This is a genomic window from Pantoea sp. SORGH_AS_0659 (assembly GCF_031453915.1).
Lineage (GTDB): Bacteria > Pseudomonadota > Gammaproteobacteria > Enterobacterales > Enterobacteriaceae > Pantoea > Pantoea leporis.
The window spans coordinates 111,203-226,545 of the sequence record NZ_JAVJAK010000001.1 but is presented as its reverse complement, the minus strand read 5'-3'; the positions used below and the strand labels follow the sequence as shown (position 1 = coordinate 226,545).

Genomic DNA, 115,343 nt, shown 5'->3' with positions numbered 1-115,343 from the left:
CGGTGATCGGCGCCACCTTGCTGGTCGGCACCGTGTATGTGCTGCTCAATCAGCTGGCTGATCTTCTCTATCGACTTTGGGACCCGCGCGTAAAATGATCTTCTTCTCACGAGAATGGCTGCTCGATGACACGCCAGCCAATCGCCGCCAGGCGGTGTGGGGCCGGCGTTATCGCCTGTGGCTCAGCCTGCGCAGTAATCCGCTGGCGATGGCCGGATTGCTGGTGGTGGCGGTGATGCTGCTGCTGGCGCTGTTTGCCCCGTGGCTGACGCCGTTCGAACCCGGTATGCAGCATCTGGAAAACCGTCTGGCGGCCCCTTCCGCCGCGCACTGGCTCGGCACCGATGAGCTGGGGCGCGATGTCTGGACGCGCATTATCTACGGCGGCCGCACCACGCTCGGTATGGTGATCGCCGTGGTGCTGCTCACCGCGCCGCTCGGCCTGCTGATTGGCTGCATCGCCGGTTATGCCGGCGGTTTCATCGATAAAGCGCTGATGCGTTTGACCGACATCTTTCTCGCCTTCCCACGGCTGATTCTGGCGCTGGCGTTTGTCGCGGCGCTGAAACCCGGCGTGGAGAGCGCGATTCTGGCGATTGCCCTGACATCGTGGCCGCCGTATGCGCGTCTGGCGCGGGCCGAAACCCTGCAGTTCCGCCACAGCGACTTTATCGCCGCCAGCCGTCTGACCGGCGCTTCGCCGCTGCGCATTATTCTGCGCCACATCATGCCGCTGTGCGTGCCGAGCCTGATTGTGCGCGTCACGCTGGACATGAGCTCCATCATCATCACCGCTGCCAGCCTCGGTTTTCTCGGCATGGGCGCGCAGCCGCCGTCACCGGAATGGGGCACGATGATCGCCACCGCGCGTCGTTTCCTGTTCAGCGAATGGTGGGTGCCATTGATGCCGTGTATCGCGATTTTCCTGACGTCATTGGCGTTCAACTTTCTCGGCGACGGTCTGCGTGACGTGCTGGATCCTAAGGAGCGCTAAATGTTGGTGGAAATTGAGAACCTGCGCGTTGCCTTCCGCTCGCGCAGCGAAACCGTTGAAGCGGTGCGCGGCGTGAGTTTTAGCGTTGGCCACGAGAAGTTTGCCATTGTCGGCGAAAGCGGCTCCGGCAAATCATTGACCGCGCGCAGCCTGATGCAGCTACTGCCGGGCAACGCGGAAGTGAGCGCCGACGTGCTGCGCTTTGACGGCATCGATCTACGCGGTGCCAGCGAGAAAGTGCTGCGCAAAATTCGCGGCAAGCGCGTCGGTTTTATCCTGCAGGACCCGAAATACTCGCTCAATCCGGTGATGACCATTGGCCAGCAGATTGCCGAAGCCTGGCGCGAGCACAAAGGCGGCAGCCACAAAGCGGCGATGCAGGCGGCGATTGAGCTGCTGGAGCAGGTGAAGATTCGCGACCCTGAAGCCGTGGCGCAACGCTATCCGCATGAAGTCTCGGGCGGCATGGGCCAGCGCGTGATGATTGCCATGATGCTGGCGCCCGATCCGGAGCTGTTAATCGCCGATGAACCCACCAGCGCGCTGGATGCCACGGTGCAGGCGGAGATCCTTAAGCTGATTGATGAGCTTGTGTCGGCGCGCGGCATGGGGTTGATTCTGATTAGCCACGATTTGCCGCTGGTGTCGCACTTCTGCGATCGCGTGGCGGTGATGTACGCCGGCCGCATCGTTGAGCTGCTCGATGCCGGGCAGTTGCAGCAGGCGCAGCATCCCTATACGCGCGGTTTGCTGGCGTGTTTGCCGTCGTTGCGCCATCCGCGCGAACGTTTACCCGTATTGCAGCGCGATGCCGCGTGGCGAGAATAATTTATGATTCAAATCGATAACCTGCGCATCAACTTCGGTGCGCACACGGCGGTAAAAGATGTCAGTTTCTCGGTCGGTAACGGCGAAAGCTTTGGCCTGGTCGGTGAAAGCGGCTCAGGCAAATCCACCATCCTGCGCGCGCTCGCCGGACTGAATGCCGACTGGCAAGGCAGCATGCTGTTTGGTGGCATGCAGCTCAGCGCCAAACGCAGCCGCGCCTTCTATCGTCAGGTGCAGATGGTATTTCAGGATCCGTTTGGTTCGCTGCATCCGCGCCAAACCATCGATCGCATCCTGCACGAACCGCTGCTGGTGCATCAGCTTGATCGCGCCGAACAGCGCATTAGCCAGGCGTTAAGCGAAGTGGGGTTGCCCGCGTCGGTGCGTTTCCGCTATCCGCATCAGCTGTCGGGCGGCCAGCGTCAGCGCGTGGCGATTGCGCGCGCGCTGATCGCTGAACCGGAAGTGCTGCTGCTGGATGAGCCGACCTCGGCGCTGGATGTGTCGGTGCAGGCCGAAATCCTCAATTTACTCAGCGATCTCCGCAGCGAGCGCAAACTCACCTACATTATGGTGACGCATAACCTCGCGGTGGTGACGCACCTGTGCCAGCGCATTGGCGTGATGCAGAATGGCGAGATGGTGGAGCAGCTAAGCGCCGACGATCTGCGCGCGCGGCGCATCCAGCATCCGCATACCGCCCAACTTTTCGATCTCAGCATGACGCTGGAGGAACCGGCATGACCGCTTACTGGCAACGCGCCGCGGATGTCGCACAACAGATCACTGAAAGCTGGCAACAGCCAGGCGCGCCGGGCGGTGCGATGATCCTGTTTGATGCGCACCAGATTCACTCAACGCACTGCGCCGGATTGGCTGATTTGGCGCAGCAAACGCCGTTCAGCGCCGATAGCGTGGTGCGTTTCGCCTCCATCACCAAACATCTGTTTGTCGCGCTGGTGACCGGACCGGGACGCCGCTATCTCAAGCTCGACGATCCGCTGGTGCAGCATCTGCCGCAGCTGAGCGGCGCCAACGGCCAGATCACCGTCGGCCAGGCGCTGGATATGAGCAGCGGTTTGCCGGACGTGCGTGAAACCTTATCGCTGCTGGGATTGTCGGTGTACAACGCCACCCACGCCGACGACCTGCTGGATTTTGTCGCGCGCGAAGGCGATCTCAACTACACGCCCGGCAGCGAAATCTCCTATACCAACACCGGCTATCGGCTGGTTGAAGAGGCGCTGAAAGCCAAAGGCGTGTTATTCAATGACCTGCTGCAGCAGTACATCTGCGATCCGCTGGATATCAACCTGATTGCGCCGGAAAGCTGGTTCGATATTGTGCCCGGTTTAGTGCCCGGCTACTGGCAAAACGGCGCGCTGTGGCAGCTCTCCAGCGCCGGTTTGCATCTCTCGGCATCGGGTAGCGTCACCGGCAGCCTGCATCATCTGACGCGCTGGCTGCAAAGCCTGTTGGCCGATAGCGGACCAGGCGCGGGCGTGCTGCAGCGCCTGAGCGCGCCGCGTCATCTCAACGATGGTCGCACCAGCGGATACGGTTTGGGCATCACCAGCTCGACGCTTGGCAGCCAGACGCTGTTCGGTCACGGCGGTTCGCATGCCGGTTATAAGAGCTATTTCCTGCTGCATCCGGAGCTGAAAATCGGCGTGGCGTTGGTCGCCAACCGCGAAGATGTCACCACGTCGGAAAGCGTGCTGCGCGTGATGGCGGCGCTGCTCAATCGTGCGTTACCGGAGAAAGGACACGATTTAACGCCCGGACTTTACGTGGCGGAAGACGCCGCCGACTGGCTGGAAATCAAAGGCACGACCGCCACCTGGCTCGGCGCAGGCGAAACCTTGTGGCGTGACGATGTGCACGGCACGGCGGTGTCGCTCTCCAGCACTTTCCCGATGCAACTACGCCATGCTGGCGCGGCGATTGTGGGAGAGATTGGTCATGCCGCCCGACGCTTTGTGCCGGTGCAGGCCGATCAGGCCAGCCTCGATCATCTGCAGGGCCGCTGGTTCGCGCCGCAGTGGCGCAGCGAGTTGGTGATTGAGGGCGACAGCTTAATCATGGGCATCGGCCCGGCAGCGATTCGTGCGCGTTTGCAGTCGCTGGGCAACGATCGCCTATTAGCTACCGCGCAGGATGGACCGTGGGAGAAGCGCTTCGCGATTGCGCGCGAAGGTGACACGCTGCGGCTGCTGTTGAACCGCAGCCGCGTGGTGCGCTTTTTACAGACAGCACGCCCTAAATAATTCGAGTTGCAGCAAGGCGGCAAGTGGGTGAATCCCCAGGAGCTTACATCAGTAAGTGACTGGGGTGAGCACACGTAGCCAACGCAGCGGCGGCTCGAAGTATGACGGGCGCTAAGCCACGTAATGATGTAAACGACCGATTTTCTCGATTTCGACTTCAATCTCATCGCCGGGGAACATAAACAGCGGTGGCGTGCGTTTTTTACCGACGCCGCCCGGTGAACCGGTGATGATCACATCGCCTGGCGACAGCGGGCTGAACGCGGAGATGTACTCAATGATCTTCGCCACCGGATGCACCATGCTGGCGGTGGTGTCGTTCTGCACTTCGCGCTGATTGAGCCAGGTTTTGATCGCCAGCTGCTGCGGATCGGGGATCTCGTCAGCGGTGGTCATCCACGGTCCGAAACCGCCGGTCTGCTGCCAGTTTTTCCCGGCGGTGAACCAGGTAAACTGCATGTCGCGCACCGTGGCATCCATAAAGCAGCTGTAGCCCGCAACGTGCTGCAACGCATCGGCGGCTTTCACCTGATAGGCCGCTTGGCCGATGATCACCGCCAGTTCACCTTCGTAATCAAATTCCTGCGTGGTGATGGGTTTCAGCAGCGGCTGCTGGTGCGCCGCCAGCGAATCCGCGAAACGCACAAACAGCGTCGGCGCTTCAAGGGTCTCGGCAAACTCTTTGCGTTTGTCGGCGTAGTTCATGCCAACGCAGAACACTTTGCCAGGATTTTCCACCACCGGCAGGAAGCGAATGGCGCTAAACGGGTGATCAATCGGCTGGGACACATAGGCGTCGAGATCGCTTAACGCGCCGCGTTGCAGCAAGGTTTTCAGGTCCGGGCAGTCAGCGCCAAGACGCAAGCCGATATCAATCACGCCCTCTTGCTGCACAATACCGTAACTTTTTCTTTGCTGGTCAATAAGATAAAAACTGCAGAGCTGCATGACTGCCTCGTTGTTATATATAAATTGCGCGCAGGTTAGCAAAATTCAGCAGGAAATGCGGACCGACCTGATGAAAATCACGACTGCGTGCTCGCCAGATAAGAGAAGGCGCTCAGCAGGCTAATCAACGTGTTCATGTCGTCCGCGCGATAGCCAACGGTGACCGCGTCAATGCGCGTCACGCCGGGGATCAGGCTGAACAGATCCGCCAGTACCGGTTTGCTGGCTTGCAGCTGCATCTCATAGGGCGCGCTCAGGCGCGTGGTGCTGACCTGACGTTTGCGTTGCACGGCGGCCGTCGCGGCAGCGCGAATGGCATTTTGCGCTGCCTGCGGGCTAATGGATTCTGCGCAGGTGTGCGAGATGGCGCGTTTCACACAGACGTAATCCACCGAGGGATAATGCTCGGCAATCCAGCCTTTAAGCTGGTCGTCGCCGCTCACCAGCCACAGCGGCGTGCCCTGTTCAGCAGCGGCTGCGGCGTAGATGTCGCTTTCGCCCATCACCTTGCCGTTGATGTGAATGCGCCAGAACGCACGGCCGTTAATGGTGTGCGCCAGCACGCCCGGTTCACCCGCCGCGCTGTGATAGCCGATAAAGAACAGGCCATCAAATGGCTGCTGCTCAATGCCTTCTACCATCGATAAGCCGCGCGGTTTGCCCTGCACCATGCGCGCGCGGGGATCGATATTTTCCGCACGCAGGTTGGTCATCTGCGCGTGGCTGTCGGCCACCACCACTTCCGTTGCGCCGCCAGCAAAGGCGCCATCGATCGCGGCGTTAACTTCCTGTTCCATCAGTCCGCGTGCCAGTTGGTATTCGGCGTGGCCGGGTGAACACTGTTCTGGTCGCATCACGCCGGCGATGCCTTCGATATCGGCTGAGATAAAGATTTTCATCAACTTAATTTATCCAATACTTCCGTTAACGACGGCCGATGATGGCCGCGAAAACCGGTGACAGATTCGGCGCTGAGTAAGGCATCCAGCACCGCGTGTTCGGTGGCATCGGCGGCGGCGGCGAGCAGTGGCTCCAGCGCCGCATCTTCCGGCGGTTGCGGTTGTGGCTGGGTGGAAAATGCCACCGCGATATCGCCCGAACCGTGGCCCCAATAACTGCCTAGTCGTCCCAAACCGGCACCGGCGCGTTTGGCGACGCGCTTCAGCTGACGTGCATCGAGCGGCGTATCGGTCGCCATAATAATGATGATGGAACCGGCATCGCGCTGCGGCGTCAGTTCCGGCAGCAGCGGCGCGATCATTTCACCCAGGCGTACGCCATCCAGCGTCAGCGCGGTTAACGCGCCAAAGTTCGCCAGCACCAGCACGCCCAGCGTGGCGTTAAGCGACGGAATACTGCGCGATGCCGTGCCAATGCCGCCTTTCAAACTGAAACAGCTCATGCCGCGCCCGGCACCGACGCTGCCGCGATCAAAATCTGCCGTGGCGTCATAGAGTGCTTGCTGCGCCATCGCTTCGGTGATCGCCAGCGCCTGAATATCGTTAAGCCAGCCGTCATTGCACTCCAGCGCCAGCGGATTGACCGTGGGCAAGCTGCGGCCCAACTCGCGGTTGCGGCTGATGGCATCGCGCACCAGCGTGGTAAACAGCGTGCCAACCGCCAGCGTGTTGCTCAGCAGAATCGGCGTTTGCAGCACGCCTAACTCTTCAACCTGCACCAGGCCAACCGGCTTGGCGAAACCGTTAAACACCGCCGCCGCACAAGGTAGCGGCTGGGTAAACAGATTGTCGCCCGGCGGCACAATCGCGGTAACGCCGGTTTGTCGCTCGCCGTCAGCTAGCGTGTAGTGACCGACGCGCACGCCCGGCACATCGCTGATGCGATTGGTTGGCCCGCTGGCGCTGCGCGGTTGTCCCAGCTGACGCTCGTTGCGCCAGCGTTGCAGCAGCAGGTCGCGCTGCAGTTGTTGAAAGTCCATGCTTAGCTCTTCAGTTTAGGATCGAGCGTGTCGCGCAGCGCATCACCCAGCAGGTTAAACGCCAGCACGGTAATAAATATCGCCAGACCCGGAAACACGCTGACGTGCCACAAGCCCGCCATCATCATGCTGCGGCTCATCGCCAGAATATTGCCCCACTCCGGCACATCGGGTTCCGGGCCGAGGCCGATAAAACTCAGCCCGGCGGCGGTCAGAATACTGGTGCCGATACGCATCGTGAAATAGACAATCACGTTTGACAGCGTGCCCGGCAGAATATGGCGCAGCAGAATCACGCGATCCGGCGCACCGGCGCAGCGCACCGCTTCAACATAAGCTGCCTGTTTCAGCGACAGCGTAGAAGCACGCACGATACGGGCAAATACCGGCACGCTGAAGATGGCCACCGCAATGATGACGTTGTTGAGCCCCGGACCGAGAATCGCTACCACCGCAATCGCCAGCAACATGCCGGGAAAGGCGAACAGCACGTCGGAGCCACGCATAATCAGCATATCGATCCAGCGTCCGTAATAGCCCGCCAGCAAACCCAGCAGCACGCCCACCACCATGCCGAGCGTTACCGACAGCACGCCAACGTACAGTGAGATGCGTGCGCCAAAGATGATGCGGCTGAACAGATCGCGACCCAGTTCGTCGGTGCCCATCCAGTGCGTGCTGGACGGCGGCGATGACAGCGCCATCCAGTCCGGCGCCATCGGATCCCACGGCGCTAGCCAGGGTGCAAAGATGGCCACCAGCACCAGCAGCAGCACAAAGCCGCCGGAGACCAGCGCCAGCGGATTACGCACCAGCGCGTGCAGGAAATCACGCCACGGCGAACGGATCGCCTCCTGCGCGTGGGCAGGCAGAGATTGCAGACTCATCAGGGCTCCTGTCGCAGGCGAATTGCTGGGTTGACCGCTGCATACAGCAGATCGACCAGCAGGTTAATGACGATAAATTCAAACACGAACAGCATTACTAATGCCTGGATCACCGGCTGATCCTGCGCCTTGATCGACTCGATCAACAGCCAGCCCAATCCCGGCCAGTTGAACACGCTTTCGACCACGATCGATCCGCCGAGTAAGAAACCGAATTGCAAACCGAGCATGGTGATCACCGGGATCAACGCGTTACGCATCACGTGTTTCCACGTTACCAGCCGATTGCGCAGCCCTTTGGCTTTGGCGGTACGCACGTAATCTTCCTGCGCCACTTCGAGAAACGCCGAGCGGGTGAAGCGCGCCATCACCGCTGCCACCGAAGAGCCAAGCGTGATAGCGGGTAATACGATGTCGCTGGGCTGGTTAAAGCCGCTGACGGAGAACAGGCCAAACGGCATGGCGACGAACTGGATCAGCAGCAGACCGAGCCAGAAAGTGGGCATGGAGATGCCGCCGACGGCGACGCTCATTAAGGTCCAGTCCTGCCATTTACCGCGTTTCAGTGCGGCAAATACGCCGAGGAATAAGCCCAGAATCACCGACCAGGCAAACCCGGCCAGCGCCAGCCACAGCGTCGGCATAAAGCCCTGTTTGATCACGTCCAGCACCGGCTGTTGGGTGCGATAAGTGACGCCCAGATCGCCACGCAGCAGGCCGCCGATCCAGTTGATATATTGCTGCGGCAGCGGATCGTTAAGTCCGAGATGCTGACGCGCTGCTTCCACCGCGGCCAAAGGCGCATCCGGTCCGGCATAGATACGCGCCGGATCGCCAGGCAGCAGTTTGATGAAGCCGAAGACCAGCAGCGAGACCACCAGCAATACGGGGGTCATCTCCAGCAGTCGGCGAATGATGTATGCGAACATGCGGTTCCTTTATTTTTTGGGATGGTGCTGGTTGCTCCCAGATGGTGCTGGCTGCCCCCAGATCGTGCTGGCTGTCCCCATCCCGGCCTTCCCCCGCTTGCGGGGGAAGGAGATGCTGCCACATGCAGCTTTATCACTAACATGTGGCAGCATCTTCCTCCCCCATTTATGGGGGAGGACCGAGGAGGGGGACAGCGAGCACATTCGTGGGGTGCAGCAAGCACATTCGTAGGGGGACAGCGAGCCCCCAACCCCACCCAACCTTTACTTAAACGTCGCCTGATTAAACAGGAAGTTACCATCCGGCAGCATCGACACACCGCTCAGCGTGCTGCGTTTGCCGACCAGGTTGTCTGGCGTGCCGAGGAACGCTACCGGTGCCTCTTTCCACAACACTTTCTGCGCTTCGGCGTAGGCTTCACCACGCTTGGCCGGATCGGCGGTGGCTAAGCCACCGGCAATCGCTTTGTCGGCTTCGGCGTTGCTGAAGTACGAAACGTTATACGAGGTCGGCACCCAGGATTCGGTGGCGTAGAGTGGACGCAAGGCCCAATCGGCATCACCGGTTGAGGTCGACCAGCCGCCGTAGTAGAGATCAAATTCCGCCTGTTTCGGGTCCTTCACGCCCCACAGTTTGGCGTTGCGCGTGCCGGAATCCATCGGCGTGACCGTGGCACGAATGCCCACCGTTGCCAGCTGCGCTTTTAACACCTGCGCGGCACGCACGCTGGCGGTGGCGTTGGTGACCCACAGTTTGAGATCGAGGCCATTCGGATAACCGGCGGCCTTCAGCAGCGCTTTGGCTTCATCTGGCGCATAGCGATAGTTAGGCGCGCTCTGCTTCTGGTAGAACTGCACGCCTTCCGGAATCGCCGAACTGGCCGGTTTACCCATGCCGGCAAACGCCACTTTCAGCCACAGATCGCGGTCAATGGCGTAGTTGATCGCCTGCCGCACGCGCACATCATTCAGCGGTTTGTGCTGAGTGTTGATCGCCATGTAATAGAGATAAATGCTCGGATCGCGCTGCACCGCCAGTTTGCTGTCGCTCTGCACGGTGGCGATCAGATCGGATGGCAGCGGCCAGATCGCATCCACCTGGCCCGACTTCAGCGCCGCAACGCGCGTGGCATCTTCCGGGCTGGGCGAGAAGATCACGTTATCCACTTTCGGCCAGCCTTTTTGCCAGTAGCCGTCGTATTTCGCCAGCGTCACCGCTTTGCCCGGCTGCCACGTTACAAACTTGAACGGGCCGGTGCCGACCGGATGCAGACGCAGCTGCGCTTCTTCCGGATACTGCTTGAGAATCGCCGGGCTCCACATCACCGCCGACGGATGCGCCAGCGTGTTAATGAAGGCACCAAACGATTGGTTCAGATCGATTTTCACCTGATCCGGCGCCAGCACCGTTACCTTGGCAATCATCTTGTAAAGGCTGTTGCGCTTGAGGCCTTTGCTCTGGTCGGCAAGGCGATCGAGGTTGGCTTTCACCGCTTCAGCATCGAACGGCGTGCCGTCCTGGAAGGTCACGTCTTTACGCAGCGTCAGGGTAAATTCGGTGGCGCTATCGTTGCTGGTGTAGCTGGTGGCGAGCCACGGCTGCAGCTTCATCTTTGCATCGAACTGGAACAGACGCTCGAAGATGCCGCTCTGCACCGAGTAGCTGACGTTATCGGAGGTATCGTGCGGATCGAGGCCGGTGATATCGGCATACATCGAAATGCGCAGATCCTGCGCCTGAGCGGCGGCGGCCAGCGAGAGGGTCAATCCCAGCGCAAGCGCAGTACGGCGAAAAATCGGATTCATGAAATCTCCTGGTATTGAGGGTTAGCGCGAAACAAAGTCAGCGACCCAGTGTTGCGGAGCAACCTGGCGATAACGCGGTTTAATGACCGTTTCTCCCACCTTGCGCAGCGGCGAAGGAATTTCGCCCTCTTCGAAAGTGCGGGGTTGCCGGTTCTGGGGATCGGCCACCGGCACCGAGGCCAGCAGACGTTGGGTATAAGGATGTTGTGGCTGGTTGAACACCGATTGGCGCGGGCCCAGCTCAACAATCTGGCCGAGATACATCACCGCCACGCGGTTAGCGATACGTTCCACCACCGCCATGTCGTGCGAGATAAAAATCCACGCCACGCCGGTTTGCTGTTGCAGATCCATCATCAGGTTCACCACCTGCGCCTGAATTGAGACGTCCAGCGCCGAGACGGCTTCGTCGGCGATGATCACTTTGGGTTTCAACGCCATGGCGCGCGCAATCGCAATACGCTGGCGCTGGCCGCCGGAAAATTCGTGCGGATAGCGCCGCGCATGTTCCGGCAATAAGCCCACGCTTTTCAGCAACGCATCAACCTGCGGCGACGCTTCTTCCAGCGATTTCACCCTGCCGTGCAGCAGCAGCGGTTCGGCAATGGTGAAGCCGACAGTGAGACGTGGATTGAGCGAGGCGTAAGGATCCTGAAACACCATCTGGATTTCACGGCGCAGCGGCTGGAACTGCGCTTCTTTCAGGTTGGCGATTTCATTGCCCTGGAAATGGATGCTGTCGGCGTCGCTGTTAATCAGCCGCATCAGCGCGCGGCCGGTAGTGGATTTACCGCAGCCGCTTTCGCCGACAATCGCCAGGGTTTCGCCCGGCCACAGGCTGAAGTCGATCTGCTCCACCGCGTGCACCTGATGGGTGAGCGCCGAGAAAATCCCGCTGCGAATCGGGTAATACACTTTCAGGCCACGCACGTCCAGCAGCGGCGTTTCGTCATAGCGCGCGGTGCGCTGCTCGCTGTTATCGCTGGCATTGCTGCCCAACAGCGGAAAACGCTGCGGCCATGCGTGTTCACGCATATCGCCAAGTTTCGGCACCGCCGCCAGTAACGCTTTGGTGTAAGGATGCTGCGGCGCGTTAAAGATGTCGCTGACTGTGCCCTGCTCAACCACTTCGCCACGCAGCATCACCACCACGCGATCGGCGATTTCTGCCACCACGCCCATGTCGTGAGTAATGAACAGCACCGCCATCTGCTTCTCGCGTTGCAGGTCGCGCAGGATATGCAGAATGCGCGCCTGCACCGTGACATCCAGCGCGGTGGTCGGCTCATCGGCGATTAAAAGTTGCGGATCGCAGGCCAGCGCCTGCGCAATCATCACGCGCTGGCGCATGCCGCCCGACAGCGAATGCGGATAGCTTTTCATTACGCGGTCCACATCGGCGATGCGCACCTGGCGCAGTAATTCACGTGCGCGCGAGTCGGCCTGACTTTTATCGCAAATCTGATGGTCACGCAGCGCTTCAGTCAGCTGATCGCCGACGCGCAGCACCGGATTGAGTGAGGTCATCGGCTCCTGAAATATCATCGCCATTTCGCGACCACGCAAAGCACGGCGCTGGGTTTCATTCAGCGTGGCAAGCTGATGCACGTGGCCCTGACGATCGCGGAACTGCATGCTGCCGCGATCGATACGCCCGGATGCGGCTAGCAAGCCCATCACCGCCAGCGAGGTGACCGATTTACCCGAGCCACTTTCGCCCACCACGGCGACAATTTCGCCCTGATGAATGTTAAAACTGATGCCCTTCAACGCCTGATTTTCGCCGCTGCGGCCGCGAAAACTGACGCTGAGATCCTGAATCGCGAGCACCGGTTCTGAACCGGCAACGCTGGCGGCGTTGGATGTGAGTAAAGTGTCCGTCATCATTGCTCCGCATGCGGGTTACAGCCAGATTTGGCCTTGAGCGTAAGAAAGGAAGGGCGAGCTATCGGCGGCCAGCCAAATGGGGCCATCGAGATCGACATGTTCAGCGGCAATCGCCACCGGCAGCGCCGCTTCCATCGCCAGTGAAGAACCGAGCATGCAGCCGACCATCAACCGCATATCGTGCTTCTGCGCCTCTTCCACCATCGCCAGCGCTTCGGTCAAACCGCCGCACTTATCCAGCTTGATGTTGATCATCTCGTAGCGATTGCGCAGCGGCGCGATGTCCTCGCGGGTGTGGCAGCTCTCGTCGGCACACACCGGAATCGGGTGTGTGAAGCGCTGCAACGCCTGATCCTGACCCGCCGGCAGCGGCTGCTCGACCATCGCGATGTTAAAACTCGCCAGCGCGTTGAACAGGCTGGGCAAATCCACGCCCGACCAGGCTTCATTGGCATCAATGATTAAGGTGGCGCGCGGCGCGGCCTGACGAATCGCGGCGACTTTCTCCAGAATGTCGTCGCGATTAAGTTTGATTTTCAGCAGGATGGCGCCGCGTGATACCGCATCGGCAGCGGCGGCAGCCATGTTTTCGATGGAGTCGAGGCTGAGGGTTTCGGCGGTGATCACCGATGGCGGCTGACGACGCTCGCACTGTTGCCACAGCGTGTGCTTCGCCAGCGCGGCATCGAGACGCCACAGTGCGCAGTCCAGCGCATTTCGCGCTGAACCCGCTGATAAACGGCTTTGCAGATCGAGGCGGCTCAGGCCCGCTTCCATGTCGGCGCGCAGCGCTTCCAGTTCGGCGTTGACGCTTTCTGGCGTTTCATCGTAGCGCGGCGTTGGCGTACATTCGCCGCGGCCAATAAAGCCGTTCTGCTCCAGCGTCACGCGAATCACCGTGACTGCGGTGCGCGTACCGCGTGAGATGGCGAACGGACGCGCCAGCGGCAGCTCCAGCACTTCAATCTGCATGCGCCGCATGTTAGCCACGCTCCTGCAGCAGCGCGGCGATATCCGCAATGCCAAAACGCACCGGATCGGTGGCAGGCACGCCGAATTCGGCGCTGATCTCTGCACAATAGGCGCGCGCTTCGTCTTCGCTGTAGTTCGAGGTGTTAATGGCGAAACCGGCCAGCTGAACCGCGTCGCTGGTAACGTGCGCTGCGCGCAGGTTGGCTTCAACGCAATCTTTCAGGCTGACCATTGGCTGATGCGGCAGATGACGCATATGCGGACGCCCCATTTCATGGCACATCACCAGCCAGTGCGGCTGCGCACCGTGGATCAGGCCCATGCTGACGCCAGCATAGGAAGGATGGAACAGCGAACCCTGACCTTCAACGATATCCCAGTGATCGGCGTCATTGGCTGGCGACAGCGCTTCGACTGCGCCGGCGATGAAGTCGGCAATCACTGCATCAATCGCGATACCTTCGCCCGCGACCAAAATACCGGTCTGGCCGGTGGCGCGGAAATCAGCTTGCATGCCGCGTTCACGCATCGCGGCTTCCAGCGCCAGCGAGGTGTACATCTTGCCTACCGAGCAATCGGTGCCGACAGTAAGTACACGCTTACCTGTGCGCTTTTTACCGCTGCCGACGTCCAGTTTTGGACGCATGTGGCGCAGGTCGAACAGCTCAACGCCGAACTCTTTGGCCAACGCCACCAGCTCCGGCTCATCCACCAGACGATGGTGCAAACCGCTGGCCACGTTCATCCCGGCAGAGAGGGCGCTTTTTACCGTGTCGAGCCAATGCGTGGGCAAGTAACCGCCGGCATTGGCGGTGCCGAGCACCAGGGTTTTGGCACCGCGCGCTTTGGCAGCGGCGATGTCGAGGACGTCGAGGCCAAGCGTGACGGTGCAGCCCGGCAGTTTGATTTCGCCAACGCACTGCTCTGGACGCCAGACGTGAATGCCGCGTGCGGTTTTAGCGGCCAGTGGATCGGTTACATCGCCGAGGAAGAGTAAATAAGGTTGTGGGATCAGCATGATGTTTCTCGTTTCAGACGGTTTATAGGGCCTGAATCGACTATTTCACGCAGAAGATGGGGTGACGAATGCTTGTTTAGTGGCGGGGTATAACGTGCGGCTATAGCCAGATCGAAATCTAATGGGTGAGGAGATTTATCAGCGAGTTAGAGGAAAAATGGGGAGATTAGCGGCTGAAGAGATAAGAAAATCGTTGATAACCACAGGTCGATCCCTGACCGCGATTATCGAGGGTATCTGGCGGAATGCTTAGTTTAAAGCACCCGGCGGTACGTGTTTGAAAGTCTCGACATAAGAACGGAACACGTAGCGGAAAAAGCGTTTCATAAAGCACCTGGTTCAAAAATTGTTGAAGAAATACGCAAAAAGTATAGCCGCTGAGCGTTTTTACCGCAATTATTTTTGAAGTAGATCACAGAATTGGGGGTTGGTGCGGGTGTGAAGAAGAGGTCGCCATGAATGGCGCAACGACAACGTGGTTAGTTAAACCAGCCTAAATGCTCGCTTAAAATGGTGCAGCCAATGCTGATCAGCACTACTCCGCCCAACACTTCCGCCCATTTGCCCATCACCGGGCCGATAAAGCGTCCAACCAATACGCCGGTGGTTGCCATGATAGTGGTCGCCGCGCCGATGGTGACGGCGGTCATGATGATGTTCACCTGCAGGAACGCCAGGCCAACACCGACGGCCAGCGCATCAAGACTGGTGGCGACGGCGGTTAACGCCAGCACCATAAAACCATGACGCTGCGGCGCTTCGCACGGCTCGTCAGCGGTTTGACGAAAACCTTCCATCATCATACGGCCGCCCAGCATGGTTAACAGCACGAATGCCACCCAATGATCCCACGCCATGATGTAGCGGCTGGCCGCGAGGCCAATTGCCCAGCCAATCAGCGGCGTCAACATTTCGATAACGCCGAAAATCAGGCCGGTTCGCAGTGCCTCTTTGAAACCTGGGCGATGCAGCGACGCGCCTTTGCCCAGTGCTGCGGCGAAAGCGTCCATCGACATGCCAAAGGCCAAAATCAGGGTTGCGATAAATGTCATGGGTTTTCAATCAATGCCGCGGAACCGGCGCTAAAGCCGCTACTTGTCCGCATTTATTGTTCAGTAATGAAAAAGTGCGCGCAGTCTAACACGCAAAAACGTCAAAAAAAAGACAGTAAAATCAGGGATTTAAGTATAGCAAAGGCTATAACTCTTAACTTCCGCTATTTTTGACGCTAAGTGAATGGAATAGAAGAAATTTCTGAGCGCGAGCCGGCGCCGGGATTGCACCGTAGCGCGGTTTTATGCGCTAATGCCCGCGCTAACTGATTTGGACAATGACCATGAATAACCCATTCGAAACGCTGATCATCCCAGGCGGCATTCTGCTGCTAGGCTTTCTTTCCGCCCTGCTGCTGCCCGCGCCTTCATTTGGTATTGAGCTGGCAAAACAATTGCAGGAAAGCCTGCATCTGATGGATGTTAATCAGCTGTATACCATCGTCTTTAGTTTGTGGTTTTTGCTGCTGGGCGCGATCGAGTTTTTCGTCATTCGCTTCCTGTGGCGCCGCCGATCGCGCTGATCGTTTTTCCGGCAAGGTGATGCATTTTTCTTCTGGCAGCTTTACTCGGCCAGACCTCAATTCATCACCACAAAAATGTAACATTACTTTTACACGACATGGCGAAATATTGCGCAACATAAAATCCGCATAAATAATCAATTTAGTTAAAACATATATTTTTCAACACATTAAAATGTGATGCATATCACCCGCCGTTTTCACCCCCTTCAAAACCCCTCACAATAGCGTAACAACTGCATTACTCTAACCGTCTGATTAAGAGATAAAAATCCCTTATGACCGCGAGGTTGAGCTGATTAATTCTTATGCTGAATCATTTCCGCCTTTAAAAAATAAACAAACGTTTAATTCCGATACGAGAATGTTATATTCGAATGCATATGCATAACGTGCAGTTAACCGTTATCGTCCCCGTGACTTATACCTGAGTCTTAACCTTTGAGAGATAGCGCCACGCGCTCGAAAGAAGCGCGGCTATTTCGCCTGCGAACCTGTTGAGCTTCAGGTCAACAGAGAGAGGAGATGTCGCCTCATGAGTACTACTGCGGTAAATCTGGCGCTCGCCGCCGCTTCAATGGAAAGTGCAAACCTTCAGGAACGAAAAGACGTCGACGTACTGCTGATTGGCGCAGGCGTGATGAGTGCGACTTTGGGCGCATGGCTGCAAGATCTCGAGCCTGACTGGTCAGTTGAGATGGTTGAACGTCTTGATGATGTGGCCGTTGAATCCTCTAATGGCTGGAACAACGCCGGAACCGGTCACGCCGCGCTGGCGGAGCTCAACTATACGCCGCAGAAGGCGGATGGCAGCATCGACATCGCCAAAGCGGTCGCGATTAACGAATCGTTCCAGATTTCGCGTCAATTCTGGGCGTATCACGTGCAGAAAGGCAACCTGCGCAATCCCAAAAGCTTTATCCACAGTACGCCGCACATGAGTTTCGTCTGGGGCGACGATAACGTTGAATTCCTGCGCAAGCGTTTCAATGCGCTGCAGAAAAGCACCCTTTTCCGTGGCATGAATTACTCTGAAGACCGCGATCAAATCACCGAGTGGATTCCGCTGGTGATGAACGGCCGCGACAGCAAACAGAAAGTGGCGGCGACCTGGACCGAAATGGGTACCGACGTGAACTTCGGTGAAGTAACGCGCCAGCTGATTGCCTCTTTAGAGAAGAAAGCCAATTTCCGCCTGCGTCTGCGCCAGGAAGTGCGTGATATCAAACGCCTGAGCGACGGTCGCTGGCAGGTCACGCTGCATAATCTGGCCAGCGGTGAAAATCGTGTGCTGACCACGCGCCAGCTGTTTATCGGTGCCGGCGGTGCGGCGTTGCCGCTGCTGCAGAAATCCGGCATTCCGGAAGTGAAAGGCTACGCCGGTTTCCCGGTGGGCGGTTCATTCCTGGTGACGGAAAATCCTGACGTGGTGAAACAGCATATGGCGAAGGTGTATGGCAAAGCCAGCGTCGGCGCACCGCCGATGTCGGTGCCGCACGTCGATACCCGCGTGCTGGATGGCAAGCAGGTGCTGCTGTTTGGGCCGTTTGCTACCTTCTCAACCAAATTCCTCAAAGAGGGTTCGCTGCTGGATATGTTCGGCGCGATGAACACCAGCAACCTCAAGCCGATGGTGCAGGTTGGCCTGAAGAGCTTCGACCTGGTGAAATATCTGGTTGATCAGGTGTTGCAAAGCGACAGCGATCGTATGGAAGCGTTGCGCGCTTACGTGCCGCAGGCGAAGCAGGAAGATTGGCGTTTAGTCACTGCCGGCCAGCGCGTGCAAATCATCAAGAACGATGACGCTGAAGGTGGCGTGCTGCGTCTTGGCACTGAAGTGGTGACTTCGGAAGATGGCACCATTTCCGCCCTGCTGGGTGCCTCACCGGGCGCCTCCACCGCCGCACCGATTATGCTCGAGCTGATGGCGAAAGCCTTCCCGGAACAGATGCGTTCACCGGAGTGGCAGACCAAAATCCGCATGGTGATCCCATCGTGGGGCCGCAAGCTGAACGGCGACGTCGCACTGACCGAGAAAGTGCTGGCCGATACCAGCCGCGTGCTGCAACTCGACTATGAACCGGTGATTACACCTGATGCCGCCAACGATGAAGCGCGCGAAACCGCGCACGTGGTGGGCAAGTAACAAGGTAGTATCAGATGTTGGCAAGATGAGAGGCCGCGAAAGCGGCCTCTTTTTTATGCCTAAGGCAAGAAATGTCCCAAATTGGGATTCAGGTTTGTTATAGTCCCAAAACGGGATTAAGATGCGCTGCATGAGAATCATATCGGTAAGGTCATTAAGGGAGTTTATGACGGCGAACCCCGACTCTTCGCAGCCGTTGAGAGCCTGGATTGATGAAGCACAGAAGGCCGACTGGTCAAGCCCGGCAGATATTAAGGAACAATACCGCCACGCCAGCATCCTTAAAGGCAGCCGAGTGGTATTCAATATCAAAGGAAACGATTATCGACTGATAGCGGCCATTGCGTATCCACAGAAGCTGATATTTATAAAGTTTATCGGCACACATCGGGAATATGACGCGATTGACGCTAATACGGTGGAGCAACGCTAATGACATTAACCATTAAACCTATTCATTCCGAACAGGATTACGAAGCGGCTCTTGAAGCTATTTCGCCGCTCTTTGAACATGTGCCCGAGCTCGGCACACCAGAGAGCGATTATATGATTGTGATGAGCATGCTAATTGAGGCATGGGAAAAAAAGCATTATCCCATTGAGGCTGCCGATCCGATTGAAGCCATCAAGTTCCGGATGGAACAACAAGGGCTTACTGCCAAGGATTTGGAGCCCGCAATTGGCCGCCGCAATCGCGTTTATGAAGTGCTCAATGGCAAACGTTCATTGTCACTGGAAATGATCCGTAATCTGCATAAGCAGTTTGGAATTCCATTAGAGAGCCTGGTCGGATTGTAAGGCGAACGGGTTGCCATTAATGGCAACCCGGAAAGTGCAAAGTGCGCATTTTTGCGCACCGAAGTATCTAGCTCAGAAGCACCGCGTCGTACAACATCCACACTGTTGTCGCCACCAGCGAAAGCGCCATCAAACTGTTAAACGCCTGACGTTTCCACGCGACCTGCAGATGGCTGCGAAGGCGATCGCCCAGCGCTGCCCAAATCAAAATGCACGGCAGATTCAGTGCGGCGAATCCCAACAGCACCGTCAGCACGCCGTTACTGTTGGCGTACATCAGCGCCACGTTGGTGACCATCAACCAGGCCTTGGGATTAACCGCCTGGAAACAGATGCCGCCAATTAGCGTCATGGGACGCGGGCGTTCACGCAGTTGCGGCGCGCCAGCGCGGAAAATCTTCCACGAAAGCCACAGCAGATAGCTACAGCCGACTACCGTCAACGGCAGGCGAATCGCGCCCATCCAGTGCAGCAGCGCATCCAGCGCCACGCTCGCCAGTAGCATCTGTATTGCGCAGCCTAGCAGGATGCCAAACAGCATCGGCAGCGTGCGTTTAAAGCCAAAGTTAACACCCGACGTTGCCAGCAGCAGGTTATTTGGACCCGGCGTGATCGACATCACGGTGACGTAGCTGAAGAATGATGGATCGAGCATGATGCGCTTCCTGAAGAATCAATGATGCCTTCATGCTAATGCGTATGTTGCAATGGAAACAGAGACACAAAACCACTATTGTAATGGGTACAGTTGTTTCAAAAATGAATTGTACCCATCGCGCGCGGAGGCTTTTGTGTCCCTTCCACTCTCATCCGGTCAAACGCTGTATCAGCAGTTGGTCGATAGCTTTGCCGAGTCGATACATCAGGGCACGCTGAAGCCGGGTAAACGGCTGCCGGCGATACGCCGCGTGGCACAATCGCATCAGGTGAGTATCAATACCGTGCTCAATGCATGGCAAATCCTCGAAGATCGCGGCCTGATTGAATCGCGGCCGCAGTCGGGTTATTACGTGCGTGGCGTGCTGCCCGCCGTGACGCGTTCAGTAAAACCGCTACCGGCAAAAATCAACGATCCCAGCGCGCAGAAGCTGGAGCTGATTGAGCAAGTGTTCGCGGCGCAAAATAATCCCGATTACACCAATATCTCATTAGCCTGTCCGCAGGATGGCACCTTCTATCCGGCGGCGCGGATCGGGCGAATTACTGCGTCGATTTTGCGCCAGAATCCCGACATTATCGGACGCTATGCGCTTCCACCCGGTAGTGAGCGCTTACGGGAGGAGATTGCGCGTCGTGCCCTGCACAACGGCATCAACTTGCCGCCGCAGGCGATCACACTGACGCACGGCTGCATGGAAGCACTCCAGCTGGCGCTGCGCGCGGTGACTAAACCCGGCGATTGCATTGGTTTGGAGTCGCCGACCTATTTCTTCCTGTTCCCGCTGCTGGCGTCGCTGGGGCTGAAAGCGCTGGAAATTCCTACCGATCCGCAGCAGGGATTGTCGCTGGATGCGCTGGAGATGCTGCTGCAGGAGAAGCGGGTTCAGGCGGTGATCGCCATGCCCGGCGCGCAGAACCCGCTGGGATATGTGATGCCGCTGGAGAATAAAAAGCGGCTGGCGAAGTTAGTGAACACTTACTACGTTCCACTGCTGGAAGATGGTTTGTACGACGAATTGCAGTTTGAGTGGCCGCTGTCGCCGCCGGTAAAGGCGTTTGATAGCGAGGGTTGGGTGATTTACTGCACCAGCTTTACCAAAACCGTGGCGCCTGATTTCCGCGTCGGCTGGACTGCTGCCGGGCGTTTTCATGACGCTATCGCTCACCTCAAAGCGGTGTCTTCGATGGCGGAATCACGCTTGTTAAGTGAAACCCTGGCCGAATTTCTTGCCAGCGGCGGCTACGATCATCATCTGCGCACGCTGCGTCGGCGCTATGCCGCCAATCTGGATGCGGCGCGCGGGATTCTGGCACGCCACTTTCCGCAGGGCACGCGCGCGACCCTGCCGCACGGCGGGTTTGTTTTTTGGGTCGAACTGCCGGGGAATATTGATACCGTAGAGATGTTTCATCGTCTGCTGCAGGAGCAAATCTGTGTGACGCCGGGCGCGCTCTACTCCCTGAGCGATCGTTACAAACATGCGTTGCGCCTCTCCTGCTGCTACCCGTTTGATGAACGTTATACGTGGGCGCTGCAGCGCACCGGCGCGCTGGCCTGTGAAATGACAGGCCTCGCGCCGGGACAGGATCAGGGTTTGCCGTTGCGGCCCCAGGTGGTGTAAGGCTCGCGCTCGGTCAGGCGTTCGTAATAAGTCTGCACCGCCGGGAAGTCAGGGTGTTCCAGCGGGGTTTCAAACCAGCGGTTCACCGCCAGCCCAACCGGAATATCGGCCAGCGAGAAATTGCGGCCTGCGACATAGCGCCCGGTTTTCTCCAGATGCTGGTTGAGTATGTTCATGGTGTGCGTCCAGCCTTTCACCGCCGCCGCCAGCAAGCGGGGATCCTGATGCGCCGGCGAGTTGCGCACCAGCGACATAAATGCGTAACGCCAGGACGTGTTAAGTTCGGTGGCTTGCCAATCCATCCACTGATCAACTGGCGCGCGCGCGCGGGGATTGTCGGGATAGAGCCATTCGCCGCCATTGCTGTTGGCGAGATAGCGCAGAATAGCGTTGGATTCCCACAGCACGAAGTCGTCCTCGATTATTACCGGGACCATGGCGTTGGGATTGAGTGCCATAAACTCTTTCGAGTGCAGCGATTGTGGATCATCGCCCCAGGGTTCTAATTCGTACGCAATATCGAGTTCTGCGCACAGCCACAGAACTTTTCGCACGTTTATTGATGAAGTACGGCCAAGAACTTTTAACATTGCGGACTCCGATTCCAGAATTCTTAATCTATTCATAGCCCTGTTGCTGGCCTTTCGCAATCAGCAGGATGTAAATCCCGATTTCAGACAACCTCAACGAGGAAGGAGTGACAATGAAGGTCGCATTTAAACAGGTGGACGTGTTTACCTCATCGGCGTTTAAAGGTAATCCGCTGGCGGTGATCATGGATGCACAGGGATTGAGTGACGCGCAGCTGACGGCGATTGCGCGCTGGACCAATCTGTCGGAAACCACCTTTGTGCTGCCGCCACAGGATGCGGCGGCCGATTACCGCGTACGCATTTTTACCGTCGAAGGTGAACTGCCTTTTGCCGGGCATCCGACGTTAGGCACCGCGCATGCGCTGCTGGAAGCCGGTTGGCCGCTGAAAACGCCGGGCGAAATCGTGCAGGAGTGCGGCGTTGGTCTGGTTGAGGTGAAAATCAGCGATGACGGTGCGCTGGCGTTTGCCGCGCCTGCCGCCACATTAACGCCGTTCAGTGATGCGCTGATGAGCAGCGCGCTGAACAGTGAATGCTTCGATCTCAGCCAAATGCCGACCATCGTTGATATGGGTATTCGCTGGCTGCTGATTCCGATGAGTAGCGCGCAAGCGGTGCTGGATGTGGTGCCGTCAGCAGCCGATTTACACCGTTTACATCAGCATGCTGAGGTTAACGGTACGGCAATTTTTGGTGCGTTACCGTCGGGCGAAAACGAGCAGTATGAAGTGCGCGCATTGCTGGTTGAGAACGGCAGCTTGACTGAGGATCCGGTGACCGGCAGCGCCAACGCCTGTCTGGCACGCTATTTCGAGGCTAACAAGCAAACCCGGGATTATCGGGCACGTCAGGGCAGCGCGATTCAGCGGGAAGGTCGCATTCAGGTGAGTTTTAGCGATAAAGCGATCTGGATTGGTGGCCAAACCGTGACGGTGATTGACGGGACGATTGAGCTGTAATTGTAATCTGCACCATCCGTAGCGGCGCAATTTATTGCGCAATAAATTGCGCCGCTACGAATATGTGCATCAGTTTATATTTTTACAGACCTTGGCCGCCTGAGGCTTCAATGCGCTGTGCGGTGATCCAGCCGGTTTCATCGCTGAGGATCGCGCTGATGGCATCGCCGATATCATCCGGCAAACCAACGCGGCCCAGTGCGGTGACGGAAGCGATATGGTCGTTGAGATCTTTGGTATCACGCACGCGGCCGCCGCCGAAGTCAGTTTCAATCGCGCCTGGCGCCAGAATGTTGACGCGGATGTGGCGCTCGCCTAACTCTTTGGCCTGATAGCGTGTTAGCACTTCCATCGCGCCTTTAATTGAGGCGTACGTGCCTGAACCCGGCAGCGTCAAACGGGTTAACCCGCTGGAGATATTCAGGATGCGTCCACCATCAACGATCAGCGGCAGCAGTTTTTGCGTCAGGAAGAACGGCCCTTTGAAGTGCACATTCACCAGCGCGTCAAACTCATCTTCGCTGGTCTCTGCGAACAGCTTGTAGTGACCGTGACCGGCGTTGTTCACTAAATAATCAAAGTTGTCACACTGCCAGGTTTTCTGCAGCGCTTCTTTAACCTGCGCCACGAAGCCGTCGAACGTACTGGTGTCGCCCACATCCAGTTGCAACGCCACCGCACGCGCGCCCAGCGCTTCAATCTCCTGCACAACCGCCTGCGCTTCTTCCGCGTGACCGCGATAGGTAAACAGGATATCGGTGCCTTTGGCAGCCAGTTTCAGCGCCCCATTCTTGCCTAAACCGCGATTTCCGCCGGTAATCAATGCAATTTTATGACTCATGTTTCGCTCCAGTTGGAAAATTGAACACGTGTTAAGGATATTCGTGAATAATTGATCTATAAACGCAGAGGAATACGCAGCACTGTTTCACTAACAACAACAATCGGTGAACAACATGGATAAAATTCACGCTATGCAGGTTTTTGTGCGGGTGGCAGAAATGGGCAGTTTTACCCGTGCGGCAGAAAGCTTAGGTTTACCGAAAGGCAGCGTATCCCGCCAGCTGCAGGCGCTGGAGAATCAAATGGGGACGCGCCTGCTGCATCGCACCACGCGACGTGTGCATCTGACGCAGGACGGCCTGGTTTATTACGATCGCTGCCTCGATTTACTATCGATGCTCGACGACATGGACAGCCTGTTCCAGCACGATCCCGGCACCTTAAGCGGCAAATTGCGCGTGGACATGTCGGTGGCGATGGCGACCGGCTTTGTGCTGCCACGATTGCCGGAGTTTTTGCAGCACTATCCCGGTCTGGAAATTGAGTTGAGCAGCAGCGATCGTCAGGTTGATGTGATTCGCGAAGGATTTGACTGCGTAGTGCGCGTTGGCGAGCTGAAAGATTCCGGGCTGATTGCGCGGAAAATCGGCTCGCACGCCTTGATCAACTGCGCCAGCCCCGGCTACCTTTCCCGCTTCGGCATGCCGGTGCGGCTGGAAGATCTGTCGCAACACGCGATGGTGCATTACACCCAGCAGCTGGGACAACCTTCATTGGGCTTTGAATATTTTGATGGCAAACAGTGTCATTACGTTCAAACCGGCGGCGTAGTGACGGTAAACAGCACCGAAACCTATCGCGCCGCCTGCATGGCCGGGCTCGGCATTATTCAGGTGCCGGCGATTGGCGTGCAGCCGCTGCTGGAATCGGGGCAACTGGTTGAAGTGCTGCATCACTTCCCGGCGAAACCGATGCCGATCTCGCTGCTTTATCCGCATCGCCGCAACGTGGCGCGCCGCGTGCGAGTGTTTATGGAATGGCTCAGCCAAGTCCTGCAGGAATATGTAACTTAGCAGACTATAATTGTATTTTCGCAGTGAACAGGATGACTATCGTCTATGACGGACAAAACCCCTAAACAGACTGCGGCCGAGGCAGAAGCCAAGCCGCTGATTGATATTAAAACCGGCAATAAAACCGTGGATGGCTCGATTCAGAATGTGTCGCGCTTCGCTGCCTGGTTCCAGGCGATTCCGGCGGTGGCGCACTTTATGCGCGCGCTGGAACGCTTCAACGATCGTCTCGGTAGCCAGTTTGGCGCGGCGATCACTTACTTTTCCTTTCTCTCTCTGATACCGATTTTGATGGTCTCCTTTGCGGCAGTCGGCTTTGTGCTGGCGTCGAATCAGGATTTGCTCACCGAGTTGATCAACAAAATCGTTAACAGCATCAGCGATCCGACGCTGGCCACCACGCTGAAAAATACGGTGAATACCGCGATTCAGCAGCGTGCCACAGTGGGATTAACCGGTTTGCTGCTGGCGCTCTACTCCGGCATTAACTGGATGGGCAACCTGCGTGAAGCGGTGCGCGCGCAGTCACGCGACGTGTGGGAACGCACGCCAGACGATCAGGAGAAATTCTGGAAGAAGTACGCGCGCGATCTGATTTCGCTGTTGGGTTTGATGTTTGCGCTGGTGATTACGCTGTCGCTGACCTCGATTGCCGGCGCGGCGCAGGCAGCGATCGTTAACGCGCTGGGGCTGGAAGACATTGAGTGGCTGCGTCCAGCGATGACGGTGATTGCGTTATCCATCTCTATCCTGGCTAACTATCTGCTGTTCCTGTGGATCTTCTGGATTTTACCGCGCCACAAGCCGCGTAAAAAAGCGCTGTTCCGCGGCACCCTGCTGGCGGCGATTGGCTTTGAGGTGATCAAGTTTGTAATGACGCTGACGCTGCCGAAGCTGGCAAGCTCGCCGTCGGGCGCGGCCTTTGGTTCAGTACTCGGCTTAATGGCGTTCTTCTACTTCTTTGCGCGTTTGACGCTGTTCTGCGCCGCGTGGATCGCCACCGCCAAATACAAAGATGATAAAGAGATGCCGCAGCCGCATCAGGCTAAATAAGCTAACGAGGTTGTTACAATTGTCGTACTAGCTAAAAATGTCTCCTGCTGGCTACTTTTTCAGCAAAAACCAGCAGGAAACGCTAAAGGGTCACTTTAATTTGGCCCTTTTGCAGAGATTCCCGCCAAAAAAGTGACACTTCCCGTTCCCATCCGCCATTGATCGCAGCAACTCAGAAATTATCCACTTATTCGCCGAAAAAGCCCGGTCTGACGCGGTTTTTCGCCATTGAATGCCGCAAACCAGGTGCGTAAGATTCTCTGTCTACATTTACAATTAAGAAACACTTATGCAAGCCTCCATCACAGAAACACTCGACAAAAAACACGACGACACGCCGGTCAATTCACGTGGCAAAGTGGTTGTGGCATCGCTTGTCGGCACCGCCATTGAGTTCTTCGATTTCTATATCTATGCCACCGCTGCGGTGATTATTTTCCCGCACATCTTCTTCCCGCAGGGCGATCCGACCGTGGCCACGTTGCAGTCGCTGGCGACCTTCGCGATCGCCTTCGTGGCGCGTCCTATCGGTTCTGCCGTGTTTGGACACTTTGGCGACCGCGTTGGCCGTAAAGCCACCTTGGTGGCATCGCTGCTGACCATGGGCGTCTCGACGGTGCTGATTGGTTTACTGCCAGGTTATGAAACCATTGGCGTGGCAGCGCCGCTGCTGCTGGCGCTGGCGCGTTTTGGTCAGGGTCTTGGTCTTGGTGGCGAATGGGGCGGCGCGGCGCTGCTGGCGACCGAAAATGCCCCGGCGAAGAAACGTGCGCTTTATGGTTCGTTCCCACAGCTCGGCGCGCCGATTGGCTTCTTCTTCGCTAACGGCACGTTCCTGCTGCTTTCATGGTTGCTGACCGACGAGCAGTTCATGAACTGGGGCTGGCGCGTGCCATTTATTCTCTCTGCGGTGCTGGTGTTAATTGGCCTGTATGTGCGCGTTTCGCTGCATGAAAGCCCGGTATTCGCCAAAGTGCAGAAAGAGAACAAACAGGTGAAAATGCCGATCGGCACGCTGCTGAGTAAGCATCTGACCGCCACCATTCTCGGCACCTTCATCATGCTCGCCACTTACACGCTGTTCTACATCATGACCGTGTATTCGATGAGTTACGGCACTGCACCCGCACCGGCTGGCCTTGGCTATTCGCGTAACAGCTTCCTGTGGATGCTGATGGTGGCGGTGATTGGTTTTGGTGTGATGGTGCCGATTGCCGGTCTGCTGGCCGATCGCTTTGGTCGTCGTAAAACCATGATCACCATTACGTTGATGATTATCGCCTTTGCATTGATGTTCCCAATGCTGCTGGGTTCCGGTTCTCAGGTGCTGGTAATGGGCTTCCTGATCCTTGGTCTGAGCATTATGGGCCTGACGTTTGGTCCGATGGGCGCGCTGCTGCCAGAGCTGTTCCCAACGGAAGTGCGTTATACCGGCGCATCGTTCTCTTACAACCTATCGTCGATTCTTGGTGCCTCGGTAGCGCCTTATATCGCCACCTGGCTGAACGCCCATTACGGTTTGCAGGCGGTGGGTTTCTATCTGGCTTCGATGGCGGTGTTGACGTTGATCGCGCTGATTGCCTGTAAAGAGACGCGAAATCAGACGCTGTATGAAGCGGTGTGATTGAGCTGACTGTACTTTGTACGTGCTTGCTGTCCCCCATCCCGGCCTTCCCCCGCTAGCGGGGGAAGGAGACGCTGCCACATGCAGCTTCAGAACTAACATATGGCAGCATCTTCCTCCCCCATTCATGGGGGAGGACCGAGGAGGGGGACACCGAGCACATACCTAGAGCAACAGCGAGCACCAATAACAAAAAACCCCGGCAAGCCGGGGTTTTTTATTGTGCTGAAAACTGTGTCGCGCGTGGCTTAGCCAGCGACAGCGATACGTTTCATATCGGTCATGTAGCCACGCAGTTTGCGGCCTACAGATTCGATTGGGTGCTGACGAACGGCTTCGTTGACGTCACGCAGCTGCGCGTTATCCACCTGCGTACCTTCAACTGCTTTGCCCAAATCGCCCGGCTGCAGCGTGGTCATGAACTCTTTCAGCAGGGGAACTGCCGCGAAGGAGAACAGGTAGTTACCGTATTCTGCGGTATCCGAGATAACCACGTTCATTTCATACAGACGCTTACGTGCGATGGTGTTAGCAATCAGCGGCAGCTCGTGCAGTGATTCGTAGTAAGCCGACTCTTCGATGATGCCCGCGTCAACCATGGTTTCGAATGCCAGCTCAACGCCGGCTTTCACCATCGCAACCATCACGACGCCTTTGTCGTAATATTCCTGCTCTTCGATTTTGCCATCAAACTGCGGAGCGTTTTCGAATGCCGTTGCGCCGGTCTCTTCACGCCAGGTCAGCAGATTTTTGTCGTCGTTAGCCCAGTCAGCCATCATGCCTGAAGAGAATTCGCCAGAGATGATGTCATCCATGTGCTTCTGGAACAGCGGAGCCATGATGGTTTTCAGCTGCTCAGACAACGCATAAGCACGGATTTTTGCCGGATTAGACAGGCGATCCATCATCAGCGTGATGCCGCCAAACTTCAGTGATTCGGTGATGGTTTCCCAGCCGAACTGAATCAGTTTTTCGGTGTAAGCCGCGTCGTGACCTTCAGCCACCAGCTTGTCGAAGCACAGCAGAGAACCGGCCTGCAGCATACCGCACAGGATGGTCTGCTCGCCCATCAGGTCAGATTTCACTTCCGCAACGAAGGAAGATTCCAGCACGCCTGCACGGTCGCCGCCGGTCGCTGCTGCCCAGGCTTTAGCAATCGCCATGCCTTCGCCTTTCGGATCGTTTTCCGGGTGAACGGCAATCAGCGTAGGTACACCGAAACCACGCTTGTACTCTTCACGTACTTCCGTACCCGGGCACTTCGGTGCCACCATCACGACGGTGATATCTTTACGGATGGTTTCACCCACTTCAACGATGTTGAAACCGTGTGAGTAACCCAGCGCAGCGCCATCTTTCATCAGCGGCTGAACAGCCTGAACGACCGCAGAGTGCTGCTTGTCTGGCGTCAGGTTAACCACCAGATCGGCCTGTGGGATCAGCTCTTCGTAAGTACCCACTTTGAAGCCGTTATCGGTCGCTTTGCGGAAAGAGGCACGCTTCTCAGCAATCGCTTCAGCACGCAGGGCATACGCCACGTCCAGACCAGAATCACGCATGTTCAGACCCTGGTTCAGACCCTGAGCGCCACAGCCAACGATGACCACTTTCTTGCCTTTCAGGAAGCTAGCACCATCAGCGAATTCGTCACGTGACATGAAACGACATTTGCCCAGCTGCGCTAACTGGTTGCGCAGATTCAATGTGTTGAAGTAATTAGCCATGGGTACTCCGGTTAGATGTTGTGTTTGTTTTTGTTCAGTAACGACGTTGTCTCTTACGCCGCGAATGACCCCATCATATGACAGGAATTCCGTTGCTTAAATTGATATATTAGCAAGGTGACATTGCATAATTTGCAATATAACCTTGAGGCGATACGCGCATGGATTTACGAGACCTGAAACTCTTCCTTCATCTGGCTGAAAGCTGCCACTTTGGCCGCACCGCGCGTGCCATGCACGTCAGCCCTTCAACTCTTTCGCGCCAGATTCAGCGCCTGGAAGAGGATGTCGGTCACGCGTTGTTCCTGCGTGATAACCGCACCGTCACGCTCACCGAAGCCGGTGAGCGCCTGCGCCAGTTTGCGCAGCAGACGTTGCTGCAGTATCAGCAGTTACGCCATGTGATGGATCTTAACGGCCCGTCGCTGAGCGGCGAACTGCGCCTGTTCTGCTCGGTAACCGCCGCTTACAGCCATCTGCCGCCGATTCTTGATCGCTTTCGCGCTGAACATCCGCAGGTAGAGATCAAACTCACCACCGGTGATGCCGCCGATGCGATTGAGATGGTGCAGTCCGGCGACGCCGATCTCGCCATTGCCGGTCGCCCAGAATCGCTGCCGGCCAGCATAGATTTTACGCCACTGGGCCTGATTCCGCTGGTGCTGATCGCCCCGGCGCTGCCTTGCCCGGTGCGCAATCAGGCGACGCAGGAGCAACCCGATTGGGCGCAAATTCCGTTTATCCTCCCGGAACAAGGACCTGCACGCCGCGGCATCGATTTATGGTTCCGCCGCCAGCGCATTCCCAATCCGCAGATTTATGCCACGGTTTCCGGTCATGAGGCGATTGTGTCAATGGTGGCGCTGGGATGTGGTATTGCGCTGCTGCCGGATGTGGTGCTGGAGAACAGCCCGGAACCGGTGCGCAATCGCGTGTTAACGCTGGAGAATGTGGAGTCTGTCGCACCGCTGGAACTCGGCGTTTGCGTACAAAAAAAGCGGCTCGGAGAGCCGCTTATCAATGCGTTCTGGCACCAGCTGTAATCACTGCCCGGCGAGGAAGAAACGGAACGCCGGGTTGCTCGCTTCGTCATGCCATTCGTAACCCAACGCGGTGAGATGGGTTTCGAAATCCGGTTCCTGATCGTTGGCTTCAAATGCCGCCAGCACGCGGCCATAATCGGTGCCGTGGCTGCGATAATGGAACAGCGAGATATTCCAGTGCGCACCCAACGTCTGCAGGAACTTCAGCAGCGCACCCGGTGCTTCCGGGAATTCAAAGCTAAACAGGCGTTCGCGCAGCGGCTTGGATGGACGTCCGCCCACCATGTAGCGCACGTGCAGCTTGGCCATTTCGTCATCCGACAGATCCACCACGTGATAACCGGCTTCGCTCAGTTGGCTGATGATCTCACTGCGTTCCTCCAGCCCGCGCGTTAAGCGCACGCCGACGAAAATGCAGGCGTTATCCGCATCCGCGTAACGATAGTTGAACTCGGTGATGGAGCGCCCGCCGATGGTCTGACAGAACTTGAGAAAACTGCCCTGCTGTTCTGGAATGGTGACCGCCAGCAGCGCTTCACGCTGTTCGCCCAGTTCGCAACGCTCGGAGACATAGCGCAAGCCGTGGAAGTTGACGTTGGCACCCGACAACACGTGCGCCAGGCGCTCGCCTTTGATGTCGTGCAGCTGGATGTACTTCTTCATGCCCGCCAGCGCCAGCGCGCCAGAAGGTTCCGCCACGGCACGCACATCTTCGAACAGATCTTTCACCGCCGCGCAAATCGCATCGCTATCCACCGTAATGATGTCATCGAGATACTCCTGACATAGACGGAAGGTTTCGCTGCCGATGCGTTTGACCGCTACGCCTTCCGCAAACAAGCCGACACGCGCTAAATCCACCGGCTCACCTGCTTCCAGCGCGGCCTTCAGGCAGGCTGAATCTTCCGATTCCACGGCAATCACTTTGATTTGCGGCATCAGCTGCTTGATCAGCACCGCGACACCCGCCGCCAGACCACCGCCGCCGACCGGCACGAAGACGCGATCGAGATGCGCGTCCTGCTGCAGCAACTCCATCGCCAGCGTGCCCTGCCCGGCGATCACCGCCGGATGATCAAACGGAGGAACGAAGGTGTAACCCTGCTGCTCTGCCAGCTCAATCGCTTTGGCTTTCGCCTCGTCGAAGTTGGCACCAAACAGATAAGCCTCACCGCCAAATGCGCGTACTGCATCAACCTTGATGTCTGCCGTGGCCAGCGGCATCACAATCAGTGATTTGATACCCAGCGTGCTGGCCGAGAGCGCCACGCCCTGCGCATGGTTACCGGCCGAAGCCGTGACCACGCCGCGCGCTTTTTGCTCTTCGTTCAGCCCGGCAATCATCGCGTAAGCCCCGCGCAGCTTGAAGCTGTGCACAGGCTGACGATCTTCACGCTTCACCAGAATGGTGTTGCCAAGACGCGATGAAATTTTTTCCATTTTTTGCAGCGGCGTCACCTGGGCAATTTCATACACCGGTGAACGCAGCACTGCGCGCAAATACTCCGCGCCGTTTGGCGTCGCGGAGAGCGGTTGAGACTCAGCCATCGGTTAGCCTCCCAGCTTGGACTTATCGCGCACCGCGCCTTTGTCTGCGCTGGTCGCCAGTGATGCATAGGCACGCAGGGCAAACGAGACTTCACGTACGCGGCCGTGCGGGGTATAAGCCGCATCGCCGCGCGCTTGCTCTTCTTCACGACGGGCGTGCAGTTCGTTATCCGGTACCGCCAGCTTGATACCACGGTTGGGGATATCGATCTCAATCATGTCGCCATCTTTCACCAGCGCGATGGTGCCGCCGCTCGCCGCTTCCGGAGAGGCGTGACCAATCGATAAGCCTGACGTGCCGCCAGAGAAGCGACCGTCGGTGATCAGTGCGCAGCTTTTGCCAAGGCCCATGGATTTCAGATAAGTGGTCGGATAGAGCATTTCCTGCATGCCCGGTCCGCCTTTCGGTCCTTCGTAGCGGATCACCACGACGTCGCCGGCTACCACTTTACCGCCAAGGATCGCTTCAACTGCATCATCCTGGCTTTCGTACACTTTCGCCGGGCCTTTGAAGGTGAGGATCTCTTTGTCTACACCCGCGGTTTTAACGATACAGCCATCTTCGGCAATGTTGCCGTAAAGCACAGCTAAGCCGCCATCCTGCGAGTACGCGTGTTCGCGCGTACGGATACAACCATCGGTACGGTCATCATCCAGCGTGTCCCAACGGCAGTTCTGCGAGAACGCCTTGGTGGTACGAATACCAGCAGGACCAGCGCGGAACATATCCTTCACCGCCTGATCTTTGGTCAGCATGATGTCGTACTGATCCAGGGTTTCACGCATGCTCTGCTGCAAGATGTTGCGCGCGCTGGTGTCGATTAAACCGGCGCGATCTAACTCACCGAGAATGGCGATAACGCCACCCGCACGGTGCACATCTTCCATGTGATATTTCGGCGTACTTGGCGCCACTTTACACAGCTGCGGCACTTTACGAGACAAGCGATCGATATCGGAGATGTTGAAGTCGATTTCGCCTTCCAGCGCCGCTGCCAGCAGGTGCAGAACGGTGTTGGTGGAACCGCCCATAGCGATATCCAGCGTCATCGCATTCTCGAACGCCGCTTTGGTGGCGATGTTACGCGGCAGCATGTTGACGTCATCCTGCTCGTAGTAGCGTTTGGTCAGGCTAACGATGCGCTTACCGGCATTAATGAACAGCTCTTTACGATCGGCGTGTGTGGCCAGCAGTGAACCGTTACCCGGCTGCGACAAGCCCAGCGCTTCGGTCAGACAGTTCATCGAGTTGGCGGTGAACATACCGGAACAGGAACCGCAGGTTGGACAAGCAGAACGTTCGATCTGATCGCTGTCGGCATCGCTGACGTTCGGGTTGGCGCCCTGAATCATCGCATCAACCAGATCCAGCTTGATGATTTGATCAGACAGTTTGGTTTTACCGGCTTCCATCGGGCCGCCAGACACAAAGATCACCGGAATGTTGAGGCGCAGTGACGCCATCAGCATGCCAGGAGTGATTTTGTCACAGTTGGAGATACATACCATGGCATCGGCGCAGTGCGCGTTGACCATGTACTCCACTGAATCGGCAATCAGCTCACGTGAAGGCAGTGAATACAGCATGCCGCCATGACCCATGGCGATACCGTCATCCACCGCAATGGTGTTGAACTCTTTGGCCACGCCGCCAGCTGCTTCGATTTCCTCAGCAACCAGTTTGCCAAGATCGCGCAGGTGCACGTGGCCCGGTACGAATTGGGTGAATGAGTTGACCACGGCGATAATCGGCTTACCGAAATCGTCGTCGGTCATTCCTGTCGCGCGCCACAAGGCACGGGCACCGGCCATGTTACGTCCATGGGTGGTGGTGGCGGAACGGTACTTAGGCATGCTCTATTTACTCCAGTAATAATAAGGTTGCGGGCGCCATCTGACGCCCGCAAAAAATCTCGTTATGCGTTAACCGGATCCAACCAGCCCCACTTGTCTTCCGTCTCGCCAGTGAACAGGCCAAAGAATGCCTTCTGAATACGACCGGTGACCGGACCACGTTTACCTTCGCCGACCTGAATGCCGTCGACGCTGCGCACCGGAGTGATCTCCGCTGCAGTACCTGACATGAAGACTTCGTCGGCCAGATACAGGGATTCGCGCGACAGAACCTGCTCACGCACTTCAATACCCATGTCTTGCGCCAGCTTGATGATGGCGTCACGGGTGATGCCCGGCAGCGCTGAAGAGGTGAACGGCGGCGTGAACAGAATGCCATCTTTCACTTCGAACAAGTTTTCGCCAGCACCTTCTGAAATATAGCCGTTGGTGTCGAGCGCGATACCTTCCTGATAGCCGTGGCGGCGCGCTTCGCTGCCTACCAGCAGAGAGGAGAGATAGTTACCACCCGCTTTCGCGGCGGTTGGCAAGGTGTTTGGTGCAACGCGGTTCCACGAAGAAACCATGGCGTCGATACCGTTTTCCAGCGCTTCAGCGCCCAGGTAAGCACCCCAAGGGAAGGCAGCGATGATTACATCGGTGGTGTAGCCATCTGGCGGGTTCACACCCAGACCCACGTCACCCACGAAGGCCAGCGGACGGATATAAGCGCTTTTCAGTTTGTTCACGCGGATCACTTCGCGGCACGCTTCCATCAACTCATCAACGCTGGCTTTAATCGGGAAACGGTAAATTTTGGCGGATTCATGCAGACGCTTCATATGCTCACGGTGGCGGAACACCACTGGACCTTTGTGTGAGTCGTAGCAACGCACGCCTTCAAACACAGAAGTACCGTAGTGCAGGGCGTGAGACATAACGCTGACCTTGGCGTCTTCCCACTTAACCATCTCACCATTGAACCAAATAAAGTCTGCTTTCTTCGTACTCATTGCTTTTTCCTTTGGCGACTATGCGCGGATTTGTTGTGTTGTCTGTTGTTGGATCTCGACGCAAGCGACATCCATAAGTTTGCTTAACTGCGAAGACAGTAAATCGACTGAGCGTTGGCTGGCAACGGTCATTTCGATATTAATGTTCTCCGCATTGACCGCGGTGGCCATATTCATTGCACACACCTGGAAACCACGGTGACGCACGACACGCAAAATGCGCTCCAATATTTCAGGACGAAAGCGGGCTTCGATAGACAATTGATGCTGATTCATGCGGTTTTCTCCATCATGTTTGCGTTGCTGGCACCTGGCGGTACCAATGGCCAGACGTTTTCATGCTCATCTATCGAAACATGCAGGAAGTAAGGACCTTCACTGTTCAGCAGAGCATCGAGGGCGGCGTCGACCTGATCTTTACGGCTAATGCGCTGGCCTGGGATATCAAACGCGCTGGCCAGCGTAAGGAAATCGGGGTTGTCGGTCAGAATGGTTTCGCTGTAGCGACCATCAAAGAACAGTTGCTGCCACTGGCGCACCATGCCGAGACGCTGGTTATCCAGCAGCAGAATTTTCACCGGCAGCTTGCCGCGCTTGATGGTGCCCAGCTCCTGAATGTTCATCATGATAGAACCATCGCCAGACACGCAGATCACTGTGTCCTCTGGACGTGCCACCTGCGCACCAATCGCCGCCGGCAGGCCAAAGCCCATAGTGCCGAGACCGCTCGAGGTGATGAAGTTTTCTGGCGCGGTGAAACTCATGTGCTGAGCGGCCCACATCTGGTGTTGACCTACATCGGTGGTGACCACGGCGCTGTCCGCTTTGCGGTCAGACAACTGCTTCAGCAGCAACGGCGCGTAAATCGCTTCGCCGGGATGATCGTAGCGCCAGTCGAACTCGCTTTTCATCGCGCTGACTTCTTTGCGCCAGCCATCAATGTGCATTGGCATGCTCAGTGCCGGCAGCACCTGATTCATATCGCCCTGCAGTGAAACGTGAGCACGGCGCAGTTTGTTCAGCTCGGCAGGATCGATATCGATATGGATGACGCTGGCGTGCGGTGCGAAGGTGTCCAGCTTGCCAGTAACGCGGTCGTCAAAACGCGCGCCAACCGCAATCAGCAAATCACAGGATTGTACCGCGAGGTTAGCGGCTTTGGTGCCGTGCATGCCCAGCATTCCGAGATAAAGATCGCTGCTGGCATCCGCGCTACCAAGACCTTTCAGCGTAGAAACCATCGGGATACCGGTTTCCTGCGCCATGGCACGTAAGGCTGGAACCGCCTGCGCCATACCCACGCCGCCACCGATATACAGCATCGGCTTATGCGATTGCGCCATCAATGCGCGCGCCTCTGCAATGTGCTGAGCGGAGTGGCTGATTTCTTCCTCAACTGGCAGCAGATGAGGCGTCAGTTCGCCATTGGCGATCTGAATGTCTTTCGGGATATCGACCAGTACCGGGCCGGGACGACCCGATTGCGCGATGGCAAAAGCTTCTGCCATCACTGAGGGTAAATCATCAAGCGATTCAACGAGGAAACTGTGTTTGGTGCAGGCTAACGATAAACCAAGAACGTCTATTTCCTGGAAGGCGTCGGTGCCGATGAAGGCCGATGATACCTGGCCGGTGATCGCCACTACCGGGATCGAATCCATCATCGCATCCGCCAAACCGGTGATCAGGTTGGTGGCGCCGGGACCCGACGTGGCGATACATACGCCCGTCTTGCCGGTTGCGCGGGCATAACCAATAGCAGCCATCACCGCACCTTGCTCATGACGACACAGTAGGTGTTCCACGCCGCCATCGTAGAGCGCATCGTACACTGGCATGATTGCGCCGCCAGGATAGCCAAACACTGTATCGACACCCTGCGCGCGTAAAGCCTGAACTACCCACTGTGCACCTGTCATGGTTATTCTCCTGTATTCCTAGGGGAACAACAGAATTTTATGCTACTGCTCATAATCTGTTCCTCGCTAATTTGCTGATATTTAGCCTGGTTAAAAAAAAACCCCCGGACCTTTCGGTGCGGGGGTTTTTGGAATTCCAGACTTGATTTTTAAGCCTTTCTTTCTCCAAGCGATGCCCCGCACGGTGGGATAATAATCACCACCACGCTAATCACGACTAGGCTAATCACTTGTAGAAGGGCTTTCATGTGTTGTTTGTTTTTTCGATTGTTCGAAGTAATACCTACAGAGTTACCATAGTTAGCGTGTCGTTGACAATAATTTTCATTGGAAAATTTTATGATGCCGCTGGCGGCCCGCCGTTATCACATTGTAAATAAAAGGTTATTTACATTTGTGATAAAAATTCATAACGCCCGCGTCGTAATCTTCATTTGGAGTTTACGATCAAGCTTTGATTTTCAGTGAAAGAGCGGCAATTATCAGGGAATGTAAGGAATCTGGCTCTGAAGTTGAGCAGTAAGCCATTGTTCATCTGTCTGGCTGCTTTGATGATAAGGACAACAAGGAGCGGTTATGTCTTTATCGAAGGTATTAACACGAGCTGCGCTGGGTGTTCAGGCTCCGCTGGTGACGGTGGAAGTGCACATCAGCAACGGCTTGCCGGCCCTGACGCTGGTTGGACTGCCTGAAACCACGGTAAAAGAAGCGCGGGAACGGGTGCGAAGCGCGATTATTAATAGCGGGTTCACCTTCCCGGCGAAACGCGTCACCATCAATCTGGCGCCTGCCGATCTGCCAAAAGAGGGCGGACGCTATGACCTCCCCATCGCTATCGCCATTCTGGCGGCCTCTGAGCAGCTGCCAGACGCAAAACTAGGGCAATTTGAATTCCTGGGGGAGTTAGCACTTAACGGCGCGCTCTGTGGCGTTCAGGCCGCTATTCCAGCTGCGATGGCGGCACTGCAAGCAGGCAGACAAATGGTGTTAGCTGAACAGAATCAACAGGATGTAGGGTTGATTCAACAAGGCGAGACGCTGGTTGGCAAACATCTGGTAGAAATCTGTGCGTTTCTCCATAACAAAACCACTCTCACTGTCGCGCATTATCAGCCCGAAACGCTTGAACAGGAAAAGCAGGACCTCAGCGATATCATTGGCCAGGATCAGGGCCGACGTGCACTGGAGATCACCGCAGCTGGCGGGCATAACCTATTACTGATTGGGCCGCCTGGCACCGGCAAGACCATGTTAGCGACGCGTTTGCCCGGTATCATGCCACCGTTAGACGACCAGGAAGCGCTGGAGTGCGCCGCTATCGCCAGTCTGGTAAGCAGTGGCAATCTCCATCATCAGTGGCGCAAACGGCCGTTCAGAGCGCCTCATCACAGTTCATCACTCTATGCGCTGGTTGGGGGCGGCTCCTTGCCGCGGCCGGGAGAAATCTCCCTGGCACACAATGGCGTGTTATTCCTCGATGAGCTGCCAGAATTCGAGCGCAGAACGCTTGATGCTTTGCGCGAACCGATTGAATCCGGAGAAATCGCCATTTCACGCACGCGCGCTAAAGTGACGTATCCCGCGCGCTTTCAATTGATCGGCGCGATGAATCCCAGCCCGACCGGGCATTATCAGGGCAACCATAATCGCTCATCACCTCAGCAGGTGTTGCGCTATCTCAATCGGTTATCAGGACCTTTTCTCGATCGCTTTGATTTATCGTTAGAGGTCCCACTTCTTCCCAGTGGGTCTCTGAGTAAGAAACAACAAGTCAGCGAAAGCAGCGCTGAAGTTTTAACTCGCGTCCTCGCCGCACGAAAGATTCAAACAGCACGCAGCGGAAAGGTGAATGCTCATCTCTCTAACCCAGAGATTTTGCGCTGGTGTCCATTGAAGCAGCAGGATGCTGAATGGCTGGAAGAAGTGTTGAATTCGTTGGGGCTTTCAGTACGCGCCTGGCAGCGGATTTTAAAGGTGGCCAGGACAATAGCTGATTTAGCAGGTGAAGAGCAGATTACTCGTAGTCATTTGCAGGAAGCGGTGGGATATCGCAGCATCGACCGCTTAATGATCTATCTGCACAAGACTCTGGAATAAAAAACGGGGCTTATATAAGCCCCGCTATTCTTAATCATCGCTATCGCTAAAATCTTCCACCGTATCCATCTGCGGCTTGCCGCCAGATAGCGTATGGAAACGCTTAGGTCGCTTGATACGTGCGGTATATTTCGACCATACACGTTCAGCTTCCGTTTGTGGCTCACGAAGACCACGACATACTTCTAAAAATGAACGCTCTTCTTCTGTAATGGGTTCACGCTTAGCGAGATCCAGTTCATTAAAGGCGTAACCGTGGCGCTCCAGAAGCTGAGCTTCTTTAATGGTGAAATCACCATGACGCGAAAAACCACGTGGGTAATGTTTGTTATCAAAGAAACGATTCGTTGTTGCGAAGCTATCCGCCATTTTACACGCTCCTGACTCTCATATGGCCGTGCTATTTATGGCGCGGAGTATTAGATAGGCTTGACAGAGTGTAAAACAAAACATTTAAATCAGTACGACAAACAATTTTTGGGAGAATGCAGTGGATACGGAATTACTGAAAACTTTCCTCGAAGTGAGCAGAACACGCCATTTCGGGCGTGCTGCTGAAGCGCTTTACCTCACGCAATCTGCCGTTAGTTTTCGCATTCGTCAGCTGGAAAATCAGCTGGGCGTAAACCTTTTTACTCGTCACCGTAATAACATCCGGCTGACTTCAGCAGGCGAGCGTTTATTACCCTATGCCGAAAGCCTGATGAGCACCTGGCTGATGGCCAAAAAGGAAGTTTCGCATACACAACAGCATCATGAGCTTTCAATAGGAGGTAGCGCATCCCTTTGGGAAGCGTACTTAACTCCTTGGTTGCAAACACTTTATGAGAATCGAGAAAGCCTTCATCTCGAGGCACGTATCGCCCAGCGACATTTACTGGTTAAGCAATTGCATGAACGTCAGTTGGACCTGTTGATCACAACTGAAGCGCCAAAAATGGATGAGTTAACCAGCCAGCAAATAGGGCATATTTCGCTCGCATTGTTCCGGGCGCGTAAAACCGAGAAGCGTGAAAAATATGACTATATCAAGCTGGAATGGGGCGCAGATTTTCATCAGCATGAAAGTTATCTGTCCAGTGATGATGTTCCCGTATTAACCACCACATCCGCACATTTAACACGCGAATTACTGCACACCACCGGTGCTTGTGCCTTTTTACCTGATTTTTGGCACGGCATTTATAGTGATTTGATGGTTATTCCAGATACACCCGTCGCCGTGCGACCGTTATATGCGGTGTGGCTGCAGAATAGCGATCAGCAAAGTCACATTCGTCAGCTGCTTAAATATCCGGTTTTGACACAATAAGATAATAAATAAGGGAGTTTGAGTGGATCACAGTGAAACTCAAACTCATTTCACTGCTGAATTTTGGACAAAAAAAATCCTTTGCCGAAGCAAAGGATTATTTTCTGGCAGGGGCGGAGGGACTCGAACCCCCAACACCCGGTTTTGGAGACCGGTGCTCTACCAATTGAACTACGCCCCTAATTAGGGTGGCGGAACGGACGGGGCTCGAACCCGCGACCCCCTGCGTGACAGGCAGGTATTCTAACCAACTGAACTACCGCTCCACCGATTCTGTACTGATATCAGACAATCGTTCTGATTTCAGGTGTTTCGCCCTTCCCGCGTCACGGGGAAGGTCACGACCCGGTAACGGGTCTTAAATTGATGCCTGGCAGTTCCCTACTCTCGCATGGGGAGGCCCCACACTACCATCGGCGCTACGGCGTTTCACTTCTGAGTTCGGCATGGGGTCAGGTGGGACCACCGCGCTAAAGCCGCCAGGCAAATTCTTGCTGCACGAAACGAATATTTTTCACTGATGCCGCGTTGCTCTCCCTCGCGTAACTCAGTCACATACTTCAGTATGCTCCCTCGCTCCGTCTCGGTCGGCGCCTCGCCTCAGCGTAAAATCTTCGCTTCCGCTAATTCTTTATCCGGTAAAACAAGCTGAAAATCCGGTCTCTCAGACCAAAACGCCTCTGGCGTTGTAAGGTTAAGCCTCACGGGTCATTAGTACCGGTTAGCTCAACGCATCGCTGCGCTTACACATCCGGCCTATCAACGTCGTAGTCTTCAACGTCCCTTCAGGACCCTCAAGGAGTCAGGGAGAACTCATCTCGGGGCAAGTTTCGTGCTTAGATGCTTTCAGCACTTATCTTTTCCGCACTTAGCTACCGGGCAGTGCCATTGGCATGACAACCCGAACACCAGTGGTGCGTTCACTCCGGTCCTCTCGTACTAGGAGCAACCCCCCTCAATTCTCCAGCGCCCACGGCAGATAGGGACCGAACTGTCTCACGACGTTCTAAACCCAGCTCGCGTACCACTTTAAACGGCGAACAGCCGTACCCTTGGGACCTACTTCAGCCCCAGGATGTGATGAGCCGACATCGAGGTGCCAAACACCGCCGTCGATATGAACTCTTGGGCGGTATCAGCCTGTTATCCCCGGAGTACCTTTTATCCGTTGAGCGATGGCCCTTCCATTCAGAACCACCGGATCACTATGACCTGCTTTCGCACCTGCTCGAGCCGTCACTCTCGCAGTCAAGCTGGCTTATGCCATTGCACTAACCTCCTGATGTCCGACCAGGATTAGCCAACCTTCGTGCTCCTCCGTTACTCTTTGGGAGGAGACCGCCCCAGTCAAACTACCCACCAGACACTGTCCGCAGCCCGGATTACGGGCCTACGTTAGAACATCAAACATTAAAGGGTGGTATTTCAAGGTTGGCTCCACGCAGACTGGCGTCCACGCTTCAAAGCCTCCCACCTATCCTACACATCAAGGCTCAATGTTCAGTGTCAAGCTATAGTAAAGGTTCACGGGGTCTTTCCGTCTTGCCGCGGGTACACTGCATCTTCACAGCGATTTCAATTTCACTGAGTCTCGGGTGGAGACAGCCTGGCCATCATTACGCCATTCGTGCAGGTCGGAACTTACCCGACAAGGAATTTCGCTACCTTAGGACCGTTATAGTTACGGCCGCCGTTTACCGGGGCTTCGATCAAGAGCTTCTCCTTGCGGATAACCCCATCAATTAACCTTCCGGCACCGGGCAGGCGTCACACCGTATACGTCCACTTTCGTGTTTGCACAGTGCTGTGTTTTTAATAAACAGTTGCAGCCAGCTGGTATCTTCGACTGCCTTCAGCTCCATCCGCGAGGGACTTCACCTGATGACAGCGTGCCTTCTCCCGAAGTTACGGCACCATTTTGCCTAGTTCCTTCACCCGAGTTCTCTCAAGCGCCTTGGTATTCTCTACCTGACCACCTGTGTCGGTTTGGGGTACGATTTCGTGTTACCTGGAGCTTAGAGGCTTTTCCTGGAAGCAGGGCATCAGTTACTTCACCACCGTGGTGGCTCGTCGTCACGCCTCAGCCTTAAGATACCCCGGATTTACCAAAGGTATCAGCCTACACGCTTAAACCGGGACAACCGTCGCCCGGATAACCTAGCCTTCTCCGTCCCCCCTTCGCAGTAACACCAAGTGCAGGAATATTAACCTGCTTCCCATCGACTACGCTTTTCAGCCTCGCCTTAGGGGTCGACTCACCCTGCTCCGATTAACGTTGAACAGGAACCCTTGGTCTTCCGGCGAGCGGGCTTTTCACCCGCTTTATCGTTACTTATGTCAGCATTCGCACTTCTGATACCTCCAGCATGCCTCACAGCACACCTTCAACGGCTTACAGAACGCTCCCCTACCCAACAACACATAGTGTCGCTGCCGCAGCTTCGGTGCATGGTTTAGCCCCGTTACATCTTCCGCGCAGGCCGACTCGACCAGTGAGCTATTACGCTTTCTTTAAATGATGGCTGCTTCTAAGCCAACATCCTGGCTGTCTGTGCCTTCCCACATCGTTTCCCACTTAACCATGACTTTGGGACCTTAGCTGGCGGTCTGGGTTGTTTCCCTCTTCACGACGGACGTTAGCACCCGCCGTGTGTCTCCCGTGATAACATTCTCCGGTATTCGCAGTTTGCATCGGGTTGGTAAGCCGGGATGGCCCCCTAGCCGAAACAGTGCTCTACCCCCGGAGATGAGTTCACGAGGCGCTACCTAAATAGCTTTCGGGGAGAACCAGCTATCTCCCGGTTTGATTGGCCTTTCACCCCCAGCCACAAGTCATCCGCTAATTTTTCAACATTAGTCGGTTCGGTCCTCCAGTTAGTGTTACCCAACCTTCAACCTGCCCATGGCTAGATCACCGGGTTTCGGGTCTATACCCTGCAACTTAACGCCCAGTTAAGACTCGGTTTCCCTGCGGCTCCCCTATACGGTTAACCTTGCTACAGAATATAAGTCGCTGACCCATTATACAAAAGGTACGCAGTCACCCCATTAAAGAGGCTCCCACTGCTTGTACGTACACGGTTTCAGGTTCTGTTTCACTCCCCTCGCCGGGGTTCTTTTCGCCTTTCCCTCACGGTACTGGTTCACTATCGGTCAGTCAGGAGTATTTAGCCTTGGAGGATGGTCCCCCCATATTCAGACAGGATACCACGTGTCCCGCCCTACTCTTCGAACTCACAATCTGTGCACTTTCGTGTACGGGACTATCACCCGGTATCGTGCGACTTTCCAGACGCTTCCACTAACGCACAAACTGATTCAGGTTCTGGGCTGTTCCCCGTTCGCTCGCCGCTACTGGGGGAATCTCGGTTGATTTCTTTTCCTCCGGGTACTTAGATGTTTCAGTTCCCCGGGTTCGCCTCGCAACACTATGTATTCATGTTGCGATGATGCACTGGGTGCACCGGGTTTCCCCATTCGGACATCGTCGGCTGTAGCGGTTCATATCACCTTACCGACGCTTTACGCAGATTAGCACGTCCTTCATCGCCTCTGACTGCCAGGGCATCCACCGTGTACGCTTAGTCGCTTAACCTCACAACCCACAGGCGTTTTGCAACGCGCGCAGACTGCAAGCATTTGAGAGACTCGAACATATCGCCGCTTCATTCTTATTACGGAGAATGAAGACGATACGTCGTTTCAATTTTCAGCTTGTTCCGGATTGTTAAAGAGCATAATACTTCGCAGCACACCGTTTCCGGTTTGCTCTGAAGTATTGTTTTGAGTCACTGTAATGGTGGAGCTAAGCGGGATCGAACCGCTGACCTCCTGCGTGCAAGGCAGGCGCTCTCCCAGCTGAGCTATAGCCCCATACAGTTACTGCAGAGACCACTACTACCACTCACCAGGAGTTCCGTTTTTGACAAACGGTAATTTCTTTTCAGGCAAGGCAAAGTGGCGCGACGTATAGTTCACTATACGAGCGGCGCTTTAACGCAGCATGAGAAGAAATTTGGTAGGCCTGAGTGGACTTGAACCACCGACCTCACCCTTATCAGGGGTGCGCTCTAACCACCTGAGCTACAAGCCTGTAGAGGTTTTTTCTGCTCGTTACTTTCTATCAGACAATCTGTGTGAGCACTTCGCGGGAAAGTATCTTCAGGTAAGGAGGTGATCCAACCGCAGGTTCCCCTACGGTTACCTTGTTACGACTTCACCCCAGTCATGAATCACAAAGTGGTAAGCGCCCTCCCGAAGGTTAAGCTACCTACTTCTTTTGCAACCCACTCCCATGGTGTGACGGGCGGTGTGTACAAGGCCCGGGAACGTATTCACCGTAGCATTCTGATCTACGATTACTAGCGATTCCGACTTCACGGAGTCGAGTTGCAGACTCCGATCCGGACTACGACGCACTTTATGAGGTCCGCTTGCTCTCGCGAGGTCGCTTCTCTTTGTATGCGCCATTGTAGCACGTGTGTAGCCCTACTCGTAAGGGCCATGATGACTTGACGTCATCCCCACCTTCCTCCAGTTTATCACTGGCAGTCTCCTTTGAGTTCCCGGCCGAACCGCTGGCAACAAAGGATAAGGGTTGCGCTCGTTGCGGGACTTAACCCAACATTTCACAACACGAGCTGACGACAGCCATGCAGCACCTGTCTCAGAGTTCCCGAAGGCACCAAAGCATCTCTGCTAAGTTCTCTGGATGTCAAGAGTAGGTAAGGTTCTTCGCGTTGCATCGAATTAAACCACATGCTCCACCGCTTGTGCGGGCCCCCGTCAATTCATTTGAGTTTTAACCTTGCGGCCGTACTCCCCAGGCGGTCGACTTAACGCGTTAGCTCCGGAAGCCACTCCTCAAGGGAACAACCTCCAAGTCGACATCGTTTACGGCGTGGACTACCAGGGTATCTAATCCTGTTTGCTCCCCACGCTTTCGCACCTGAGCGTCAGTCTTTGTCCAGGGGGCCGCCTTCGCCACCGGTATTCCTCCAGATCTCTACGCATTTCACCGCTACACCTGGAATTCTACCCCCCTCTACAAGACTCCAGCCTGCCAGTTTCGAATGCAGTTCCCAGGTTAAGCCCGGGGATTTCACATCCGACTTGACAGACCGCCTGCGTGCGCTTTACGCCCAGTAATTCCGATTAACGCTTGCACCCTCCGTATTACCGCGGCTGCTGGCACGGAGTTAGCCGGTGCTTCTTCTGCGGGTAACGTCAATCGGTGAAGTTATTAACTCCACCGCCTTCCTCCCCGCTGAAAGTACTTTACAACCCGAAGGCCTTCTTCATACACGCGGCATGGCTGCATCAGGCTTGCGCCCATTGTGCAATATTCCCCACTGCTGCCTCCCGTAGGAGTCTGGACCGTGTCTCAGTTCCAGTGTGGCTGGTCATCCTCTCAGACCAGCTAGGGATCGTCGCCTAGGTGAGCCATTACCCCACCTACTAGCTAATCCCATCTGGGCACATCCGATGGTGTGAGGCCCGAAGGTCCCCCACTTTGGTCTTGCGACGTTATGCGGTATTAGCTACCGTTTCCAGTAGTTATCCCCCTCCATCGGGCAGTTTCCCAGACATTACTCACCCGTCCGCCACTCGTCACCCGAGAGCAAGCTCTCTGTGCTACCGTTCGACTTGCATGTGTTAGGCCTGCCGCCAGCGTTCAATCTGAGCCATGATCAAACTCTTCAATTTAAGTTTGATTTGCTGAAACCAGTTCAGCGATGCTCATCTGTAAAACGTCATAATGAATTTCATTATGTGTTCACTCGTGAGGCTTTGATATTTTTTTGCGTCCGGAGACGCGGATATCAATCCTGCGAGTGCCCACACAGATTGTCTGATAAATTGTTAAAGAGCATGCCGCGATTTCTCTAGCGGCGCGGGATGCGTATATTACGCTTTCCGCATTCTCAGTCAAGCATTTATTTTTGCTTTTCTGAAGGTTGCCTTGAAGACCACCTCCTGAACACTTCGCTTCGTAAGCCGTTGTTCCGTGTCAGTGGAGGCGCAGTATAGGGATTTCTTCGGAGCTGACAAGCGCTAATTTCAAATTAATTTCCGAGTGCTGATTTTTTCGTCGAAACGCCACTAAACTGCTAATTTTTCCAGCAACGGGAAGCCATAACGCTGCAAAATCGGTGACAATTTCGTCACTTCATCATCTATACGCGTACAGAACGCTAAATTCTGACCGGATGAAACCGCCTGCGGTGCTTCATGCTCTAATAACCAAACGGTACGACGCGCAATCGCCGCGCCCGAATCCACCAACCTTGTCCCTTCCGGCAGCACCAGTTGCAGCTCATCACGTAGTAAAGGGAAATGCGTACATCCGAGAACCACGGTATCAGGTGGCTCTTTCATCCGTAGCCAGGGTTGCACAGCACGGCGTACATCAGCGAGCTCAACATCTTCGCCATGCAGCTTGGCTTCCGCCAGCTCCACCAGCTCAGCAGAGCCAAGCATTTCGATTTTGCAGTCGCGGGCAAATTGCGCCACTAACTCATGGGTATAAGGACGTTTCACCGTGCCGCGCGTGGCCAGCAATCCCACTACGCCGTTACGCGTCAGGCGCGCAGCAGGTTTAATCGCAGGCACCACACCCACAACCGGGAATTCGAAACGTTCACGCAGAGCCGGCAAAGAGAGGGTGCTGGCCGAGTTACAAGCAATGATCACCAACGCAAGCGGGAAACGCTGAGTGATAGCCGTCACCATCGCCACCACGCGCTCGACAATAAAGTCTTCGGATTTTTCGCCGTACGGGAACCCTTCATTATCAAAGGCGTAGAGATAGTGAAGATCCGGCAGTAAATGCCGGACCTCATCATAAACGGAGAGCCCACCCACGCCGGAGTCAAACACCAGCACGGTGGGACGCAGATCAGAAGCTGTAGCTGGCGCTGAGGTAGTACTCCGTTCCTGGAGTTGGATAGCCATACGCTGTCTCATAATCTTTATCGAACAAGTTGGCAATTCTACCACGAACGGTGAGCTGTGATGTGACCGGATACGAGACCGCGAGATCTACCGTGCTGTAACTCGATAAACGACGCTGCTCGCTGGCATATTCGCTGGTGTTGTTATCGTAGCGCTTACCGAAGTACTGGTAGATGACATCAATATCAAAGTCATACACCGTCATACCCAGCTGATATTTGGCCTGCTCACGCGCACGACGCGCCAGCGTTTCACCATCTGAATCACGACGCGCATCCAGATAACCCAAGGTGATCTGGTGATGAAGGAAGCGGGTATCAAAATCAGCGGTGGCTTCAATACCTTTCAGCGTAACGGCTTTTTCATTGTAATAGCCGCCCTCAAAAGTCACAGGATCAGAAGCATAGGTAATGAGATTACTGACTTTATTGTGATACGCCGCAACACGCCAATTAACCGGACCGGTTAAACCTTCCAGCGCGGCTTCCCACTGTTTTGATTTCTCAGGATTCAGATCGGGATTAGAGCTAATACCAAAGCGCTTCAGACCATATAGCTGGCCTAACGTCGGCGCCTGGAAACCCGTGCCGTAAGAGAGTGATGCCTTGTAACCCGGCACAAACTCCCAACCCGCAGCCGTTTGCCAGGTGCCATGACGGCCAAAGTCCTGGTTATCATCGCCACGCGCCGAACCTTCAAGCGTAACATTGCCAAACTGCTGCTGAGCCGTCAGGTAAGCACCGGTGTTGTCTTGCTTGTAAACATCTTTATCACGCGGTGCGCCAGAATAGAGTTGTCCAATCGAACTCAGTTTCTGCTGCTGCCAATCCAGACCAGCGCTGACCATGCCATGCCCCACCGCAAAGGTGTTACCCCATTGCAGGTTGCGCTGCTCCATGTCATCCAGGCTATTGGAATCTGCATAGCGGCCGTCAGACCCAACGTAGTTATAGATTTTGTACTTTTGATAACTGGCGGTCAGCTGCGAGGAGTATTCCTCTTTATTAAAGCGCAGACCGGTATCAAACGAGTGATTATAGATCTGTTGCTCATCCTGACCACCGACATAACCCGCATCGTAATCTGAGTTCGCGGCGTAACCGTAACCCCGGAAGAAGCCAGAAAACGCCTCGTTAAACTTGTGGTCAACGCCAGCCCAGAACGCCTTATTGCGCCAGCCATCACGATCGCGATCGATCGGAGACGTTGAGCCCGGCTGAACGTTGTAGCCGTTGGTGGCCTGATAAGAGCCCGCCACCGTTACGCGCGTCTGGTCCGTGACATTTTGATTGATGCCGCCGCTGTATTCCTGATAGCCCTTCGAACCAAAGCCAGCCGTCAGCGAGTTTTGATTATTCGGGTTTTGCGTAATGACATTCACCACGCCGCCAATCGCATCTGCGCCGTAAACGGCAGAGCGCGGGCCGCGAATGAACTCAACGCGCTGGATGATGGAAACAGGGATTTGGTTGAAGTCAGCAACGCCGGTAATGCCAGGCTTAGAGAACGGCACACCGTCAACCAGAATTAGCGTATGGCGCGCTTCCGAACCACGTACATACATAGAAGCGCTTTGCCCAATGCCGCCGCTTTGCGCGATATCCACGCCCGGCAAGCGGCGTAACACTTCCAGTAGGTTCTTGGATTGCCACTGATCGATCTCGTCACGGGTGACGACAGAAGTCGAAGCCAGCACCGACGAGACCGGCTGCGCGAAGCGGTTAGCGGTAACGATTTGCGTATCATCATTCTGCTGCGCGTAGCCAAATTGCGCCCAGAGAGACAACGCCGTTGCACTGAAGGCAAACAGCGAAGCATGTGTTTTTTTCATTGTTATAGCATCCAAAAGACGAAGCAGGATGCCGCACGACTACAACCAATAGCTCGCGATGGTCGTATGTATTGCGACGTCACACCGGCAGGTCTTCGGGCTGAGAATCATAAATGGTGAAAAAACTTCCCATCCGGCAGGACAGTGTTTGTAATTGCCATCACCACGACATTCTTTACCGCTGCGCGTCAGCTCCAGATTCACACTGGATTCCCTTTTAACTCAAGGAGGCCGGCAGGCGCAGTCTACGGCCAGGAAGGCCGGAAATCCAGACTTCCAGCCATCTTGTTTTCCGCAGGGCTGGACATCAGCAGTTGAATGCCTACAATCGCCCGGCAAGCCAGCTTATTACCAGGATTAAAGATGACACCCGAACAGCTCCCGATTGAACAATACGACGCGCAACTGGCGGAAAAAGTCAGCCGCTTACAGGCGATGATGATGCCCTTTGCCGCGCCCGACGTGGAGGTGTTCCGTTCGCCGGTCAGCCACTATCGGATGCGTGCCGAATTCCGCATCTGGCACGACGGAGACGATCTCTACCACATCATCTTTGATCAACAGACCAAGCAACGTATCCGCGTCGATCAATTCCCGGCGGCCAGTGAATTGATCAACCAGCTGATGCCAAAACTGATCGCGGCGATCCGCGACAACCGCGCGCTGCGTTTCAAACTGTTCCAGATCGATTACCTGTCGACGATGAGCAACCAGATTGTTATCTCGCTGCTCTATCACCGCAAGCTGGAAGAGGAGTGGACCGCCGCCGCCAGCGCCCTGCGCGACAGCCTGCGTGCTGAAGGCTTTGACGTGCAGCTGATTGGCCGCGCCACCAAAACCAAAATCTGCCTCGATCGCGATTACGTGGATGAGCGCCTGCCGGTCGCGGGGAAAGAGATGATTTATCGTCAGGTGGAAAACAGCTTCACCCAGCCAAACGCGGCGATGAATATTCAGATGCTGGAGTGGGCGCTGGACGTCACGCAGGATTCGCAAGGCGATCTGCTGGAACTCTATTGCGGTAACGGCAACTTCTCGCTGGCGCTGGCGCGTAACTTCCGCAGCGTGTTGGCCACGGAGATTGCCAAGCCGTCGGTCGCGTCCGCGCAATACAACATTGCCGCCAACCATATTGATAATGTGCAGATTATTCGTATGGCCGCTGAAGAGTTTACCCAGGCGATGACGGGCGTTCGCAGCTTCAATCGTTTAGAAGGCATCGACCTGAAGAGCTATCAATGCGAAACCATTTTTGTTGATCCGCCACGTAGCGGGCTGGATGAGGAAACTGTGAAGATGGTGCAGGCCTATCCGCGCATCCTTTATATCTCCTGCAACCCGCAAACGCTGTGCGACAACCTCGCGGTGCTGGGAGAAACGCATGATGTCACGCGTCTGGCGCTGTTCGATCAGTTCCCGTATACCCATCATATGGAATGCGGCGTGCTGCTGACGCGCAAGGCCTAAACAACAACGGGAACCCCAAGGTTCCCGTTTTTTCACTGCTTGCTCTTCGCGCGGCGAAAACGCATACCAATCCAGAACACCAGCGCCACCATCAGAATGGTCGGGATGAAGTTAGAGCCGATATCCGGATATTCAGCCCGCACCAGCGCGCTATAAACCAAAATACCCAGCAGGAAGAACGCCGCCGCCAGTGAAGGCATGCCGTCTGGCATATTGCGGTTGAGATAACGCTGATGCAAACACCAGGCCGCGAGGCCAAGCGCAATCAGCGGGAATATCGAAAAGGGAACAAACGTGCTGAACAGCACCGAAAAGGAGCCGTTGATCGCTAAACCGGTGATAAAAGCCAATAAAAGCGTTCCTTTATCGCGTGGGTTTTGCTCAATCATTTCATTATCCTTATCACATTACTCTTCGGGTTTTTCCAGGGTAACCGCCAGACGCTCTTGCTCCCGGCGATACCAGTAATAAGCGCCTTTGGCGATCATGCGCAGCTGCAGCACTAATCGATCCTCAAGCTTACGGCGCTGCTCAATATCAACGTCCAGCGCTTCGGCACCCGCGCTAAACACAATCGTCACCATGGCTTCGGCCTGCGCTTCGGTGAAGCTGCGCGGCATGCGATTTTCTAATTCAAGATAATCGGCCAGTTCGGCGATGAAGTGCTGAATCTCACGCGCGACTGCGGCACGAAAGGCCGCCGAGGTTCCGGAGCGCTCGCGTAGTAAGAGCCGAAAAGCATTGGGATTGTTCCCGATGAACTCCATAAAAGTTGCCACCGAGGTTTTGATAATGCTGCCGCCCTTGGCAATACGCTGGCGCGCCTGACGCATTAACTGGCGCAGCATCAAGCCACTTTCGTCGACCATGGTCAGGCCCAGCTCATCGACATCGCGGAAGTGACGATAAAATGAGGTCGGCGCAATCCCCGCTTCGCGTGCAACTTCGCGCAGACTCAGGCTGGCAAAACTCCTTTCTGCACTTAACTGACTGAAGGCAGCCTCAATCAGTGAACGTCGTGTACGTTCTTTTTGTAGCGCTCTGACGCCCATTTTCCCGGCCTTTTAGGTGATTTGGCAGGCACTATAACAAACTTTTCAGCGTACAGCGGTGCAAACTTTGTGAACGCCTGTGAACCTCACGCTTTGTCAAACTTCAGCAATTTACGCTGTTAGAATTCAGATGTGCGCGGCGAGATGTTAGAATCTCGTTGTAAAAATGTGATAAAAAAATAGGACGTACTGGTATGCAAAAGTCTTACGATTACGATGCCATTGTGATTGGCTCCGGTCCGGGCGGCGAAGGTGCGGCGATGGGGCTGGTGAAGCAGGGAGCGCGTATTGCAGTGATCGAACGCTACCACAACATCGGCGGCGGTTGTACACACTGGGGAACCATCCCTTCCAAAGCCCTGCGTCACGCTGTTAGCCGTATCATCGAGTTCAATCAAAACCCACTTTACAGCGATCACACTCGCCTCCTGCGCTCCTCATTCGCCGACATTCTCAACCACACCGAGAACGTGATCAGTCAGCAAACCGCGATGCGTCAGGGCTTCTACGAGCGCAACCGCTGTGAACTTTATCAGGGCGATGCCCGATTTGTTGATGCCAACACCATCGAAGTGGAACAACCCGACGGCACCCGCGAGCGATTAACCGCGGCGAAATTCGTGATCGCCTGCGGTTCTCGCCCGTATCATCCCGCGGATGTCGATTTCACCCATCCGCGCGTTTACGATTCCGACTCCATCCTCAACCTGCATCATGAACCTGGCCACGTCATCATTTATGGCGCCGGCGTAATTGGCTGTGAATATGCCTCGATTTTCCGCGGCCTGAACGTCAAGGTTGACCTGATCAACACCCGCGACCGTCTGCTGGCATTCCTCGATCAAGAGATGTCAGATTCCCTCTCCTATCACTTCTGGAACAGCGGCGTGGTGATTCGTCACAACGAAGAGTTCGAGAAGATTGAAGGCGTTGATGACGGGGTGATAATTCACCTTAAATCGGGCAAGAAAGTGAAAGCCGATTGCCTGCTGTACGCAAACGGTCGAACCGGTAACACCGATTCACTGGCGCTGGAAAACGTCGGACTGGAAGCGGATGGTCGTGGCCTGCTGAAGGTGAACAGCATGTATCAAACTGCGCTGCCGCATATTTACGCGGTTGGCGACGTGATTGGTTATCCAAGCCTGGCTTCTGCTGCTTACGATCAGGGCCGCATTGCCGCGCAGGCGATCATCAAAGGTGAAGCCACCGCGCATCTGATCGAAGATATTCCAACCGGGATTTACACCATTCCGGAGATCAGCTCAGTGGGTAAAACCGAACAGCAGCTGACGGCGATGAAAGTGCCGTATGAAGTGGGTCGTGCGCAGTTTAAACATCTGGCGCGTGCGCAGATTGTTGGCATGCACGTCGGCAGCCTGAAGATTCTGTTCCACCGCGAAACCAAAGAGATTTTAGGGATTCACTGCTTTGGCGAGCGTGCTGCGGAGATCATTCACATCGGCCAGGCCATCATGGAACAGAAGAACGGCGGCAACACGATCGAGTACTTCGTGAATACCACCTTCAACTATCCCACCATGGCCGAAGCCTATCGCGTGGCAGCGTTAAACGGCTTAAACCGCCTGTTTTAACGAGGTATCCAGATAACCCTTCATGTGGGTTTTGATTGCTTCTGCCAACTGCTCATAGCGGCTGCGCAGAGGCGATCCTGGACGATAGACCAACGCGATGGTGCGCTGCGGCACCGGCTTGTAGCACGGTAAATAGCAGACGCCATCACGTTCGCGTTCATTCGGCACGGACAGCGCAGGTAACAAGGTAATGCCGCTACCGGCGGCAACCATGTTGCGCAGCGTTTCCAGACTGGTGGCGCGGAAATGCGTATCTTCATCGGCCCCGGCTTCGAAGCAGAAGCCCATCGCCTGATCGCGCAGGCAGTGCCCATCTTCCAGCATCAGTAATTTCTCACCGGCCAGATCCGACATCGGCACGCGATCGCGATCGCGCCACGGATGATCGGCATACACCGCCAGCGTCATTGGCTCATCAAACAGCGGCACTTCAATAAAGGCTTCACTCTCTTTCACCAATGCCACGATGGCGCAATCCAGCTTGCCGCTGTCGAGCTGTGCCAGCAGTTGCTGCGTCTGCGCTTCATGCAGGTACATTTCGAGTTTGGGGAAGGTTTTGTGCAGCATCGGAATGATGTGCGGCAGCAGATACGGCCCGGTGGTTGGAATCAAACCAATGTGCAGCGGTCCAGACATCGCTTCGCCTTGCTGGCTCGCCATCTCCTTCAGCACTTTCACTTCGCGCAGCACGGTTCGCGCTTGATCCACCAGCAACAGTCCAGCCTGAGTAAACAACACCTTACGGCTGGTTCGCTCCAGCAGCATCACGCCAAGTTCATCTTCCAGCTTACGAATCTGTCCACTTAAGGTAGGTTGGCTGACATGACATGCGTCAGCTGCACGCCGGAAATGGCGATGCTCCGCAAGTGAAACCAGGTATTCGAGATCACGAATATTCATTGAAATCCTCCAAACCACGATAGCCCGTGGCGATAGATAGAATAGCAATGAACGATTGGCCCTATCAAGGCGTGAGCGGGAATAATGCGCGCATCAAATGATCTGGAGCAGAACCTGCAAACTGCTTAAAACCAATCACTGTGCTGGCCGGGAGTGGCCTGCCCTTGATGATGTGCCTATAACAAAATGTAATTCCGAAGCTAGAGGTTGGCGGGCTACCGAAAAGGTGCCCGCTTTTTTTTGCTTGTCGCTCGCCTGCTGGATATCAACAGAGCGCGATAAATCGCGCCGCTACGCATTCATGCGTATACCGCAGCGGCGCAATCTAATGCGCATAGCTTTTAACCCAAGCGCTTCTGCGCTTCGCTGATGGCGAAGGCGACCTGTTGAGGAGCGACACCACCTTGCGCATTACGCTTATCCAGGCAGGATTGCAGCGACAGAATTGGATACACGTCATCCTCAATCACCGCGCTGAACTGCTTCAACTGCGCCAGAGTGAGCGCTTCCAGCGCCACGCCTTGCTTGATCGCTTCCACCACGGTTTCACCCACAATGTGGTGGGCTTCGCGGAACGGAACGCCTTTTGCCACCAGATAATCGGCCAGCTCGGTCGAGTTGGCGTAGCCCTGCTCAGCGGCTTCCTGGCAACGCGGACGTTTTACCTGAATGCCGTCCAGCACCAGCACCGACATATGCAGGCAGTCGAGCCAGGTATCCAGCGCATCGAACAGCCCTTCTTTGTCTTCCTGCATATCTTTGTTGTACGCCAGCGGCAGGCCTTTCAGCGTCATCATCATGCCGGTCAGCGCACCTTGCACACGGCCACATTTGCCACGGATCAGCTCCAGCGCATCCGGGTTTTTCTTCTGCGGCATCAACGACGATCCGGAAGTGACTTTATCCGACAGCTCAAGGAAGCCCGCTTCACCGGTGTTGAAGAAGATCAGGTCTTCAGCAAAGCGCGACAGATGCACCATGCCAATCGAGGCGTCTGACAGCAGCTCGAGCACGTGATCACGATCGGAAACGGTATCGAGGCTGTTACGCGTGGCAGAGGCAAAACCTAACCAGCCGGCCAGCTGCTGACGATCGATCTCGTAGGCGGTACCCGCCAGCGCGCCGCAACCCAGCGGACTGACATCCATACGCTTCAGTGCATCCTGCAGACGGCTCTCGTCACGCGCCAGCATCTCAACGTACGCCAGGCACCAATGCGCGAACGTCACCGGTTGCGCACGCTGCAGGTGCGTGTAACCCGGCATCACCGCGTCCTGATTGGCTTGTGCCGTGGCGACCAGCGCCGATTGCAGCTCACGCGTCGCCTCCAGCAGCACGGCAACCTGCTCTTTGCACCACAGTTTCAGATCGGTCGCGACCTGATCGTTACGGCTACGGCCGGTGTGCAATTTCTTGCCCAGCGCGCCGACTTTGTCGATCAGCTTGCCTTCCACCCAGCTGTGAATATCTTCCGCATCGCTTTGCAGAATCTGCTCAGGATTGGCGCGTACCTCAGCCAGCAGTTCATTCAACGCGCTTTCCAGCTGTTGCTGCTCTTCATTGGTCAGCACGTTGACCGTCACCAGCGCTTTTGACCAGGCAATCGAGCCGGTAATGTCCTGCTCGGCCAGGCGATAGTCAAAACGCAGCGAGTCGTTGAACTGTTTGAACCGTTGGTCTGCTGCCTGCGAAAAACGTCCGCCCCAAAGTGCCATCTGCATTACTCCTGAATCTGTTATAGAAAAGGCGGCCCGAAGCCGCCCTTGCAAAATATGTCGATTGCCGCGGTATTACTTCTTCTGCTCGTTCAGCGCGCGAATGCGTGAAGAGAGTGAGAACAAGCGGATAAAGCCGCCCGCGTGACGGTGATCGTAAACTTCGTCTTCGCCAAAGGTGGCGAACTCTTCTGAGTACAGGCTGTTAGCAGAGGTTTTCTGAATCGCCGTGGCCTGGCCTTTATACAGCTGCAGTACCACTTCGCCATTCACCTCTTCTGCCAATGATTCAGCAGCGGCCTGGATAGATTTACGCAGCGGCGCGAACCAGCGACCATCGTAAACCACGTAAGACATTTCATGGCCCAGCTGCTCACGCCATTTGAAGCTATCGCGATCCAGCACCAGCTGTTCAACCGCACGCAGCGCGTTAACCATGATGGTGCCGCCTGGAGTTTCGTAGCAGCCGCGGGACTTGATGCCTACCAGACGGTTTTCCACGATGTCGATACGGCCGACGCCGTGTTTCGCACCCAGCACGTTGAGTTTTTCCAGGCACTGGAACGGGCTCAGCGTCTCGCCGTTCACCGCCACCACGCGACCTTTCTCCACGGTGACCGTGACATTTTCTGGCTGATCGGGCGCTTCCAGCGGATCAACGGTCCACACCCAGCAATCTTTGTTCGGTGCATTGGCTGGGCTTTCCAGCACGCCGCCTTCGGTAGAGATGTGCCATGCGTTCTCATCACGGCTGTAGATTTTTTCGAGTGACGCGGTGGTCGGGATATTGCGCTCTTTCAGGTAATCCAGCAGCGCTTCACGTGAACGCAGGTCCCACTCACGCCATGGCGCAACCACTTTCAGTTGTGGCGCCAGCGCGGTGTAGGTGGTTTCGAAACGCACCTGATCGTTACCTTTACCGGTTGCGCCGTGGCACAGCGCATCTGCGCCCACTTTCAGCGCCAGCTCAACCTGGGCTTTAGCGATAATCGGACGCGCCATAGACGTACCCAGCAGATAAGTGCCTTCGTACAGGGCGCCAGTCTGCAGAACCGGATACACGTATTCACTGATGAACGCTTCACGCAGGTCAACCACGTGGCACTCAGACGCACCTGACTGCAGCGCTTTCTTCTCAACGCCTTCCAGATCGGCTGGATCCTGGCCAATGTTCGCCACGAACGCCACCACTTCACAGCCGCCATAGTTCTCTTTCAACCATGGAATGATGGCTGAAGTATCCAGACCGCCGGAGTAGGCCAGAACGATTTTTTTGATGTTTTGCGTGCTCATGTCTTAATCCTTGATTATGCGAGAATCCGGGTGCCAATCGACACGCCGTTGAAAAGGGTTGGCAGTTGTTCAGCATGACGCCAGCTGGCGATATCGACCGGGCGACCGAGCGTGCGGGCGGCATCAAGCGCCGCGTTCACTTTCACGATCATGCCATCGGTGATGATGCCCTGCGCAATCAGCTGCTCCGCTTTCGCGGCGGTCATCTCTTCGATGCGCTGACCTTTGCCGTCGAGAATACCGCTGACATCAGACAACAGCACCAAATCGGCACCGATGGTCGCAGCCAGCGCGGTTGCCGCCTGGTCGGCGTTGACGTTCATCAACTCACCGCCGTCGGTGATGCCAATCGAGCTGATCACCGGCATGTAGCCCGCCGCCAGCAGCGTGTTCACCAGCGCCGGATTGCCCGGCGTCGCGTTGCCAACGTGTCCCAGCTCTTCATCGAACTGCGCCACGTTGACCAGACCGGCATCGCCGAGGCACAAACCCACCGCGCCGATGCCATATTTCTTCGCCCACGCCAGCAGCGTTTTGTTGGCTGTACCGGCTAACGCACCGGTAATAATGTCAATCTGATCGGCTGGCGTCACGCGCAAACCGTTCTTCTTTTTCACCGGCAGCGCGAGCTTCTTCATCAGCTCGTCCACCACGCAACCACCGCCGTGCACAATGATCAGCGGACGCTGATGTTCATTGCGGTACGCCAGCAGGGCATCAAACAGACGGGCCAGCGCTTCTTCGCTATCCAGCAGCACGCCACCCAGTTTAATGATTAATGGATTCATTGCGTTATCCGTTCGTTAAATCAGAGACAGCGTTTCGGGGAAGCCGAAACGAATGTTCAAACACTGAACCGCCTGCGATGAGGCGCCTTTCAGCAGGTTATCTTCGGCAGCCACCACAATCAGGTGCTCGCCTTGCATGGCGAAGCCGATGTCGCAGAACGGCAAACCGACCACCGCTTTCAGCGCCGGTACGCCTTTGTCATAGACGCGCACCAGCGGTTTGTCGTGGTAAGCGTTATGGAAGGCATCCGCCACATCCTGCTGCGTCACGCCCGCTTTCAGGCGGCAAGTGGTGGTCGATAAAATCCCGCGTGGGAAGCTGCCCAGATGTGGCGTGAAGATCACCGGCGTACCGAGATGCGCCACAATTTCCGGGTGATGACGATGATTAAACAGGCCGTACGGCTGCAAGCTCACTTCACAGAAGCTGGTGCCAACGTTGGCTTTGCGCCCTGCGCCGCTCACGCCGCTGGTGGCATTGATTACCGGCCACTGTGCATCGTTAAGCAGACCCGCTGCGATCAGCGGTTTCAGCGAAAGCTGGGCTGCGGTTGGGTAGCAACCCGGCACCGCAACCAGCTCCGCATCTTTAATTTTGTCGTGCTGCCATTCGGCCAGGCCGTAAACCGCCTTGTCCAGCCAATCCTGATGCTGATGGCTGAAACCGTAATATTGCGTATAGAACGCATCGTCGTTTACGCGGAACGCGCCGGAGAGATCAAACACCACGCAACCGGCTTTGAGGAATTCGGGTGCCAGATCGTGGCTGACTTCATGGGCGGTGGCGAGGAACACCACATCCACTTTGTCGGCCCATTCAGCGGCATCGCTCAGCGGCTGCAGCGGCAAATCGACAATGCCTTTGAGCTGCGGATGCAAATCCGACAATAACTTTCCAGCATCCGGGCTTTGCGCTGAAACCGCCAAAGCGGTTATGTTCATATGCGGATGGCGATTCAGGTAGGTGGCAAGCTCTACGCCAGCGTAACCACTGGCACCAACGATCAGCGTATTCAACATCAGGCTGTATACCTTATTACAGTCACACGTATCGGGTCGCGGCCTTGCCCCGTTGCCCAGAATGCCGTTTGCAGAAGATTTGATGCTTCACATGCAAGCGACGTTATTGTATTTTTATTCACTATTAATGCATGAATATTGATACATCCTAACCCAAGGACCGTCAACAGTGAAGACAAAATTACCACCTTTTATCGAACTCTACCGCCAGTTGATTGCCACGCCATCAATCAGCGCAACCGATAGCGCACTGGATCAGAGTAATGAAACTTTAATCAATTTGCTGGCCGGCTGGTTCCGCGATATTGGCTTCAGTGTCGAAGTGCAGCCGGTGCCTGGCACGCGGCATAAATTCAACATGCTGGCGCGCAGCGGATTGGGCGCAGGCGGCTTGTTATTGGCGGGTCATACCGACACTGTGCCTTACGATGATGGCCGCTGGACGCGCGATCCGTTCACGCTGACCGAACACGACAACAAGCTGTACGGCCTCGGCACCGCCGACATGAAAGGCTTCTTCGCCTTTATTCTGGACGCGCTGCGTGACGTTGACGTGACCAAACTCAGCAAGCCGCTCTACGTCCTCGCCACCGCCGACGAAGAGACCACCATGGCGGGCGCGAAGTATTTCTCTGAATCCACCCAATTGCGTCCGGATTGCGCCATCATCGGCGAGCCCACCTCACTTAAGCCGGTGCGCGCGCATAAAGGTCATCTGTCGAATGTGATTCGTATTCAGGGGCAATCAGGCCACTCCAGCGATCCGTCACGCGGCGTTAACGCCATTGAACTGATGCATGAATCCATTACCCAGCTGATGCAGCTGCGTAACACGCTGAAAGAGCGTTACAACCACGATGGTTTTGCCATTCCTTATCCAACCATGAACTTTGGTCATATTCATGGTGGCGACGCGGCCAACCGCATCTGCGCCTGCTGTGAATTGCACATGGATATTCGTCCGCTGCCGGGCTTAACCCTGAGCGATTTGGATGGTCTGCTGAATGACGCGCTGGCGCCGGTAAGTGCGCGCTGGCCGGGACGTCTCACCGTAGGCGAGCTGCATCCGCCGATTCCAGGCTACGAATGTCCGGCCGATCATGAGCTGGTGCAAGTGGTGGAGAAGCTGCTGGGCGTGCCAACCGAAGTGGTGAACTATTGCACTGAAGCGCCTTTTATCCAGCAGTTGTGCCCAACGCTGGTATTAGGCCCGGGATCGATCAATCAAGCCCATCAACCTGATGAGTTTATTGATACCGCATTTATCAAGCCGACTCATGCGCTTATCACCCAAGTCGTACAGCATTTTTGTCATTGATGAACAACAAATGGGGCATTTCACTGTTAAATCAGCAAATTGCCCCGTCATTGTTCGGGATTTGATAATAAGAATAACTTATCTCGCTTCGCTGCAAGCAAATTCTTTGAATTTCCGCCATTTAGCAGCACATTTACGTAGATTTAAGGCAATTGACGCGCAGGAAGATACGTGGCTAGATAAAAGACGATGTTATGCCCGTTGGGCGTAAGAGTATTAAAAAAGACGATAAGGGTGTCAGGGTCCAATGAACGAACAATATTCCGCAATGCGAAGTAATGTCAGTATGCTCGGCAAACTGCTCGGGGATACGATTAAGGATGCACTAGGAGAGAACATCCTCGACCAGGTGGAGACCATCCGTAAACTCTCTAAGTCATCCCGCGCGGGAAATGACACTCATCGTCAGGAACTGCTGACCACGCTGCAAAATCTGTCGAACGACGAGCTGCTGCCGGTGGCGCGCGCGTTTAGCCAGTTCCTTAATCTCACCAACGTCGCTGAACAGTATCAAACCATTTCGCGTAGCGGCGATGGCGCGAACCATCCTGAACTGCTGAAAAAGACTTTCGCACGTCTGAAACAGCAAGGCGATATCAGCGAAGCGGCGATCCGCCAGTCGATTGAAGAGCTGTCGCTGGAGCTGGTGCTGACTGCGCACCCCACCGAAATTACCCGCCGCACGCTGATCCATATGCTGGGCGAAGTGAACAGCTGTTTGCAGCAACTCGATCATAGCGATATCTCTGACTACGAACGTACCCAGGTGATGCGCCGTCTGCGCCAGCTGGTGGCACAAGCGTGGCATACCGACGAAATCCGCAAATATCGTCCAACGCCGATCGATGAAGCCAAATGGGGCTTTGCCGTGGTGGAAAACAGCCTGTGGCAAGGCGTGCCAGCCTTCCTGCGTGAGCTGAATGAGCAAGTGGAAGAGACTTTTGGCATTAAGCTGCCGGTCGATTTCGTGCCGATTAAATTTACCTCGTGGATGGGCGGCGACCGTGACGGCAACCCGAACGTCACCGCACCGATTACCCGCCACGCGATGCAGCTGAGCCGCTGGAAGGCCGCGGACCTGTTCCTGCGCGATATCGGCGTGCTGATTTCCGAGCTGTCGATGTCCGAATGCAGCGACGAAGTGCGCGAGCTGTGCGGCGATGCGGAAGCGCTGGAGCCGTACCGCATGGTGCTGAAGCGCCTTCGCGGCCAGCTGATGACCACGCAGGCTTATCTTGGCCGTCGTCTTAAAGGCGAGCGCCTGCCGCGTCCGGCCGATTTGCTGGTCTCTAACGATCAGCTGTGGGATCCGCTGTTCGCTATCTATCAATCTCTGCAGCAGTGCGGCATGGGCATCATCGCCAATGGTCAGCTGCTGGACACGCTGCGCCGCGTGAAGTGTTTCGGCGTGCCGCTGGTGCGCATTGATATCCGTCAGGAGAGCACCCGCCATACCCAGGCGATTGCCGAAGTAACGCGTTATCTCGGCCTCGGTGATTACGAAAGCTGGTCAGAAGCGGATAAACAAGCCTTCCTGATTCGCGAACTGAATTCCAAGCGTCCGCTGTTGCCGCATCAGTGGGAACCGGGCGATGAGACGCGCGAAGTGCTGGATACCTGCAAAGTGGTGGCCGAAGCGCCACAGGGTTCAATTGCTTCCTACGTGATCTCCATGGCGAAAACGCCGTCGGACGTGCTGGCCGTGCATCTGCTGCTGAAAGAAGCCGGCATTCCTTACGCCATGCCGGTTGCGCCGCCTGTTTGAAACCCTTGATGACCTGAACAATGCCAACGACGTGATGACACAGTTGCTGAACATCGACTGGTATCGCGGCTTTATCAATGGCAAACAGATGGTGATGATTGGCTATTCCGACTCGGCGAAAGATGCCGGCGTGATGGCCGCCAGCTGGGCGCAATATCAGGCGCAGGACGCACTGATCAAAACCTGTGAAAGCGCGGGCATCACGCTGACGCTGTTCCACGGACGCGGCGGCTCAATCGGTCGTGGCGGCGCGCCAGCCCATGCGGCGCTGTTGTCACAACCGCCGGGCAGCCTGAAAGGTGGCCTGCGCGTGACCGAACAGGGCGAGATGATTCGCTTCAAATACGGTTTGCCCGAAGTCACTATCGCCAGCCTGTCGCTGTATACCGGTGCGATTCTGGAAGCCAACCTGCTGCCACCGCCGGAACCCAAGCGCGAATGGCAGGAGATCATGAATGGTCTGTCGGCGCACTCCTGCGCGATGTATCGCGGCTATGTGCGTGAGAATCCGGACTTCGTGCCCTATTTCCGCTCAGCCACGCCAGAGCAGGAGCTGGGCAAATTGCCGCTGGGTTCACGTCCGGCTAAACGTCGCCCAACCGGCGGTGTGGAATCGCTGCGTGCCATTCCGTGGATCTTCGCCTGGACGCAGAACCGCCTGATGCTGCCAGCCTGGCTGGGCGCGGGTGCCGCGTTGCAGAAAGCGATGGATGAAGGTCATCAGGATGAGCTGGAGAACATGTGCCGCGAGTGGCCATTCTTCGCCACACGTCTTGGCATGCTGGAGATGGTGTTCTCGAAAGCCGATTTGTGGCTGGCGGAGTACTACGATCAGCGTCTGGTGGATAAATCACTGTGGTCGCTCGGCAAGCAGCTGCGCGATCAGCTGGATGCGGATATCAAAGCGGTGTTGACCATCGCTAACGATGCCCATCTGATGGCTGACCAACCGTGGATTGCTGAGTCCATCGCGCTGCGTAACGTTTATACCGATCCACTGAACGTGTTGCAGGCTGAACTGCTGCATCGTTCACGTGCGCAGGAAGAGCGCGGTGATGAGCCAGATGCGCGTGTAGAACAAGCGCTGATGGTGACGATCGCGGGTGTTGCAGCGGGTATGCGTAATACCGGTTAATTTTTCCCCTCACCCTAACCCTCTCCCGCTGGCGGGAGAGGGAACCAATCAAGCACAGGTGTTTCAACATTGCTCCACCTAACCCTTCCCTCGCCCGCTGGCGGGAGAGGGACAGGGTGAGGGCATTAACCTCCCATCGCCGGACGCACACCCAGCGTGTGGCAAATGGCGTAACTCAACTCGGCGCGGTTCAGCGTATAGAAATGAAAATCCTTCACCCCTTCCCGCGACAGGATTTTCACCATGTCCATGGCGACGCTGGCACCGACCATTTTGCGCGTCTCCGGATCGTTATCCAGACCTTCAAACATTGCACTCATCCATCCCGGCACCCGCACATTGGTCATGGTGGCGAAGCGTTGTAGCTGTTTAAAGTTAGAGACCGGCAAAATACCCGGCACGATCTCCACGTCGATACCGGTTGCGACACAGCGATCGCGGAAGCGCAGGTAGCTTTCAACATCGAAGAAGAACTGCGTGATGGCGCGGTTAGCACCGGCATCAATTTTGCGTTTCAGGTTAATCAAATCGGCCTGCGCGCTTTTCGCTTCGGGATGCACTTCCGGATAGGCCGCCACCGAGATGTCAAAATCGCCAACGTCTTTCAGCAGCGCCACCAAATCCGAACCGTACATCTCCGGCTTGCCGCTGCCTGGCGGTAAATCACCGCGCAGTGCCACGATATGACGAATGCCGCTATCCCAGTAATCACGCGCGATGCCGCGCAACTCATCACGCGTAGCATCGATACAGGTCAGATGCGGTGCGGCTTCCAGACCAGTACGATCTTTGATGCCTTTGATGATGCTATGTGTACGATCGCGCTCGCCCGAGTTGGCACCGTAGGTGACGGAGACGAATTTCGGCTTCAGGCTGCTCAGTCGATCGATTGAGCTCCACAGGGTTTCTTCCATTTCGCTGGTACGTGGCGGGAAAAATTCGAAAGAGACATTAATTTGCCCGTTCAGCTCAGCCAGGCTCTGGTTCAACGCTTCGCGTTGATTGGCGTGAAAGAAACTCATCCTAATTACCTCGTCATCACACATCGATTATTTTGCGGCCTTCGAACATCCATACGTTTAGACGTCCAGATGCACAAAATGAACGATTCCCACGTTAGCGTCAACTGAAAATTAATGAACAGGCGTGACAAATCTTCACTCAAGGTGAAAGCGTTTCATGATGCGCGGGGGAAGGTGAAGATTGCAGACGGACGATGCCGTCTGCAGAGTGAGGCAGATTACAGCAGCTGTGCGAGGCGATTGATATCCGATTGCAACGCACCCGCCGTAACATCACGGCCTGCGCCCGGTCCGCGAATCACCAGCGGATTATCGCGATACCAGCGGCTTTCGATGGCAAACACGTTATCGCACGGCAGCAACGCGGCCAGCGGATGCTCTGGGCGCACCGCTTCCACGCCGACGCGCGCTTTGCCATTAGCATCGAAACGCGCCACGTAACGCAGCACTAAGCCCATCTCTTGCGCGGCTTCCAGACGCTGCAGCATCTGATCATTCAGCTCGTCGGCGTTTTCGAAGAAGTGATCAATCGACTCACCGTCGCAAATTGCCGGCACCAGCGACTCGACACGCACTTGATCCGGCTCGATGTCGTAGCCCGCTTCACGCGCCAGAATCACCAGCTTGCGCATTACGTCCTGCCCAGACAAATCCACGCGCGGGTCTGGTTCGGTCAGGCCTTGCTGCCACGCCTGATCAACCAGCTCGCTAAACGGCACCGTGCCATCAAATTGCAGGAACAGCCACGACAGCGTGCCGGAGAAGATGCCGCTGATCGCCAGAATGCTATCGCCGCTTTCGCGTAAATCGCGCACCGTGTGATTGACCGGCAAACCGGCACCGACGGTGGCGTTATACAGCCAGTGACGACCGGTTTTGGCGAAAGCATCGCGCACCTGACGCCAGCTCTGACCGCTCGACGCACCGGCAACTTTGTTGGCGCTGATAACGTGGAAGCCGTGACTGGCGAAATCATGATACTGCTGCGCCAGCTGCTCGCTGGCGGTGACGTCCAGCACCACTAAATCATCGAACGGGTGCGCACGCATCCACAGGAACAGCGACTCTTCATCGCGCTCGACCGCTTCATCATCAAAGAACGCCAATGCGCGGCTGGCTTCCAGACCGTCGTAGCTCAGCAAACTGCGGCTGCTGTCTGCCACGCCCGCCAGCACATATTCAAATCCTGTACGTGCCGACAGCGTTTCCTGCTCGCGGGCAAACAGCTCCAGCCAGCGTGAACCGATGTTGCCTTTGCCGAACAAGATCAGGCCGATGCGTTTTTCTGCGCGGAACAGCGACTGATGCAGTCCCTGAATCAGGTGCTGCGTCGGGCCGACGCGCAGTACCGCCACGATGCTGATGTGATCTTCCGATTGCCAGACAAACTCCACCGGCTGATCTTTGATCTGCTGCCAGAAGCGGTGGCTGTGCAGCGGATTACGCGTCACGCCCGCGCCCACCAGCGCCACCAGCGCCAAGCCGTCGCGCAGCTGCAGATGGCCCGGCAGTGCGGCGTCCTGCAACAGGTTGAAGGCGCTATTCACCACTTCCGAGGTGTAACACAGCTGCAGCAGGCGGCGATCGGGATGCACGCCGATCGCCAGCGGACGCAGCTGCGCGCGCTTCAGCAGCAGATCGATCTCTTTCTGCTGGGTTTTGAAATCGTGATTGTCGGGAATTTGAATCTCCACCAGACACACATCATCGTGGCTGGTGACGATACGCGCGCCGGTGCCGGAGGCCAGCACGCGCTCAATGCGCGTCGAGCCCTGCTCCGGTTGATAGCTGCAACGCAGCTGCAAGTCGATGTCGCTGTTGGAAACCGGCTGCAAGGTGCGGGTGTGCAGCACCGGCGCCGCCAGACGCGCCAGCTCGCTGGCTTCATCAAGACGCAGCAGCGGCAGCAGGCACGCATCAGAGACTTTACGCGGATCGGCGCTGTAAACGCCCGCCACATCGCTCCAGATGGTCACGCGCCCCACGCCCGCCAGCGCACCAATCTGCGTTGCCGAGTAGTCCGAGCCGTTACGCCCAAGCAGCACGGTTTCACCCGCTTCGCTGCGGCTGATAAATCCGGTCACCACCAAACGCTTATGCGGATGCTGTGTTAACAGCTCCTGCAGCAGCGGCCAGGATTTGCCTTCATCAACCTGCGGCTGCGCGGCACGTTCAGCACGCAAGAAGTCACGCGCATCCAGCCAGGCGGCTTCGATCTCGCGCTGGCTCAGCACCGCGGCCATCAAGCGCGCCGACCAGATTTCGCCATGCCCCACCACTTCGGCATACACCGCATCGGTGATGGTGCCATCGAGCAGCGCCGCCAGTCTTTCCAGATCGCGTATAAAGGAAGACGTCAGGGTTTCGGCATATTCAGCAGGCAGCAGCGCAGCAATTAACTCGCTGTGAAAACGCCGTAAAGCCTGTTGCACCTGATGAGCAGATAAGCGATCGCTCTGGCTCAATTTCAGCCAGCTGATCAACTGGTTAGTGGTGCTGCCTGCGGCAGAGACCACCATTAAGTCGCCTGGCTGGCTGTAATCCGCCATGATGCTGGCCACGCGCTGATAGCAACGTGCGTCGGCCAGGCTACTGCCACCAAATTTATGCAACTGCTTGATCGGCGTTCCCGCGCCCACTGAACTCGTCATGATTACTCCTCGGCTGCGATCCGGAATGCATTATCCAGATCGGCGATTAAATCTTCGTGATCTTCAATCCCAACAGAAATACGCAGCAGTGTTTCCGAAATTCCCGCTGCCGCGCGTGCTTCTGCAGACATGCCAGCATGCGTCATGGTCGCGGTATGCGAAATCAAACTTTCTACGCCGCCCAGCGATTCGGCCAGCGTGAACAACTGCAGCGCTTTCAGGAAGCGGCGCAGGCGAGCCTCATCGGCATCGATTTCGAAACTCAGCATGGCACCAAAACCACGCTGCTGACGTACCGCAAACTCATGACCGGCATTTTCCGGCAGGGACGGATGATACAGTTTTTTCACCAGCGGTTGTTGCTTCAGGTAATCAACTATCGCCAATGCATTGCGTTGTGCAGCGGCGATGCGCGGTGACAGCGTGCGCAAACCGCGCAGCAGCAGGTAGCTATCAAACGCCGCGCCGGTTACACCAATATTATTCGCCCACCACGCCAGATCGGTGGCCATCGCTGGATCTTTCGCAATCACCGCGCCCGCCACCACATCAGAGTGACCATTCAGGTATTTGGTGCAGGAGTGAACAACCAAGTCGGCACCCAGCGCCAGCGGGTTTTGCAGCGCCGGGCTGAGGAAGGTGTTGTCTACCACGCTAATGGCGCCAGCTTCACGCGCGGCGGCGCAAATGCTGGCGATATCGACCACACGCAGCAGTGGATTACTTGGGCTTTCAACCAGCACCAGTTTTGGCTTCTCGGCCAGAGCAGCGGCCAGCGCAGCTTTATCGCCCTGATCGACAAACTTCACGCGATACGCGCCGCGCTTGCTCAGGCTATCGAACAGGCGATAGCTGCCGCCGTAACAGTCGTGTGGCGCCACCAGCAGATCGCCCGGCTTCAGGAACACGGTTGTCACCAGATGAATCGCTGACATGCCGGTATTGGTCAATACCGCGCCTGCGCCACCTTCCAGTTCTGCCAGCGCGCGCTGAACCACATCGCGCGTTGGATTACCACGACGTGAATAGTCATGCGCACGCGGCTCATTGAAGTCGAGGAAGTTATAGGTGCTGGAGAGATGAATCGGTGGGACAACGCAGCCATATTGCTCGTCATCATTCAAACCGCTACGTACTGCGATGGTTGCCTGTTTACGCGTCATGGTGCTTACTGTTCCTGAAGAAAAAAGAAGAGCAACAGGATAACATTCCGCACATAGACGTCAATACATCTGGACATCTAAATGTCTTTGCGTATAGATTGAGCAAATCATCAATAACCGCTAAAATTGTCCGTCATCGCCTGGTGTTCAGCGCGCTTTCCTTTGCAGAAGCGGTGCTCAAGCATAAAACCTGCGGTTTAAGGGGTCAGGCATCGAAAAATCGGGCATAATCAACGGATTTCCCCATATTCAACTTTTATTGATTAAGGTAACCCATGGCTGAATGGAACGGCGAATATATCAGCCCTTACGCTGAACATGGCAAGAAGAGCGAGCAGGTTAAGAAAATCACAGTTTCTATCCCGCTAAAAGTGCTGAAGATTTTAACGGACGAGCGCACCCGCCGTCAGGTGAACAACCTGCGTCACGCCACCAACAGCGAACTGCTGTGTGAAGCCTTTTTGCATGCTTTCACCGGGCAGCCTCTGCCGAACGATGTCGATTTGCGTAAAGAACGCAGCGATGAGATTCCGGAAGAAGCGAAACAGATTATGCGTGAAATGGGCATCGATCCCGATAGTTGGGAATACTGAAGCCAGAAATAAAAAAACCCAGCCGAGGCTGGGTTTTTTCTTGCTGCCGAATCGCGAAGATTCGACGGCCAAAAATCTTATTTCTTGCTTGCTGGCACGCTGAAACGCTTGTTGAAGCGATCTACACGGCCACCGGTGTCAGCAATACGCTGCTTACCAGTGTAGAACGGGTGGCATTTGCCGCACACGTCCAGGTTCAGACCAGAAGCCATGGTTGAACGGGTGTTGATCACGTTACCGCAAGAGCAAGTCATGGTTACTGCTTCGTACTTAGGGTGAATACCTTGTTTCATGGGAGAACCTCATAAAAGGCCGTGTCGCTCTCCGTGCCAGGCTCAGCCTGCACAGCACCACACGCGGTTGAACATTAAGTGTATGCTCCGACAAGTGATCTCATCGAAGGCGGCATAGTATACAGAAATTAACCGGTTTTAGCAAATAGCCGCTTCCTAATTAGCCGTGTACACTACTTCTCCTTAATTCAGAACCGGATAGAGATTCAGATGCCCGTTGTTCAGGTTGCCCTGCCCGTTCCGCTACCTCGCCTGTTTGATTACTTGCTGCCTGCCGATGCGCCGCAACCGGTGGCCGGCGCACGCGTGAATGTGCCGTTCGGCAACCGCAAAATGATCGGCATTGTGATCGGCACGCGTGAGACCAGCGATCTGCCGCTGACGCAGCTCAAGCAGATAGAGAGCGTGCTCGACGATCAAAGTCTGTTCTCGCCCGCCCTGTGGCGCATTTTGCATTGGGCCGCCAACTATTATCATTCGCCGCTCGGCGAAGTGCTGAGCCATGCGCTGCCGGTGCTGCTGCGTCAGGGCAAACCCGCGCAGGAAGCGCCGCTGTGGCAATGGGTGATCAATGACGCTGGCCGTGAAGTGGCGATGGAGAGCCTGAAGCGCGCGCCGAAACAGCAGCAAGCGCTGGCGATGCTGCGTCAGCGACCGCTCTATCGTCATCAGGTCAGCGAACACGATTTTACCGATGCCGCGCTGCAAGCGTTGCGCGCAAAAGGCTTGTGCGAACTGCGTGAACACACGCCGCAGATGCACGACTGGCGTACCAGCTTTGCCGTCAAAGGGGATCGCCTGCGCCTGAACACCGATCAGGCGATGGCGGTGGGCGCGATGCGCAGTGAAGACGATCACTATGCGCCGTGGCTGCTGGCCGGCATTACCGGTTCGGGTAAAACCGAGGTTTATCTCAGCGTGCTGGAGAACGTGCTGGCACGCGGCAAACAGGCTTTGGTGCTGGTGCCGGAAATCGGCCTGACGCCGCAAACCATCGCCCGCTTCCGTGAGCGCTTTGATGCGCCGATTGATGTGCTGCACTCGGCACTGAATGACAGCGAACGCCTCGCCGTCTGGCTGCGCGCGCGCAGCGGCGAAACGGCAATTGTTATCGGTACACGTTCGGCGCTGTTCACGCCGCTGGCGCGCCCCGGCGTCATCATCATTGATGAAGAGCACGACAGCTCGTACAAACAACAGGAAGGCTGGCGCTATCAGGCGCGCGATCTGGCGGTGTTCCGTGCGCATGAGGAAGATATTCCAATTGTGATGGGTTCCGCCACGCCCGCGCTGGAAACCTTGCACAACGTGCGCGTCGGCAAATATCGCCAGCTCAATCTCACTAAACGCGCGGGCAATGCTAAACCGGCGTTACAGCAGCTGATCGATCTTAAAGGCCAGCAGCTGAAAGGCGGATTGGCGCCAGCACTGCTCGGCAAAATGCGTCAGCACCTGCAGGCCGACAATCAGGTTCTGCTGTTCCTCAACCGCCGTGGCTTCTCTCCGGCGCTGATGTGTCACGATTGCGGCTGGCTGGCCGAGTGCCAGCGCTGCGATAGCTACTACACGCTGCACCAGAACCATCGCCAGCTGCGCTGCCACCATTGTGACAGCCAGCGCCCGCTGCCAAATCAGTGCCCAAGCTGTGGTTCAACGCATTTGATGCCGGTCGGCGTCGGCACCGAACAGCTGGAACAGCAGCTGGGCACGCTGTTCCCCGGCGTGCCGGTATCGCGCATCGATCGCGACACCACCAGCCGTAAAGGCGCGCTGGAGCAGCATCTGGCCGATGTGCATCGCGGCGGCGCGCGTATTCTGGTGGGCACGCAGATGCTGGCGAAAGGCCATCATTTCCCGGATGTCACGTTGGTGTCGCTACTGGATGTTGATGGCGCGCTGTTCTCGGCCGATTTCCGCGCCGCCGAGCGTTTCGCTCAGCTCTATACGCAGGTCGCGGGTCGCGCCGGTCGAGCGGGTAAACAGGGTGAAGTGTTGCTACAGACCCATCATCCGGAACATCCATTGCTGCAAACATTGCTGCATCGCGGTTATTTCGCCTTTGCCGATCAAACGCTGCTGGAGCGTCAGTCCGTTCAACTGCCGCCGTGGACCAGCCATGCGCTGTTCCGCGCTGAGGATATGGATAACCAACAGGCGGCGGAATTCCTCACACAGCTGCGCAATTTGCTGGAGGCCAGTCCGCTAAAAGATGAGGCGATGTGGCTGATGGGGCCGGTTCCGGCGTTGGCACCGAAGCGCAGTGGACGCTGGCGCTGGCAGCTGCTGTTGCAGCATCCATCGCGCAAACGTCTGCAACAGCTGTTGAGCGGATCGCTGCCGCTGATCGCCACCTTGCCGGCGTCGCGTAAAGTGAAATGGACGCTGGATATTGATCCCACCGAAAGCTAAGCCGTGCCACAACTGCGAGCCAGATCGAAAAAAGTCGCACAAGTCACAATTTTTATGCAAATTAAGTAACAACCCGACGCGACCTTGGGTTAACAATAGTGCCGACCCGGTTGAAGCCCGGTAATGTCTGAAAATCAATGCGCTGTACCGCGTCAGGAGTTATACGTTGGACCAGAAGCAACCCTCCACCGCCGCCACCATGAAAGATGTGGCCGAGAAAGCAGGCGTTTCAACCGCTACGGTTTCACGTGCGTTGATGAATCCAGAAAAAGTCTCTGCTGCTACCCGGCTCAAGGTCGAAAAAGCGGTGATTGCCGTGGGTTATGCGCCGCACGGTTTGGCGCGCAATGCCAAACGCGGTGAAACGCAAACCATTCTGGTGATTGTGCCGGACATCTGCGATCCCTTCTTCAGTGAGATCATTCGCGGCGTGGAAGTCACTGCTGCGCATGAAGGTTATCTGGTACTGATTGGCGATTGCGCGCATCAGAATAAACAGGAAAAAACCTTTCTGAATTTAATGCTGACGCGACAGATCGACGGCATGGTGCTGTTGGGTTCACAGCTGCCGTTTGAGGCGGGCATTGAAGATCAGCGCAACCTGCCGCCGATGGTGATGGGCAACGAATTTGCGCCGGAGATGGCATTACCCACGGTCCATATCGATAACCTGACCGCCGCCTTTGAAGCGGTGAATCACCTGCTGCAGCTTGGTCATCGCCAAATTGCCTGCATCACCGGGCCAGAACACATTCCGCTGAGCCAGTATCGTTTGCAGGGCTATATTCAGGCGCTGCGTCGCAGCAGTATCGCCATCGACCCAACGATGATTGTGCACGGCGACTTCACCTTTGAAGCCGGCGCGAATGCGCTTAAGCAGTTGATGAGTTTGCCGCAGCCGCCGAAAGCGATTTTCTGCCATAGCGATTTGATGGCGCTGGGCGCGATGAACCAGGCGCGTAAACTTGGCATGCGCATTCCGCAGGATCTGTCGGTGGTGGGCTTTGATGATATCGAACTGGCGCAATACTACGATCCGCCGCTGACCACCGTGGCCCAGCCGCGTTTTGCCATCGGCCGAGAAGCGATGCTGCTGTTACTTGATGAGCTGCAGGGTAAACGCGTGAATAACGGTTCGCGCCTGCTGGATGCGGAGCTGCGCGTGCGCGGCAGTACGGCACCGGCGGCAAAACGGGAAAAATAGTGCGTAGACGCCTGCATTTTCAGCGGATTCTGAAGGCAGACTGTGCTGGTCAAAGTTCCAGCCCTTGCGTAACATGGCGCATTCATTGCCGGGCAATTAACAGCACATTTACATGCCCATTGGCATTTTTTTGAAGGGTAGCAGAACGAAAGTGGCACAGAAAGATTATGTAGGCCGCGGGCGTTCAACAGGGACGCGTCGCAAAAAACCCGCCAGCCGCAGCAAGAAAAGCAAAGGCGGTTCAGGCACTTCAAAGCTCATGATGGTACTGGCCGCGGCCGTGCTGGTCACCTTTGCCGGTGGTTTATGGTTTATCTCGCATCATAAGAAAGAAGAGATTGAGGTCATTCCAAACCACAAAGCCAACGGTAACGGCCTGCCGCCGAAGCCGGAAGAGCGCTGGAAGTACATCAAAGAGCTGGAAAATCGCCAAATTACCGTTCCGTCGCCAACTGAGCCTTCGGCTGGTGGCGTGCAATCACAAACTCAGCTGACCGATGAACAGCGCCAGCTGCTGGAGCAGATGCAGGCCGATATGCGCCAGCAGCCGACGCAGTTGAACGAAGTGCCGTGGAACGAACAAACCCCGGCGCAGCGCCAGCAAACGCTGCAGCGTCAGCAGGTGCAGCAACAGCAGGTTCAGCAACAACAACAGCAGCAGTTGCAACGTCAGCAGCAACAGTTACAGCAGCAGCAGCGCCAGCAACAGTTGCAGCAACAACAGACCGCGCGTCAGCAGCAGCAACAGCAAGCTGCGCCGATCACGCGTGAGCCAACGCAGCAAACCAAGCCGCAGGAAACGGCCAAGGCGAAAGCGGAAGAGAAAGCCGCTTCACAACGCTGGATGGTGCAGTGTGGTTCGTTCAAAGGTACCGAGCAGGCGGAATCCGTACGCGCCGGTCTGGCATTTGAAGGATTTGAAAGCCGCATTACCACCGGCGGTGGCTGGAATCGCGTGGTGATCGGGCCGTTCAAAGATCGCAGCAGCGCCGACAGCACAGTCAAACGCTTACACAGTTCCGGCCACGGAAGTTGTATTCCCCTCGCTCTCGGGGGTTGAAACCCCTTTTTCCTACCCCATATCTGGTTGCATGATACTCCGCGCCGAGTGCGCGGAGTTCCTTTTCTACTGCAACAAGGGGTCTGCCCGTGACAACAATAGTAAGTGTACGACGCAACGGCCAGGTAGTGATTGGCGGTGATGGCCAGGCTACGCTCGGCAATACCGTAATGAAAGGCAACGTTAAAAAAGTCCGTCGTCTTTACAACGATAAAGTGATCGCCGGCTTTGCTGGCGGTACCGCAGATGCCTTCACCCTGTTTGAACTGTTTGAGCGCAAGCTGGAAATGCACCAGGGCCATCTGGTGAAAGCGGCGGTCGAACTGGCTAAAGATTGGCGTACCGATCGCATGCTGCGCCGCCTTGAAGCGCTGCTGGCGGTGGCCGACGAAAACGCCTCATTAATCATCAGCGGCAACGGCGACGTTATCCAGCCGGAAAATGACCTGATCGCAATTGGTTCTGGTGGGCCTTACGCCCAGGCAGCGGCACGCGCGCTGCTGGAAAACACCGACATTGGTGCACACGATATCGTGGAGAAAGCGCTGAACATCGCTGGCGATATCTGTATCTACACCAACCACAATATTAACTTCGAAGCATTACCGTCTAAGGCTAAGGACTAAACATCATGTCTGAGATGACTCCACGCGAGATTGTCAGCGAGCTTAATCGCTTTATCATCGGCCAGGACGGCGCAAAGAAGGCGGTCGCGATCGCCCTGCGTAATCGCTGGCGCCGCATGCAGCTCGACGAAGAGCTGCGCCATGAAGTGACGCCAAAAAACATTCTGATGATTGGTCCAACCGGTGTCGGTAAAACCGAAATCGCCCGTCGCTTAGCCAAACTGGCGAACGCACCGTTCATCAAAGTGGAAGCCACCAAATTCACCGAAGTCGGTTACGTCGGTAAAGAGGTTGATTCCATCATTCGCGATCTGACCGATTCTGCCATCAAGATGGTGCGCAGCCAGGCAATCGAGAAGAACAAGTACCGCGCGGAAGAGATGGCGGAAGAGCGCATCCTGGATGTGCTGATCCCACCCGCGAAAAATAACTGGGGCCAGGCTGAACAAGCGGCTGAGCCATCGGCAGCGCGTCAATCCTTCCGCAAGAAACTGCGCGAAGGCCAGCTGGATGACAAAGAGATTGAGATCGATCTGGCCGCTTCATCGGCTGGCGTTGAGATCATGGCGCCTCCGGGCATGGAAGAGATGACCAGCCAGCTGCAATCGATGTTCCAGAACCTCGGTGGGCAGAAGCAGAAACCGCGTAAGCTGAAAATCAAAGAAGCCATGAAGCTGCTGATTGAAGAAGAAGCGGCCAAGCTGGTGAACCCGGAAGAGCTGAAGCAGGATGCCATCGATGCGGTTGAGCAGCACGGTATCGTGTTCATCGACGAAATCGACAAAATCTGTAAGCGTGGCGGCCAGAATGCGGGCGGTCCAGACGTGTCACGCGAAGGCGTACAGCGCGACCTGCTGCCGCTGGTGGAAGGTTGCACCGTTTCCACCAAGCACGGCATGGTGAAAACCGACCACATTCTGTTTATCGCTTCCGGCGCGTTCCAGGTCGCCAGCCCGTCAGATCTGATCCCAGAACTGCAAGGCCGTCTGCCGATTCGCGTTGAACTGCAGGCGCTGACCGTCAATGACTTCGAGCGCATTCTGACCGAGCCAAACGCCTCGGTTACCGTGCAGTACAAAGCGCTGATGGGCACCGAAGGGGTCAACATCGACTTCACCGATGACGCAGTGCGGCGTATCGCCGAAGCCGCATGGCAGGTGAACGAGACCACCGAGAACATCGGTGCGCGTCGTCTGCATACCGTGCTGGAGCGTCTGATGGAAGATATCTCCTATGACGCCAGCGATCGTAACGGTGAGTCGATCACTATCGATGCCGAGTACGTTGGTAAGCATCTGGATGAGCTGGTGGCCGACGAAGATCTCAGCCGCTTCATTCTGTAAGCTTCACCCGCGAAATCTCTGCCCGGCCACTGTGCCGGGCTTTTTTTTACGCAGGATATTGATGCAACGCTTTTTTTGGCGGTTGATGATTTTGCCAACAATCGCCAGATAGCGATATACTTAGCGCTCCTGTGGCAAACAGACGAAAACCCTCATGAAATACGATACATCTGAACTCTGTGACATCTACCACGAAGCTGTGAATGTTGTTGAACCGCTTTTTTCGAACTTTGGTGGGCGCAGCTCATTCGGTGGTCAAATCACCACAGTGAAATGTTTCGAAGATAACGGCTTACTCTACGATTTGCTGGAAGAGAACGGTCGGGGTCGCGTATTGCTGGTGGATGGCGGCGGTTCGGTCCGTCGCGCACTGGTCGATGCTCAGCTGGCGAGTCTGGCGGCGCAAAATGAGTGGGAAGGCATTGTGGTGTACGGCTCGGTGCGTCAGGTTGACGATCTCGAAGAGCTGGAAATCGGCATTCAGGCGATTGCGGCGATTCCGGTGGGTGCAGCGGGTGAAGGCATTGGCGAAAGTGACGTGCGCGTTAACTTCGGCGGCGTGACTTTCTTCTCTGGCGACCATCTGTATGCCGACAATACCGGCATCATCCTGTCTGAAGACGCGCTCGACATCGAGTAAGCCGCAACAAAAACGGGTGCCGCGGCACCCGTTGGTTTAAGCATTGACGCTTAAACTTCTTCCATTTTTCCCAGCAGTGCCCGCAGACGATCCTGCCAGACATGCTGCTCTTCTTTCAGATGCTGATTTTCACGCACCAGTGCATCCTGGTTGCCTGAAGCCTGGCTGACTTCGTTTTTCAGCGTGTTGTTTTGCTCTTTCAGCTCTTCAATTTCCATCTGCAGCAGAGTGATGGTATCAATCGCCTGCTGTACTTTCGCTTCCAGTTTCTCGAACACTTCAAATGACATCTTTCTGACCTCTCCTAAATCTTGCAAGGCGTTGATGGGGCTAGTGCATGCCTTATTACAGTGCGCTCAGCCACGATGACTCGATTGTATGTAGCCAAACCCAGCAAGTCCAGCGGCACAAGGCCTGCGAGGGCAGTCTGTAACACTTTTCAGTCTATGCCTAAAAAAATGCGCATCTTCGCGCATCTGTGTGCGCGATCACGTCAGCATCGACCCGTAAAGCGCGGTGAATGGGCCTTAAAGAAAAGCAAAAGACGCGAAAACGCGCATTTTTATGACACAGTACACAGTTTTCAATTTCGCTATTTCTCGTTTATGCTCGTTAACGATAAATTCACATCAACCCTACATTGATAGCTGGGCGACTCATGGATGAGAACAAAAACTGATAAAATTTAACCTCGCTTCAGGAATGCCATTATGAGTCAGACAACTAACACACTAAAAGGTCAGTGCATCGCTGAATTTCTCGGTACAGGTTTGATTATCTTCTTTGGTGCAGGCTGCGTTGCTGCACTGAAACTGGCCGGTGCGTCATTCGGTCAGTGGGAAATTTGTATTATCTGGGGTTTAGCCGTCTCCATGGCAGTCTATCTGAGCGCAGGCGTTTCCGGCGCGCATCTTAACCCAGCCGTTACCGTCGCGCTGTGCCTGTTTGCTAATTTTGAAGGTCGTAAAGTTGTTCCCTATATTCTGGCGCAGGTTGCCGGCGCGTTCTGCGCTGCCGCGTTGGTTTACGGTCTCTACTACAATCTGTTCTTCGATTACGAAGCGGGCCATCAAATGGTGCGCGGCAGTGTTGAAAGCCTCGATCTGGCCGGTATCTTCTCGACTTACCCGAACCCGCACATCAGCGTAGCTCAGGCGTTCCTGGTTGAGATGGTGATTACAGCGGTGTTGATGGCAGTGATCATGGCGCTGACCGATGACGGCAACGGTGTGCCGCGTGGTCCGCTGGCTCCGCTGTTGATTGGTCTGCTGGTGGCGGTCATCGGTGGCTCAATGGGTCCACTGACCGGCTTCGCACTCAACCCGGCGCGTGACTTTGGTCCAAAACTGTTCGCGTTCTTCGCTGGTTGGGGCAACGTCGCCTTCACCGGTGGCAAAGATATTCCTTACTTCCTGGTTCCGATTTTTGGCCCGCTGGTCGGTGCTTGCCTCGGAGCCTTTGGTTACCGTTCGCTGATTGGCCGCCATCTGCCAGTTAACGTTGCGGAAGCCAGCACAGCAGAAAAACCGGTTGCGCGCGCTCAGCAGCGTAAAGCGTAAGTTTCATCGATACCACATCAGGACAGCACAATGACTACTGATAAAAAATATATCGTTGCACTCGATCAGGGCACAACCAGCTCACGCGCCGTGGTGCTTGATCATGATGCCAACATCGTTGCGGTTTCTCAGCGCGAATTTACCCAGATCTACCCGAAAGCGGGTTGGGTGGAACATGACCCAATGGATATCTGGGCGTCACAAAGCTCCACGCTGGTGGAAGTGCTGGCGCACGCCGACATTAACTCCGATCAAATCGCGGCAATTGGTATCACCAACCAGCGTGAAACCGCCATCGTGTGGGATAAAGAGACCGGCAAACCGGTTTACAACGCCATCGTCTGGCAGGATCCGCGCACCGCAGATTACTGTAACAAGCTGAAGAAAGAGGGTCTGGAAGAGTACATCCAGCACACCACCGGTTTGGTGATTAACCCGTACTTCTCCGGCACCAAAGTGAAGTGGATTCTTGACCACGTTGAAGGCGCACGTGAGCGTGCAAAACGCGGCGAACTGCTGTTCGGTACCGTTGATACCTGGCTGATTTGGAAAATGACGCAGGGACGTGTGCACGTCACCGATCACACCAACGCCTCACGTACCATGATGTACAACATCCACAAGCTGGAGTGGGATGAGCGCATGCTGGAGATCCTCGATATCCCGCGTGAAATGCTGCCAGAAGTGAAAGGATCTTCCGAAGTGTACGGCCAGACCAACATTGGTGGTAAAGGCGGTACGCGTATTCCTATCGCCGGAATCGCCGGTGACCAGCAAGCGGCGCTGTATGGCCAGCTGTGCGTACAACCGGGTATGGCGAAAAACACTTACGGCACCGGCTGCTTTATGTTGATGAACACCGGCACCGAAGCCGTGACGTCTACGCACGGCCTGCTGACCACCATCGCTTGCGGCCCACGCGGCGAAGTGAACTATGCGCTGGAAGGTGCGGTGTTTATCGGTGGTGCGTCGATTCAGTGGCTGCGCGATGAGATGAAGCTGATCAGTGATTCAACCGACTCTGAATACTTCGCGTTGAAAGTGAAAGACACTAACGGCGTATATATGGTGCCGGCCTTCACCGGTTTGGGCGCGCCTTATTGGGACCCGTATGCACGCGGCGCGATTTTCGGTCTGACGCGCGGTGCGAACGCTAACCACATCATCCGTGCCACGCTGGAGTCGATTGCGTACCAGACGCGCGATGTACTGGAAGCGATGCAGAACGATGCTGGCACCCGCCTGCAGTCACTGCGCGTGGATGGTGGTGCAGTCGCCAACAACTTCCTGATGCAGTTCCAGTCTGACATTCTCGGCACGCGCGTTGAGCGTCCGGAAGTGCGTGAAGTTACAGCGCTGGGTGCGGCATATCTGGCTGGCCTGGCCGTTGGCTTCTGGGGCGACCTGGAAGAAGTTCGCGCTAAAGCGGTGATTGAGCGTGAGTTCCGCCCAAGCATCGAAACCACCGAACGTAACGTCCGTTATGCGGGCTGGAAGAAAGCCGTCGCTCGCGCCAAAGCGTGGGAAGACGAAGAGTAACATCCTGCTGACCCGCGGTGCCCTGCCGCGGGTTTTTCCCCTGCCACGCTTCTCCGCTGTGTTAAACTGCCTGCCTGTTTTTTGTCAGGTGCCACCATGAAACGAGAACTCGCGATTGAATTTTCCCGCGTGACTGAAGCCGCCGCTCTGGCGGGCTATCACTGGTTAGGACGCGGCGATAAAAATGCGGCCGACGGCGCAGCCGTTCACGCCATGCGCATTATGCTCAACACTATTGATATCGACGGCCAGATTGTGATTGGCGAAGGCGAAATCGACGAAGCGCCGATGCTGTATATCGGTGAGAAAGTCGGTACCGGCCGTGGCGACGCGGTGGATATCGCGGTCGATCCGATTGAAGGCACACGCATGACGGCGATGGGCCAGGCCAATGCGCTGGCGGTGCTGGCGGTTGGTGATAAGGGCAGCTTCCTGCACGCACCTGATATGTACATGGAAAAGCTGATTGTTGGACCGGGCGCACGTGGCGCCATCGACCTCAATCTGCCGCTTGATATCAACCTGAAAAACATCGCGCTGGCATTGGGCAAACCGCTCAGCCAGTTAACGGTATCGATTCTGGCCAAGCCCCGCCACGATGCGGTGATTGCCCAGCTGCAGCAGCTCGGCGTGCGCGTGTTCTCCTTCCCGGATGGCGATGTCGCGGCCTCGATTCTGACCTGCATGCCGGATAGCGAAGTGGATGTGATGTACGGCATCGGCGGCGCGCCGGAAGGTGTGGTGTCGGCGGCCGTGATCCGCGCGATGGACGGCGACATGCAGGCACGCCTGCTGGCGCGTCATCAGGTGAAAGGGGATAGCGAAGAGAATCGTCGTCTGGGCGAGAATGAACTGCAACGCTGCGCCGAGATGGGCATTGAAGCGGGTCAGGTACTGAAACTGGATCAGATGGCGCGCAACGATAACGTTATCTTCGCGGCCACCGGCATCACCACCGGCGATTTGTTGAAAGGCATCACGCGTAACGGCAACATCGCCACCAGCGAAACCCTGCTGGTGCGCGGTAAATCGCGCACCATTCGCCGCATCCAGTCAATCCACTATCTGGATCGCAAAGACGCGGCGCTGCATCAATTTATCCTGTAATCGCCTGCTTGCCGCTCTCCGGATGACGTGAGAGCGGCCACCAGCACAGCAGCATCACCAGCGACGTCACGAACATCAGCATGCCAAGGCTGGATTGATCGTGCTGCGGCAACAGCGCAGAAAGCCACGCCACCACGCCGGAACCGAGATTCTGCAAGCCTCCGATTAACGCACCCGCGCTGCCCGCCAGCCACGCATACGGCTCCATCGCGCCCGAGGTTGCCAGCGGAAACAGCATGCCCGCGCCAAAGAAGAACAGCGCAGCCGGCACCAGCAACGTCCAGATGTTCATCACGCCAAACCAGGCCGGAACCCACATCAGCAAGCCCGCTAACAGGCAGCTGTTCACGCCGTACCACATCAGCGTGTGCCAGGATTTCTGCTCACGTCCGGCAAACCAGGCACCAAAGAACGCCGCCGGAATCGGCAGGATAAACAGGATGCTGACGGTCAATCCATCCAGCCCCAACACGCCGCCCATCAGCACGCCACAGCTGGCTTCAAACACTGCGATGCCCGCCAGCGCGCCAATCAGCAGCAGCAGGTACCGCACAAAGTTGCCGTCGCTCAGCAAAGTGGCATAACGGCGCAGGAACGGCGTGGCGGGCGTATCCGCTGGACGCGTTTCCGGCAGCCAGCGCGCCATCGACGCGGTGACGCCAACACACAGCAGCAGCAGGAAGGCGAAACAGGCGTGCCAGCCAAACAGATGCGTCAGCAGCGCCCCAATCACCGGCGCCAGCAGCGGACTCACCAGAATGCCCATATTAAGCAAGCTGTTCGCCTGACGCAGCGCGATGCCGGCGTAGAGATCGCGCGGCATGGTGCGCGCCATCACGCCCGCCACGCCGGTACCTAAACCTTGTACCGCGCTACCCAGCACCAAAATATCCAACGAGGGCGCGAACATAGCGATCAACGCGCCGACGGCAAAGATCGTCATGCCAATCAGGATCACCGGACGGCGGCCAAAACTGTCCGACAGCGGGCCGTAGATCAACTGCGATCCGCCGTAGGTCATCAGGTAGGCGGCCATCACCTGCTGGATCGCCCCGCTGCGCACATTAAGCGTTTCGGCCATGTTGGCCATGGCTGGCACATAGATGGTTTGCGCCATCTGCCCAACCGCCACCAGCACGATCAGCATGAATAACAGAAAGCGATTTTGCGTTTTACTTATCAACATGGAACAAAATGTCTGCCTGAGAAACAAAGAATAAGCAGCACAAAAAAGGCCGCCTCGGATTTATGGCGGCAAAAATATCAGGATTCAGTGACAAATCGAGAGGCGCGGGCAAAGCTGTATGTCTCAAGCCGTCAAGCTGTTTGTCCAGATTGTAAACCGCCCGCTACAGTTGCTGATCTGTGCGCTGCGTTTGTCGCTGAGAGCCCTTTACAGGGTACCGGGCTGGAAATTTATCGGATGGATAACGATGATAATCATGTGCCTGAATATTCAACACTAAGGAGTGAGCATGGCTGAGTGGATCAATGCTGAAGTGAAAGAGGTAAAAAACTGGACCGACGCACTGTTCAGCCTGCGCGTTGCAGCGCCGATTGATACCTTTACCGCGGGACAATTTGCCAAGCTGGCTCTGGAGATTGACGGTGAGCGCGTGCAGCGTGCCTATTCGTACGTCAACGCGCCGCAGGATCCGCTGCTGGAGTTTTATCTGGTCACGGTGCCGGAAGGCAAACTGAGCCCGCGTTTGCAGGCGCTGCAGCCCGGCGAGCAGGTGATGATCACTAAAGAGGCGGCGGGTTTCTTTGTGCTCGACGAAATTCCAGATTGCCAAACGCTGTGGATGCTGGCGACCGGCACGGCGATCGGCCCCTATTTATCGATCCTGCAACAGGGCGAGGATCTGGATCGTTTCGACAATATTGTGCTGGTACACGCCGCGCGCTTCGCCGATGACCTAAGCTTCCTGCCCTTGATGCAGGCGTTGCAGCAGCGCTATCAGGGCAAGTTACACATCCAAACGGTGGTGAGCCGCGAAGAGATCGCCGGTTCGCTGCACGGCCGCGTACCGCAGTTGATTGAAAGCGGAGAACTGGAGCGTGCGGTTGGCTTGCCGCTGACGGCAGAAACCAGCCATGTGATGCTGTGCGGCAATCCACAGATGGTGCGCGATACCCAGCAGCTGCTGAAAGATACGCGTGAGATGCGCAAACATTTCAAACGCAAACCCGGCCACATGACCAGCGAGCATTACTGGTAATCGGCGCGGAGCGAATAATCTGAGATTTTTCCCAGTGTGGGTTTTGACTTTGCCCGGTAAAAACCGTTCTAATCGTGGGCTAAGTGAATGATTTAGGGCCGAAGCAATGAACAACCTGCCAGTCGCGCTGCTGCTTGGCCTCGCACTGACATTTCCCGCCTGGGCGGACGATGCAGCCGCGTTGGATCGTAGCGATCATCTGCCTGCAGCGCCCTATCTGCTCGCGGGTGCGCCGACGTTCGATATGACCGTTGCTCAGTTCCGTGAGAAGTACAACGCGGCTAATCCCAATGCATTGCTACAGGAGTATCGCGCGATTGATAGTCGCGGCGATAAAAGCAATCTGACGCGTGCCGCCAGCAAAATCAGCGAAACGCTGTATGCCTCAACCGCGCTGGAGCAAGGCACCGGCAAAATCAAAACCCTGCAAATCACCTGGCTGCCGGTTCCCGGTCCCGATATGAAAGCCGCGCAGGCTCGCGCCATGGATTACATGACCGCCCTGCTGCGCTTCTTCATTCCCGGCTTGTCGCCCGAAGAGGGGCGTAAAAAACTCGATTCCCTGCTGAGCGCCGGTAAAGGTGCGCGCTATTTTGCCCGCACCGAAGGTGCATTGCGTTTCGTGGTGGCAGACAACGGCGACAAGGGTTTGACCTTCGCCGTTGAACCGATAAAACTGGCGCTCGCGACGCCCTGATCGCACCGGCAAAAATGACGAAAAGCAAAGCCAGCAACACATTTGATCTCTATACTGTCTCGCAGACATCGCTGCCCGATGGCAGCGCTATTTCATGAATCGCGTTATGCGGAGGAAAGAATGCGACATCCACTGGTTATGGGTAACTGGAAACTGAACGGTAGCAAGCAGATCACCAAAGAGCTGATTGAAGGCCTGCGCAAAGAGCTGTCTGGTGTTGATGGTTGTGGCGTCGCGATTGCACCGCCAGCCATCTATCTGGACCTGGCGAAACACGCCATTTCCGGTAGCCACATTGCTCTGGGTGCTCAGAACGTTGACGTTAATCTGTCTGGCGCATTCACTGGCGAAACTTCCGCAGACATGTTGAAAGACGTTGGCGCGAAATACATCATCATCGGCCACTCTGAGCGCCGCACCTACCACAAAGAGAGCGACGAGTTCATCGCGAAGAAATTTGCCGTAGTGAAAGAAGCGGGTCTGGTGCCGGTTCTGTGCATCGGTGAAACTGACGCAGAAAACGAAGCGGGCAAAACGGAAGAAGTGTGCGCACGTCAGATCGACGCCGTGCTGGAAACGCAGGGCGCCGCGGCGTTCGAAGGCGCAGTCATCGCTTATGAGCCGGTTTGGGCTATCGGTACCGGAAAATCAGCTACGCCAGCGCAGGCTCAGGCGGTGCATAAATTCATTCGTGACCACATCGCGAAGAAAGATGCGGCTATCGCTCAGCAAGTGATCATTCAATACGGCGGTTCGGTCAACGACAAAAACGCCGCTGAGCTGTTCACCCAGCCAGATATCGATGGCGCGCTGGTTGGCGGTGCTTCACTGAAAGCGGATGCTTTTGCGGTAATCGTGAAAGCGGCAGCAGCAGCGAAAAACGCGTAACTTAGCGTTTAGATGCAGATTAAGGCGGCTGATTAGCCGCCTTTTTTATTGGCCGCTATTAATTGCGTCCCTACGAAAAAGGGTTATTGCGGCAATATGCTGCAGTTATGATCCTGCAGCTCTTCCGCCGAGCCGCTGTTCAGTTTCAGCCAGTTACGTTCCAGCGCCAGCAGCGCTAAACGGCCATCCGGCAGCTGTGCCAGCGCCAGGCCATATTTCCCCATCTCGCTGCGCGCATGCGGCACTTCATCCGCCAGACGGATAAACGCACTCTGCTGCGCCAGCTCTTGCTTAGAAAGCGCCCGCACCAGATAACCATGCTTGCGCAGCGTTTCACTCTGCCACTGCGCATTCAGTCTCGGTGCCAGCGCATCCAGCTGCTGGCGCACATCCGGACGCAGACAGGAAATATGAATATGCAGCTGATTCTGCGTACGCCCGTATTGCGCATTGATGGCCAGCGACAGCGCGCTATCGGGAATCGGCGCGCCGTGCCTTTGCGCCAGTAATGCGCGCTGTTGCCAGGCTTCGGCAAACAGATTTGGCGTTGCAGGTTCAAGAATGATGGGACTTTCCATGCCGGTGATTTTTTCGACCGGCATCAGCAGATACTGCAACGGCCCGTTGAGATCTTTTAGCGTGACGTAACCCTGCGCGCTATTCACCTGCTGGCATGGCGCTGGGTTGCCCGTCGCCGCCATATTCGGCACGCACTTTTCGCTGATGATCTGCCATAAGGCGTTGGCGTTTTTATGGAAATGGATGGCGCCGGCGATCAGTCCGACAATCAACAGCACCAATAAAGCGGTAAGTAACTTCAGGGTACGACGACTGCCCTGCATAGCCCGATTCCTCTGTTCATCACCTGCCAGCATCCTCGCCTGGCAGGTGATGAAAGTCACGGACTAATCCTCCGCGCCACGCAGGATGGCGTCGAGTTTTTCTGGCTGCAAACGAATCTGCGCTGCACGACGATGCGCCTGCATCCCTTCGGTACGGCTCTGGCGCACCGCAGGAGCAGCGATGGCGGCGATGCCCTGATCGTCAATCCATTGATGCGTGCAGGTTTTCAGATACGCACCGACCCACAATCCGCCGGTGTAACGTGCCGCCGCCATGGTGGGCAGCGTGTGGTTGGTGCCGCAGCATTTATCAGAAAACACCACGCTGGCGTTTTGCCCGATAAACAGCGATCCGTAATTGCGGATGCGCGCCGCCAGCGCATGGGGATCGCGCGCATGGATTTGCAGATGCTCAGTGGCGATCTCATCGGTGTACGCCACCATCGCATCCTCGTCGGCACAGAGAACAATTTCGCCCTGACGCTGCCACGCCTCACCAGCCGTTTTCGCCGTCGGCAAGGATGCCAGCTGCGCCTCAATTTCCCGCAATGTTGCATGCGCCACGCGCTCGCTGGTGGTGGCCAGCCCAACACGCGTGCGCACGTCATGCTCCGCCTGCGCCAGTAGATCCGCTGCCAGCACGCGCGGATCAGCACTTTCATCGGCGACGATAAAGATTTCGCTCGGCCCCGCCAACGCATCAATACCCACTTTGCCAAATACCTGACGCTTCGCCTCATTGACGAAAGCGTTGCCCGGCCCGACGATCTTGTCCACCGCCGGCAGCGATGCGGTGCCGTATGCCATCGCGGCAATGGCCTGCGCACCACCAACTTTGAAAATGCGGTGCGCTCCGGCCAAGTGGCAAATTGCAATCATTGCCGGATGAGCGCCCGGCGGCAGACAGGCGATGATGTTATCGCAGCCCGCCACCACCGCTGGCACGATAGACATCACCGGCGCGGAGAGGATCGGATAGCGTCCGCCCGGCACATAGCAGCCCACGGTTTCAATCGGGATGATGCGATGCCCCAGATGAACGCCCGGCAACGTCTCAATCTCCAGCGGCTGCAAGGTGGCGCGCTGCGCTTCGGCGAAGCGGCGCACCTGCGTAATGGCAAACTCACTGTCCTGGCGGGTTTGATCGGCGAGTTGCGCCAGCGCCTGCTCGATCTCTGCTGCCGAAACTTCCAGCTGCTCCGGCGCGACACCATCAAATTTCTGCGAATAATCACGCAGTGCCGCGTCTCCGCGCTGACGCACGTTGCTAATAATGTCGCTCACGGTGGCGATCAGGCTGGCATCCGCCTGCGCATCCTCGCCCGCGGCTTGCTTGATAAACTGCACGCGTTGTTTGCTCATACTTCCGTCTCCGCCAGTTGTCCCAATTTGATCTGCGCCAGCATCGCCAGGTGATCGTAAACCACCCATTCATCAACAATTTTGCCGTTTACTACGTGATAATGGCTCATGCCCATCACCAGCAGACGCTGTCCCGTCGGTTTACCCAACTCGCCGTAGCCAAGATGATGCCCTTCCATTACCCAGCGCACCGCCACTTTGGTGCCGCCCTCTTCACATGGATTGGAGCAGATATGCTGCGGCATCCATGCGCCGTCCGGGATCATGCCGATCAGCGCCAGCGTCTGATGGATCACCGATGCCTGACCATACAGCTCTTTCATCAAAGGGCCGTGCCACTGCACATTGCTGGCGTAAACCTCTTTCACTTTGCCCAGCATGCGTTTGTTGTAAATCTCGTGCAGCCAGCCCAGCACCTGCGCCTCGGTATCACTGTGCGCCAGCGTGTAATCCGGATCGCTTTCCGGCGGATACTGGCCGAGCAGACGACGGTTTTCGCCAATCTCCGTCAGTCGGAAACCCTTATCAAACTGCTCTTTCGCCATGTTGTACGCGATCTGGTCGGTATCCAGCCCCAATTGACGCATCAGCGACATGTTGTCGCTCACCACCCATTCGCGGTAAATCTTGTTTTCCAGAATCATGCAGTCCGCCACGGTGCGCGTGGTGAAGGTGCGGTTGGTGGGTTTACCGTATTGGCTTGATTGTGTATGGCGGCCGCTACCGGTGACCAGATGCGAGGTGTAGAAGCCGTCCACGTCGTTGCCGTTCCAAATCACCTGCGTTGCCATGCCGCGGCGTTCCGGGAAGGCGACCAAACGTTGCAAGGTATCGAGCACCACTTGTTCACGGGTATAAATGGTGCCCAATGCGTTGTATAACACGCAGTTATGGGTGTAATGGCTGTAGATCAGCCCGACATCGCGCTCATCCCAGATCTTGTGGGTACAACGCACAATGTAATCAACGATATCGGTATAGCAGGGATCGAAACCGCGCATTGGCTGCACCCGCGCACGGTTTTCTGGAACCAGATCGACAAAATCCCGTCGCTCAACCTGCAAAACCGGTTCGGCCTGGGTGCGTGCTGAGGTTTTTTCTGCGCTCTTTTCACTGGCGGTGGCTTTATTAGCCGTGTCCGTTGTAGACATAAACACTCCTGCTTTTGACGAATTAAGGGTGAGCGCGGTCCTCGCAATCAAGCGCTGCCGATTCACCCGGCTGAATTCAGGGTGCAGAACGCCGTCGGTAATTAAGGGATTAATTACCGTGACGTGATGCGTTATTTAAAAGTGCTGATTAATCAGCTGAGTAGCTGTAACCAGATTGAGAGTTCATCGATACCTAAATATTCCCGCATGATGACGCCATCACGTAATTCCAAATGAGAAATACCGGAAATACACACTGGCTTGCGCGACGGCGGACCAAACTTTCCGTAGCCGTCATGCCAGCTCAACAGTGACCAGCGCAGGCTGATGCGCACCGGTTCGTTGGCATCGCGGCGCACCACCAAATGATGCAGCTGCGTTTCGCTGTCAGCGAATGAGGCGCGATAGCCGGAAAGGAAGCTGCCAATCTCCTGCTCGCCGGTAAAGCTGCTGTGGCCCGGTCCGTGCAAGGTGGCGGCAGGATGATAAACACCTGGCACCACGCCGCTGTTGCCGCCGGCCCACATGCTGAGATAGCGCTCAATCAAACCCGCGATGGTTCCTTCGGCATCATCGCCATCCGGGCCGCCAGCCCAACGCGCTTCCAGCTCTTCGGGCGCGGGCATCTCCAGCCCTTGTTGCTGGCGCATCTGCGTTAGATGCTGGGCAAACTCCGCCACGTTGGTACCAATCTGCGCAAGAATGCCCGCGCGATCCTGCAGCAGCCACTCTTGCTCCACCAGCCCATCACGACAAATACGATCGGCGAAAGTACGTACCCAAACCGTTTTGCCACTCGGCGCGCCAAAGAAGCCTTCGCCCAGATGCTGAATACGTGCCTGCGTGCGCTGCGAGGCGTACCAACAGGTATCGCCTTCACGCGCGGTGAGAATATCTTCGGTCAGCACCTGACGCTGCGGGAAGCAATGTAACGCTTCCAGCGTCAAACGCATGAAATCGCTGAGTTCGGTCAGGCGCTTTTCCGGCGTGTGAAATACCACCGGCGTGGCGTAGAAATCAGCCAGCTGCCCGATATCCTTCTGCTCCCATACCACGTGGGTTAACGTCAGAATAAACTGCTGAATAGAATCAAACTGGGGACTGAAACCCGGCAATCGCATTACTCAACCTCCTCTGAACGAAATAGCAGCTGGCCGTTCTCTTCTACAACGCCGTGACGCGGACGCCGCGCGGAGTGGCGTACTACCAACGTGCCGGGAATAACAATTTGCTCGGGTGCCATCACCGCGCTGTCGATTTGCTGCATTAGCAGGCCAATGGTGCGTTGCACCATCACTTCAACCGGCTGACAGATAGACGTCAGCGCATACGAAGGCCAGCCCGCTGGACCAACATCGTCATAACCCACCACCGACACATCCTGCGGAATGCGCAGACCAAACTCGTAACGCGCCACATCCATAACCGTCAGCGCCATATGATCGTTGACGGCAAACACCGCATCGGGCGGCGTGCCGCTGCTGAACAATTGACGCGCCGCCTGTGCGGTTTGCTCGCTGTCGTTTTGACCCGCTAACACCGTGACGTCGATGTTGCGCGCGCGCAATGCTTCGCGAAAACCGTCCAGCCGTAGCTGATTTACCGAAGCGTTGTCCGCGCCGGTAATGCAGGCAAAGCGTTGATGTTCGCCTGCCAACAGAAATTCGGCGATCTGACGTGCGGCGGCACGGTTATCGGTATTCACGCTTGACGCCATTTCGCTTTCGGCGGTGCGGTTGAACAGCACCACCGGAATGCCCGCGCCGTGGCACTCTTCGGATAAGGCATCGGATAACGCGCCGGATGCCAGCACAATGCCATCCACGCGGTACTGCATGATCTGATCGAAAATGCGGTCAACATTGCTATCCCGATCGCTGACGAACAGCAGCAGATGGTAGTTAAGCGCATCCAGTTCACGCCCCAACGCTTCCAGCACATGGGGATAAAACGGATTATCGAAACAGGAGATCACCACACCAACGATGCGCGAACGTGCGGTGTTCAGCGATCGCGCCAACGCGTTGGGTCGATAACCCAACTCACGGGCAGACTGCAGCACCTTTTCACGCGTGGCCGGTGAAATACTGGCGCCCGGCGTGAAGGTACGCGATACCGCAGACTGTGAAACGCCAGCGTGCTGCGCAACTTGTTGTGAGGTCACTGGACCGAAGGTCTTACGTTTCATGGCGTTATCTTCCTGTTTAGCACACTGATGCACGGGTGACTGCCGGGCATTGTAGCCAATTTCATCAACCGGACTCACCTGCTTCGGTGTGTGTTTTTTACTCTTACACCTTTTTTGCATGCGTATGCAACACTCAATAACTTTTTTTTCACATTGCCAAGCACGCACTTTACAAACATGAAATCATTTCGTAACTTCGGCCGTTGAATACGTATTCAATGCATGCAACATAACCGACCCGGACTCAGGATGAAACCCGCGTTTTTAGTCACTTATCTGTGTTGATAAGAGGTTTAACATGTTTCGAGCACTGTTTAGCCGTCCCGAGCTGTTGACGTTTTTCACCATGAGCGTGCTGTTTTTTATCTGCATTCACGGCTTCGATGCCTTCATGGCGCCTTACATGGTGAGATTAGGCATTGAACCGCAAACCATCGGCATGATCATGGGCGCCTCTGGTTTGGCGTCGCTGTGTATCCGTTTTCCGCTCAGCGTCATCTCTGACGTGATGAAAAATCGCAAAGTGTTTATGCAGTTCGCCCTGCTGCTGCCGGTGATTGCCTGGCCGCTGGCGTGGATGTTCCCCGCTGCGCTGACATTCTGGCTGGCCAAGCTGGCCTGCGGCATCGCTGCCGCGAGTTGGGTGCTCTACAACATCATTTTCATCCGCTATTTTCCTCGTGATGACGCGCCGGCTGCAGTGGCGCTGTTGGCATTGGCCGGGCCGATTGGCGTATTTATTAGCAATGCCATTTGCGGTGCCGTTGCCCTATGGCTGGGCAGTACGCAGGCGTTTTTTGTGCCAGCGATTGCCGGTTGCCTGGCGCTGCTTCTCAGCCTGCGCGTTCGTGAAGAGGAAGATAGCCACAAAGCGCCGCACCTCAAAGCCTGTATCGACAGCGCTAAACGCCAGCTAGCGGACCGCTCAATTTGGTTTATTGGGCTGCTGGCGACGGTGGTGATTTTGGTCCCGTTTGCCACTCGCGACACGCTCACGCCCATATACGCTCAGCAGTTAGGTGCCAAGGCGGGCACGCTGGCAGTGCTGAGTAATATCCACTTGTTGTTTTATGGTGTGGCCGTGGCATTGTGCAGTTCCGTGTTTTATCAGCGGCTGGGCTTGGTTAACACCGCGCTGGTGGGCATCGGATTACAAATCATCTCGTCAATTTTCGTCCCCTTGACCAGCAACATGTGGCTGATTTACCTGTGGCAAGGTCTGGCCGGTTTTTCCTTTGGCATGGCGTTTGCCGTGTTTATGTCCTTGAGCGTGGTTAACACTTCGGAACATGAACAAACCACCCGGATGGGTCTGTTTCAAACCATCTATTCGTGCGGCATGTTTTTCGGCCCGGTGTTGATGGGCGTGTTGTTGCAACACGTCAATGTCTACGCGGGTTATTGGGTGATTGGTGGCTTGTGTCTGATCGCTGGCGTGTTAACACCGCTAGCGGCAAAACGGGTGCAGCAGCGTCAGTTGCCGCCAGCGGCACGTGAAGCGAGCGGCATGCTGTCGCAGGATGCGGTGAAATGAGTGCCGCGCGCCTGCAACCGCAGCGCAACAGTGCGGAAGAGGTTGAACGCCGCTTAGCCGCTATCAACGCAGGCCGCGCGCTCAACGCGATTATCAGTATTAATCCCCAGGTGATGAAAGAGGCACAGCGCTGCGATCGCTTATGGCGTAGCGGCGCGCCGGTTGGCGTGCTGCACGGCATTCCGCTGGTGATAAAAGATAATATTGATTGCATCGGCATGGCTACCACGCTCGGCTGCCGGGCGCTGGCCGAAGCACAGCCACGTGAAGATGCGCGCGTAATTGCACGCCTGAGAACTGCGGGTGCGCTGATTCTCGCCAAAGCGAATCTGTCTGAGTTCGCCTTTGACGTACGTTCGCGCAGTTCGCTCGGCGGCGATGTGCGCAATCCCCTGAATCCACAGCTGACCGCCGGTGGCTCAAGCGGCGGCAGCGCAGCGGCGGTGGTGGCCGGTATGGCGGATGCGGCACTCGGCAGCGATACTGGCGGATCGATCCGCATTCCCGCGGCATGGACCGGTCTGGTGGGACTGCGTCCGGCATTTCGCCGCCGCCAGCTGCGCGGCGTCGCGCCGCTTTCGCTCAGCAAAGACACCGTTGGGCCGATGACATGGTGCGTGGCTGATGCGGCGCTGCTGCATCAGGTAACGCATGGGCTGCCGGTGCGCCCGCTAGCGCAGCGAACCTTGCGGGGTGTGCGGCTGGGCATGGTTAGCGATCTGCCAGGCGATGATGACGCGCAACGTCAGGCATTAGCACAGGCTTTCTCTCGTCTGCGGCGGGCGGGCGCCACACTAATTCCGCTGCGGTTACCGCTATCATCGCGCGTGGCGCAGGAACCTTGTCTCAGCCTGCGCGAATTCCATCCGGCGATGTCCCGCTGGCTAAGCAAAATGGACCATGCGCCTGCTTCGCTTTCGGATCTGCTGGCACGAGGCGAACATCTCGCCGAGTTCGATGAACTGCTGCAATTACACCTCACGCGCAGCGCGCTGGTGTGTGCCGCATGGCGCGAGCAACGCCGTTTTCAACGCCATTTGCGTCAGCAACTGCAACAGCAGATGCAGGATCAGCGGCTGGATGCGCTGATTTATCCCACCAGCCAGCGCACTCCGATTTCACTGGAGAAGATGCCGCCGGGCTGGGCGCCGGAGCTGGCGGCCATCAGCGGCTTACCCGCCGTAACGTTGCCGTTTGGTCAACTGGCTAACGGTTTGCCGCTGGGGCTTGAACTGCTCTATCCAGCGCCTGATGAAGAAGCATTGCTGGCGCTCGCTTTGGCGATAGAGCGACTGTAAAACCAGAAAATTCATCATGTTAATCCCCGTTCTGCGGGGCTTTCTGCTGCCTGCAATTTGAAAAAACTGCGCACATTCTCACTTTTCATCTTTTCCCCTTTCAGCCTCTTTACGCTCTTTGCATACGTATGCAAACCTGATTAACAGCAATCAATGATGAGGAAAAGAGCATGGCAATCTGGTTAAAACAGGCGGCAGCGAAAGCAGAACGCCAACAGCAGCAACAGCGCGTACGCAGCGATGTGGAAGCAGTGCTGGCGCAAATTGGAGCGCGCGGCGATGACGCGGTGCGCGAACTCTCGATTAAGTTCGATGGCTTTGCCCGCGATGATTTCCGCTTAACGCCGCAGGAGATTAATGCCTGCCTGCAACAGCTGACCAAACAAGATATTCGCGACATCGAATTCGCTCAGGAGCAGGTGCATAACTTCGCTCAGGCGCAAAAAAATTGCCTGACCGATTTGGCGATTGAAACGCGTCCGGGCGTGATACTTGGCCATCGCAACATTCCCATCAGCAATGTCGGCTGTTACGTGCCGGGCGGTAAATACCCGCTGCTGGCTTCGGCGCATATGTCGATCATTACCGCCAAAGTCGCAGGCTGCGATCGCATCGTGAGCTGCGCCCCGCCGTTTCACGGTAAACCGGCTGCAGCCATTGTTGCGGCGCAGTCGATGGCCGGCGCCGACGAGATCTATGCGCTCGGCGGCATTCAGGCGGTGGGCGCCATGGCGATTGGTACTGAGCGGATTGCGCCGGTCGATATGTTAGTCGGGCCGGGCAACGCGTGGGTGGCCGAAGCCAAACGCCAGCTATTTGGCCGCGTTGGCATCGACCTGTTCGCTGGCCCGACCGAAACGCTAGTGATCGCCGATGACAGCGTTGACGGTGAACTCTGCGCAACCGATCTGCTCGGCCAGGCGGAACATGGCCCCACCTCACCCGCGATTCTGCTGACCTGCTCGCGCCAGCTGGCGCAGGAGACCGAGCGCTATATTCACCAGCTGTTGCTGCAACTGCCTACCGCCGATGTGGCGCAACAAGCCTGGCACGACTATGGCGAAATCATTCTCTGTGCCGATCACGACGAGATGCTGGCAGAAGCCAACCGCATCGCTTCTGAACACGTGCAGGTGATGACCGATCGCGATGACTGGTATCACCAGAACATGCGCAATTACGGCGCGCTGTTTCTCGGGCCGCGTACCAATGTGGCTTATGGCGACAAGGTGATCGGCACCAACCATACGCTGCCCACGCTGGGTGCATCGCGTTATACCGGCGGCTTGTGGGTGGGCAAATTTATGAAAACCTGCACCTGGCAGCGCGTCACCAGCGATGCGGCTTCGGCAGAAATCGGCGCTTACTGCTCGCGCCTGGCGCTGCTGGAGGGCTTTGCCGGTCATGCCGAACAGGCCAACATCCGCGTGCGCCGCTACGGCCAGCAGGAAGTGGCCTACGCCGCACCCCGCGCCGGTTACGGTGAAATAAGGAGGCGCGCATGGTTCCGACTACCCCTTTATTTCGCCTGGATGGACAGCGCGCGCTGGTGACCGGCGGCTCGCGCGGTATCGGTTTTGCCGCCGCTATCGCGCTGGCCGACGCCGGAGCGCAGGTGTGGATTGCCGCGCGCGACGCCGATCGCCTGGCGCACGCCTTGCAGCAGGCGGCGAGCGCCGGCCTGACATTGCATCCGCTGCCGCTCGACGTCTGCAACACGCACGCGGTGCGCCAGACACTGCACGATTTGCCGAGCTTTCATGTGCTGGTCAACAGCGCCGGGCTGGCGCGCCATCAGCCGTTTAGCGAGGTCAGCGAAGCCAACTTTGATGCGGTGATGGACGTCAACCTGCGCGCCACGTTTTTCCTGTCGCAGCAGGTCGCAGCCGGTATGCAGGCCGCCAGACACGGCGGCAGCATTATCCATCTCTCTTCGCAGATGGCGCACGTCGGCGGCCCGCAGCGCAGCGTCTACTGCGCATCAAAAGCGGCGCTGGAAGGGCTGACGCGTGCCATGGCGCTGGAGCTGGGACGCGACGGCATTCGCATCAACACCTTGTGCCCCACCTTTATCGAAACCGAACTGTCGCAGGCCTCGCTGGCGGATGAAGCGTTTCGCCAGCAGACGCTGCGCCGCATTCAGATTGGTCGTCTTGGCACGCTGGAAGATGTGATGGGGCCGGTGGTGTTTCTGGCATCACCGGCCGCAGCGTTGATCACCGGCAGCGCGCTGAAGGTGGATGGCGGCTGGACGGCTTATTGAGGAACTCATTATGAAAGCGTTATTGCGTCGTGATGTGCTGCTGTTTTTCATTATTAGCTTGCTGTTTTTTATCAGCATTCACGCCTTTGATCCGTTTCTCGCCCCCTACATCATGTCGCTGAATGTCGAGGCGCGCGTGATGGGAATCATCATCGGCGCGACCGGATTGGCCTCGATGCTGTTGCGTTTTCCGACCGGCATTCTGTCGGACCGCTTTCGCCGCCGCAAACGCATTATCCAGATTGGCTTGTTGTTTACGCTTATCGCCTGGCCGGTGGTTTACCTTTGGCCGACACCGGAAACACTGTTTATCGCCAAGCTCGCCGATGGCGTCACCAGCGCGACGTGGGTGGTGTATAACGTGATGTTCGTGGCTTACTTCCCGCCGCTGGAAGCCGCCGCCGCGATCGCCATGCTGAGCGTCACCTCGCCGGTAGGCACTTTTATCGGGATTTCGGTGGCGGGATTTATTGCCCGTCATTTCGGTGCCGAATCGAGCTTTTTGGTGGCGTCCGCTGCCGCGCTGCTGGCTTTTTTGCTAACGTTCTTTATCCGTGAAAAACGCCCGGAAGCGATGCCCACGGCGCAACGTCTCTCTGCGGTTCGCACTCAGCTGCGTGATCCTTCGGTGTGGTATCTCGGCGGACTCTGTGCACTGGTGATGATGGTGCCATTTGCCACGCGCGACACGCTGACGCCGCTACTGGCAGAAGGCTTTGGCATGGCGGCCGCTTCGCTGGCGACGCTAAGCGGCATCCATCTGTTCTTCTATGCGCTGGCCACCGCGCTGTGCGCGCCCTTCTTCTATCGCCTGCTGGGCTTACGCAACACGGCAATTATCGGCGGCGTGCTGCAAGGGGCCGTAGCGATAGCCATGCCTTACGCGCCCAATATCTGGCTGCTGTATGGCTTGCAGGCGCTGGCGGGCTGTGCCTTCGGCATGATCTCCACCGTGCTGAATTCGCTGATCGTCACCCGCACGCCTGCCTGGCAGCAATCCACTCGCGTTGGGCTATATCAAAGCATCTACTCCGCTGGGATTTTCTTTGGCCCGGTGCTGGTCGGCTACATCAAATACTACTTCGCGATGCAGCAGGGCTTTATGGTGATTGGCATTATTTCATTGCTGTCGCTGCTGCTGGTGCGCCATGTGATGCGGATGGTGAATGCCCGTCCTGTGGCGGAGGGCTAATCATGTCACTGCCTTTGGTGTTACTGGGCGGTACCTTGTGCGACGGCGCGTTGTGGCAACCGCTTTGCCGCCATCTACCGCAGCAGCCGATGATCATTCCCGAGATGAGCGGTGCTGACAGCGCCGAACAGCTCGCGGCGCAACTGCTGACTGACTTGCCGGCGCGCTTTTTACTGGTGGGATTCTCGCTGGGTGCGCTGGTGGCACTGGAGATGCAGGCGCAAGCCGCGCAACGCATCGCGGGCCTCGCGCTGCTGGCGGTGAATCCGTTGGCGGATGCGCCGGTCAACGCTGCGGGACGTATTGCCTTGCTTGATCGAGCTGCGAAAAACGGTATGCGATCGGTGATTGAGCAACTCTGGCCGCGCTATGTGCATGCATCGCGGCTGGCGGATCGCGAGCTGCTTGGCGCGCTGGTGACGATGGCAGAACGCAGCAGCGTTGAGCGCTTTCGTCAACAGACCGCCATCGCCATACAACGTCGCGATTTACGGCATACCTTACCGGCGCTGCAGGCACCGCTGTTGATCCTCAACGGCGACAGCGACGCCATCTGCACCCCCGAACACCATCACCTGCTTGTCAAAGCGGCTCCCGCCGCACGCCACATCACGCTTGAACAGTGCGGACACTTTCTGCTGCTGGAGCAGCCGCAAGCCTGTGCCCGCGCGCTGCAAACCTGGATTAAGAGGAGTGAATTATGCGTATCAACCCTTTAAAACAACGCCGCGGACCGATTATTAACGGCTGGCTGGCGATCCCCAGCAGCTACAGCGCCGAGATTGCCGGACATCAGGGCTTTGATGCCGTCACCGTTGACCTGCAACATGGCCTGATCGATTTCGCCGCCGCACTCAGCATGTTGCAGGCGCTATCCTCCACACCCGCGACGCCGCTGGTGCGCGTCTCGCACAACGAGCCGGCGCAGATTATGCGCATGCTGGATGCCGGCGCCTACGGCATTATCTGCCCGATGATCAACGATGCCGCCGAAGCGCAGCAGTTTGTCGATGCCTGCCGCTATGCGCCGCAAGGTTCGCGCTCGTTTGGTCCAGCGCGTGCGCTGCTGTATGGCGGCAAAGATTATCCGCAGCATGCTAACCAGCAAATTCTGACGCTGGCGATGATTGAAACACGCGCAGGGTTGGCCAATCTTGATGCCATTCTCGAGGTCGAGGGATTGGACGGCGTCTTTATCGGCCCCAACGATCTGTCCCTTACGCTCACCGGCCAGGCCAGCGCCGAATCGCAGCATCCTGAGATGTTAAATGCCATTGAACGGGTGCTGAGCCGCACCCGCGCCCGCCACAAACTGGCCGGGATTTTTTGTACCAGCGGAGAAGCCGCCGCACAGCGCATCGCACAGGGCTTTCAGTTGGTGACCCCCGCCAATGATGTGATGCAGCTAACGCATACCGCACGCCACGCTGTCGCCACCGCGCGCGGTGAGGCGTTGCCTGTTCGTTCTGGTTCGGGTTATTGAGGAGAAGAAGATGAAACAGCAAACGTTGTCCGCTACAGCAGCACGTGCGCGCCTGATCGCGCCGCAAGATATGGTGTCGTGCAATCTGGCGTTTATCGACTGCAAACTGCCGGGTTCGCATCTCAAGCAGAATTACTCGTTTATCGGGCCGGGCGTGACGCAGTCGTCTGAGCAGGTGATCAATATTCCTGAAGCGCACGGTTTTAATATTGGCGCGGCGGCGATGCCAAAAGGCGTGACCAATAATCTGCATCTGCATTTCACTGCCGAAGTCTTCCTGATCCATGAAGGCCGCTGGCGTTTCCGCTGGGGAAATAAAGGCGAAGAGTCGCTGGAGCTCGACGCTCCGGCGATTGTCAGCCTGCCAACATGGATTTTCCGTGGCTTCACCAATGTGTCGGCTACCGATACCGATGGCTGGGTATTTACCGTGCTGGGCGGCGATAACACCGGCGGCATTATCTGGCATCCCGATGTGATGTCGGCGGCGGCGGAGTATGGACTCTATCTCAGCCCCAATAACATGCTGATCGATACCTCAACCGGCGCGGCGATCCCGCCGGTTGCAGAGCGTATGCCGCCGCTGCCCGAGGCGGAGATGGCGCAGTTACAGCATTTTACGCCCGAGCAGATGGCGCAGTTTGCCGTCACCGGTGAGCAGCGCGCCTGGAGCGAACACGCGCTGCTGGATGCCATGTTGCCAGGTCACGGTGCGCGTATGGCGCCCGTCATCGGCTATGGCATCAATCAGGATCGTCAGGTCGCTCCGCCCATCAACACGCCACACGGCTTCTCGGTAGAGTGGCTGGCTTTGCCAAAAGCGGGTGAAATGGGTACGCATCGCTGCGCACAGGTGCAAGTAATCATGGTGTTTAAAGGCACGCTTACTGTGACCTTCAATCGTGATGGTGAAGAAGTGACGATGACAGCGCCGGAGCGTTCGGTGATTTCCGTGCCGGCAGGCAGCTGGCGTCGCTATCAGGCACCCGATCATGCGTGTGAAGTGGTGATTACCACTGCGGGTGACGGACGGAAAAAACTGGAATGGGATAAAGCGATTGTCGATGCCGCTGCGGCTTTAGGTTGGGGGCTGGATCCAGATGGCTATCTGGTACGTCAGGCATTGTTGCCGCTGGTGGCGCAGCGTGCCGGTCGGCGGTTAGCGACGCAAGAGGCGTAATCGTATGTAAAAAGGTCGCCATAAATGGCGACCTGACAATGTACGTTATGGCTTCATCACCTGGTCGTAGCTGCCGCCATCGGCGAAGTGGGTTTTCTGGGCTTGCGTCCAGCCACCAAACTTGTTGTCGATAGTGAACAGTTTTACCGGGGCGAATTTATTGGCAAATTTCTCCGCAACGGCTTTATCACGTGGACGATAGAAATTCTCCGCCGCGATAGTCTGACCTTCCGGCGAGTAGAGATACTTGAGGTAATCTTCGGCTACTTTGCGGGTGCCCTGCTCGTCGACCACTTTATCCACTACCGAAACCGTTGGCTCCGCCAGAATCGATTCGCTTGGGGTGACGATCTCAAACTTGTCTTTACCCAGCTTATTTACCGCCAGATAGGCTTCGTTTTCCCACGCTATCAGCACATCGCCAATGCCGCGTTCCACGAAGGTGTTAGTGGCACCACGTGCGCCGGAATCCTGCACTTCTACGTTCTTAAACAGCGATTTCACGTAAGCCAGCGCTTTGGCTTGATCGCCGTTGTTTTGATCCAGCGCCCAGCCCCATGCAGCCAGATAATTCCAGCGCGCGCCGCCTGACGTTTTCGGGTTTGGCGTGATGACGGAAACGCCCGGTTTGATCAGATCTGGCCAATCATGAATGCCTTTCGGGTTGCCTTTGCGCACCAGGAACACGATGGTTGAGGTGTAGGGTGCGGAGTTGTCCGGCAGGCGTTTAATCCAGTCTTTATTGATACGACCACGGTCAGCAATAGCATCGACATCAGATTGCAGCGCCAGCGTAACCACATCAGCTCGGATGCCATTGATCACTGAGGTTGCTTGTTTACCTGAACCGCCGTGCGACTGGCGAATCACCACGTTGTCGCCGGTTTCCTGCTTGTAATGCGCGCTAAACGCTTTGTTGTACTGCTCGTACAGCTCACGGGTTGGATCGTAAGAGACGTTTAACAGCTGAATATCCTTTGCCAGAACACTGGTTGAAGCCAGTAACAGGGTGACACCAATACTCCACTTATTCATTGCTTGCTCTCCCGAGGTCGTTATAGAACAAGACTGACACAAACTTATCCACGGATTAAAGAATTAAAAATAAGCTGTTATAACCGCACGGAATATGAGCAGGCATAAAAAAGGCGCGAATCGCGTCGCGCCTTGGTGCTGAATAATCAGTAGAGTTTTTTCGCGGTATCCAGCCAGTCGCGTTTGAATGGACGCTTCATATTTTCAATCGCATCGATGATGTCGTGATGCACCATCTTCTCGTTCTGAATACCGACGCAGCGGCCGCCGTAGCCTTGTAGTAGCAGCTCGATGGAGTAGGAACCCATGCGCGAGGCCAGAATGCGGTCATAGGCACAAGGTGCGCCGCCACGCTGAATGTGACCGAGAACGGTAGCGCGGGTTTCGCGTTTAGTTTCAGCTTCGATGAAGTGCGCCAGATCGTCGATATCGCAGATGTGCTCGGTGATCGCCACGATGGCGTGCTTTTTACCTTTGGCAATGCCGGCTTTGATTTCAGCAACCAGCTCTTCACGGGTATACGGGATTTCAGGCAGCACGATGAACTCGCAACCACCGGCAATCGCTGCCGCCAGGGTTAAATCGCCGCAGTAACGGCCCATCACTTCCACGATGGAGATACGCTGGTGGGAAGATGAGGTGTCACGCAGGCGGTCAATCGCTTCAACCACGGTTTCCAGCGCAGTGAAATAACCGATGGTGTAATCAGTACCTGCTACGTCGTTATCAATGGTGCCAGGCAGGCCGATGCACGGGAAGCCCATTTCGGTCAGGCGCTTAGCACCCATGTAGGAACCATCACCGCCGATAACCACCAGCGCATCAATACCACGCTTTTTCATGTTATCAATCGCGGTCTGGCGCACTTCATCGTTGCGGAATTCTGGGAAGCGGGCGGAACCGAGGAAGGTGCCGCCGCGGTTGATCATGTCTGACACGCTGTAGCGGTCAAGGTTGATCATGCGATCTTCGTACAATCCCAGATAGCCGTCGTAAATACCAAAAACTTCCAGTCCTTCACTCAGCGCGGAACGTACAACTCCGCGAATGGCTGCGTTCATGCCTGGGGCGTCGCCGCCGCTGGTCAGTACTCCGATTTTTTTGATCATGACAACCTCTGGATTGTTCAAAAACTAAGGATTATTCCTGCCATGTGTCCGGCGTGGACCAGCTCGCGATCGCATGGCTTAATAGTTGCAAAATAGTATATCAAACGCTTGATGCTGAATTGATTCAGGTCAGACAAGTTTTCGCTAATTTTTTACAGAGTTGTTAGCGTTACGTCACTTTTTTTGTGTAATTGCATGATTTTAAGTCGCTAACCTTGAAAAAATCCATGTTGATTGCTCGGCACAACAGAACAGGGATCTTGATGAATGATGACGTCTGAGCCGGGAAACCTCTTGAGTAACGCCTGCTCAATTTGATCGGCCACCTGATGGGCCTGCACCAGCGGCAGCTGATCTTCCATCTCCAGATGCAGCTGGATAAAACGCGTGGGGCCCGATTGTCGCGTGCGTAATGCATGCGCGCCGCGTACGCCCGGCCAGTTGGTCACCACGTTGATAATCTCCTGCGTTTCATGCTCGGGCAAAACACGATCCAACAGCGCCTGTACCGCGTCATAACCCATCCGCAACGCGTTATAGAGAATGTAAACGCCGATGCCGAGCGCGAACAACGCATCCGCCCGTACAAAACCATAGCTGCTCAAACCGAGGGCGACCAATATTGCGCCGTTCATCACCACGTCAGATTGATAGTGCAGCATGTCTGCGCGAATCGCCTGGCTGCGCGTGCGTCGCACCACCCAGCGCTGGAAGGCAACCAACGTCAGGGTTGAAAACAGCGCAATCACCGTCACCACAATGCCCACCAGCGGCGCATGTAAGGTTTCGGGCGAGGCCAGATGCTGAATGCCGGTGAGAAACAGAAACAGCGCCGAGCCGGAGATAAACATGCTTTGCGCCAGCGCGGCCAGAGATTCGGCTTTACCGTGGCCGAAGGTGTGATCGTCATCGGCCGGCTGCAGTGAATAGCGCACCACCAGCAAATTGGTGAGTGAAGCGGCGATATCCACCAATGAATCCACTAACGCCGCCAACATACTGACTGAACCGGTATGCCACCAGGCGAAAATTTTCACGATTAACAGCAACGTCGCCAACGTAGTCGCCGCCAGCGCCGCCCGATTCACTAACTTTGCATAGGAAGAATCCATGCTATGCCTCGCCGGGTCGCACGCTTCATAGGTGCGGCCTTTAGGTCTCAAGATGGCTAAAGTTTATCATCGGCATAAGTGTGCTGCGTGATTGAATTTTAAGGCAATGATGTTAGAGAGAAATGACAGGCAAAAAAAACCCCCGCATCATGCGGGGGAAGACAGGGATGGTGTCCATTTAAAAGATTTAACCAAATGAATTTTAAGGATAAAATTCTTAACACGTCCACAAATTGACCACATCAAATATTGCTCCCTTCCCATAGTAATCAAGGCAGGGAGCAATCCGCTTTATAGACAAAGTTTATTTATTAATCATTTGTTCGAGTTCAGTCTTCATTTCTTCAATAATTCGCATGGTGACGATGATTTCACCTAGAGGTACTGATTTAGCGTGAGCTATCCTGTTACGCACATCTCTCACTCTCGAGTAATCTGCAAGTAAAGGAGGCGGTAAAACCTCTGTTAGCCTAAAGACACCATTTTTGGGATCTTTCCCTTTATCTCTAGCTAAATTAGTGATTAATTCATATAGCTCAGCATACATCTTAAAGAAATTGTCTCTATAATAACCTTCTTGAATGCTTGAGGTTACATTCTTATATCTCTTTCCATCACTTACATTATCACTAATCTTATTCAGATTCGGGAATAAACTTGGATTTTCATCTAAAACATAGCTAATTATTTTTTCAGCAAAAGGCACATCAGAAGATGATTCGCCCTTTACTTTCTCAATTATCTTTCTCAATTTCTCAGGAGTATTATTATTAGATGTTTTCAAAATATCAAGCAATACATTTACACGGCCTATATTAGATAGATTATGGGATGATGCCTCATCTCCTCTTGAGAGATCCCCATGAATATCAATTATTGAAGCAGCTAGTTCATATTGGTTACTATAAGGTTTATTACCTTTTGATGAGCGCATTACTCCTGCATGCTTAAGCCTCTCAAGAGCGATCTCCCCTGAGAGAACTAAACCATTAATCTCATCTAAAATGGCATACTCTTCATCAGAAAGGTCACCACTTAACGGCTTATATACAAGATCATGCTCAACTTCAGACCAAGCATGCATTAATACAGATGCGACTTGTATTTCTATAGGAGCATCATGATAAATAGTTTTCTGACCATCGTTGTTTTTCAGCGTTACTCGATAATGGGTGGCAACATAACCTGGAAATCTATTAATTCGGTTTCCAGTTTTCCTTATTGCTCCTTCTTTAGGAAATTTCTTTTCCTCCTCAATTAAGCAGAATGCCTCTTTTATAATTCTATCAACTTCAAAATTTGAGTCAGGGAAATACAATGCAATTCTAAGGCCTGCCAAATCAGCAATATCATTATAAATATCAATTTCATCTTTATAATTTTTTGATACGTTTCTTTGATTAAGTTTATCTCGGAGCCTAGTAGGCGACTTAGCTCTAGACGTTACAATAGCCCTTATCCCCGCATCACTAAGTAAGTCATCCAACAAGCTCTCAGCCTTACGGCAAACCTTATCGTAAAAATCATATTCTCTTTCATATCGTTGGATAAATGACTCAACAATGCTCACTTAAACCTCCTCAATTAAAGCAGCGTAAGCTGCTGTTCTCCGTAATTCGATTTTGGAAAAGCTCCTGCCGGGATAATGTGTGCCTTGGCGGAAGGCGTAACATTATTCAGGTAATTTTCAACGGTCTCCAGAGTAGTGAATGACTGCCCGCACAGCATGTTCGTGCACTGGTGATAGCTGCGACGTGTTTCTTTGCTGAGCATCAGGCTGGTACGGGTTCTTGCGGCGGCGTTACACATTGGGCAGGTGAACATAAGACCTCACCACTTCTGATTAAACTCGCTGCATAGTTTAAGAGATGTCTGATTTATAATCTATTCCGAATTATCACCAACTTCTTCCGCATCCCAATCCGTAATTCTGACTTCCAGCTCCAGCCCGGTTATAAAGCCATTTTCATCAATCGTGTTATTCACCTGCTTTATCACCCAATCTGCCGCGTCAATTGTGGGCTTGAAGCCTGACACGTTCGCGTGCAGTTCGGGAAACAGATCTGCCCTGCCGCGAGCCAGAGTGATATTAAACTCTGCCGCACCACGCTGAAGCTGATTCCATTTAGCCGCAGCGGCGCGACGGGCAGCGCGTTCGGTCTTAAACGTCTGGCGCATTACAAATACGTTCCCTTCAGCGCCTTCAACGTAATCACCCTCCTTTTTGCTTGATGCGGGCTCAACGTTTATCTTTTTCTCTTTCCGCCGGCGTTTGACCGTGGTGGGCTTTTTTTTACCAAAATTAAGATCCATCCAGTAGGCCTGAACGCCGGTGTAGGCATCACGGTCAGCCACCCTGAAGGAATGGCTGTCACCACTTTCGCGTGTAATGGTCACAGCCGGCAGCACCCGACCGCTCGCTGATACACCCTTACCCGGCACAATAAAGAGCAGTGAACCGTTTTTCACTGTGGCAACAGCGCCCAGCATCTGCGCCATACGCGTGAGAAAACTGATATCTGACTCGCTGGTCTGGTCAGCATGATCGATGCCGATATCCTTAAGAGAGACACTCACCGCCGGTTTCAGCTTGTAGCGTCCGGCTATCGCGGACACCACGTCCCCCACTGTCACGTTGTGCCAGCTGTATTCTCGCTTGACGTTGAAATCATCCCTGAAATCCGCGCTGCTTGCCGTCACGATGAGCCGGTCCGGCGGCCCCTGATGAGATACCTCATCAACGACAAACATCCCTTTGCTTACCAGCGCTTCTCCCTGCCATCCGATGGCGACATTGACCTTCGCCCCGCGCGCCGGCATTGAGACCAGCCCGTCTGAATCATCAATAGTCAGCTCAAGGCGATCAGCCTCAAAGCCGCGGTTATCGGTATGAGTCAGTGACATGAGGCGCGCATCCAGATTTGCCGATACCGTGCCGTCAATCGTCAGCCTGAAAGCCGGGCGCGGTGTTAAGTCGTTATCAAGAATGTTCAGCATAGTTTCCCCCTGTCGCATCCTCCCGCGTGCGCGAGAGTTACGCCAGCCACAGGTGGTTGTAAGCCGCTTCTGACAACCACCGGCGCGTGAACTGAATGAGGTAACTGGTGATGATGGAACCACTCATCAACGAGAGGCATTACGACCATGACCGACACATTTCATCACGGCGTGAAGACAACTGAGACCACTCAGCTCAGCACGCTTATCCGTGATATTGACACATCAACGATTGGTGTTGTCTGTATCGCGGATGACGCGGACGCAGCAGCGTTTCCGCTTAATACGCCGGTGCTGATCACCCGCGTAAGCAGCGTGCTCGGCAAAGCCGGCAAAAAAGGCACGCTCTACACCACGTTAAAAGCCATTTCAGATCAGGCCAGCCCGAAGGTGATTGTTATCCGCGTGCAGGATGCATCTACCTACAAAAAAGCTGAGGGGGAAGTCGCACCCACGCAGGATCAGCTTGTCATCGGCGGCACTGGTGCAGACGGACGCTATACCGGTCTGTTTGCACTGCTGTCTGCATCGGCCAGCACCAGTGAAACGCCTCGCGTTCTGGCCGTTCCGGGCCTGGACTCTGCTGCTGTCGCTGCACAGCTTGGCGTCATTGCGGAAAAGCTGCGCGCATTTGCTTATATCGGTGCATACGGCTGCAAAACCATCGCAGAAGCCAAAGCCTATCGCGCCACCTTTGCGCAGCGTGAGCTGATGGTCATCTGGCCTGAGTTTATCGCCTACAACTCGGCATCAGGTCAAAACGAAACCATCCCTGCCACCGCTTACGCCGTGAGTCTGCGTGCGAAAATTGATGCCGATCAGGGCTGGCATAAAACGCTGTCGAACGTTGTGGTCAGCAACGTGCTGGGCATTTCAGCTGATGTTTACTGGTCGCTTCAGGGCACCGATACGGACGCCGATGAGCTCAATAGCAAAGGCATTACCACGCTGATTAAGCGTGATGGCTTCCGCTTCTGGGGCTCCCGCACATGCGATGCGGAAACCTATACCTTCGAAAGCTATACCCGCACCGCTCAGATTCTGGCAGACATGATTGCTGAGGCGCACTTCGGGTATATCGATAAGCCGCTTACGCCATCGCTGGTTAAGGACATCGTGGACGGAATTAACCGCAAAGGCGCTTCGCTCGTAACGTCAAACCGCCTTTTGGGCTTCAGCTGCTGGTATGACAAAAACGATAACTTCACGGGCGATTTGCGCGATGGAAAGCTGCGCATCCGCTACAAATACACGCCAGTTCCTCCGCTTGAACAGCTGGGACTGACGCAGGAATTCACCGACGAATACTTTGCCGTATTCGATCAGCTTTCAGCGTAACGGGGGAAGCAATGTCATTACCTAAAAAACTGTTTCTGTTTAACACCTTCCTCAACGGCGCAAGCTTTCTCGGTCAGGCGGAAGAACTCACTACCCCAAAGCTCACCCGTAAAACGGAGGATTATCAGGGCGCGGGCATGGTTGGCGCGGTAGCCGCTCACATGGGGTTTGAGGCAGGCGCGCTGGATATGGAGCTCACCATGGGCGGCCTGTCAGTGGAAATGCTGAAAACCTATGGCGCTAACATCGACGGTACGCAGCTGCGCTTTGCTGGTTCCTATTCCGACGACGCTACCGGTGAAGCAATAGCCTGTGAAATCCAGACACGCGGACGCGTGACTGAAATGGATTGGGGTTCAGCAAAGCAGGGGGATAACACGCAGCATAAGTACACGCTGAAAAATACCTACTGCAAGATCACTGTAGATGGCGATGAGTTGTTTGAAATCGACCTTCTCAACATGATCTGGAAGGTTGACGGTACGGACATCCTTGAGAAACACCGCGCCAATATTGGCCTGTAATTAACCCTACATAATCAATTCACCGGCGGCCATTCGCCGGTTCAATAGGAATAAAAAAATGCGTAAACCTATCGCCCTGGTAAAACCGGTCATCCGTAAAAACAGCGAGATCAAAGAAGTTACCGTCACTGAAGCCATGCAGCAAACCGGCTCCCTGCGCGGACTGAAGCTGTATGACGTCATGACCAGCGACGTCGATTCACTGATTAAGCTGCTGCCACGCGTCACCAGTCCGGCGCTGACTGAAGCTGAAGTATCACTGCTGGACGTGCGCGACTTCGCAGAACTTTCTAAAGAAGTGGCTGATTTTTTGGCGCCATCCTCCGTGACCAGCACGACCGAAGCGGAAGACGCGTAATACTGTGCCCGGCGGTTCTGACCGATGAACTGATCGCAGATATCGCCGTTATCTTTCACTGGCCGCCGTCCGCGTTTGATGACATGCCCGTGAATGAACTGATTGACTGGCATTCGCGCGCGGTAGCCCGTAGCGGAAGCGAAGAATGACAGATCGCAATCTCAGTATCCGCGTCGCCTTCGACGCGGTTAATAAGCTCACCAGTCCTGCCAGTGCCGCGCAGAAAAGTGCCGCCGCGCTGGCCTCCCAAATCCGCGACACGCAGTCCTCACTTAAAAGCATGGAACGCAACGCCGCCAGTTTTGACCGGCTTACGCGCGCATCGCAGAAAACCTCACAGCAGCTGAACGAAGCAAAGAACAAAGCGAAAGAGCTGCGTGACAGCTTTGGCCCGGCCAGTCAGCGCACCGAAGAGCAAACCGCCGCGCTGAAGCGACAATCGGAAAGTATCCGTCAACTGACCCGCGCCCAGAACGAGGAGCGCGCGAAACTTGGCGCGCTGAGTTCCTCCATGCTGCGCCACGGCATTGTGCTGCGTAACGGCTCAACGGCCACAGAACAAATCAGCCGCAGGACAGGCGAATACAACCGGCAACTGTCAGAACAGCAGCGAAGGCTGGCGGCGGTCAGTCGCGCGCAGGGTAATTACGAAAGGGCAAAAGAGCGCCGCGATAGCCTGACCGGCGGCGGGATGAAAGCAGTTGTAGCCGGTGCCGCTACGGTTGCGCCAGTCGTTAAATCTTTAACCAGCTACGCCAGCATGGAAGATGCCATGAAGGACGTCGCCAAACAGGTTAATGACCTGCGCGACGCCAGTGGCAACCGCACAGCACAGTATTACGACCTGCAAAAGTCCATCAAAGCGGCCAGCGAAACTCTTCCTATGGAGAACGGCGCGCAGGATTATGCCGCGCTTGTCGCCGGCGGCGCGCGAATGGGTGTGTCAAACAGTGACGATCCCTGGGAAAAGCAGAAAGCCGATTTAATGAGTTTTGCCAATACTGCCGCGATGGCGGCCACCTCATTCGACCTGCCCGCCGGCGAGCTGTCTGAAAGTCTGGGCAAAATCGCCGGCCTGTACAAAGTACCTACACAGAATATTGAGCAGCTCGGCGATGCACTTAATTACCTGGATGACAACGCTAAGTCCAAGGGTGCGGACATTATCGACGTGCTACAGCGTGTAGGTGGTATTGCAGACAAGCTCGATTACCGTAAAGCGGCCGCGCTGGGCTCGACTTTCCTGACGTTAGGCGCTGCGCCAGAAATTGCCGCCAGCGCTACCAATGCGATGGTGCGTGAGCTCGCTATTGCCACCACACAGGGCCAGAACTTTACCGATGGACTGAATTCGCTTGGCCTCAGCGCTGAAAAAATCCAGAAGGCGATGCCGACAGATGCAATGGGCACCATTATTACCGTGCTCGAGGCTGCGAAGAAACTCAGCCCTGATAAACAAACATCCGTTTTGACGCAGATTTTTGGCAAAGAATTCGGTGATGACGCAGCCAAACTGGCAAACAACCTTCCCGAACTTTACCGGCAGTTACAGCTGGTTAATGGCGAAGCCTCTAAAGGTTCAATGCGCCGCGAGTCGGATATCAACAAAGACTCTGTGTCCGCGCAGTATCTGATTGCCAAAGCCGCTATGAATAACAGCTTCAGCAGCCTGGGCGAAACGCTACGCGGCCCCGCCATGAGCGTCATTAAATACGTTACACAGATAACGCAGCGTTTTCGGGCGTGGGCAGAAGCCAATCCGGCTGTAGTCGCTTCCCTCCTGAAGGTTGCCGCCGTCATTGGCGTAGCGCTTGCCATAATGGGATCGCTGGCGCTGGCCATCGGTGCGGTGCTTGTGCCATTGGGCGCCATGCGACTCGGCCTGACGCTTCTTGGCGGAGGGAGGGGCTTTGGTGGCGCACTCGCTTCACTGGCGGGCATGGCGGCGCGGTTCCAAAACATCGTCCCGGCATCCGGCTCAGCAGGTGAAGCATTTAGATCCTTCATCAGTTTGTTCTCAGGCAGCGAAGCCGCTGAAGGTGTCAGCTGGCTTGAGAGGATCAGGGAAGGTCTTGGCGCCCTAAAAGGCGGAGACAACGATGATGAGGGAGGCATCCTTAATTCATTCAAAGGCGGCGCGTTAAATGCCATAAAAGAGCAGGCAGAAAATGCCGGACAGGCGCTGGTATCGGCTTTCCGCAATCCCCTTCAGGCGCTGACATTGCTGCGGGCACAGATGTCAGCAATGGCCGCGACCACCTTTGCCACCTTTGCAGCCGGTGCCAGCAAGATTGGAACAACCCTGATGTGGGTGGCCACATCCCCCCTCGCCGCAATCAGATATGCGCTCATCGGTGTTTCATCCATTATTGGTTTTCTGCTGAGCCCTATCGGTCTGCTCGTTGCAGCCGTTGCAGCAGCAGCACTGCTTATCTGGAAATACTGGTCACCGATCAAAGCCTTCTTCAGTGGATTCTTTGACGGCTTAATCACAGGGCTTGCACCTGTTCGCTCCGCGTTTTCAGGACTGGTTCCGGTGTTTGAAGGCATCGGCAACGCGATTTCTGGCGTGTGGAACTGGTTTAAAAATCTCTTCGAACCGGTGAAAACATCTGCTGACTCTCTGAAGGAGTGCACGGAAGCCGGTCAGTCATTCGGGGTGATTGTAGGTAATGCGGTTTCCAGCGTGCTCAGCGTCATCATTAAAGTGGCTGAGGGTATTGGCTACCTGCTGAAAAAACTTGGCGCCATCCCTGAAGCGGCGAACGCTGCCAAAGAGGTCGCAAACGTCATGGACGCCGCTGCACCGGCTAAGCCGAAAGCGCCGATCATGTACATATGGGACGACAAGCAGAAAAAGATGGTCGCGCAGGCATGGAACCCTGTGCCGGCAACAACCGTTGCCGCAGCCGTTCAGAATGCACCACCCAAGCCGCCGGCATCACCGCCTACCGCATCACCGGCCAGCGCTTCAGGCTTTGACGCACTTAAAGGCACCAATCCCGGCAAAAAGAAAAAGTCAGCCGCTGAAAGCGCCACTGATGTCAGCGCCGCCGCACGCGATCCTGACAAGCTCGGCGAAATTGTGTTTAAAGACCATCCCCCGGTGCTGCCGGTTGTGGGTGACTGGCAGGAGCCAACTATTAGCACTCCCGCATCGAGTATGGCCGGAATTACCCAGCGCGTAGGCGACATGGTGCGCGGCATAGCGACATGGCCAACACGGGCACTTTCAGCCGCTATGCCAGTCCCTATCACACCTGCAGGACGGTCAAATCCGGACGGCCTGACGACAGCCGCCATCAGCGCGGCTGCGGGCGGCGACGTGATTAACCTGACAATTAATTTTTATGAAAGCGCAAAAATGGACGAAAAGAGCTTGGCTTCAGCGGTGCGCCGCGAGCTTGACGGGCTGATGCGTGAACGTGATAACCGCCGCCGCTCACAGCTGCGCGACAGAGAATAGGTGATTTTATGATGATGATTTACGGCATGTTCGTTTTCATGCGCCAGACTGCGCCATATCAGTCGCTAGAGCAGCAGACAGAATTTCGCCATGTTAAAAATGACCGGGTAGGAAAATCGGCAAAGTGGCAGTACATCGGGGCGGGCGAGGATACGATCACACTCACCGGCACGCTGTACCCGGAGATAACCGGCGGTGATGTGTCACTCGCCGCGCTTCGCACCATGGCTTACGGCGGCAAAGCCTGGCCCCTGATTGAAGGTACCGGCACGATTTACGGCATTTTTGCCATTACCAGCATCAGAGAGAACCGCACCGAGTTTATGCAGGATGGCAAGGCGCAGAAAATTGAGTTTACGCTGACGCTGAAAAAACAGAGCGAGGATATACGCGAAGGGCTGGGTAGCCTCACAACCAGTGACGTACTTTCGATGATAAGTCTGTAAAAAATAATGCCCGCTATCTGCGGGCTTTCAATTATTGGGGCTTTAAGGGCCAGCTGATACCTGGCGCGGCTGACACATCAACAAGGTTCAGTTGGTCGATATAGTCCAGCCAGATATTCAGGGTCTGTTTTTCATTGTCCAGCAGCGCCCTGCCAATCATCACCTTTGTCTGCAAAAGTGATATTTTCTGCGTAGCTTCTTCAGTCAGAGTCTGACGCTGCCGCTCTGCGTTCGCAATGTCCTGCGCCTGCTGCTGCGCTTTTGCCGCATCGCTCATAAACCACGTTTTTTTGCCGTCGTCCCATTCGCAGAGTGCGCCGGGACGTGGTTCGGAAATGACAAGCTTGTCCTTCTGAACGTACACCCGGCAAGCACTATTTATGGCGCTATAAAATTCCTGATATTGCTCCAAAGTGATTTCTCGGACATCTGCAGGAATATCATCTACCGCTGCATTGTCCTCAAAAGCCTCGTCGTAGAAAGCCTGCGTTGTTTCAGAAAATCTCATCGTTAATACCCCAGCGCAATATATGAACCTGTCATGGTGGTGTTCGGGCTTCGGCACTGAAAGCCAAAGGAGCCAGACGTCCTGCTTTTGCCAAATGCCCAAGCCATTTCCTGCTGACCTGCTCCGCCAACGTCGGACGATCCGCCGGTAATCACCTGAAGGACATTGTTTGGGAATGCAACCGGCCACGTGACGGTGGCTGTCGGGCTTTCGTAAACACCGTTTGTGCCGGAGCCTCCCGTTACGCTCGTAAAGGTTCCCCACTGAAGGTAAAGCACCTTTTTGATACCCGCGATAATCATTGGGATTTTGATGTAACCCGACTCACCGAGAACGCCGCCGCTTGCGCCTGCGAGCGCTGGCTCGGTCAGTCCCAGCACCGCAAGGGCATCAGGGACTTTACCTGCATCAGCCAGTTCCTTAAGAGCGCCGGCAATCTTCAGGTATTGCGCGTGTGGGTTGGCATCGTCCACGTGCTGCTTCAGCGTGTCGCCGCTGTACTCTTTCGCCTGCTCAAGCAGCGTGTCGGCATACTCCTTTGCTTCTGTTTGCAACTTTTCGGCGCACTGCTTCGCCACTATAACGCCGTCGTCCACATATTTACGCGTCGCCAGCACTACGGACGGATCAATCTTCAGCGTCACCGCGCTGGTGCTGTTGACGATGATAATCATGCGCACCGTCTGCGTGCGTCCGCTGCCCTCAGCCAACTGCGGCTTGTAGGTTTCGGCGCAGTTAGCAACGGCAATCATCACGCCGTCGGCGTCGAACAGCCCAATCTCGCGGATCCAGAAGCCGCCCTCACCCTCCGGGATAATCTGCTCGGCAATAATCTGGCTGCCATTAGCGGCATCTATCGTCAGCGAGTTGAGCGACGCGCGGCGCTTCTCGCCGATGAGTTTCGTCTGCGCCGGGTCAGGCGTGGGCAATGTGCCGCCACCATCGCCCACGGCCAGCTGCGTTATGTTCACTTTTGTTCCGAGTGCGGCAGCGTTGGCTAACTTTGCCGCGCCCTGATTGGTCAGCAGGGCAAAATATTTTGTCGTCATGCGCTCACTTCCGTCAGGTCGATAAGATGCACCGCCGCACCGGAATACACCGGCCCGCCGACGCTGATTAGTTCAGGGGTATAGGGATAAACGGTCAGCTCGTCGCCGCTGTAGCTGGCAACGGCCACCGGCACCGTGCCGTTCGCGTCCAAGGTGATCGAAAGCCCGATAAGATGGCGGCTGCACGGCTTGGCGTCGGCGATCACACGCTCCAGCTCGTGATACATTTCCTCGGTGATGCCGGTGTCCAGCACGCCCACGTCCAGCCTGAAAGTGCCCGGCTCATCGTTGGTTTTCCACCACTCAATCACGCGAATGAGATAGCCCAGCGGCTCGACCACTCGCCGAATCGCGCTGATGGTGCCCTTATGCTGATGGATATAAAATGCGTCCTTCACCACTTTGCGCTTCACGCTTTCAGTCCAGTTTTCATCCCACCGGTCAACCGAACGAGACCACGCCAGATAGGGCAGCAGCGAAACTGGGCAGGTGTCAGGATTCCAGATATCACGCAGCGGTGCGGCCAGCGCACTTAGGCCGCTGCGTGCTTTCGCCAGCCGAATTTCAGTATTCGTGGCAGACGGCGGGAGTAGGCTGTTTTTCACCGTCATGCGAGCACCTCATCGCTCGCCACCTCAATCGATACTGCCGTGCAGTATCCCGCCTGCGTGCGGTCAAAAATCATATCCGCTGCGGGTTCATGAAGTTCTACCCAGTCCACCCCGGCCACGCGCAGCACGGCGCTGTAAGAGTCGCGGCGCACGCTACGGCCCAGCTTTCGCTGTTCAGCAATATAAGCCGCCATCGCTTTACTTGCGGCCGCCAGACAGGGCGCGCCCGCCACGTTGTCATAAAGATGCAGCGTTGCTTTAACCTGATAATTGCTGATTACTGCCGGCTGCACGGACAAACGATCAGCAACGGGGCGAACAGATTCACCGTTTAGCGCAACATTCACTGCACTCAGCAAATCCGCTGGCGGCGTGCCGTCACCTTCCCGCGCCAGCAGCGTCAGCACTACTACCGCCGGACTGGGGCTCGTCGCCGAAACGTCCAGCACGCGGCCATCCACGCTGCGCGCGTGGGATTCATAGGCGGCGGTTGGCCCGGCAACTGACAGCCCTTCAAAGGCTGCCGGCACGCGCAGCCGCAGATCACTGTCATCTTCCATCACGGCATCCAGCGGCGGCACCGTAGATGAGTCTGCCGGCGTAATGGTCAGGCGGGTGACATTGTTGTTAGCAGCCAGATTGTCCAGATCCGTGCCGGTAGAAAATGCCACCATGCCGGCTACCGCCGCCTCGTTGATGCGCTGGCACAGCAGGATTTCGCGATAGCATCCTTCCTGCAACAGCATCAGCGCCGGCTCAGACTCCAGCTCAAGCGTGCGCGCAATGGCCGCTTGCTGCGATGCTGGGAAAAGCGAAACGTAGTAGGCTTTTCGCTCAGCAAGTAATGCCTCATAGTCCGGCACCTCGACAACCTGCGGCACCGGCAGCTGTGATAAGTCGATGACTCCGCTCATTGGCCTTCCTTCAGAGTGATATCGGTTGTAATGGTTGAGGACGTATCGCTGCGGCGGGATTTAACAATCATCTGTACCGCCCCCTGTTCCGTCGTCTCAACAGTCACAGCTACCGGCGTCAGTCGTGGTTCCCAGCGCCAGAGCGCGATGCAGGCTGCTGACATCAGCTTCAGGCGTGTCACCGCATTGTCAGGCTGGTCAATCAGCGAGAAGATGGACGAGCCGTAATCGCGACGCATCACCCGCGAGCCTGCCGGTGTCAGTAGAATGTTGTTCACTGATTGATGCAGATGGGCCTCATCATCAAGTACAGCGCCGTCAGCGCTGTTCATTCCCTTCCAGCCGGTACTCACTGCGGCCCCCCTGACATATCGCCGCCAGACTTAACCTTGTCGTGCACGTGCGCATCCGCAATCACACCGTTTGAGCTCATCTGGCCGCCGCCCTGAACCACTTCGCCGTTTATGATTGTTTCGCCGGCATTGATTACAAGACGGCCAACGTTCAGCGTCAGCGTTCCACTCATATCAATCAGGCCGGCTTTCATCGCCAGCAGGCTCAGAAGCCCGGCTGCCGGGTCATAACTTTTCTTCGCCCCGTCCGGGTAGCGCGTCACATCTATTTTTTTGCCGTTATCCGGCGGTAGCGCGTAATCACTGTAAAGGCTGAACGCAATGAAGGCGTTTTCCAGCGCGCCACCGGGAGCCAGAATCACGACCTGCTCTCCAACGGATGGCGCCCACCACGTAACGGCATCGCCGGCGCGGTCAGCACCCCAGCGGATCCAGTCAGTCTGAAGCCCGCCCGTCTGTACGCGCGCCACGGTCATGAGCAAATCCACCTCCGTTACGATGCCGACACGGATCATGCTCATCAGCGAGCGGTTAAGCTCAGCCAGTGTTAAATCGTTCACTTCGCCCCCTTCAACGCATCGGTAATGGCTTCAGTCACCGCATCCAGATCAGCCTCCGTCAGCCCCAGCAACTGGCGCTGCGGATAGCGCGCGGTGGCATTATGTGAAACCTTGTCGCTTAAACCGTCCTGGTGAATCCGGGCGATCGCTGCAGCACGGCCAGAAAAGCCCACCACTGCCGCATCCGGGTAGGCACTCGCCTTTAGGAATCGCTCCTGACGCAGCCGGCGAAACATCGGGTCAGGCTTGGTTTTGGTTTTCTCGCTTCGGCGCAGGTCAACGCTGAGATAGCGCTCAATGTCATCACGCAGAAAGGAGCGGATTGAGCCGCGTTCTTCATCAAAACCGGTGATCATGCGGTCACCATAGCGGCCCTTACTGTGTCGCCAGTTGCGCAGGCTGCGCGTCTGACCGTTCCACAGGAAACGAATGCCGCCCTGAGTGCCGATTTTCTTTTTGCGGCGGGCTTTATAAGCCGTGCCGTCCGGGTTTTTCTGCCTGCCGATACGCTTTTGTTGATTGCGGCGAATATCGCCGGCAATACGCCGCGCCATGCTGCGCCGCGTGGTGGCTTTGGTTACGCCAATCACATCGCGGATAATCGCGTCCAGCTCATGAAACATCAGCACATCAGCCATTGGCGTCACCCTCCGTCAGCTCTTCGCCAGTGTTGTCGTTGATGGCTAGCAGTGACCACTGATCATCAGGTGGGAACATCTCTTCGTGAAGCGGTTCATCGCGGTGCTTAGCCTGCGGTTTGCCGTTCTCAT

Annotated in this window: 102 protein-coding genes, 4 tRNA genes, 3 rRNA genes, 1 pseudogene and 1 riboswitch (2 of these 111 running past the window's edge); of the genes and pseudogenes, 48 read left to right on the top strand and 62 right to left on the bottom strand. The window is 55.9% G+C overall.

Annotation, left to right across the window (positions count from 1 at the left end):
• The 5 genes in view from Q3H59_RS01130 to Q3H59_RS01110 are tightly spaced (at most 3 nt apart) and all read left to right on the top strand, a layout consistent with a single transcriptional unit that may run on beyond the window.
• On the top strand, positions 1 to 98 hold the end of the coding sequence (locus Q3H59_RS01130) for an ABC transporter permease (RefSeq protein ID WP_309832719.1). Its footprint begins 913 nt before the window's first position; only the last 98 of its 1,011 coding nucleotides appear in the window; the start codon falls outside the window, past its left edge; the stop codon is at positions 96 to 98.
• Positions 95 to 994 carry an ABC transporter permease gene (locus tag Q3H59_RS01125; RefSeq protein WP_061719814.1) on the top strand — a complete coding sequence of 300 codons (900 nt, stop codon included), beginning with the start codon at positions 95 to 97 and terminating at the stop codon, positions 992 to 994. Before Q3H59_RS01130 ends, Q3H59_RS01125 begins: the two co-directional genes overlap by 4 nt.
• Positions 995 to 1,822, top strand: a complete 828-nt coding sequence (locus tag Q3H59_RS01120) for an ABC transporter ATP-binding protein (protein ID WP_192415463.1) — start codon at positions 995 to 997, stop codon at positions 1,820 to 1,822.
• 3 nt (positions 1,823 to 1,825) lie between these two features.
• The gene (locus Q3H59_RS01115) at positions 1,826 to 2,566 is read left to right on the top strand and encodes an ABC transporter ATP-binding protein (RefSeq protein ID WP_110867700.1); all 741 of its coding nucleotides are present in this window, start codon (positions 1,826 to 1,828) and stop codon (positions 2,564 to 2,566) included.
• Positions 2,563 to 4,089, top strand: coding sequence for a serine hydrolase domain-containing protein (locus Q3H59_RS01110; protein ID WP_309832712.1), 1,527 nt, complete (start codon positions 2,563 to 2,565; stop codon positions 4,087 to 4,089). Before Q3H59_RS01115 ends, Q3H59_RS01110 begins: the two co-directional genes overlap by 4 nt.
• Positions 4,090 to 4,200: 111 nt before the next feature.
• Here the strand turns inward: Q3H59_RS01110 and Q3H59_RS01105 are convergent, their stop codons facing one another.
• The 10 genes from Q3H59_RS01105 to mntP all read right to left on the bottom strand — a co-directional run bounded on the left by Q3H59_RS01105 (position 4,201) and on the right by mntP (position 15,527).
• Positions 4,201 to 5,037, bottom strand: coding sequence for a fumarylacetoacetate hydrolase family protein (locus tag Q3H59_RS01105; protein ID WP_309832711.1), 837 nt, complete (start codon positions 5,035 to 5,037; stop codon positions 4,201 to 4,203).
• Between the two features lie 77 nt (positions 5,038 to 5,114).
• Positions 5,115 to 5,936 (bottom strand): M55 family metallopeptidase, encoded by an 822-nt coding sequence (locus Q3H59_RS01100; protein WP_176972561.1) that lies wholly within the window; start codon positions 5,934 to 5,936, stop codon positions 5,115 to 5,117.
• Complete coding sequence (locus tag Q3H59_RS01095) at positions 5,936 to 6,976, bottom strand: P1 family peptidase (protein ID WP_309832707.1); 1,041 nt, start codon at positions 6,974 to 6,976, stop codon at positions 5,936 to 5,938. Before Q3H59_RS01095 ends, Q3H59_RS01100 begins: the two co-directional genes overlap by 1 nt.
• 2 nt (positions 6,977 to 6,978) lie before the next feature.
• The gene (locus tag Q3H59_RS01090) at positions 6,979 to 7,863 is read right to left on the bottom strand and encodes an ABC transporter permease subunit (RefSeq protein ID WP_007891891.1); all 885 of its coding nucleotides are present in this window, start codon (positions 7,861 to 7,863) and stop codon (positions 6,979 to 6,981) included.
• Entirely contained in the window at positions 7,863 to 8,792 is a 930-nt protein-coding gene (locus Q3H59_RS01085) for an ABC transporter permease subunit (protein WP_309832704.1), read from the bottom strand. The genes Q3H59_RS01090 and Q3H59_RS01085 overlap by 1 nt, the downstream gene beginning before the upstream one ends.
• Before the next feature lie 264 nt (positions 8,793 to 9,056).
• Entirely contained in the window at positions 9,057 to 10,598 is a 1,542-nt protein-coding gene (locus Q3H59_RS01080; RefSeq protein WP_101762769.1) for a glutathione ABC transporter substrate-binding protein, read from the bottom strand.
• A gap of 21 nt (positions 10,599 to 10,619) precedes the next feature.
• Positions 10,620 to 12,482, bottom strand: a complete 1,863-nt coding sequence (locus tag Q3H59_RS01075) for an ABC transporter ATP-binding protein (RefSeq protein WP_309832702.1) — start codon at positions 12,480 to 12,482, stop codon at positions 10,620 to 10,622.
• Positions 12,483 to 12,500: 18 nt separating this feature from the next.
• Entirely contained in the window at positions 12,501 to 13,466 is a 966-nt protein-coding gene (gene dgcA, locus Q3H59_RS01070; protein ID WP_217549813.1) for an N-acetyl-D-Glu racemase DgcA, read from the bottom strand.
• A 1-nt stretch (position 13,467) separates the two neighbouring features.
• Positions 13,468 to 14,475: an N-acetyltransferase DgcN gene (dgcN, locus tag Q3H59_RS01065; RefSeq protein ID WP_110867708.1), complete on the bottom strand. Its 1,008-nt coding sequence runs from the start codon at positions 14,473 to 14,475 to the stop codon at positions 13,468 to 13,470.
• 479 nt (positions 14,476 to 14,954) lie between these two features.
• On the bottom strand, positions 14,955 to 15,527 hold the full coding sequence (gene mntP / locus Q3H59_RS01060; RefSeq protein ID WP_309832697.1) for a manganese efflux pump MntP: 573 nt from the start codon (positions 15,525 to 15,527) through the stop codon (positions 14,955 to 14,957).
• Between the two features lie 284 nt (positions 15,528 to 15,811).
• Here mntP and Q3H59_RS01055 point away from each other — a divergent pair, with 284 nt between their 5' ends.
• The 4 genes from Q3H59_RS01055 (at position 15,812) to Q3H59_RS01040 (ending at position 18,995) form a co-directional block, all read left to right on the top strand.
• Positions 15,812 to 16,051, top strand: a complete 240-nt coding sequence (locus Q3H59_RS01055; RefSeq protein WP_007891898.1) for a DUF1158 domain-containing protein — start codon at positions 15,812 to 15,814, stop codon at positions 16,049 to 16,051.
• A 535-nt stretch (positions 16,052 to 16,586) separates the two neighbouring features.
• Complete coding sequence (mqo, locus tag Q3H59_RS01050; protein WP_309832693.1) at positions 16,587 to 18,197, top strand: malate dehydrogenase (quinone); 1,611 nt, start codon at positions 16,587 to 16,589, stop codon at positions 18,195 to 18,197.
• A 130-nt stretch (positions 18,198 to 18,327) separates the two neighbouring features.
• Positions 18,328 to 18,630 carry a type II toxin-antitoxin system HigB family toxin gene (locus Q3H59_RS01045; RefSeq protein ID WP_036621935.1) on the top strand — a complete coding sequence of 101 codons (303 nt, stop codon included), beginning with the start codon at positions 18,328 to 18,330 and terminating at the stop codon, positions 18,628 to 18,630.
• Complete coding sequence (locus tag Q3H59_RS01040; RefSeq protein ID WP_192415454.1) at positions 18,630 to 18,995, top strand: type II toxin-antitoxin system HigA family antitoxin; 366 nt, start codon at positions 18,630 to 18,632, stop codon at positions 18,993 to 18,995. The genes Q3H59_RS01045 and Q3H59_RS01040 overlap by 1 nt, the downstream gene beginning before the upstream one ends.
• 67 nt (positions 18,996 to 19,062) lie before the next feature.
• On the opposite strand, the gene Q3H59_RS01035 is transcribed toward Q3H59_RS01040, so the two are convergent.
• Positions 19,063 to 19,650 carry a LysE family translocator gene (locus Q3H59_RS01035; RefSeq protein WP_176972553.1) on the bottom strand — a complete coding sequence of 196 codons (588 nt, stop codon included), beginning with the start codon at positions 19,648 to 19,650 and terminating at the stop codon, positions 19,063 to 19,065.
• A 136-nt stretch (positions 19,651 to 19,786) separates the two neighbouring features.
• Here Q3H59_RS01035 and Q3H59_RS01030 point away from each other — a divergent pair, with 136 nt between their 5' ends.
• The gene (locus tag Q3H59_RS01030; protein ID WP_309832685.1) at positions 19,787 to 21,277 is read left to right on the top strand and encodes a PLP-dependent aminotransferase family protein; all 1,491 of its coding nucleotides are present in this window, start codon (positions 19,787 to 19,789) and stop codon (positions 21,275 to 21,277) included.
• Here the strand turns inward: Q3H59_RS01030 and Q3H59_RS01025 are convergent.
• On the bottom strand, positions 21,244 to 21,867 hold the full coding sequence (locus Q3H59_RS01025; protein WP_101762777.1) for a glutathione S-transferase family protein: 624 nt from the start codon (positions 21,865 to 21,867) through the stop codon (positions 21,244 to 21,246). The genes Q3H59_RS01030 and Q3H59_RS01025 overlap by 34 nt on opposite strands.
• 113 nt (positions 21,868 to 21,980) lie before the next feature.
• Here Q3H59_RS01025 and Q3H59_RS01020 point away from each other — a divergent pair, with 113 nt between their 5' ends.
• A complete protein-coding gene (locus Q3H59_RS01020) occupies positions 21,981 to 22,829 on the top strand; it encodes a PhzF family phenazine biosynthesis protein (RefSeq protein ID WP_309832683.1) in 849 nt (282 codons plus the stop codon).
• Between the two features lie 82 nt (positions 22,830 to 22,911).
• On the opposite strand, the gene Q3H59_RS01015 is transcribed toward Q3H59_RS01020, so the two are convergent.
• Positions 22,912 to 23,670, bottom strand: a complete 759-nt coding sequence (locus Q3H59_RS01015; RefSeq protein ID WP_309832681.1) for an SDR family oxidoreductase — start codon at positions 23,668 to 23,670, stop codon at positions 22,912 to 22,914.
• A 115-nt stretch (positions 23,671 to 23,785) separates the two neighbouring features.
• Between Q3H59_RS01015 and Q3H59_RS01010 the strand changes: the two genes are divergently transcribed.
• From Q3H59_RS01010 to Q3H59_RS01000, 3 genes are all read left to right on the top strand, one after another.
• The gene (locus Q3H59_RS01010) at positions 23,786 to 24,685 is read left to right on the top strand and encodes a LysR family transcriptional regulator (RefSeq protein ID WP_101762793.1); all 900 of its coding nucleotides are present in this window, start codon (positions 23,786 to 23,788) and stop codon (positions 24,683 to 24,685) included.
• Positions 24,686 to 24,730: 45 nt separating this feature from the next.
• Positions 24,731 to 25,738, top strand: coding sequence for an inner membrane protein YhjD (gene yhjD, locus Q3H59_RS01005; protein ID WP_110867713.1), 1,008 nt, complete (start codon positions 24,731 to 24,733; stop codon positions 25,736 to 25,738).
• 289 nt (positions 25,739 to 26,027) lie between these two features.
• Positions 26,028 to 27,362: an MFS transporter gene (locus Q3H59_RS01000; RefSeq protein WP_101762781.1), complete on the top strand. Its 1,335-nt coding sequence runs from the start codon at positions 26,028 to 26,030 to the stop codon at positions 27,360 to 27,362.
• A gap of 248 nt (positions 27,363 to 27,610) precedes the next feature.
• On the opposite strand, the gene ilvC is transcribed toward Q3H59_RS01000, so the two are convergent.
• Positions 27,611 to 29,086, bottom strand: coding sequence for a ketol-acid reductoisomerase (gene ilvC / locus Q3H59_RS00995; protein WP_008106632.1), 1,476 nt, complete (start codon positions 29,084 to 29,086; stop codon positions 27,611 to 27,613).
• A 161-nt stretch (positions 29,087 to 29,247) separates the two neighbouring features.
• On the opposite strand from ilvC, the gene ilvY reads away from it, so the two are divergent.
• The gene (gene ilvY / locus Q3H59_RS00990; protein WP_008106630.1) at positions 29,248 to 30,129 is read left to right on the top strand and encodes an HTH-type transcriptional activator IlvY; all 882 of its coding nucleotides are present in this window, start codon (positions 29,248 to 29,250) and stop codon (positions 30,127 to 30,129) included.
• On the opposite strand, the gene ilvA is transcribed toward ilvY, so the two are convergent.
• The 6 genes from ilvA to ilvL form a co-directional block, all read right to left on the bottom strand.
• Positions 30,130 to 31,677: a threonine ammonia-lyase, biosynthetic gene (gene ilvA / locus Q3H59_RS00985; protein ID WP_222235027.1), complete on the bottom strand. Its 1,548-nt coding sequence runs from the start codon at positions 31,675 to 31,677 to the stop codon at positions 30,130 to 30,132.
• Between the two features lie 3 nt (positions 31,678 to 31,680).
• Positions 31,681 to 33,531, bottom strand: a complete 1,851-nt coding sequence (gene ilvD, locus Q3H59_RS00980) for a dihydroxy-acid dehydratase (protein ID WP_008106626.1) — start codon at positions 33,529 to 33,531, stop codon at positions 31,681 to 31,683.
• Positions 33,532 to 33,593: 62 nt separating this feature from the next.
• Positions 33,594 to 34,523 carry a branched-chain amino acid transaminase gene (locus Q3H59_RS00975; protein ID WP_007888821.1) on the bottom strand — a complete coding sequence of 310 codons (930 nt, stop codon included), beginning with the start codon at positions 34,521 to 34,523 and terminating at the stop codon, positions 33,594 to 33,596.
• A gap of 18 nt (positions 34,524 to 34,541) precedes the next feature.
• Positions 34,542 to 34,799: an acetolactate synthase 2 small subunit gene (ilvM, locus tag Q3H59_RS00970; protein ID WP_101762784.1), complete on the bottom strand. Its 258-nt coding sequence runs from the start codon at positions 34,797 to 34,799 to the stop codon at positions 34,542 to 34,544.
• Positions 34,796 to 36,442 carry an acetolactate synthase 2 catalytic subunit gene (ilvG, locus tag Q3H59_RS00965; RefSeq protein ID WP_008106622.1) on the bottom strand — a complete coding sequence of 549 codons (1,647 nt, stop codon included), beginning with the start codon at positions 36,440 to 36,442 and terminating at the stop codon, positions 34,796 to 34,798. The genes ilvM and ilvG overlap by 4 nt, the downstream gene beginning before the upstream one ends.
• A 149-nt stretch (positions 36,443 to 36,591) precedes the next feature.
• Positions 36,592 to 36,690 (bottom strand): ilv operon leader peptide, encoded by a 99-nt coding sequence (gene ilvL / locus Q3H59_RS00960; RefSeq protein WP_071531048.1) that lies wholly within the window; start codon positions 36,688 to 36,690, stop codon positions 36,592 to 36,594.
• Positions 36,691 to 37,018: 328 nt separating this feature from the next.
• Between ilvL and Q3H59_RS00955 the strand changes: the two genes are divergently transcribed.
• Positions 37,019 to 38,539 carry a YifB family Mg chelatase-like AAA ATPase gene (locus tag Q3H59_RS00955; RefSeq protein WP_110867717.1) on the top strand — a complete coding sequence of 507 codons (1,521 nt, stop codon included), beginning with the start codon at positions 37,019 to 37,021 and terminating at the stop codon, positions 38,537 to 38,539.
• A gap of 30 nt (positions 38,540 to 38,569) precedes the next feature.
• Here the strand turns inward: Q3H59_RS00955 and Q3H59_RS00950 are convergent, their stop codons facing one another.
• A complete protein-coding gene (locus Q3H59_RS00950; protein WP_008106616.1) occupies positions 38,570 to 38,908 on the bottom strand; it encodes a DUF413 domain-containing protein in 339 nt (112 codons plus the stop codon).
• A 121-nt stretch (positions 38,909 to 39,029) separates the two neighbouring features.
• Between Q3H59_RS00950 and hdfR the strand changes: the two genes are divergently transcribed.
• Entirely contained in the window at positions 39,030 to 39,851 is an 822-nt protein-coding gene (gene hdfR, locus Q3H59_RS00945; protein ID WP_008106614.1) for an HTH-type transcriptional regulator HdfR, read from the top strand.
• A 105-nt stretch (positions 39,852 to 39,956) separates the two neighbouring features.
• Here the strand turns inward: hdfR and Q3H59_RS00940 are convergent.
• The 9 genes from Q3H59_RS00940 to btuB form a co-directional block, all read right to left on the bottom strand.
• Positions 39,957 to 40,032 (bottom strand) — tRNA-Trp (locus Q3H59_RS00940).
• Positions 40,033 to 40,040: 8 nt separating this feature from the next.
• Positions 40,041 to 40,117, bottom strand: a tRNA-Asp gene (locus Q3H59_RS00935).
• Between the two features lie 102 nt (positions 40,118 to 40,219).
• A 5S ribosomal RNA gene (gene rrf / locus Q3H59_RS00930) occupies positions 40,220 to 40,335 on the bottom strand.
• Between the two features lie 206 nt (positions 40,336 to 40,541).
• Positions 40,542 to 43,446: ribosomal RNA gene (locus Q3H59_RS00925) — 23S ribosomal RNA — on the bottom strand.
• Between the two features lie 202 nt (positions 43,447 to 43,648).
• A tRNA-Ala gene (locus Q3H59_RS00920) sits at positions 43,649 to 43,724 on the bottom strand.
• 143 nt (positions 43,725 to 43,867) lie between these two features.
• Positions 43,868 to 43,944: transfer RNA gene (locus Q3H59_RS00915), tRNA-Ile, on the bottom strand.
• A 73-nt stretch (positions 43,945 to 44,017) separates the two neighbouring features.
• A 16S ribosomal RNA gene (locus Q3H59_RS00910) occupies positions 44,018 to 45,557 on the bottom strand.
• Together the 16S, 23S and 5S rRNA genes with 4 tRNA genes alongside form the textbook arrangement of a ribosomal RNA operon.
• Before the next feature lie 396 nt (positions 45,558 to 45,953).
• The gene (murI, locus tag Q3H59_RS00905; RefSeq protein ID WP_309832659.1) at positions 45,954 to 46,805 is read right to left on the bottom strand and encodes a glutamate racemase; all 852 of its coding nucleotides are present in this window, start codon (positions 46,803 to 46,805) and stop codon (positions 45,954 to 45,956) included.
• Positions 46,750 to 48,636, bottom strand: coding sequence for a TonB-dependent vitamin B12 receptor BtuB (gene btuB, locus Q3H59_RS00900; RefSeq protein ID WP_309832657.1), 1,887 nt, complete (start codon positions 48,634 to 48,636; stop codon positions 46,750 to 46,752). Before btuB ends, murI begins: the two co-directional genes overlap by 56 nt.
• A gap of 68 nt (positions 48,637 to 48,704) precedes the next feature.
• A riboswitch (cobalamin riboswitch) is annotated at positions 48,705 to 48,887 on the bottom strand.
• A 112-nt stretch (positions 48,888 to 48,999) separates the two neighbouring features.
• On the opposite strand from btuB, the gene trmA reads away from it, so the two are divergent.
• A complete protein-coding gene (gene trmA, locus Q3H59_RS00895) occupies positions 49,000 to 50,103 on the top strand; it encodes a tRNA (uridine(54)-C5)-methyltransferase TrmA (RefSeq protein ID WP_192415340.1) in 1,104 nt (367 codons plus the stop codon).
• A 32-nt stretch (positions 50,104 to 50,135) separates the two neighbouring features.
• Here trmA and Q3H59_RS00890 read toward each other — a convergent pair whose 3' ends face one another.
• Together Q3H59_RS00890 and fabR are read right to left on the bottom strand one after the other, a co-directional pair.
• Positions 50,136 to 50,492 (bottom strand): YijD family membrane protein, encoded by a 357-nt coding sequence (locus Q3H59_RS00890; RefSeq protein WP_061720276.1) that lies wholly within the window; start codon positions 50,490 to 50,492, stop codon positions 50,136 to 50,138.
• Between the two features lie 18 nt (positions 50,493 to 50,510).
• Complete coding sequence (fabR, locus tag Q3H59_RS00885) at positions 50,511 to 51,155, bottom strand: HTH-type transcriptional repressor FabR (protein WP_008109648.1); 645 nt, start codon at positions 51,153 to 51,155, stop codon at positions 50,511 to 50,513.
• A 194-nt stretch (positions 51,156 to 51,349) separates the two neighbouring features.
• On the opposite strand from fabR, the gene sthA reads away from it, so the two are divergent.
• Positions 51,350 to 52,750 carry a Si-specific NAD(P)(+) transhydrogenase gene (sthA, locus tag Q3H59_RS00880; RefSeq protein ID WP_101760632.1) on the top strand — a complete coding sequence of 467 codons (1,401 nt, stop codon included), beginning with the start codon at positions 51,350 to 51,352 and terminating at the stop codon, positions 52,748 to 52,750.
• Here the strand turns inward: sthA and oxyR are convergent.
• From oxyR to argC, 5 genes are all read right to left on the bottom strand, one after another.
• Positions 52,733 to 53,650 (bottom strand): DNA-binding transcriptional regulator OxyR, encoded by a 918-nt coding sequence (gene oxyR, locus Q3H59_RS00875; protein ID WP_008109652.1) that lies wholly within the window; start codon positions 53,648 to 53,650, stop codon positions 52,733 to 52,735. The two genes, sthA and oxyR, sit on opposite strands and share 18 nt — an antisense overlap.
• A 341-nt stretch (positions 53,651 to 53,991) precedes the next feature.
• Positions 53,992 to 55,365, bottom strand: coding sequence for an argininosuccinate lyase (gene argH / locus Q3H59_RS00870; protein WP_101760728.1), 1,374 nt, complete (start codon positions 55,363 to 55,365; stop codon positions 53,992 to 53,994).
• A 75-nt stretch (positions 55,366 to 55,440) separates the two neighbouring features.
• Entirely contained in the window at positions 55,441 to 56,658 is a 1,218-nt protein-coding gene (locus Q3H59_RS00865; RefSeq protein WP_101760634.1) for an argininosuccinate synthase, read from the bottom strand.
• Positions 56,659 to 56,672: 14 nt separating this feature from the next.
• Positions 56,673 to 57,446 (bottom strand): acetylglutamate kinase, encoded by a 774-nt coding sequence (argB, locus tag Q3H59_RS00860; RefSeq protein ID WP_007885411.1) that lies wholly within the window; start codon positions 57,444 to 57,446, stop codon positions 56,673 to 56,675.
• Positions 57,447 to 57,461: 15 nt separating this feature from the next.
• Positions 57,462 to 58,466 (bottom strand): N-acetyl-gamma-glutamyl-phosphate reductase, encoded by a 1,005-nt coding sequence (argC, locus tag Q3H59_RS00855; RefSeq protein WP_110868176.1) that lies wholly within the window; start codon positions 58,464 to 58,466, stop codon positions 57,462 to 57,464.
• Positions 58,467 to 58,635: 169 nt separating this feature from the next.
• On the opposite strand from argC, the gene argE reads away from it, so the two are divergent.
• Together argE and ppc are read left to right on the top strand one after the other, a co-directional pair.
• The gene (gene argE, locus Q3H59_RS00850; protein WP_101760637.1) at positions 58,636 to 59,784 is read left to right on the top strand and encodes an acetylornithine deacetylase; all 1,149 of its coding nucleotides are present in this window, start codon (positions 58,636 to 58,638) and stop codon (positions 59,782 to 59,784) included.
• A 247-nt stretch (positions 59,785 to 60,031) separates the two neighbouring features.
• Positions 60,032 to 62,684, top strand: a pseudogene (gene ppc, locus Q3H59_RS00845) (phosphoenolpyruvate carboxylase).
• Between the two features lie 125 nt (positions 62,685 to 62,809).
• Here ppc and metF read toward each other — a convergent pair.
• The 3 genes from metF to metB form a co-directional block, all read right to left on the bottom strand.
• A complete protein-coding gene (metF, locus tag Q3H59_RS00840; RefSeq protein ID WP_110868177.1) occupies positions 62,810 to 63,706 on the bottom strand; it encodes a methylenetetrahydrofolate reductase in 897 nt (298 codons plus the stop codon).
• A 218-nt stretch (positions 63,707 to 63,924) separates the two neighbouring features.
• Positions 63,925 to 66,357: a bifunctional aspartate kinase/homoserine dehydrogenase II gene (locus tag Q3H59_RS00835; protein ID WP_176972238.1), complete on the bottom strand. Its 2,433-nt coding sequence runs from the start codon at positions 66,355 to 66,357 to the stop codon at positions 63,925 to 63,927.
• A 2-nt stretch (positions 66,358 to 66,359) separates the two neighbouring features.
• Positions 66,360 to 67,520, bottom strand: coding sequence for a cystathionine gamma-synthase (metB, locus tag Q3H59_RS00830; RefSeq protein WP_101760640.1), 1,161 nt, complete (start codon positions 67,518 to 67,520; stop codon positions 66,360 to 66,362).
• 275 nt (positions 67,521 to 67,795) lie between these two features.
• Between metB and metJ the strand changes: the two genes are divergently transcribed.
• Entirely contained in the window at positions 67,796 to 68,113 is a 318-nt protein-coding gene (gene metJ, locus Q3H59_RS00825; RefSeq protein ID WP_007885403.1) for a met regulon transcriptional regulator MetJ, read from the top strand.
• A gap of 77 nt (positions 68,114 to 68,190) precedes the next feature.
• Here metJ and rpmE read toward each other — a convergent pair whose 3' ends face one another.
• Positions 68,191 to 68,406: a 50S ribosomal protein L31 gene (gene rpmE, locus Q3H59_RS00820; protein WP_007885402.1), complete on the bottom strand. Its 216-nt coding sequence runs from the start codon at positions 68,404 to 68,406 to the stop codon at positions 68,191 to 68,193.
• Between the two features lie 210 nt (positions 68,407 to 68,616).
• On the opposite strand from rpmE, the gene priA reads away from it, so the two are divergent.
• The 6 genes from priA to rraA all read left to right on the top strand — a co-directional run bounded on the left by priA (position 68,617) and on the right by rraA (position 75,688).
• The gene (priA, locus tag Q3H59_RS00815) at positions 68,617 to 70,815 is read left to right on the top strand and encodes a primosomal protein N' (protein ID WP_110868178.1); all 2,199 of its coding nucleotides are present in this window, start codon (positions 68,617 to 68,619) and stop codon (positions 70,813 to 70,815) included.
• A 166-nt stretch (positions 70,816 to 70,981) separates the two neighbouring features.
• Complete coding sequence (cytR, locus tag Q3H59_RS00810) at positions 70,982 to 72,019, top strand: DNA-binding transcriptional regulator CytR (protein WP_061720292.1); 1,038 nt, start codon at positions 70,982 to 70,984, stop codon at positions 72,017 to 72,019.
• Between the two features lie 151 nt (positions 72,020 to 72,170).
• Entirely contained in the window at positions 72,171 to 73,079 is a 909-nt protein-coding gene (gene ftsN, locus Q3H59_RS00805; protein ID WP_309832643.1) for a cell division protein FtsN, read from the top strand.
• An 89-nt stretch (positions 73,080 to 73,168) separates the two neighbouring features.
• Complete coding sequence (gene hslV / locus Q3H59_RS00800) at positions 73,169 to 73,705, top strand: ATP-dependent protease subunit HslV (protein ID WP_101760642.1); 537 nt, start codon at positions 73,169 to 73,171, stop codon at positions 73,703 to 73,705.
• A 5-nt stretch (positions 73,706 to 73,710) separates the two neighbouring features.
• A complete protein-coding gene (gene hslU / locus Q3H59_RS00795; protein WP_007885388.1) occupies positions 73,711 to 75,048 on the top strand; it encodes an HslU--HslV peptidase ATPase subunit in 1,338 nt (445 codons plus the stop codon).
• A 154-nt stretch (positions 75,049 to 75,202) separates the two neighbouring features.
• Positions 75,203 to 75,688, top strand: a complete 486-nt coding sequence (gene rraA / locus Q3H59_RS00790; RefSeq protein ID WP_061720294.1) for a ribonuclease E activity regulator RraA — start codon at positions 75,203 to 75,205, stop codon at positions 75,686 to 75,688.
• Positions 75,689 to 75,738: 50 nt separating this feature from the next.
• Here the strand turns inward: rraA and zapB are convergent, their stop codons facing one another.
• On the bottom strand, positions 75,739 to 75,978 hold the full coding sequence (gene zapB, locus Q3H59_RS00785; RefSeq protein ID WP_007885384.1) for a cell division protein ZapB: 240 nt from the start codon (positions 75,976 to 75,978) through the stop codon (positions 75,739 to 75,741).
• A gap of 420 nt (positions 75,979 to 76,398) precedes the next feature.
• Here zapB and Q3H59_RS00780 point away from each other — a divergent pair, with 420 nt between their 5' ends.
• The 3 genes from Q3H59_RS00780 (at position 76,399) to glpX (ending at position 79,893) form a co-directional block, all read left to right on the top strand.
• A complete protein-coding gene (locus tag Q3H59_RS00780) occupies positions 76,399 to 77,247 on the top strand; it encodes an MIP/aquaporin family protein (protein WP_061720295.1) in 849 nt (282 codons plus the stop codon).
• 30 nt (positions 77,248 to 77,277) lie between these two features.
• A complete protein-coding gene (glpK, locus tag Q3H59_RS00775; protein WP_110868179.1) occupies positions 77,278 to 78,786 on the top strand; it encodes a glycerol kinase GlpK in 1,509 nt (502 codons plus the stop codon).
• Between the two features lie 96 nt (positions 78,787 to 78,882).
• Positions 78,883 to 79,893: a class II fructose-bisphosphatase gene (gene glpX, locus Q3H59_RS00770; protein WP_277974237.1), complete on the top strand. Its 1,011-nt coding sequence runs from the start codon at positions 78,883 to 78,885 to the stop codon at positions 79,891 to 79,893.
• Here the strand turns inward: glpX and emrD are convergent.
• Complete coding sequence (gene emrD, locus Q3H59_RS00765; RefSeq protein WP_137386754.1) at positions 79,883 to 81,079, bottom strand: multidrug efflux MFS transporter EmrD; 1,197 nt, start codon at positions 81,077 to 81,079, stop codon at positions 79,883 to 79,885. The two genes, glpX and emrD, sit on opposite strands and share 11 nt — an antisense overlap.
• Before the next feature lie 289 nt (positions 81,080 to 81,368).
• On the opposite strand from emrD, the gene fpr reads away from it, so the two are divergent.
• From fpr to tpiA, 3 genes are all read left to right on the top strand, one after another.
• Entirely contained in the window at positions 81,369 to 82,115 is a 747-nt protein-coding gene (gene fpr / locus Q3H59_RS00760; RefSeq protein ID WP_110868182.1) for a ferredoxin--NADP(+) reductase, read from the top strand.
• Positions 82,116 to 82,221: 106 nt separating this feature from the next.
• On the top strand, positions 82,222 to 82,812 hold the full coding sequence (locus Q3H59_RS00755; RefSeq protein WP_192237041.1) for a YiiQ family protein: 591 nt from the start codon (positions 82,222 to 82,224) through the stop codon (positions 82,810 to 82,812).
• A gap of 120 nt (positions 82,813 to 82,932) precedes the next feature.
• Positions 82,933 to 83,700 (top strand): triose-phosphate isomerase, encoded by a 768-nt coding sequence (tpiA, locus tag Q3H59_RS00750; RefSeq protein WP_008109693.1) that lies wholly within the window; start codon positions 82,933 to 82,935, stop codon positions 83,698 to 83,700.
• Positions 83,701 to 83,783: 83 nt separating this feature from the next.
• Here the strand turns inward: tpiA and Q3H59_RS00745 are convergent, their stop codons facing one another.
• From Q3H59_RS00745 to Q3H59_RS00725, 5 genes are all read right to left on the bottom strand, one after another.
• Positions 83,784 to 84,542, bottom strand: coding sequence for a CDP-diacylglycerol diphosphatase (locus Q3H59_RS00745; RefSeq protein ID WP_309832633.1), 759 nt, complete (start codon positions 84,540 to 84,542; stop codon positions 83,784 to 83,786).
• A 63-nt stretch (positions 84,543 to 84,605) separates the two neighbouring features.
• On the bottom strand, positions 84,606 to 85,904 hold the full coding sequence (gene hisD, locus Q3H59_RS00740) for a histidinol dehydrogenase (RefSeq protein WP_309832631.1): 1,299 nt from the start codon (positions 85,902 to 85,904) through the stop codon (positions 84,606 to 84,608).
• Positions 85,901 to 87,055 carry an ester cyclase gene (locus tag Q3H59_RS00735; protein WP_309832628.1) on the bottom strand — a complete coding sequence of 385 codons (1,155 nt, stop codon included), beginning with the start codon at positions 87,053 to 87,055 and terminating at the stop codon, positions 85,901 to 85,903. Before Q3H59_RS00735 ends, hisD (Q3H59_RS00740) begins: the two co-directional genes overlap by 4 nt.
• 152 nt (positions 87,056 to 87,207) lie before the next feature.
• A complete protein-coding gene (locus Q3H59_RS00730) occupies positions 87,208 to 88,176 on the bottom strand; it encodes a nuclear transport factor 2 family protein (RefSeq protein WP_110868187.1) in 969 nt (322 codons plus the stop codon).
• Positions 88,176 to 89,243 (bottom strand): LacI family DNA-binding transcriptional regulator, encoded by a 1,068-nt coding sequence (locus Q3H59_RS00725; RefSeq protein ID WP_101760652.1) that lies wholly within the window; start codon positions 89,241 to 89,243, stop codon positions 88,176 to 88,178. The genes Q3H59_RS00730 and Q3H59_RS00725 overlap by 1 nt, the downstream gene beginning before the upstream one ends.
• A gap of 298 nt (positions 89,244 to 89,541) precedes the next feature.
• Here Q3H59_RS00725 and Q3H59_RS00720 point away from each other — a divergent pair, with 298 nt between their 5' ends.
• The 8 genes from Q3H59_RS00720 to Q3H59_RS00685 all read left to right on the top strand — a co-directional run bounded on the left by Q3H59_RS00720 (position 89,542) and on the right by Q3H59_RS00685 (position 98,193).
• Positions 89,542 to 90,777: an MFS transporter gene (locus tag Q3H59_RS00720; protein ID WP_101760653.1), complete on the top strand. Its 1,236-nt coding sequence runs from the start codon at positions 89,542 to 89,544 to the stop codon at positions 90,775 to 90,777.
• Entirely contained in the window at positions 90,774 to 92,075 is a 1,302-nt protein-coding gene (locus tag Q3H59_RS00715) for an amidase (RefSeq protein ID WP_309832622.1), read from the top strand. Before Q3H59_RS00720 ends, Q3H59_RS00715 begins: the two co-directional genes overlap by 4 nt.
• 170 nt (positions 92,076 to 92,245) lie before the next feature.
• Complete coding sequence (hisD, locus tag Q3H59_RS00710) at positions 92,246 to 93,628, top strand: histidinol dehydrogenase (RefSeq protein WP_309832620.1); 1,383 nt, start codon at positions 92,246 to 92,248, stop codon at positions 93,626 to 93,628.
• Complete coding sequence (locus Q3H59_RS00705) at positions 93,577 to 94,338, top strand: SDR family NAD(P)-dependent oxidoreductase (protein WP_280172213.1); 762 nt, start codon at positions 93,577 to 93,579, stop codon at positions 94,336 to 94,338. Before hisD (Q3H59_RS00710) ends, Q3H59_RS00705 begins: the two co-directional genes overlap by 52 nt.
• Before the next feature lie 10 nt (positions 94,339 to 94,348).
• Complete coding sequence (locus tag Q3H59_RS00700; protein ID WP_158238591.1) at positions 94,349 to 95,530, top strand: MFS transporter; 1,182 nt, start codon at positions 94,349 to 94,351, stop codon at positions 95,528 to 95,530.
• 2 nt (positions 95,531 to 95,532) lie between these two features.
• A complete protein-coding gene (locus Q3H59_RS00695) occupies positions 95,533 to 96,249 on the top strand; it encodes an alpha/beta fold hydrolase (protein ID WP_192415324.1) in 717 nt (238 codons plus the stop codon).
• Entirely contained in the window at positions 96,231 to 97,013 is a 783-nt protein-coding gene (locus Q3H59_RS00690) for an aldolase/citrate lyase family protein (RefSeq protein ID WP_309832615.1), read from the top strand. Before Q3H59_RS00695 ends, Q3H59_RS00690 begins: the two co-directional genes overlap by 19 nt.
• Before the next feature lie 10 nt (positions 97,014 to 97,023).
• Positions 97,024 to 98,193 (top strand): cupin, encoded by a 1,170-nt coding sequence (locus Q3H59_RS00685; protein WP_309832613.1) that lies wholly within the window; start codon positions 97,024 to 97,026, stop codon positions 98,191 to 98,193.
• Positions 98,194 to 98,238: 45 nt separating this feature from the next.
• On the opposite strand, the gene Q3H59_RS00680 is transcribed toward Q3H59_RS00685, so the two are convergent.
• The 6 genes from Q3H59_RS00680 to Q3H59_RS00655 form a co-directional block, all read right to left on the bottom strand.
• Complete coding sequence (locus Q3H59_RS00680) at positions 98,239 to 99,228, bottom strand: sulfate ABC transporter substrate-binding protein (RefSeq protein WP_101760661.1); 990 nt, start codon at positions 99,226 to 99,228, stop codon at positions 98,239 to 98,241.
• Between the two features lie 146 nt (positions 99,229 to 99,374).
• Positions 99,375 to 100,337, bottom strand: coding sequence for a 6-phosphofructokinase (pfkA, locus tag Q3H59_RS00675; protein ID WP_101760662.1), 963 nt, complete (start codon positions 100,335 to 100,337; stop codon positions 99,375 to 99,377).
• A 209-nt stretch (positions 100,338 to 100,546) separates the two neighbouring features.
• On the bottom strand, positions 100,547 to 101,449 hold the full coding sequence (fieF, locus tag Q3H59_RS00670; protein WP_110868197.1) for a CDF family cation-efflux transporter FieF: 903 nt from the start codon (positions 101,447 to 101,449) through the stop codon (positions 100,547 to 100,549).
• Positions 101,450 to 101,753: 304 nt separating this feature from the next.
• A complete protein-coding gene (locus Q3H59_RS00665) occupies positions 101,754 to 103,019 on the bottom strand; it encodes a RelA/SpoT domain-containing protein (RefSeq protein ID WP_309832609.1) in 1,266 nt (421 codons plus the stop codon).
• A gap of 14 nt (positions 103,020 to 103,033) precedes the next feature.
• Complete coding sequence (locus tag Q3H59_RS00660; protein WP_309836600.1) at positions 103,034 to 103,258, bottom strand: ogr/Delta-like zinc finger family protein; 225 nt, start codon at positions 103,256 to 103,258, stop codon at positions 103,034 to 103,036.
• Between the two features lie 75 nt (positions 103,259 to 103,333).
• Positions 103,334 to 104,446, bottom strand: coding sequence for a phage late control D family protein (locus Q3H59_RS00655; RefSeq protein WP_309832608.1), 1,113 nt, complete (start codon positions 104,444 to 104,446; stop codon positions 103,334 to 103,336).
• 147 nt (positions 104,447 to 104,593) lie between these two features.
• Here Q3H59_RS00655 and Q3H59_RS00650 point away from each other — a divergent pair, with 147 nt between their 5' ends.
• The 6 genes from Q3H59_RS00650 to Q3H59_RS00625 are packed head-to-tail and all read left to right on the top strand — an operon-like array spanning position 104,594 to position 110,578.
• Positions 104,594 to 105,784, top strand: a complete 1,191-nt coding sequence (locus Q3H59_RS00650) for a phage tail sheath subtilisin-like domain-containing protein (protein ID WP_309832606.1) — start codon at positions 104,594 to 104,596, stop codon at positions 105,782 to 105,784.
• Positions 105,785 to 105,795: 11 nt separating this feature from the next.
• Positions 105,796 to 106,308 carry a phage major tail tube protein gene (locus Q3H59_RS00645; RefSeq protein ID WP_222213454.1) on the top strand — a complete coding sequence of 171 codons (513 nt, stop codon included), beginning with the start codon at positions 105,796 to 105,798 and terminating at the stop codon, positions 106,306 to 106,308.
• A gap of 58 nt (positions 106,309 to 106,366) precedes the next feature.
• The gene (locus Q3H59_RS00640) at positions 106,367 to 106,666 is read left to right on the top strand and encodes a phage tail assembly protein (protein WP_222213456.1); all 300 of its coding nucleotides are present in this window, start codon (positions 106,367 to 106,369) and stop codon (positions 106,664 to 106,666) included.
• Between the two features lie 32 nt (positions 106,667 to 106,698).
• Entirely contained in the window at positions 106,699 to 106,815 is a 117-nt protein-coding gene (locus Q3H59_RS00635) for a GpE family phage tail protein (RefSeq protein ID WP_222213558.1), read from the top strand.
• Entirely contained in the window at positions 106,812 to 110,132 is a 3,321-nt protein-coding gene (locus Q3H59_RS00630) for a phage tail tape measure protein (RefSeq protein ID WP_309832603.1), read from the top strand. Before Q3H59_RS00635 ends, Q3H59_RS00630 begins: the two co-directional genes overlap by 4 nt.
• A gap of 8 nt (positions 110,133 to 110,140) precedes the next feature.
• On the top strand, positions 110,141 to 110,578 hold the full coding sequence (locus Q3H59_RS00625) for a phage tail protein (protein WP_222213460.1): 438 nt from the start codon (positions 110,141 to 110,143) through the stop codon (positions 110,576 to 110,578).
• 31 nt (positions 110,579 to 110,609) lie between these two features.
• Here the strand turns inward: Q3H59_RS00625 and Q3H59_RS00620 are convergent, their stop codons facing one another.
• The 8 genes in view from Q3H59_RS00620 to Q3H59_RS00585 are tightly spaced (at most 2 nt apart) and all read right to left on the bottom strand, a layout consistent with a single transcriptional unit that may run on beyond the window.
• Entirely contained in the window at positions 110,610 to 111,086 is a 477-nt protein-coding gene (locus Q3H59_RS00620; RefSeq protein WP_222213462.1) for a tail fiber assembly protein, read from the bottom strand.
• A gap of 2 nt (positions 111,087 to 111,088) precedes the next feature.
• On the bottom strand, positions 111,089 to 112,135 hold the full coding sequence (locus Q3H59_RS00615) for a phage tail protein (RefSeq protein ID WP_309832598.1): 1,047 nt from the start codon (positions 112,133 to 112,135) through the stop codon (positions 111,089 to 111,091).
• Positions 112,132 to 112,740, bottom strand: coding sequence for a phage tail protein I (locus Q3H59_RS00610; protein WP_222213465.1), 609 nt, complete (start codon positions 112,738 to 112,740; stop codon positions 112,132 to 112,134). Before Q3H59_RS00610 ends, Q3H59_RS00615 begins: the two co-directional genes overlap by 4 nt.
• A 2-nt stretch (positions 112,741 to 112,742) precedes the next feature.
• On the bottom strand, positions 112,743 to 113,660 hold the full coding sequence (locus Q3H59_RS00605; protein WP_309832596.1) for a baseplate J/gp47 family protein: 918 nt from the start codon (positions 113,658 to 113,660) through the stop codon (positions 112,743 to 112,745).
• Positions 113,657 to 114,013: a GPW/gp25 family protein gene (locus tag Q3H59_RS00600; protein ID WP_309832593.1), complete on the bottom strand. Its 357-nt coding sequence runs from the start codon at positions 114,011 to 114,013 to the stop codon at positions 113,657 to 113,659. Before Q3H59_RS00600 ends, Q3H59_RS00605 begins: the two co-directional genes overlap by 4 nt.
• On the bottom strand, positions 114,010 to 114,573 hold the full coding sequence (locus Q3H59_RS00595; RefSeq protein ID WP_309832591.1) for a phage baseplate assembly protein V: 564 nt from the start codon (positions 114,571 to 114,573) through the stop codon (positions 114,010 to 114,012). The genes Q3H59_RS00600 and Q3H59_RS00595 overlap by 4 nt, the downstream gene beginning before the upstream one ends.
• Positions 114,570 to 115,211 carry a phage virion morphogenesis protein gene (locus Q3H59_RS00590; RefSeq protein ID WP_222213469.1) on the bottom strand — a complete coding sequence of 214 codons (642 nt, stop codon included), beginning with the start codon at positions 115,209 to 115,211 and terminating at the stop codon, positions 114,570 to 114,572. The genes Q3H59_RS00595 and Q3H59_RS00590 overlap by 4 nt, the downstream gene beginning before the upstream one ends.
• Positions 115,204 to 115,343: the 3' portion of a phage tail protein gene (locus tag Q3H59_RS00585; protein WP_255606757.1), read on the bottom strand. The gene runs 355 nt beyond the window's last position; 140 of the gene's 495 nt are visible here — the last part of the coding sequence; its start codon lies beyond the right edge, outside the window; its stop codon occupies positions 115,204 to 115,206. Before Q3H59_RS00585 ends, Q3H59_RS00590 begins: the two co-directional genes overlap by 8 nt.

What these genes read in the sequence shown, in the direction of transcription:
- Q3H59_RS01125 (WP_061719814.1), top strand. Translation starts at nt 95, where the DNA reads ATGATCTTCTTCTCACGAGAATGGCTGCTCGATGACACGCCAGCCAAT.
- Q3H59_RS01120 (WP_192415463.1), top strand. Translation starts at nt 995, where the DNA reads ATGTTGGTGGAAATTGAGAACCTGCGCGTTGCCTTCCGCTCGCGCAGC.
- Q3H59_RS01115 (WP_110867700.1), top strand. Translation starts at nt 1,826, where the DNA reads ATGATTCAAATCGATAACCTGCGCATCAACTTCGGTGCGCACACGGCG.
- Q3H59_RS01110 (WP_309832712.1), top strand. Translation starts at nt 2,563, where the DNA reads ATGACCGCTTACTGGCAACGCGCCGCGGATGTCGCACAACAGATCACT.
- Q3H59_RS01105 (WP_309832711.1), bottom strand. Translation starts at nt 5,037, where the DNA reads ATGCAGCTCTGCAGTTTTTATCTTATTGACCAGCAAAGAAAAAGTTAC.
- Q3H59_RS01100 (WP_176972561.1), bottom strand. Translation starts at nt 5,936, where the DNA reads ATGAAAATCTTTATCTCAGCCGATATCGAAGGCATCGCCGGCGTGATG.
- Q3H59_RS01095 (WP_309832707.1), bottom strand. Translation starts at nt 6,976, where the DNA reads ATGGACTTTCAACAACTGCAGCGCGACCTGCTGCTGCAACGCTGGCGC.
- Q3H59_RS01090 (WP_007891891.1), bottom strand. Translation starts at nt 7,863, where the DNA reads ATGAGTCTGCAATCTCTGCCTGCCCACGCGCAGGAGGCGATCCGTTCG.
- Q3H59_RS01085 (WP_309832704.1), bottom strand. Translation starts at nt 8,792, where the DNA reads ATGTTCGCATACATCATTCGCCGACTGCTGGAGATGACCCCCGTATTG.
- Q3H59_RS01080 (WP_101762769.1), bottom strand. Translation starts at nt 10,598, where the DNA reads ATGAATCCGATTTTTCGCCGTACTGCGCTTGCGCTGGGATTGACCCTC.
- Q3H59_RS01075 (WP_309832702.1), bottom strand. Translation starts at nt 12,482, where the DNA reads ATGACGGACACTTTACTCACATCCAACGCCGCCAGCGTTGCCGGTTCA.
- dgcA (WP_217549813.1), bottom strand. Translation starts at nt 13,466, where the DNA reads ATGCGGCGCATGCAGATTGAAGTGCTGGAGCTGCCGCTGGCGCGTCCG.
- dgcN (WP_110867708.1), bottom strand. Translation starts at nt 14,475, where the DNA reads ATGCTGATCCCACAACCTTATTTACTCTTCCTCGGCGATGTAACCGAT.
- mntP (WP_309832697.1), bottom strand. Translation starts at nt 15,527, where the DNA reads ATGACATTTATCGCAACCCTGATTTTGGCCTTTGGCATGTCGATGGAC.
- Q3H59_RS01055 (WP_007891898.1), top strand. Translation starts at nt 15,812, where the DNA reads ATGAATAACCCATTCGAAACGCTGATCATCCCAGGCGGCATTCTGCTG.
- mqo (WP_309832693.1), top strand. Translation starts at nt 16,587, where the DNA reads ATGAGTACTACTGCGGTAAATCTGGCGCTCGCCGCCGCTTCAATGGAA.
- Q3H59_RS01045 (WP_036621935.1), top strand. Translation starts at nt 18,328, where the DNA reads ATGAGAATCATATCGGTAAGGTCATTAAGGGAGTTTATGACGGCGAAC.
- Q3H59_RS01040 (WP_192415454.1), top strand. Translation starts at nt 18,630, where the DNA reads ATGACATTAACCATTAAACCTATTCATTCCGAACAGGATTACGAAGCG.
- Q3H59_RS01035 (WP_176972553.1), bottom strand. Translation starts at nt 19,650, where the DNA reads ATGCTCGATCCATCATTCTTCAGCTACGTCACCGTGATGTCGATCACG.
- Q3H59_RS01025 (WP_101762777.1), bottom strand. Translation starts at nt 21,867, where the DNA reads ATGTTAAAAGTTCTTGGCCGTACTTCATCAATAAACGTGCGAAAAGTT.
- Q3H59_RS01020 (WP_309832683.1), top strand. Translation starts at nt 21,981, where the DNA reads ATGAAGGTCGCATTTAAACAGGTGGACGTGTTTACCTCATCGGCGTTT.
- Q3H59_RS01015 (WP_309832681.1), bottom strand. Translation starts at nt 23,670, where the DNA reads ATGAGTCATAAAATTGCATTGATTACCGGCGGAAATCGCGGTTTAGGC.
- Q3H59_RS01010 (WP_101762793.1), top strand. Translation starts at nt 23,786, where the DNA reads ATGGATAAAATTCACGCTATGCAGGTTTTTGTGCGGGTGGCAGAAATG.
- yhjD (WP_110867713.1), top strand. Translation starts at nt 24,731, where the DNA reads ATGACGGACAAAACCCCTAAACAGACTGCGGCCGAGGCAGAAGCCAAG.
- Q3H59_RS01000 (WP_101762781.1), top strand. Translation starts at nt 26,028, where the DNA reads ATGCAAGCCTCCATCACAGAAACACTCGACAAAAAACACGACGACACG.
- ilvC (WP_008106632.1), bottom strand. Translation starts at nt 29,086, where the DNA reads ATGGCTAATTACTTCAACACATTGAATCTGCGCAACCAGTTAGCGCAG.
- ilvY (WP_008106630.1), top strand. Translation starts at nt 29,248, where the DNA reads ATGGATTTACGAGACCTGAAACTCTTCCTTCATCTGGCTGAAAGCTGC.
- ilvA (WP_222235027.1), bottom strand. Translation starts at nt 31,677, where the DNA reads ATGGCTGAGTCTCAACCGCTCTCCGCGACGCCAAACGGCGCGGAGTAT.
- ilvD (WP_008106626.1), bottom strand. Translation starts at nt 33,531, where the DNA reads ATGCCTAAGTACCGTTCCGCCACCACCACCCATGGACGTAACATGGCC.
- Q3H59_RS00975 (WP_007888821.1), bottom strand. Translation starts at nt 34,523, where the DNA reads ATGAGTACGAAGAAAGCAGACTTTATTTGGTTCAATGGTGAGATGGTT.
- ilvM (WP_101762784.1), bottom strand. Translation starts at nt 34,799, where the DNA reads ATGAATCAGCATCAATTGTCTATCGAAGCCCGCTTTCGTCCTGAAATA.
- ilvG (WP_008106622.1), bottom strand. Translation starts at nt 36,442, where the DNA reads ATGACAGGTGCACAGTGGGTAGTTCAGGCTTTACGCGCGCAGGGTGTC.
- ilvL (WP_071531048.1), bottom strand. Translation starts at nt 36,690, where the DNA reads ATGAAAGCCCTTCTACAAGTGATTAGCCTAGTCGTGATTAGCGTGGTG.
- Q3H59_RS00955 (WP_110867717.1), top strand. Translation starts at nt 37,019, where the DNA reads ATGTCTTTATCGAAGGTATTAACACGAGCTGCGCTGGGTGTTCAGGCT.
- Q3H59_RS00950 (WP_008106616.1), bottom strand. Translation starts at nt 38,908, where the DNA reads ATGGCGGATAGCTTCGCAACAACGAATCGTTTCTTTGATAACAAACAT.
- murI (WP_309832659.1), bottom strand. Translation starts at nt 46,805, where the DNA reads ATGGCTATCCAACTCCAGGAACGGAGTACTACCTCAGCGCCAGCTACA.
- btuB (WP_309832657.1), bottom strand. Translation starts at nt 48,636, where the DNA reads ATGAAAAAAACACATGCTTCGCTGTTTGCCTTCAGTGCAACGGCGTTG.
- trmA (WP_192415340.1), top strand. Translation starts at nt 49,000, where the DNA reads ATGACACCCGAACAGCTCCCGATTGAACAATACGACGCGCAACTGGCG.
- Q3H59_RS00890 (WP_061720276.1), bottom strand. Translation starts at nt 50,492, where the DNA reads ATGATTGAGCAAAACCCACGCGATAAAGGAACGCTTTTATTGGCTTTT.
- fabR (WP_008109648.1), bottom strand. Translation starts at nt 51,155, where the DNA reads ATGGGCGTCAGAGCGCTACAAAAAGAACGTACACGACGTTCACTGATT.
- sthA (WP_101760632.1), top strand. Translation starts at nt 51,350, where the DNA reads ATGCAAAAGTCTTACGATTACGATGCCATTGTGATTGGCTCCGGTCCG.
- oxyR (WP_008109652.1), bottom strand. Translation starts at nt 53,650, where the DNA reads ATGAATATTCGTGATCTCGAATACCTGGTTTCACTTGCGGAGCATCGC.
- argH (WP_101760728.1), bottom strand. Translation starts at nt 55,365, where the DNA reads ATGGCACTTTGGGGCGGACGTTTTTCGCAGGCAGCAGACCAACGGTTC.
- Q3H59_RS00865 (WP_101760634.1), bottom strand. Translation starts at nt 56,658, where the DNA reads ATGAGCACGCAAAACATCAAAAAAATCGTTCTGGCCTACTCCGGCGGT.
- argB (WP_007885411.1), bottom strand. Translation starts at nt 57,446, where the DNA reads ATGAATCCATTAATCATTAAACTGGGTGGCGTGCTGCTGGATAGCGAA.
- argC (WP_110868176.1), bottom strand. Translation starts at nt 58,466, where the DNA reads ATGTTGAATACGCTGATCGTTGGTGCCAGTGGTTACGCTGGCGTAGAG.
- metF (WP_110868177.1), bottom strand. Translation starts at nt 63,706, where the DNA reads ATGAGTTTCTTTCACGCCAATCAACGCGAAGCGTTGAACCAGAGCCTG.
- Q3H59_RS00835 (WP_176972238.1), bottom strand. Translation starts at nt 66,357, where the DNA reads ATGACGAGTTCAGTGGGCGCGGGAACGCCGATCAAGCAGTTGCATAAA.
- metB (WP_101760640.1), bottom strand. Translation starts at nt 67,520, where the DNA reads ATGACGCGTAAACAGGCAACCATCGCAGTACGTAGCGGTTTGAATGAT.
- metJ (WP_007885403.1), top strand. Translation starts at nt 67,796, where the DNA reads ATGGCTGAATGGAACGGCGAATATATCAGCCCTTACGCTGAACATGGC.
- rpmE (WP_007885402.1), bottom strand. Translation starts at nt 68,406, where the DNA reads ATGAAACAAGGTATTCACCCTAAGTACGAAGCAGTAACCATGACTTGC.
- priA (WP_110868178.1), top strand. Translation starts at nt 68,617, where the DNA reads ATGCCCGTTGTTCAGGTTGCCCTGCCCGTTCCGCTACCTCGCCTGTTT.
- hslU (WP_007885388.1), top strand. Translation starts at nt 73,711, where the DNA reads ATGTCTGAGATGACTCCACGCGAGATTGTCAGCGAGCTTAATCGCTTT.
- rraA (WP_061720294.1), top strand. Translation starts at nt 75,203, where the DNA reads ATGAAATACGATACATCTGAACTCTGTGACATCTACCACGAAGCTGTG.
- zapB (WP_007885384.1), bottom strand. Translation starts at nt 75,978, where the DNA reads ATGTCATTTGAAGTGTTCGAGAAACTGGAAGCGAAAGTACAGCAGGCG.
- Q3H59_RS00780 (WP_061720295.1), top strand. Translation starts at nt 76,399, where the DNA reads ATGAGTCAGACAACTAACACACTAAAAGGTCAGTGCATCGCTGAATTT.
- glpK (WP_110868179.1), top strand. Translation starts at nt 77,278, where the DNA reads ATGACTACTGATAAAAAATATATCGTTGCACTCGATCAGGGCACAACC.
- glpX (WP_277974237.1), top strand. Translation starts at nt 78,883, where the DNA reads ATGAAACGAGAACTCGCGATTGAATTTTCCCGCGTGACTGAAGCCGCC.
- emrD (WP_137386754.1), bottom strand. Translation starts at nt 81,079, where the DNA reads ATGTTGATAAGTAAAACGCAAAATCGCTTTCTGTTATTCATGCTGATC.
- fpr (WP_110868182.1), top strand. Translation starts at nt 81,369, where the DNA reads ATGGCTGAGTGGATCAATGCTGAAGTGAAAGAGGTAAAAAACTGGACC.
- Q3H59_RS00755 (WP_192237041.1), top strand. Translation starts at nt 82,222, where the DNA reads ATGAACAACCTGCCAGTCGCGCTGCTGCTTGGCCTCGCACTGACATTT.
- tpiA (WP_008109693.1), top strand. Translation starts at nt 82,933, where the DNA reads ATGCGACATCCACTGGTTATGGGTAACTGGAAACTGAACGGTAGCAAG.
- Q3H59_RS00745 (WP_309832633.1), bottom strand. Translation starts at nt 84,542, where the DNA reads ATGCAGGGCAGTCGTCGTACCCTGAAGTTACTTACCGCTTTATTGGTG.
- hisD (WP_309832631.1), bottom strand. Translation starts at nt 85,904, where the DNA reads ATGAGCAAACAACGCGTGCAGTTTATCAAGCAAGCCGCGGGCGAGGAT.
- Q3H59_RS00735 (WP_309832628.1), bottom strand. Translation starts at nt 87,055, where the DNA reads ATGTCTACAACGGACACGGCTAATAAAGCCACCGCCAGTGAAAAGAGC.
- Q3H59_RS00730 (WP_110868187.1), bottom strand. Translation starts at nt 88,176, where the DNA reads ATGCGATTGCCGGGTTTCAGTCCCCAGTTTGATTCTATTCAGCAGTTT.
- Q3H59_RS00725 (WP_101760652.1), bottom strand. Translation starts at nt 89,243, where the DNA reads ATGAAACGTAAGACCTTCGGTCCAGTGACCTCACAACAAGTTGCGCAG.
- Q3H59_RS00720 (WP_101760653.1), top strand. Translation starts at nt 89,542, where the DNA reads ATGTTTCGAGCACTGTTTAGCCGTCCCGAGCTGTTGACGTTTTTCACC.
- Q3H59_RS00715 (WP_309832622.1), top strand. Translation starts at nt 90,774, where the DNA reads ATGAGTGCCGCGCGCCTGCAACCGCAGCGCAACAGTGCGGAAGAGGTT.
- hisD (WP_309832620.1), top strand. Translation starts at nt 92,246, where the DNA reads ATGGCAATCTGGTTAAAACAGGCGGCAGCGAAAGCAGAACGCCAACAG.
- Q3H59_RS00705 (WP_280172213.1), top strand. Translation starts at nt 93,577, where the DNA reads ATGGTTCCGACTACCCCTTTATTTCGCCTGGATGGACAGCGCGCGCTG.
- Q3H59_RS00700 (WP_158238591.1), top strand. Translation starts at nt 94,349, where the DNA reads ATGAAAGCGTTATTGCGTCGTGATGTGCTGCTGTTTTTCATTATTAGC.
- Q3H59_RS00695 (WP_192415324.1), top strand. Translation starts at nt 95,533, where the DNA reads ATGTCACTGCCTTTGGTGTTACTGGGCGGTACCTTGTGCGACGGCGCG.
- Q3H59_RS00690 (WP_309832615.1), top strand. Translation starts at nt 96,231, where the DNA reads ATGCGTATCAACCCTTTAAAACAACGCCGCGGACCGATTATTAACGGC.
- Q3H59_RS00685 (WP_309832613.1), top strand. Translation starts at nt 97,024, where the DNA reads ATGAAACAGCAAACGTTGTCCGCTACAGCAGCACGTGCGCGCCTGATC.
- Q3H59_RS00680 (WP_101760661.1), bottom strand. Translation starts at nt 99,228, where the DNA reads ATGAATAAGTGGAGTATTGGTGTCACCCTGTTACTGGCTTCAACCAGT.
- pfkA (WP_101760662.1), bottom strand. Translation starts at nt 100,337, where the DNA reads ATGATCAAAAAAATCGGAGTACTGACCAGCGGCGGCGACGCCCCAGGC.
- fieF (WP_110868197.1), bottom strand. Translation starts at nt 101,449, where the DNA reads ATGGATTCTTCCTATGCAAAGTTAGTGAATCGGGCGGCGCTGGCGGCG.
- Q3H59_RS00660 (WP_309836600.1), bottom strand. Translation starts at nt 103,258, where the DNA reads ATGTGTAACGCCGCCGCAAGAACCCGTACCAGCCTGATGCTCAGCAAA.
- Q3H59_RS00655 (WP_309832608.1), bottom strand. Translation starts at nt 104,446, where the DNA reads ATGCTGAACATTCTTGATAACGACTTAACACCGCGCCCGGCTTTCAGG.
- Q3H59_RS00650 (WP_309832606.1), top strand. Translation starts at nt 104,594, where the DNA reads ATGACCGACACATTTCATCACGGCGTGAAGACAACTGAGACCACTCAG.
- Q3H59_RS00645 (WP_222213454.1), top strand. Translation starts at nt 105,796, where the DNA reads ATGTCATTACCTAAAAAACTGTTTCTGTTTAACACCTTCCTCAACGGC.
- Q3H59_RS00640 (WP_222213456.1), top strand. Translation starts at nt 106,367, where the DNA reads ATGCGTAAACCTATCGCCCTGGTAAAACCGGTCATCCGTAAAAACAGC.
- Q3H59_RS00630 (WP_309832603.1), top strand. Translation starts at nt 106,812, where the DNA reads ATGACAGATCGCAATCTCAGTATCCGCGTCGCCTTCGACGCGGTTAAT.
- Q3H59_RS00625 (WP_222213460.1), top strand. Translation starts at nt 110,141, where the DNA reads ATGATGATGATTTACGGCATGTTCGTTTTCATGCGCCAGACTGCGCCA.
- Q3H59_RS00620 (WP_222213462.1), bottom strand. Translation starts at nt 111,086, where the DNA reads ATGAGATTTTCTGAAACAACGCAGGCTTTCTACGACGAGGCTTTTGAG.
- Q3H59_RS00615 (WP_309832598.1), bottom strand. Translation starts at nt 112,135, where the DNA reads ATGACGACAAAATATTTTGCCCTGCTGACCAATCAGGGCGCGGCAAAG.
- Q3H59_RS00605 (WP_309832596.1), bottom strand. Translation starts at nt 113,660, where the DNA reads ATGAGCGGAGTCATCGACTTATCACAGCTGCCGGTGCCGCAGGTTGTC.
- Q3H59_RS00590 (WP_222213469.1), bottom strand. Translation starts at nt 115,211, where the DNA reads ATGGCTGATGTGCTGATGTTTCATGAGCTGGACGCGATTATCCGCGAT.